This is a genomic window from Arthrobacter sp. MDT2-34-1, assembly GCF_059091365.1.
In genome coordinates this window covers 1-115,343 of the sequence record NZ_JBNHGO010000002.1, presented here as the reverse complement: position 1 = coordinate 115,343, position 115,343 = coordinate 1, and the positions used below count along the sequence as shown (strand labels likewise).

Sequence of the window (115,343 nt, the reverse complement as noted above, 5' to 3'; positions counted from 1 at the left end):
GGACCCGTCATCCACCTGGATCGACTCGACGGTGACGTTCGGCACCGACGTGACGCTGCTGCCCGGCACCCAGCTGCACGGCGCCACGCATGTCGCCTCCGATGCCGTGGTGGGGCCGGAGACGACCCTGACGAACGTGACCGTGGGCGAGGGCGCCTCGGTCATCAGGACGCACGGCACCGATTCCGAGATCGGGCCCGGCGCCACCGTCGGCCCGTTCACCTACCTTCGCCCCGGCACGGTGCTGGGCGAGAAGGGGAAAATCGGCGCGTTCTACGAAACCAAGAACGTGACCATCGGCAAGGGCGCCAAGCTGTCCCATCTGGGCTATGCCGGGGATGCGGAGATCGGTGAGTATGCCAACATTGGCTGTGGCAACATCACCGCCAATTACGACGGCGAAAAAAAGCACCGTACCGTCATCGGCTCGAATGTGCGCACCGGCTCGAACACCGTCTTTGTGGCTCCCGTGCACGTGGGCGACGGTGCCTACTCCGGCGCAGGCGCGGTGATCCGCAAGGATGTGCCGCCCGGAGCGCTCGCGGTCAGCGTCGCGCCGCAGCGGAACCTTGACGGCTGGGTGCAGAAGAACCGCCCCGGCAGCTCATCTGCAGAAGCTGCCACCCGAACTTCCTCCACGCAATCCCCAACTGCAGAAAGTGATCCTTCATGAGCGGAATCAAGGCACAGGGCGAAAAGAGGCTGGTGCTGGCCTCCGGACGCGCCCATCCGGAACTGGCGCGGGAGATCGCCAAAGAGTTGGAGATCGACCTCCTGCCGACGTCCGCCTACGACTTCGCAAACGGCGAGATCTACGTCCGGTTCGAGGAAAGCGTGCGCGGTACCGACGCCTTCGTGATCCAGGCGCACCCGGCTCCCATCAACGAATGGCTGATGGAGCACCTGATCATGGTGGACACGCTGAAGCGGGCCTCGGCCAAGCGCATCACCGTGGTCGCTCCGTTCTACCCGTATGCCCGGCAGGACAAGAAGCACCGCGGCCGGGAACCGATCTCGGCCCGCCTGGTGGCCGACATGTACAAGACGGCCGGCGCAGACCGGTTGATGTCCGTCGACCTGCACACGGCGCAGATCCAGGGTTTCTTCGACGGTCCGGTCGACCACCTCATGGCTATTCCGCTCCTGGCCGAGTACGTCCGCACACGGGTCGACCTGGACAACGTGACCGTGGTGTCCCCGGATACCGGCCGCGTCCGCGTTGCCGAACAGTGGGCCGAGCGGCTGGGCGGGGCTCCGCTGGCCTTCGTACACAAGTCCCGCGACGTGAACGCGCCGAACCAGGCCGTGTCGAAGCAGGTCGTCGGCTTGGTTGAGGGCCGCACCTGCGTGCTGATCGACGACATGATCGACACCGGCGGAACGATCTCCGGCGCCGTTCAGGTCCTGAAGAACGCCGGCGCCAAGGACGTCATCATCGCAGCAACGCACGCCGTGTTCTCGGATCCCGCCGCCCGCCGGCTTTCCGAGAGCGGTGCCCGGGAAGTGGTGGTCACCAACACGCTGCCGATCCCGCCGGAGAAAAACTTCAAGGAATTGACCGTCCTGTCGATTGCTCCGCTGGTCGCCCGCGCGGTCCGTGAAGTCTTCGAAGACGGCTCGGTCACGAGCCTCTTCGACGGCAAGGCCTGACAGCGGGGCCTGACACAGTTTCAACCAGTCTCTAGCGGTTCCTGAGCGGAGCCGGCGACGGGTGACGGCCTGACGATGTGGCCGCCCCCTCGCCGGCTCCGTTTCCGTCTCCGGAGGCTTCCCGTCTCGGACCGGGACTGTACCTTGGCCGGCGTGGATCATCTGCCGCAGCCGTTCCCGGCCCGCCCGCCTGCTACTCGTGTACAAGGCCGGACTCGCTGGCTATGGTTAATCCCACGTCCGATGGGGGTCGGGCGTTGGGGGCAGGGGAAGAAAGACGGTCTCGCCATGAAGGCTGAGAGTTTATTCAGTCATGCGCTTGTGCCCGGCCCGGACACGGTTCTGATCGGCCGGGTGGAGGTCGCAGGAGCGGTTCTTAAAGCGCTGACGGACAGGGGATCCGCGGGCGCGGTCGTCGTCGCGCCCTCTGGATACGGGAAGACGCTGCTGGCACGGCATGTGGTTAAACATCTTGGGGAACGCGTCCTGGTCGTCCAACTGCGCGGCACCGCGTACGCGCGCAGCCGCTCCTACGGGGCGCTGACATACTTGCTTGCCGAGTTGGATGACTCGCAGCTGGCGCACCCGATGCTGGTTCTGGACGGATTGTCACAACAACTGAGCCAGGCAGCCGGCGGCAGAGACATCGTCCTGCTGATCGACAACGCGGAGCATATCGACGGCGACTCCGCGACACTGCTCGGCCAACTGGTCACGAGGGGAGATGTACGAAGCATTATTCTCGCCCGGGATTTTTCGGCGGTTCCGCCGGCCTTCCTGAGCCTGGGCCACGACCCGCGAATGCGGCGGATCGACCTGCCTCCCCTGAACCAGTCGGAAGTTGGCGAGCTGGCTGCAACCGGGCTGGACGGACGGCTTTCACGCGAAGCAGCGCGGGTGCTGCAGGCACATTCCGGCGGGAATCCAAGGTTGGTTCCGTTGCTGGTCAGGGACTACGTATCCTCAGGTACTCTCCGGGAACGGAACGGCGTATGGGTCCACACCGGCAAACCGGTCCGGCTGGGGCCGCCCACGGTGAGCACTGTGTGCGCGACCCTGAGCGGTTTGGACGACGACGTTCTGGAGCTCGCCCGCCAACTCGCGGAGTCCGGCGGTCTTCCCCTGTCCGATCTGCAGGCGACCGGGCGCGGTGGTGCCTTGGACCAGCTTCAGTATCGCGGGATAGTTGGCATCGGCTACCATCCGGCCCCAGTGGTCAAAATCGCTGACCGGCTCATGGCAGAGGCCCTCCGCGCAACCTCGCCCGACGGTCTCTATCGGTCCCGGCCACCGGCCGTGCCCCGGACGACCCTCCGCAGCCACCCGGAACCGGCCCGGAACGGCTTGGTGCCGCCGCTAAACACGGCCCGGTCCATGGTCTTTCAGGGTGAGTACGCTGGCTCGCTAGACCTGCTTCGGCGCTGTGCAGAGGATTGCTTTGTCCCGACGTGGCAGAGGCTGCTCAGCCGGGCCCTGCTCTGCGAGTCCTTGGCAGTCACCGGGCGCAGTGATGATGCGCTGGCGGTTGCCGACGAGCCGTGGCCCGACCTTGCAACGGTGCCTGAAGAACGCCGCCGGGAGATCCAACAGCACCGGGCCGCAGCCTACTTGCTGTCCGGCTCCTGGTTGGACGGCGCCGGGCGTCTCCGCCAGTGCGGCCGCCGTGGTGATCCCGGCGGTACGTGGGAGGAACTCGTTGACGGCATCGTACTGGCCTCAACCGGTGATCTGCACCGTGCAGCGGGCCTGCTGCGCTCTGCCCGCGCCCAGTCGTCGGAAGCGGATCCCGACGGATTGGCACCATTGGCCGAAGCGGCCTCGGCTTACTGCCGGGCCATGCTCAATGAAGCCGGCGGAGAGGCAGGAACAGAACCCCCCCGCGGTGGGGCAAGCCCCTGGCTCATCACCCGCCTGGAACGGCACTTTCGTGCCATGGCACGGGCGGCCAGCGGCGACGTCGATGGTGCGCTGCGACTGCTGCGGCAGCAGGCGGCTGCGGACCGGTCGGCGGCGGTCGGCGCCATGGAGATGATGGCGCTGGCGGCCATGGTGCGTCTGTCCGGGGTGGACGAGGATGGCCGACTGCTGGAACTTGCCACCCGGTGCCAAGGACCTTTCGCCGATGTCTGCGAAACGTACGCGAGGGGCCTCGCTTCCGGAAACGCCAACCTGCTTCTCCAAGCGGCCGAGCAAGCGGCTAGAGCCGGTCAACTGACCTTTGCCCGCGACGTAGCCGGCCAGGCCGAGGCGGCCGCAGACAGATCGGGACGGGCCGATGTACTCCGCAGGGTCAGGCGCAAGGTTCGCACACTCCTTGAGGCCGGGACGGAATCAGGCTACGAGGCCGCCTGGCGCGGGCGCCTCACGGCGCGTGAACAGGCTGTTGCCAGGTCTGTTGCCGAGGGCCGCAGCAATCACGCTGTTGCCCGGGAACTTGGTGTCTCGACCAGAACGGTCGAAGGCCACTTGTACCAGGTGTTTTCCAAACTGCTCATTCGCAGCCGTCAAGAGTTGGCCGAGATGCTGGCTCCGGAGTCCCCTGGCCCAACCGCATGAACGTTTCCGGCTCCGGGGGCGGGCGCCGGGACCTCGTCGATGCGGTGACCGCTTGCCTCGCCGGCCAGGCAACCGGCGGAGCGGTGCTTTACGGGGACGCCGGCATAGGGAAGTCCACCGTCGCGGATGAGGTTGTCCGGAACCTTGGGGACACGGTGCGGGTGCAGCGGGTACGAGCCGAACCAACCCTGGCACACGTGCCCTACGGTGCGCTCTTTCCTTATCTGAGGGGAGTGACCCCCGCGGAGTTGGAATCTCCGCTGGCGGTCCTGCGGACGGTGCGCTCCTCCCTTGCCAAGGGCCCCGCGGGCGAGGCCCGTCCCCTGTTGCTGATCGTCGACGATGTCCATGATCTGGACGACGCGAGCAGCCATCTGCTGGCGCAACTGGTCATGGCGCGCTCGCTCAAGATCCTTGCGCTCTGTAGAAGCTGGAGCGCGCAGCCGCGGGAGCTCCTGGAATTGTGCCAGGACGGGATCCTGGAAGCCTTCGAAGTGCGGCCGCTCACGACGGCGGAAGTCCGCAACACCCTTGAACAGATGTTCGGAGGGACGGTAGCCGGCGGGACGGTGCAGATGCTGCAGCACAAGTCTTTGGGGAATCCGCACCTCCTGAAGGCCTTGGCCGCCCACGCTGCTGCAGCGGGCAATGTGGTGCAGCACCACGGAGTGTGGCGGATGATCCAGGAACCCACTGGCCTGGATCCGGGCGCACTTGATCTGTTCAAGGGACTGGTCAATGGGCTGGAGGCACCTCAGCGGCGTGTGGTGGACATCGCCGCACTGGCCGGCTCGGTGCCGGCTGCAGCGGCCGGTGCCCTCTTCGACAGTATGGCGGTCCGATCCTTGGAGGAGATGGGGCTGTTGGCGGACATGCGCACCGGAAACCTCGCCGTGCGGCTTCGGTTCCCGCCGTACGCGGACGTTATCCGATCCATGGTGCCCGCAGGACGCAGCGCGGAACTTCTCAACCAATACCTGGACGTCATGAAATGCCTGGAACCTGCACCGGAGAGAGCCAGGGTGGAACTGGTGCGCTGGCAGGTTGACGCCGGCCGGCCGCCGTCACCCGAAGAATTACTGCCTGCCGCGTGTGCCGCCAATGACGAGTGTGACCATCAGCTGGCTCTAAGGCTTGCAGATGCCGGCACAAACGGCCAGCCTGCCGCTCTGGTGGAACGAGCGCGCGCCCATTGGGGGCTGGGCGACAGCTCGGAGGCCAAAACGGCGCTGGACCTGATCCATGAGAACGTGGACCGTCGGACAATCGCGGCCGCCGCGCTGCTCCGGGCGTCCCTCGTAGAGCCGGAAGCCGGGTACCGGGTTCAGCTTGAAAAGATTTCCTCCGGTTGGATGGAAGCAGCGGCGGCGCAACCCTCGACGGCCCCGGGCGACGCTCCGGTCGCAGCGGCGTGCCTGGATGCAGCAACCGGTGCTTGGTTGCTGCAGGCTTATGCCGACATGTTGGAAGGAAACTTCGGAACGGCCCTCGACCGGCTGGAGAACGCCCCTGCCCCTGGATCTGAGGATGCTGGAGTTACCCGACTGCTTGCCGGTACCGTCAAGGCGCTTTGCCTGGCGGAAACTGGCCGTTTCAGGCAGGCGGCGGAAGCCGGGACAGAGGTCCTGAAGCTGGTCGCGGCAACTCCGTCGCTACGGTCCTTCTATCCCTTTGTCTTCTCCCGGAACGTGGAGTCCTTGTTGATCGCCGGCCGCTACCAGGAGGCAGAACGCGCCCTGGATGAATACAGCAGGACCGCGCCGTGCCGGCACCGTTGGTTTTCAGGTAACGAATCCGCTCTGCGAGGACTGCTTCTCTTTCGAAGGGGCCGGATGAAGCCCGCGGTCCAGTCGTTGGCGGAAGGTATCGGCCCGCTGCGCCACGAGGATCAAGGGATGCTGCTTCCATCCGTGCTCGGAGCCGCAGCAGCCGGAGCGGCTCTGTTGGGCAACGGCGGGCAAGCCAAAGACTTCCGGGTTGGCCTGCAGAAAGAAGCGGGCACCGGGAGCCGCCCGCGCCTGCTTGTAGCCTCTGCCTACGCTGCAGCAGCTGCATCAAGCCGCGCGGGCCCGCCGGGAACAGCACGCGCGAATCCGGTTCTTCTGCTGGACGAACTTGAAGCCTTCGCGGCAACGGCCCGTGCGGCGGGATGGGTCAGCGCAGAGAAAGAGATTCTGGAGCATCAGCTCCTGCTCGGGGACGGTAGCGGGGCGGCACGTCTCGCGGAACTGTGCGCCCCGTTGGATGGGCCCGAAACCCAGGCTTTGGCGGCTGTCGCGTCCAGCAGGGCCTCATCGGATCCGGGGGGTTTGATGGCAGCAGCCGAGATGGCAACGCGTGCGGGCAAAGATTTGCTCGCGGCCACGGCAACGTCCTGGGCATCGGACATCTACCAGCGGCAGGGGCTTCAACGCCAGCACAACGGTGCACTGCACCAATTGCGGGTAACCCTGCGCCGACTCGACGGTGTCACGACTCCTGCAACCGAACGTGCCCGGGGGAGTGCACCGGCACTGACCGCGCGGGAGCAACAAATTGTCCACTTGGTGCGCCGGGGCGCCAGCAACAAGCAGATCGCGGAGTCCTTGACGCTCTCTCCCCGGACCGCCGAGGGACACCTGTACCGGATATACCGAAAACTCGGGGTCGAGAACCGCCAGCAGCTGATCCGGTACGCCGAAGTACTGGATCAGTGAGGGCCAACAGCAAGTATCTGACGCGCAGATCCAAGTACCGCCCGCGAAGCAGCAAGTAGGCCATCGGTCATGCCGCGGCAGGAAACAGCCGAATTGTCGGTCCAAGTCGAGTGTCGGCTACTTGGGCATACATCGTAGCCGCTTCCTAGGCTGAAACTGTCGAAAGCTTCGGTAGAAACCAAGGGGGCGTGAGGCTCTCGACGACTATCGGTTCCGGGACAGTCCGCGGGCATGCGTCGGCGGGCTGTGACATCCATCCCGGCAACCGAATTTGGGGCACGGGCCTCGCCTGGGACACGGGCAGCATCGCGCATCCCCGTAGGAGCACTGCGCGCGCTGGTCGATCGCAGAATCCGTCTGGTGGAACGGATTGGGGACCCGGTTGAACAGATTGGGGAATCGTCATGATCGCAGAACTCGACAAGGTCTCGAGGGCCTGCCACACGCATGTTCACACATGCGGCGGTCCCGCACGGTCGGGCGCAGCAGAACGGGTCACCGGAGCTGTCCAGGCCTGCAGCCCGGGACTCACACGCTCCCCCCGCCCGGAGGAGACGTGCCCGGGGCGGCAGTCAGCGACAGCTAAGGCAGGTTAATGATGGATATTTTTACATCTCTGGAGTCGGAGGTCCGCAGTTACTGCCGGACCTGGGATACCGTTTTCGACTACGCCGCCGGGGACACGCTGCATAGCGAGGACGGCAGGGAGTATCTGGATTTTTTTTCGGGCGCAGGAGCACTCAATTACGGGCACAACAACCCGCTTCTGCTGGAGCCGCTGATTACTTACTTGCGCTCCGGGTCGGTCATCCATTCACTCGATATGAAGACGACGGCGAAGCGACGATTCCTGGAGACGTTCCTGGAACTAATCCTGATCCCTCGCGGTCTCGACTATAAGGTCATGTTCACCGGCCCCACCGGGACGAACAGCGTCGAAGCGGCGCTGAAGCTGGCGCGCAAGGTTACCGGCCGGCACCAAGTGCTGAGCTTCACCAATGCGTTTCACGGGATGACCCTTGGCGCACTGGCGGTAACGGGCAATTCACTAAAACGCCAAGGCGCAGGAGTTCCGCTCAATAACGCCTCTAGCTTCCCTTATGACGGCTACTTCGATCAGCCGACGGAAGATTTCCTGTGGCTGCAGCATGCGTTGGAGGACAGCGGGTCCGGACTGGACAAACCCGCCGCGGTCATAGTGGAGACGGTTCAGGGCGAGGGAGGGCTCAGAGCGGCCAGTGGAAGTTGGCTGCGGCGACTCTCCGATATCTGTCACCAGCACGGCATGCTTCTGATCGTCGATGATGTCCAGGCCGGGTGTGGACGTACGGGCACGTTCTTCAGCTTTGAGGAAGCAGGTATCCAACCCGATATTGTCTGCCTGTCGAAATCACTGTCCGGTTTCGGACTGCCGCTTGCCGTCATGTTGTTGAAACCCGAACTGGACATCTGGAAGCCGGGAGAGCACAACGGTACCTTCCGCGGCCATAACCCGGCCTTCGTAACCGGGACCGCGGCCCTGGAACACTTCTGGAACGGTCGGGGATTCGAACGAGACATCGCGGCACGGTCCGCACAGTTGCATGCAGCTCTGGCAACGATGGCGTCCGGCATTGAAGGCGCCCTTGTCCGCGGTCGAGGGCTCTTGGCAGGCGTGTATTTCCCGGACCGGACAATGGCACGAAAAGTTGCCGCCGAATCCTTCGCCCGTGGCTTGCTTGTAGAAACCTCCGGGCCGGAGGGAGAAGTGCTCAAAGCCATGCCTGCATTGACTATCAGCGCGGAAAACATGACCCGCGGGCTTGACCTGCTTGCAGAGGCTGTCCGATCGGTTGCCGGTGAATGGCTTGACGAAACGCCGGGCAGCCGCGGTGGGGACGTCCTCAGGCCGCGGGCGTCCAGTTCGGCGCTGCTGCGCGCAGTGAGCACGCCGAGCCGAGCACACATTGGCAAATAGGCGGTTAGCTCTGGACGGGCGCAGCAGGGCAATCCGGAGTGTTGGCGGGGCAGCGACCGCACCCGAGGTGCAGCGGCAGCCCAGCAAGTTTGGGGGTCAGGGTGAAAAACTTTAAGCGCATAGATGAGGCCATGGATGAGGCTGCTGTCCGCATGGCACAGGACTCATTCGAGCTGCCGCGCAGCGCCTCGAGGCTCGGCGAGCCACTGCCGTGGGGCGAACGAGCGGAGGCGGCGGGCACGGCTGGACGCTCAACCAACATCATCGTGCAGAAGTTCGGTGGCTCGTCGGTGGCGAATGCCGACGGCATTCGTCGCGCCGCTCACCGAGTGGCTGAGACACAGGCGTCTGGATATCAAGTCGTTGCGGTGGTTTCCGCCATGGGCGACACCACCGACGAGTTGTTGGATCTCGCGGCTAGTGTTTCGCCGCATCCCCCTGCCCGCGAACTCGACACCCTGCTGACGACCGGCGAACTCGTTTCGGCGGCCTTGCTGGCGATCGCCTTGGCCGATCTGGGCGTCGATGTCCGGACCTTCACAGGCAGCGAGGCGGGCCTCATCACCGACGACTGCCACGGCAAAGCTCACATTATCGATGTCGATCCGCGCCAAGTCCGTGCCTGCTTGAAGAACGGTCAGGTCGCCGTCGTGGCAGGGTTTCAGGGCAAAAGCCTTAAAGGGAAGACGGTCACCACTCTGGGGAGGGGTGGTTCGGACTTGACCGCCGTCGCACTCGCCGCAGCACTCGGCGCAGGCGTCTGCGAGATCTATACGGATGTCGACGGTATTTATACGGCAGATCCGCGGATCGTTCCCAACGCGCGCAAGATCGATGTACTCGCCAGCGAGGAAATGCTCGAGTTCGCAGCCGCGGGGGCAAAAGTTCTCCACCTCCGATGCATCGAATACGCTCGCCGCTTCGGTATTCCGATCCATGTCCGTTCTTCGTTCGTGCAAAAGCGGGGCACCATGATCCTGCCCAGTCTCGATCAACCCCGTTCGGATGCGCACGCAGGCGAAAAGACTCTGGTTTCGGGCGTGGCAAGCGTCAACTCCGCCGCACAAGTCACCATCGCCGGAATCCCGGCCTGCTCGAGGACTGCCGCGCGACTCCTTCAGGAGCTCGCCGCATCGGGGCTGAACATCGAAATGATCGCCCAGAATTCGCGGGACCCGGGGACCGGAATCGCCGACATCACCTTCACCCTCCCATCTACGGAGGCGTCGGCAGCCATAGCGGCCCTGGACGCGGCCCGGAGCCGCATCGGATTTGAAGCCCTGTATCACAAGGGAGAAGTGGGCAAGGTCTTGCTCACCGGACTGGGGATGCGCTCTTCGCCCACCACCCTCAGCACTTTCTTCAGAGCACTTTCGGACGCCGGGATCAGTCCGGAGATGATCTCGATTTCCGAGCTGTGCATTGCGGCCGTGGCACGGGCCGATGAGCTTGCCGATGCTGTCCGCGCTCTGCAGGACGCCTTTGGTCTCACGCCGCCGGACAAGGAAGCGGCGGACGACCGTACGCCGGACACGGAAGCGGCGGGCGACCAAACGCCGGACACGCTTCCGCAGTTCGAGGTTCAAGCGCTCGCCGCTAGCCGGCCGGGATCTTCCGCATGACGTCTGACTGGGGAGGAAGGAGCAGCTTAGGCAATGTGCCGAGCCGGCACAAGGACATCAGCTTTCTGCGCCACGCGAGCAGGGACTGACCCCAGTGACCCATACACCCAAATGCAGTGCAGAAACGGGAGGTACCAATGGCGCCAGCCGAGAACTCGTACCTTGGATCAGAGGACACCACCATGCTGGTCAGGCAGTCCCACGCGCGGACGCCGGCCGGCGCTCATAAAGCGGCGTCCAAAGAATTAGTCGCGCTGGCGGCGCCAACGGACCCCGCCCCGTCAGGAGCCAGCGAACGCACCGGCAGCACAATCCCTCCCGCCTCCGGCGTGTACTCAGGGGGGCCTGCACCGATTCCTCGCACGTTGCTGGACATCCTCTTTCGCTCCGTGGACGAGTACCCGGACGCGCTGGCGTTGGATGACGGCACCACCTCATTGAATTACCTGGCGCTGCTGGAGCGGATCGAGTCCCTGGCCCTGAACCTGCGCGAACGCGGGATCGGTGCCGGAGACCGGGTCGGCATCCTGATGGCCCTTGGTACGGTCGACCTCTACATCGCAGTGCTGGCCGTACTCGTTCGCGGAGCGGCATGCGTCCCTGTCGATCCTGACGAGCTCGGTGACCGAGCCGCTTTGGTATGGGAAGCGGCCGAAGTATGCGCGGTAGTCGGACCCGGGCTTCGGGTCCGTCCCGTCATCGGAGCGCCCGCCCACGGAGAGGCTCGCCCGCCCACCGCCGACGACGATGCATGGATCATCGTCAGCTCAGGCTCGACCGGCCAATACAAGTCAATCGCAGTGTCGCACCGGTCGGCGGCCGCCTTTGTGGACGCTGAAGCGTCGGTCTTCTGCGCCGAGGACCCGCTCGGGCCCCGCGATCGTGTGCTGACCGGTCTCTTCGGCAGGTCCGGCCTGTGCCACGAAATGTGGCTGGCGTGGCGGCACGGCGCCTGCTTGGTGCCGGCACCTCCCGAGGTCATCCGCTCAGGCGAAAACCTGGGCCCGTGGCTGGTGCAACGGGGTATCACCGTGGTCCCAACGGCGTCTGCCCTCGCTGCACTATGGCAGGCGGAATCGCTGCAAGACGTCCGGTTGCTGATCTTCGGCGAGGAATGCCCACCGCATCTTGCGCCGCGGCTGGCCGCCCCCGGCAGGGAAGTATGGCACACGTACCGTCCCATCGAGGCCATCGTCGCCTGTGCTCCAGCCCATGAGTCGACTCCGGCGGGCATCGGCCGGCCGCTGCCCGGCTGGCAACTGGCCGTAGTGGACAGGAACGACCAGCCTGTCGCCTGGGGCGAAGAAGGAGAACTGGTCATCGGCGGGGTTGGCTTAGGCCGCTGCCTCGATCCAGGCGAAGACGTCGAGAAATATGCTCCCCTGGGCGCCCTCGGCTGGCCCCGAGCCTACCGCACTGGGGATTTTGTTCGCGCCGATCCTGAAGGCCCGGTGTTTGTCGGTCGGGCCGGCGGGCAGGCAGAACCCGCAGGGCGAAGAGTCGAATTGAGCGAGACGGAGCTCAGCGCAGCACCGTACGAGGTGCGCTCGGGCGGTCCGGCAACCGCAACCGACGTAGTTCACGAGCCGATGACGACCGCGGTAGACCTGCTGCTGCAGTCCCCGCACCGCCAAGAGGTGCGGTGGTCTCCGGGCGAGCGCCTGGAGGAGCTCTTCGAGAGCCGATGCGACTTGTTGCGCCGCGAAGGCCGGGCAGGCCAGTTGGCGGTCGACTCCGCGGACTCGAGGTTGACCTACGATCAGCTCGACGCGCGGGCCAATCAGCTGGCCCGGCATTTGCTCGACGACGGAGCCCAGGCCGGCGATCGCATTGCGCTGTTGTTCGACCACGCCGTGTGGGCCTATGTCTCAATACTGGCGGTGCTGAAGATCCGGGCGGCGTATGTGCCGCTGGACGCGGGATTTCCGCCGGACCGGATGGGTTACATCATGGAGGACTCCGGGGCCAGCCGCGTGCTGACCTTGAGCCACCTGGCCAGTCTGTTGCCGGAGGACTGCCCGCGCGCCCTGAGTTTGGACACGGCCGCCGCGGACATTGCAGCCATGTCCGGCTCCCGGCTCGCAGACAGCGAGAAGCCCGCCCCTGTCGAGAACCTGGCCTACGTCATCTACACTTCGGGCTCCACGGGCCGTCCCAAAGGGGTGGCCATCGAACACTCCAGCATTTGCAACTTCGTCCGGGTCGCCGCCGAGGTCTACGGATATCAGGGCGACGACCGCGTCTATCAGGGACTGACGATCGCCTTCGACTTTTCTGTCGAGGAGATGTGGGTGCCGTGGATGGTCGGGGCGACGTTGGTGCCCAAGCCGAGTTCGAAGAGCCTGCTCGGGGTTGACCTGGAACGGTTTCTGCTCGACAACCGTATTACCGCGATGTGTTGTGTACCCACCCTGTTGGCCACACTGGAGCACGAACTCCCTGACCTGCGTTTTCTGCTGGTCTCGGGTGAGGCGTGCCCGCGCGATCTGGCCGAGCGTTGGTACCGGCCCGGCCGCAGATTCCTCAATGTCTACGGGCCCACCGAAGCGACCGTGACCGCCACGTGGGACGTTCTGCATCCCGACAAGCCGATCACCCTCGGCCAGCCGCTGCCGACCTACACGATCATGATCCTGGATCCCGACGAGCCGCGTGCCCTGCCACGGGGAGAGACAGGCGAGATCGGCATCGCCGGGATCGGGCTTGCGGTGGGTTATGTGAATCATCCCGAGAAGACTAATGCGGTCTTTATCCCCGACTTCATGGGCATTTCGAATAACCCATCGGGACGCATCTACCGCAGCGGCGACCTTGGGCGGATCAACGACGACGGGCTGATCGAGTACTACGGCCGAATCGATACCCAGGTCAAAATCCGCGGGTACCGGATCGAGCTGTCAGAGATTGAATCGGTGCTTCTGCAAATCCCCGGGATCGCGCAGGCAGTCGTCGAGACCCATGAGTCGGCACCGGGGATGACAGAGCTTGCCGCGTTCTATACGTTGCGCCAAGGGGTCTCCGAACTCGCGCCCGAGGAGATCAGGGAAGAGCTCCGCGACCGGCTGCCGGGCTACATGATCCCGGCCTTCTATGAGCAGCTTGAGACCATGCCGATGCTGCCCAGCGACAAGGCCGACCGGAAAAACCTGCCGACACCCAGCAACCGGGTGAGCGCTTCAGCCGAGGGCGAGTACTGCGAACCGGCGACGGACGCCGAGGCGGCTCTCGCCGAGCAGCTTGCTGCCGTGTTGGGATTGGAGCGCGTCTCCGTCGAGGCTCACATGTTCGAGAATCTCGGGGCCAACTCCCTGATAGTTGCGCGATTCTCCGCCGCGCTGCGCACGAACACCGACCTGCCGCCGGTTGATCTGCAGGTCATCTACGAGCATCCGACGATCCGAGAGCTCGCCGCTGCACTTACTTCCCCGACAGCCCCCCACGCTTGGGCAGCACAGGAACCGCACCCCAGGCCCAAACGAGGGCGGGCCGGCACTTTCGACGTCGTGCTCTGCGGTGCCCTGCAAGCCGCACTCGCCATCGGCTACTCCTACACCTTCCTCACGGCGATCACGGCCGGCTTCACCTGGGTCATTGCAGGGGAGGGCGTCCTGGAGACCTGGGGGCGATCGGTCGTCGTCGGATTCAGCTTCTTTCTGGCCCTCAGCATCGTGCCGATCCTGCTGAAATGGCTGCTCCTCGGACGATGGGAAGAGCAGAACATCCGCATCTGGTCCCTGGCCTACGTCAAGTTCTGGTTTGTCCGGGCGCTGGTCAGACTCAACCCGTTGGCCTTCTTCGTCGGGACCCCCATCCTTCCCTTCTACCTGCGGTTGCTGGGAGCCAAGATCGGATCCAACGTCACCATCCTCACCCCCATCACTCCGGTATGCACCGACCTCTTGACGATCGGCAGCGGGACGGTGATCAACAGGGATGCGTTTTACCTGTGCTACCGGGCCCACGACGGGTGGATCCAGACCGGCCGGGTCACGCTTGGCCAGGACGTCCTGGTGAGCGAGAGGTGCGTGCTGGACATCAACTCCACGATGGGCGACGGAGCTCAATTGGGTCACTCGTCGTCCTTGCAGCGGCTGCAATCCGTACCCGCCGGCGAAAGCTGGCACGGGTCCCCTGCGGTGCCGACCAACGTGAACTACCGGTTCGTCGAGCCGCTGCCGTGCAGCCGGCGGCGGCGGGTCACCTTCAGCGTGCTCCTCCTGCTCAACAACACTGTCCTGTTCGGCCCGTTGCTTCTACTGGCCATTGCGCTGCTCCTGCCGGCCTACGGGGAAACCGGCCATATGGACCACACAAACCCGGGCTTCTACGCGGATCTGGTATTCGCTTCATTCGTCGTGCTGTTTGGTGGCATGTTCCTCGGTCTGGCCGCAATGTTCACGGTTCCCCGGCTGCTCAACCTCCTCATTAAACCGGGGCAGGTTTATCCGATGTACGGGCTGCGCTACGCCGCCCACCGGCTCATCTTCCGGCTGACCAACGTCTTCCAGTTCATGCACATCACCGGGGACAGCTCCCTGGCTGTGCACTACCTTCGTCTGCTGGGTTACAAGCAGCCAAATGTTGAGCAGACAGGATCGAATTTCGGGACGGAACTCGACCATGACAACCCTTACCTGACTACCGTCGGATCCGGAACGATGATCTCCGACGGCGTGTCGATCAGTAACGCCAACTACTCAGGTACGTCCTTCAGCGTCTCCGAGGTGAAAATCGGGGCGAAGAACTTCTTCGGCAACGACATTCCGTATCCGTCCCGCGCCCGTGTCGGCGACAACGTTCTCTTCGGCAGTAAAGTCATGATTCCCATCCATGGCGAGGTTCGGGAAAACGTCGGCCTGCTCGGATCACCGGCGTTCGAGATTCCCCGGTCGGTCAATCGCGACCTCAAAACGGACCGGCGGGAAGAAATGATCCGCCGGCTGCCGGCCAAGAACCGGCACAATGCCGTCTCCCTTGGGCTGTACCTGGCGAGCCGGTGGGTCCTCATCCTCGCCGGCATGCTGGCCTTTTCACTCGCCCTCATACTCTTCCCGGGCGTTCCGGGACTCGGGCTGTACCTGGGCACCGTCAGCTTCGGCGCCTTCATGATCGCCTTCTTCATCGTGCTCGAGCGTGCCGCCCAAGGATTCAAAGCCATGGTCCCGACCGTTTGCTCCATCTACGACGTCAGATTCTGGCGGCACGAACGGTTCTGGAAGTTCATCACGTATCCGCTGTATTTCTTTGACGGCACCCCGTTCAAGCCCCTGTTCTGGCGTCTGCAGGGCGTGCGGATGGGTAAGCGTGTCTTTGACGACGGCTGCGTCATCCCGGAGAAGACGCTGGTGACCATCGGTGACGACGCGACTCTCAATAACTCCAGCGTCGTCCAGTGCCACTCCATGGAGGACGGCGTCTTCAAACTCGACGCGATCGCCCTCGGCCGGGGAGTCACCTTGGGCGTCGGGTCCTACCTGCTCTACGACGTCGTCATTGGCGACGGCTCGGTCCTGGAGGCCGATTCCCTCTTGATGAAGGGTAGCCAAGTGCCGGAGGGCGCGCGGTACGGCGGCAACCCCGCACGAGAGATCGTTTAGACAGCGAAAGAGAAGGACGAACATGAGCCGTATTCCGGACAGGCAGGGACGCGACCCCGGCCCCGCAGACGCTAAATCGATGCAGAAGCGGAGCCGATTGGTCGGCATCGACGCGGCCCGTGGCCTCGCCCTCATCGGGATGATCGCCATTCACATTTTGCCGGACGCGAACCAGGACACCGGCGAGCCCACTTTGGCGTGGATCTTGTTCGCCGGTGACTCCGCTGCGCTGTTCGCCCTCCTTGCCGGAGTGGGTTTGGCCCTGTCCTCCGGGGGGAACAGACCGCACACGGGGCCGAGGATGGCCGGGGACCGACTGGGACTGGCCGTTCGGGCCGTCCTGATCGGAGCCATAGCCCTGGCGATCGCGCCCTTCTTGCAGCAGGAGGATCCTCCTGCCAACGGCATCTTGATCTACTATTCGGTATTCTTCTTGCTCGCCATTCCTTTCTTGCATCTGCGGCCCAGAACCTTGTTCATCAGCGCGGCCGTCTTCGGCATCGTCTCGCCGATCCTCCTGCAGAAGCTGGATCCATTCCTCCCGACATCGTCGACGTTCAACCCCGCCGTCGGGCATTTCTTCTTCGAACCCGCCGGCGTGGTCTCGGATTTACTGCTGACCGGCTCATATCCGGCGCTGGCCTACATGTGTTACATCCTGACCGGCCTTGGCATCGGACGGCTGGACCTGCGAAGGCCCAGGGTGCAGGGATATATCGCCGGTATCGGTGCAGGCCTGGCGATCTTGTCCAACGCGGCCTCCGCCATCCTGCTGTACGCCATGGGAGGCTTCGAGCAATTGGTGGCCACCAGCGGGATGACGGGGGAAGAGTTGGACAACGGCCTTATCTTCGGGCCAGGGATCATTCCGGACACCTCCGCGTGGTGGCTGGCGATCGCGACGCCGCACTCGAACATGCCCCTGGCCATCGCCAGCAGTCTGGGGCTCGGTCTGTTGGCGGTCGGTGTGTTCCTCCTGATCGAAGGGGCGGCCGCACGCTTGCTGACGCCGCTTGCCGCAATGGGCTCGATGACCCTAACCCTTTACTCCGCACACCTGCTCGCGCTGAGCCCTGAGCTGCACTACGAGGCACCCTTCCTGTGGTTCATCGTGCATTTGACGGTCGCCCTCGCCTTCGCCCTGATCTGGAGACGGTGGATGGGACAAGGCCCATTGGAGAGACCGGTCGCCGCGGGCGCCAAGAACTTCCGGCAAATCGTGGACGACGGATCATCGTCCCCCACGGCTGCTTCAGGAACGGCTTCCCGCTGATTCGGGACCTCCTGGCCCCCGGGGGGAATGCTTTGGGCTGCACCGACCATTAGGTAGCCGATTGCTTTTCGGGCCCCGGTTCACTCTGGGGCCCCGTTCATCCCCGCTCATTCTGCCGACTCTAAACCTGCCGTCGGACATTGCCCGGCCCCCGGAGCCGGCAGCTAGAATGCTGTGGTGATGTTGCACTCATGAGGACGACATGAAACTCCACTGGCCCAGGCGCCGGAGATCCCTTGTCCTCGTCGCGGCGCTCGGGCTGGTTGCTCTCCTGGCCGCGCTTGTCCTGGCTTCTGTGCGGGCGGAGCGACCCGGGCCGCAGGCGCAGGCTTCCACAGCGTATGAGCACCTAAAAGAGTTTCAAGCACTCGCCGATGATCACGGCGATCGAGCTATTGGCACCGACGGATATGAGGCAGCGGCTCAGTACGTAGAACGGGAACTCGAGAGTGCGGGTTATCAAAGCACGCGCCAGTACTTTACGTTCGAAACACGTGGCGAAAGCTACGAGTCTTTCAACATCATTGCCGAGACGGCCGGCGGCAGTGACGACAACGTGATAATGCTGGGCGCCCACCTCGACGGGGTGCGGAACAGTCCGGCGATCAATGACAACGCCTCCGGTGCGGCGGCCCTGCTGGAGGCCGCGCAAGAACTCAGCCAACGGGGTGAACCAAATAATAAGGTGCGCTTCGCATGGTGGGGGGCGGAAGAGTTTCCGGAGGCGTTCGGCTCCAAGCATTATGTCGAAGATCTGGCAGAGCACGACAGCGGCGAACTTGACCACATCGCCGCCTATCTGAACATCGACATGGTAGCCTCGCCCAACTACGTCATCGCGGTCTACGACCCACAGAAATCCGACGACGACTCCGAGTGGGAGGTGCCCGACGGGTCGGAGGAGATCATGCAGTTCTTCACCGACTACTTCGACTCCCGTGCCCAGCCCTGGGTGCCAACGGAATGGAACTTCTATTCCGATCAAGTGGCGTTCATCGAGGAAAATATTGCTGTGGGCGGCCTCTTCACCGGCAGCGACGAGAGAAAAACCGCCCGGGAGAGCATCCTTTTCGGTGGCGCACCAGGGCAGCCACGAGACCCGAACTACCACAAATCGGGCGATGACATCAGCAACGTCGACTTGGAGGCGCTGGGCATTATGACCGACGCGATCACCCATGCCGCCACCAGCCTGGCTGAAGACAGCAGCGCGCTGGAGTAAGCGGGTGCAGGATTCGGGCCAGCGCCTCGACCCTGATAAACTTCTGGCATTGCCTAGGCGAGGGAGAGCCGGAACCGGTTCTCCGTTATCGACGGTGGCTAGCAGCTTCGTTCTCTGCACTGGTATCGGTGCGGCGGGTCGGTCTCTAGGCACCCGCCTCAAAACCACCCAGCACAAGGAGAACATTATGTCCGACCAGAAGCTTGCAGCTGAAGTCCGCAGCGAATTCGGCAAGGGCGCCGCGCGCCGGGCCCGCCGCAACGCCCAGATCCCCGCCGTTATTTACGGTCACGGGGCAGAGCCGCTGCACGTGCTGCTTCCGCAGAAGGCCACGACGCTGGCGCTGCGTACCTCCAACGCGCTGCTGACCCTGGACATTGACGGGGACGAGCACCTGGCCCTGGCCAAGGACATCCAGCGCGATCCGATCGCCCAGATCATAGAGCACGTTGACCTGCTCACCGTGCGCAAGGGCGAGAAGGTTCACGTCGACGTCAACATCCACGTCGAAGGCGAAGTTGCCCCGGGCGCCATCTTGGATCTGGAAGAGTTCACCGTTCTGGTCGAGGCCGATGCGACCGCTCTGCCGGAGGCGCTGACCATCAACGTTGAGGGCCGTGAGGTTGGCGAGCACGTTCACGCCACCGACATTCAGCTGCCTGCCGGCGTCAGCCTGCTGATCCCCGAGGACACCGTCATCGCCGCGGTTTCCGCTCCGACCGTGGCCGAGCCTGAAGCCGCTGAAGGCGAAGCCGCCGAGCCGGCTGCCGAGACCCCGGCCGAGTAACAACACGGCCTCAAAGCCCCCGGCGACGCGCGTGCGCATTCGCCGGGGGCTTTGGTCTATCCCTAGGATGATCTTGAATCCTTCGCATCTACCGTCCGAGGAGCACCCGTCTACGTGAGCACCGACACCTGGCTGATAATCGGTTTGGGGAACCCGGGCCCCGGCTACAGCGGCAATCGGCACAACGTCGGACAGATGGCCCTCGACGAGCTGGCCGGCAGGGTCGGCGGTTCGTTCAAGTCGCACAAGGCGCACGCACAGGTTTTGGAAGGGCGCCTGGGAATTGGCGGGCCCAGGGTTGTGCTCGCCAAGCCACTGACGTTCATGAATCTGTCCGGGGGACCGACGTCGGCGCTGTGCCGGTTTTTCTCAATCGAACCGGACCACGTGGTCGCCTTGCACGACGAGATCGACATCCCCTTCAATACGATCAAACTCAAGATCGGCGGGGGAGAGGGCGGGCACAACGGACTCCGCGACATGTCCAGGGCGCTGGCGACCAAGGATTACTACAGGATTCGCATAGGCGTTGGCCGCCCGCCGGGCCGGATGGATACGGCGGACTACGTGCTGCGCGATTTCTCGACGGCGGAAAAGAAAGACCTTCCCTTCCTTTTGGACGATGCAGCAGACGCGGTGGAACTGCTCCTGTCCGACGGGCTTCTCGCCGCGCAGCAAAAGTATCACGCCAACGCCAAGCAGGGGTGAGTGTCAGGAAGACCGCAGGGGTATCCCGCGGGTCATGGGCGCGGCGACCTAACCCAAGAACGAGTGGTGACTACTCGTGTCAGGTCGCCCTCGGCTCTTTACGCTGAGAAGGTGTTGTTGCGCCGTCAAGGCGGAGTCGCAATACCGTGCGCGTGGAGCTGAAGGGCCCGGGCGCATCCAGCCGACCGGCGGGGTTGGCGAAAGCCAGAGGAACCGCGAAGGCGGAACCTTCCCCCCAGGCCCCGTCGGTCTCTGCTGGATAACGAAGAAATTCGGGCTCGGGAACAAAGACGGTCCAATGCGGAAGCAACAGGGATCGTCGTAGCGGACGGTCAACTGAGTCGCCGCCTAACGCAGGTCCGCGATGGAGGGCTGGGCGCCGGCGCAAGGCGTCACACAACCGTGGATTGGCACGCCCGCACCAACCGTGCATAAAATCGTTTCAGCCTGAGTGGCTCCCCGAGCGGGGCCGACGATGGGCGGCCTGAAGAGACCGGGCCACCCCCATCCCATCGTCGGCCCCTTTTTCATGGCCATTCCGATGCAGGCGTGCCGCGGGCAAACCTCGGGTTGCGCTGCGTCGGGGGCATTTAACGCAGCGCAACCCTTCGGTCAGGGATTCTGCCCGCCTGCGCAGGGCGGGCTCGTCCCCGTCTAGCGGGACTACGGCGGTTCCGGCTCGATCGATCCGGACTGCCGCAGGCCTAGTTTCGAACGACGCGGGGAGCTTTTAACCCCGCGTGCGTGTGGACTTCCCTCTGCCGCAGCGCCAGAAGCTGCCGGATACGGCGAAGAGCAATAGGCCCGGTGGGTGTCTGTTCCAGTTGTTCGACTGCCGCGCCGAGCCGTTCGGCAGCCTCGGCTGCCAAAGAAACGCGCGGCGGCGTACGAACAGACGAGGGGTCGAGCAGCGCCCTCTCGAGTTCGGCGGCCAATGACTGCTGATCCTGCACGAGGATCGCGTCCCCGTGCTGCGCCATCGTCTCGGTAAACGCAATCTGGTGCCCGTCGACGACCTCCCGCAGTTCCGGCCGCCGGGGCACCGCGATCGGCAGATGGCCGGCCTCACGGGCATCGAGGATGGAGCCTGGCCCGCCCTGGACGACGACGACGGTGGCAGTTCGATACAGTGCCAGCAAGTCCTCGCGCGGCATTCTGGTGACCCCGTCTGCGTGCCGGGGCGGACGGCTGGCTCCGTGCTGCACAAGGCACGACGGTGGATCGGAAAGACCGGCCAGCCAGTCGTCGATCCAGTCGACCAAGCGGTCGAACGTGTGATGGTCGGTTCCCAACGAGACCACGACCTGCGGAGCGGGGTGCGCGCTGTTCACAGTACCGGTCCGATATTCACGGCTTCGGGGTAGAAGCGCCGCTGTTCTTCCCACTGGATGCAGAAGAGCTCGGACAAAGGGTAGCAAAGGCGGCCGCTCAGGGTCGGCATGGTAATCCGATCAAAGCACTCTATGTACACCGTGTGGATGCCGAGCAGGCGGGCGACCAGGAAGAACGGGACACTCACGCCGGCGCCAACGGAAACCACCACGTCGGGGCGCTCCCGGCGGAGCGTCGGCCAGGCCAAAAGCAGGTTTCTGATGGCATTGCGGACATTCCTGGTGGTGGGATAAAAGCACCAGGTGACGTTTTCGTTGTGCAAAGCAGCCTCGACCTCGGGCCGCTGGAACGTCACCCAACTGCGGGCGTGCTGGCTCCACCACTTATCCAACGGCAGCAGCTGGGCCAGATGCCCGCCCGCCGACGTCACGAACATGATTTTCATGCGCCGTCCTCCCCCTACCGGGATGCGCCCCAAGGCACCCCGGATCACCGACCTCTGCGGTGATAAAGCGAGCCTATTGACAGGTGGCGGCCGATACACGAGTGGTGCTTACCGGGATCCCGAAGCTGCCCCGGCCTGGGCCGTTTCCGCTACGGGCTTGCCGGAGAATGCGCGCGAGGATCCAGAATGCTTTCCCGGAGCAGAACAGGAGAACACTCGGCTTTGCGGTGATGGGTACGGGCATTACTTGGCCGGGGCGCACGATTGCTACCTGCATGTTGCGCACTTGGAGACACCCCCTCCATAGACGCGGCGCGGAATCGGCTTTAGACTGTGGACCTCACCGGTTGGGGACCGGGCCTTGCGGACCTTGGGGGAACGCAGCCCGTGGCCGGTGCGAACGCGTGGCCGATGCCAATGCACGGCCGCGTCTGAGCGACTTTGGGGGGAGACGCTGATGACTGCTGTTTTTAATGGGCCGTTTAATGGTCCGCTTGCCGACTCTATTTCACCCGGCCGCCGCCGTCTGGCAGAGGACATCTTCGCGGCACTGCAACAAGGCCAGCAGGGGGTGCTGGTGATTGGTGCCGCCGGCATGGGGAAATCCACCATCGCCCAGCAGGTGCTGAAGTGGTTCGGCCCGGAAACACACGTCGAATTTGTTCGGGGAAGCCAGGCCTCGTCCCGCACCAGCTACGCCCCGTTGGGAATCCTGCTCGGGGGAGTGGGCGACGACGGACTGGAGCACCCGGCGCTCGTTCTCGAGGGAATCGCTGCTACGCTGCTGAACCGTGCCAAGGGCAAACGGATCGTCCTGTTCGTGGACAACGCCGAGAATCTCGACGCGTTCACCTCCGCTGCCTTGGCCCAATTGGCGCGCGCCGGAGTCGTTACACTTTTTGTGGCCAGCCAGGACGTTGCGGCCGGCGACCGCGCCTTTATGCAGCTGTGGATCGAGGGAGACCTCCGCCGGTTCGACGTTGCTCCGCTGGATCCGGCAGACAGTGAGGCGCTGCTGACCGAAATTCTCGGGGGCAACATATCTTCCGTCGCTGCACGGTCGCTGTGGCTGAACACCGGTGGAAATCCGCGCTACCTGCGGGTTCTGGCCCGAGACCAGGTGGCAGCACGGACTTTGGTTGAGCAGGGCGGGACGTGGGTGTTGGCGCAGCCGCTCGTCTTCACGGGAGACATTGCAGAGGTGATGCGGCCGCGGTTGCTGCAACTGCCTCCCGGGCATCGGCGCCTCGTCGAGCAACTGGCGCTGGCGGGCGGCGTCACGCTCTCGGCTCTGCAGCGGTTGGCCGACCCGCTGACTCTGGAACACTTGGAGGCCCGCGGTACCATCACGGTCGACCTGGGCGCCGACCCGCTGGTGCGGGTGGGCGGTCACTTCCTGGGCGGAGTCGTCAAGAGCATGCTCACGCCCGGCCGGACGCGTGCACTGTGGGATGAGGTCGCGCACGTGCTGCACCCCGCGGAAGTGCCGGAGCGCTACCTGCCGGATCTCGGCATCTGGGCGTTGGAGGGGGGCGCCGCGCTGAACCCGGAAGAGACCCTGCGGGCTGCTGCTGCCGCCAACGACCAGCTGGAGCCGGGACGCGCGCTGCAGTTGGTCCGGGCGCTGGGCCGGCAACACCGCTGCGCGGCCGGCCTCCGGGAAGAAGCCCGGGCACTGCTGTTGCTGGGAAAGCCGAGCCAGGCCGCAGACCTGCTGGCGGCCCACCTCCCGGAGGACGGCAAGGACCCCATGGCTGCCCTGGTCGCGCTGGCCGGCGAGCGTCTCGCCGTTTCGCGGGCCACGGGCGGAACCATCGACCCCTGCTTGGAGGAGCTGAGAAACCTGCGCGCAAGGCTCGCCGCAGAACTGCAAGCGGTGACGGAGACCAATGAAGGGCACGTTCTCGGTGATGCAGCCCGTGCGAAGGACATACTGGAAACCACGATCGATGAAACCCTGCTGATCGAAGCAGACCAGGCCGCTTTCGACGGCCGGTACGGGCAAGTCTCCAAGCTGGTCAAGCTGCTGCGCGACGACTGGGACAAACCGCCGCAGACCAGGCTCCGCGCCGGAGCCCTTCTCTGCGAAGCATGGGCGGTCATGGGCCGGCAAACGGAAGCGCATAACCTGGGAAACATGCTGCTCGCGGAGCTGGCGGATCGGCGCCTGCCCAAGGTGTTGCGTGACTTCGTGGAAACCCGGATTTTCACGTCCCTCATCGTGGCAGGGCGGCTTGATTCATGCCTTGGCTATTGCGAAACCTTCGCGGCGCAGGCGGGGACATTCCTGTGCAGCGACGGGAGCGAGCTGGCCTTGGGACTGGTCCACGCACGCGCCGGTCGGGCGGAAAAGGCCCTTGCTGCCTTGCTACCGGCCATCAGCCAGCTGAGAGTGGCCGGCAACAGCGGCGGCGTCGGCCTTGCCAACGCGGCGGCCGCCTACTCCTACTCCCTGCTGTCGGACGAGAAGAATGCCCGCCGCCACCTGGCCGCAGCCGCTTCTTCACCGGGACGTCCCCGCCGGGTGACGGCCCGGGCCACGGAATACTTCAGCATCCTTGCGTCCCAGCGGCTGCGGCGGGATGACGACGCAGCAGCGGCGCTGGATCAGACGGGCGCCGAAGAACTGGCCGCCGGGAATTCCGGTGCGGCCATGATTTTTCATGCTGCCGCAGCGCGGGTGGGCGGCAGGTCCTATGCCCGCCAGCTGCAGGCATCGGCTGCCGCCTGCGACGGCGAAACCGCACGGCTCTGCCATGAGTACAGCCAGGGTCTGATGTCCCAAGACCCCGTGATTCTGCTTGAAGCAGCCGAAAGTGCAGCGGCGCTGGGCGACGTCCTGTTCAGCTACGACGCCGCCCGTGCCGCCCAGAGCGCTGCGGTCACAGGAGGCGACCGCGCGGCGGCCCGTAAGGCGCGCGCCTTGGAAAACGCGGGCTACCGCATGCTCCGGGACTCCAGCACCATCGTTGCCATGCTGGAGTCTCTGAGTCCCTTCGAACTGACCTTGGCGCAACTGGCCGCGCAAGGCAGCAGCAGTGCAGCGCTGGGCCGGAGGCTGCATCTGTCGCCACGGACCGTTGATTGGCACTTGGGCAAGATGTTCGCCCGGCTCCATGTCTCGGGCCGCGCCGATTTGCGCGAACTGCTGGGAGCGGCGGGGTCGGCGTCATGACTGATACAGGTCAAGGACGCAGGCTGGTGGGGCGGGACGCCGATGTCATGGCTGCCACCGAGAACATCCGCAATGGCAACGGGGCATGGATCGTCGCTGAATCCGGGCTGGGCAAAAGCGCCTTGGCGGCCGCCGTGCTGCAGGAACTGTCGGACGATGTGCGGCCGTTTCGAGTACATGCGAGCCGCACCTTCTCCTCGGTCCCGTACGGCGCCTTGGCCCCGCTACTCACGAATCTGACCGCACAGCAACTGGGCTCGCATTTTTCCACCATGCGCACGCTGACGGAGCGGCTGCAGGCAGACGCAACCGGCCTGCAGCCGGCCCTGCTGGTGGTCGACGATGCCCACGACCTGGACGCGGGAAGCGCGGAAATTCTTGGCCAACTGGTCGCCTCGATGCAGGTCAAGGCGCTGCTGCTCAGTCGACCCAGCCTGGCCGAACCGCCCACGATCCTGGGTGAGGCGGTCGAGGGGCTGCTGCACCGCCGGTCGCTGGACCCGTTGACCGACAGGCAGGTACACCAACTGTGCAACCAGGTACTCGGTGGGGAAACGGCGGCCAGTGCCAGTGCCGCGCTTGCCCGGGCAAGCGGCGGCAACCCGCTCTTCCTGCTAAGCCTGCTGGAGCAGGCCCGGCAGGCCGGGCGCTTGGTCCAGACCCGCGGCGTATGGCTCATGCGCGATGCGCTGCCGGAGGCGGACGCCCGCCTCTCCGAGCTGATCGAGCGGGAGCTCAGCGAACTAAGCGCCGACGAGCGCGAAGTATTGGATTTCGTGGCTTTGCTCGGGGCAGTCCCCCTGACGGTGATGTTCGAATGCGGGAACGTGCAGGCCATCGACCGGCTGATGGAAAACGGACTCATCGAGATTTCGCCGCCGCCCGAACCGCGTATCTGGTTGCGGAACCCGGTTCACGCACAGGCCCTGCCGACTCTGGTGCCGGTGTTCCGAAGGCTGAGGTTGTACCGGAAATTGGAGGAAGTCCTGCCGGTCAGCGGATCGGGCGAGATGCTGTTCCGGCGTGCAAAATGGGCGCTCGATAGCGGCGTGCAACTGCCGGATGATGAGCTGGTGAAGGCCGCCGCGGCGGCCAACAACGCGGGAGAAACAAGGCTCGCCGTACGGTCAGCCGGCGCCGTTACGACAGGTGGGGTCCGTTGGGCGGCACAGCTGCAGCGGGCCAGGGCAGTTTGCCCTTCCGATCCCACGTCCGGGCCCCTCTTCGAGGGGTTGGTCGCGGCGGCCGGTAATGCGGAACAGGCCCGGGACGCAGCACTGCTGGCAGTACAACGGCCGTATCCCGCCGATATTTGGACGCACCGCAGCCTGAAGGACTGGGCCGCCGAAGCAAAGGGCTTGCCGACGTATTCCGAGTCAAAGCCCGGTATGGACCAGGCTTTGGACCGGAGCCTCCGGCTGCTTGAATTGCGCCATCTTGTTGCCGACGGCGGACACGCGGCGGCGAGCGGGCCCCTGACGGTGCTCGTCGCGGAGGCATCATCTGCCCAGGACCTGGATTGCCTGGTGCTGGCGCGCGCGCTGTTGGCACAGGTCTATACGGTCACCGGGCGAGCGGATCACGCGGCAGCGGAAACGGCCAAGGCCCTGCAGGCGCTGGAAGTGCACGAGCCGCAGGTAGCAAGCCGGACGTTTGTCGTTGCCCGCCATATCGCGGCGCTGCTGACGGCGGGGCGCTGGGGCGACGCCGCGGAAGCAGTGGATGGATTCCGGGCCGCAAGGCCGAACGAGCTGGTCCATTACGGCGGAGCAGTCGATGTGGCGGCCGGGATCATCCTCGGGCGCCGGGGCGATTATGCCGAGGCTCACCGTATGCTGGCCGGAGCAGCCGGGGAACTGGAGCACCACGACCCGTTGGGCCTGCGCCCGGTGGCGCTCGCTGTCGGTGCGTATGTGGCGATGTTGAACGGGCAGGATGAGCCGGCCGGGCAGTACCTGTCCGATTACGCAATGGCCGGGACCGGAAACGCTACTCCATCCGGCCTTTTCAGCGACGGTTTGGCTGCTGCCGCCCGGCTTCTCCAGTTTCCCGGCACCAAGGCGCTGTCCGAACTGCAATCCCTGGCAGACACCGCGGGGAGTCGGGGGTGGAGCTCCCTCGAACTCGCCTTGAGGTTTCTGGCCATTCAGCTGGGGGACATGGGCAGGATCGGCCAGGTCCGTTCGTTGGCCGCGTCCATTGAGGGAAGGGAGGCCGCGTTGGCAGCCCAATACTGCGAGGCTGCCGATATAGGCGGAATCGAGCAATTAGTGCACACGGCCGAGGAAGTGCACTCATCAGGGCTGGTTTCCCTTGGGCTCCACACCTTGTTTGAGGCGCTCCGGATTGCCAAGGCGGAACGCAACAGGACTGCGCAAAGACGCATTAGCGCACTGCTCGGGCAGTGGCAGGAGGCGGCACCCGTCGCCCGGGAGATCCCGTCCTCGATGTCGCTGACACGCCGGGAACGCGACATCGCGGCGTTGGTCATCGCGGGCAAGCGCAATGCGGAGATCGCGGACGCGCTCTCGTTGTCGGTCCGGACCGTCGAAGGCCACATCTACCGCATGTTCGAGAAGCTGGGCATCAACCGCCGGGAGCAGCTGGGGCGCGAACACCTGTAGGAGCGGCCCGGGGGGACGACCACTGCCAGAGGCGAGTATGCCGCCGGTAGTGGTCGTTCCATGTCCGGGTATCAGGCGTCCCGGAACCGGCAAAGCCCTCCTCTTCGCACCCCGCTGGTGCCCCCTGCGCCGAAAAATTGGAAGCAGAAACCTGAGTAGCGCGCCGGACAGTCCAGTAGCCGGTACGCGCACGCACTCCGGCGCGCCCCCGTAGGCTTCTGAGGGTACGGAAAACACCGGTCCTGCAAGGACGCAGGGAGTCTACGGATCGCTGGGGGCAAGTAACCCGTACAGGTATAAAGGACGGCTGCGGCATCCGCTGCCGGACAATAGCGGGAAGTGCATTTCTGGGGGGAGATGTGCAATGGGGGATTCTGTAACTCGTGTGCTGCTGCTGGGGGCAGGGGGACTGGCCAGGGAAGTTTTGGCAGCGATGCGCGCTGCAGGTGGGTGGGACGTAGTCGGCGTGCTCGATGAGGACCCGGATGTCCATGGACGTTACGTAGATGGTGTGCAAGTCCTTGGGCCCGTCGAGGCGGTTTACCGGTACCCGGATTGCAGGCTCTTGGTGTGCCACGAATCCCCGGCCATCCGCCGGCAGTTGGTGGACCGCTTGGCAGAGTACGGAGCCGGGCCGGAACGCTACGCGACATTCGTCGGCCTCCGCGCACCGCTTTCGGCAAGTGTCCGGGTCGGTGCCGGCAGCCTTGTCCTGGCGGAAAGTGTCCTGGCCGCGGGAGTAACCCTGGGGGAACACGTCGTCATCATGCCGCGGGTGTCACTGTCGCACGATGTGGCAGTATCCGCATTTGCCACCGTGGGCGCAGGGGCGGCCCTTGCCGACCACGTGCAGGTGGGGCGTGGAGCTTGGCTACAGATGTGTTGCAGCGTCGCCTCCGGTGTTGGCATCGGCCGGGACGCGACGGTGGGCATGGGCTCGGCCGTCCTGGGACACGTGCCGCCGGAAGAATGCTGGGCAGGCGTGCCGGCACGGCCCGTAGCCGGCTCTGCAGACCAACAGGCACCCAATCAACTTTCTGTTGGCGGGGGATCGCAGGAGTTAACGTCCAGCCGGAGCGCGCCGGGAAGCGTCGGCCGCTCGGCTTTCGAGCGACTGGCTGCCGCGGCAGCCCTGCTTAAGACGCCATGAAGGCGGCGAAGACCTCGCATGTCTCCGAGGCCGCCGGCGCAGCGAATGCCAGCCGCCGGGTCTTTTCGCACAGGTCGACGATCACTACGCCGGACTTTCCGGTTCTTGAAGGGAAGCGCTAGCCATGCATGATGCCCAGGTGTCCACGGACAGCTACCTGCAACGCACGGTCGCCCCGCTGGTGGGTGTCGCCGCGGAAACGTTCGGGTTCGAGACGCCGGCTGCGCCGAAACTTTCCATACCGACGCTCCTGAAACCCGCTGTTCCACGTCCGGGAGCGCGCGGCCGCACGTCCAAGCCGTGGGCCCGCCGCTACCAGGCCAAATTGCTCGCTACGGACACTGCCATCCTCGTGCTCTCGGTAGCTGTGGCACTGCTGCTCGTTGGTGATCGGGTAACCGGGGCCGGTGCGGCCCTTGCGCTGGTCACCGGCGCTGTCATGGCCTGCGCCCTCGCGGTCGGGAGGACCCGGGACCTGCGGGTGATCGGTGTCGGGGCCGCCGAGTACAAGAAGGTGATCAGGGCAAGCTCCGGTGCCTACGGGATGCTCGCCGTCGTCCTCTTGGCCCTGCAGGCGGAGGAGTTGGCACCTCCATTCGTGGCGGGAGTGCCGGTCGGCATCGTCGCGCTGCTGGCGGGACGCTGGGGCTGGCGGCGGTGGCTGACGAAGCAGCGGGAGAACGGACACTACCTCTCGAAGGTCGTCGTCCTCGGTGCCTATGAAGACGTCGTTTACGTGATAGACCAGATCGCCAAGAAATCCGGCGCCGTGTACCAAGTGGTGGGGGCAGCGCTGGATGGCGTCCCGGCCGACAGCGACGCCCTCGCCGCACGGCAGGTCCCCGTGGTGGCCGGGCTGGACGACGTTGAGCGGGCCGTGGACATCCTTGGCGCAGACGCCGTCATCGTTGCGGGACAGGTGGGGCAGCGCAGCGGCTACCTCCGGGAACTCGGCTGGCGGCTGGAGGAGAGCGCCACCGAGCTGGTGGTCGCGCTATCGCTGACCAACGTTGCAGGTCCCAGGATCCAGATGCGTCCGGTGGAGGGCTTGCCGCTGATGCATGTCGAAAGGCCGCAGTTCTCCGGTTACCGGTACTTGCTCAAGCGGTTCGTCGACGTCGTCGTCTCCGCTGCCGCCCTGCTTGCCCTGCTGCCGGCCTTCGCCGTCTTCGCCGGCCTGATCCGCTGGGACTCGCCCGGCAAGGTCATTTTCAAGCAACGCCGGGTGTGCCGCAACGGACAGACGTTTGAGATGTTCAAGTTCCGGTCCATGACCGCCAACGCTGAGGCCGAACTTGAGGCCCTCAAGGCTATGAACGAAGGCAGCGGGCCGCTGTTCAAGCTGCGAGCCGACCCTCGTGTCACCAAGGTGGGCGCCTGGATGCGCAAGTACTCGCTGGACGAACTCCCGCAGTTCCTCAATGTCCTGCGGGGTGAAATGTCCCTGGTCGGGCCCCGGCCGCCGCTGCCCTCGGAAGTGGCCGGCTACGAGGGGCACGTGGGCCGCCGGTTGTACATCAAGCCGGGGCTGACCGGACTGTGGCAAATCAACGGGCGGTCCGACCTGAGTTGGGACGAAAGCGTCAGGCTCGACCTCTACTACGTGGAGAACTGGTCGCTGACCGGGGACCTCATGATCATGTGGCGCACGTTGAAGGTCATGGTGAATCCAACCGGCGCTTATTGAGGGCCCGCCGTTCACGCGACGAGCGCCCGCTACCGGCAGGAACAAGGGGATTGAGCAGGGAAAGGGGAAATTGATGGGGGCGGATATACAGGCGGTCAACCGCCTGGACTTGGGACGGCACGTCCCGGACACCGCGCTGGCGCCGGAGCTCGCCGGCAGGGCCGGGGCCATGCTGCGGCAGTTGCAGTGGGACGCCGCGGTCGGTGGATGGACAGCCGACCGGCTGAAAACAGAAGGTGATGCGCGCTCGCATGAACTGCTGGTCGCAGCGCTGCGGCGGTCTCGGCCGGAGGACCTGGTGCTATCGGAAGAGGGCGAGGATGACCCGGCGCGCCCAAGGGCCGAACGGGTCTGGATTATCGACCCGCTGGATGGCACCCGCGAATTCTCCGAAGGGCGCCGGGATTGGGCGGTCCACGTGGCGCTGTGGTGCAGGGGCAGCCTGCGGGCTGGGGCCGTCGCGCTGCCGGGACTTTCCACGACCCTGGATACATCCGACCCCGCGGTCCGGTTGCAACCGTCCCGCTTCCCGCCGGGCCGCCGGTTGCGGATCGCGGTATCGCGGACCAGGCCTCCCGCCGTCATTGGCGCGCTGGCCGAGGAAACGGGCGCGGCAGTCCTGCCGATGGGCTCTGCCGGCTACAAGATCGCCGCCGTGATCCGCGGCGAGGTAGATGCCTACCTGCACAGCGGCGGTCAGTACGAATGGGATTCAGCGGCTCCGGTCGCCGTGGCCCGCAGCCGTGGCCTGCATGCCAGCAGGCTGGACGGTTCGCCACTGGTCTACAACCAACCGAGTGCGTACTTGCCCGATTTGCTGGTCTGCCGGCAGGAACTGGCAGGCGACCTGTTGCAGCGGCTCAGCCGGTTGCCCCGGGAATAGGCCGTTACGTGCTGGCTGGCACAAACAAAGGGGGAAGAAAGAGATGAATGAAACAACCAGTGGGCCGCGCTATCACGTGAGCCACCTCAAGCTCCTTGAGTCGGAGGCGATCTACATCATCCGTGAAGTCGCCGCCGAACTGGAGAAACCGGGGCTCATGTTCTCCGGCGGCAAGGACTCGATCGTCATGCTGCATCTCGCGGCGAGGGCCTTCGCACCTGCGCCCATACCGTTTCCGGTGGTACACGTCGATACCGGCCACAATTTCGACGAGGTCTTGCAGTTCCGCGACTCCTTGGTCAAAGAACTCGGGGTGAACCTGGTGGTCGGCTCGGTGCAGGATGCCATCGACCGCGGGCTGGTGCAGGAGGAACCCAACGGGTCCCGCAACCGCATCCAGACGGCGGTGCTGCTGGAGACTGCCGAAAAATACGGCTTCAACGCCCTCATGGGCGGGGCGCGCCGCGACGAGGAAAAGGCCCGGGCCAAGGAACGGGTTTTTTCCTTCCGTGACGAGTTCGGCCAGTGGGATCCCAAGAACCAGCGTCCGGAATTGTGGGGCCTGTACAACCCCCGCATCCACCTGGGCGAGAGCATCCGCGTGTTCCCCATATCGAACTGGACCGAACTCGATATTTGGAGCTACATCGCGCACGAGCAGATCACCGTTCCGTCGATCTACTACGCCCACGAGCGGGAAGTCTTCGAACGCAACGGCATGCTCTTCGGGGTGCACCGCTTCTGTCAGCCGCGAGGCAACGAGCGCACCTTCAGGGAAACGGTGCGGTACCGCACCGTCGGCGACGCCACCCTCACCGCCGCCGTCCGTTCCACGGCGACGACGGCCGCGGACGTGATCGCCGAGGTGGCGGCGACCCGCGTCACGGAGCGCGGCGCCACCCGTGGGGACGACCAAGTAAGCGAAGCGGCCATGGAAGACCGCAAGAAAGAGGGGTATTTCTGATGGATCTGTTGCGTTTCGCCACCGCAGGTTCGGTCGACGACGGCAAGAGCACGCTGATCGGACGCCTGCTCTACGACTCAAAATCGATCTTCAGCGACCAGATGGAAGCCATCGAACGCACCAGCCGGGAACGAGGCGACGAGTACACAGACCTGGCGCTGCTGACCGATGGGCTGCGCGCCGAACGGGAACAAGGGATAACCATTGACGTCGCCTACCGGTATTTCGCGACGCCAAAGCGCAAGTTCATCATCGCCGACACCCCGGGCCATCTGCAGTACACCCGCAACATGGTTACCGGCGCCTCCACGGCGGACGTCGCGATCGTCCTCGTGGACGCCCGGAAGGGCTTGGTGGAACAAAGCCGGCGCCACGCCTTCCTCGTGTCGCTGCTGCAGGTGCCGCACCTGGTGCTGGCGGTCAACAAGATGGACCTGGTCGACTGGTCGCAGGACGTGTTTGACCAGATCCGCGAGGAGTTCAGCGGATTTGCCAGCAAACTGGAAATCACCGACCTTTCGATCATCCCGGTGTCCGCGCTGCAGGGCGACAACGTGGTCTCGCGGTCCCAGAACATGCCGTGGTACGAGGGGCCGTCGCTGCTGCACCATCTTGAGAACGTACACATTGCGAGCGACCGCAACCTCGTGGACGTGCGCTTTCCCGTGCAGTACGTGATCCGGCCGCACCAGAACCGCAACCACGACTATCGCGGCTATGCCGGCCAAGTCTCCGGGGGCGTCATGAAGGTCGGCGACGAGGTGATCGTCCTGCCCAGCGGCCTGCCTTCGCGGATCTCCGCCATCGATACCCCGGACGGACCGGTAGACGAGGCCTTCGCTCCGATGTCGGTCACCGTGCGGCTCGAAGACGACCTGGACATCTCCCGCGGTGACATGATCTGCAGGCCGAACAACAAGCCGATGGTGGCCCAGGATATCGACGCGATGGTGTGCTGGATGAGCGACAAGCCGCTGCAGCGGGGGCAGAAGCTTGCGGTCAAACACACCACGCGCAGCGCGCGGGCCTTGGTTAAGGACCTGCAGTACGGGCTGGACATCAACAGCCTGCATCGCCGGCCCGACCCGGACTCGCTCAGCCTCAACGAGATCGGCCGGATCAGGATGCGCACCACGTCGCCGTTGCTCGCCGACGAGTACAGGAGGAACAGGCAGACCGGCGGTTTCATTTTGATAGACGAGGCTACAAATGCGACGGTGGGGGCCGGAATGATCGTCGCCACGGCCTGATACTGCCTCTGCGTAACAGCCCTGCCCGTGGATCCACGCCACGGGCAGGGCTGTTATGCAGGGTGGTTGGAACGTGAGGGACAGCCGGTTCCCCTGGCTCGCCTAGCGGTTGGCCGCGGCAGTAAGCGGCTTCTGCGCCGCTCTCACCAGGCTGAGGAGCTCCGCGACAGCCTCCTCGATGTCCACCCGGGAAGTGTCGACCACGCAATCGGCGTCCTGCGGCGTTTCGTAGGGCGAACCGATGCCGGTGAAGTCTGGAATGAGGCCCGCCCTAGCCTTCGCGTACAGGCCCTTCCGATCGCGGGCCTCGCAGACCTCCAAGGGGGTCGAGACGTGCACCAGAACGTAACCGCCCGCCTCCCGGGCCATTGCCGCAACCTCCCGGCGTGTGGCTTCGAAGGGTGCAATCGGTGCGCAGACCGCTATGCCCCCGGCCCGTGAAATCTGTGCCGCCACCCAACCGATTCGACGGACGTTCAGCTCACGATCGGCCGGCGAGAAGCCCAGCCCCGCCGACAGCATGCGGCGCATTTCGTCGCCGTCCAGCAGGATGGACTCGCGGTCATCCAAACCCTGCAAGCGTTCCGTGAACCGGCGGGCCAAGGTCGACTTGCCGGAGCCGGAAAGCCCCGTAAACAGCACGACCAGGCCCTCCGGCCGCGCTCCGGCGGCGGGGGCGGCGGGTGGCGAAGGGGAGGCGCCGGACGCATCAGCCGCCGTGAAATCCAGGACAGCCGCGGCGCCAAGCCGCTCCAGCGCATGGCTTCGCAGCAGGGAATGGTCCTGGGCATCCGGTATGACCAGCAGACGCACCAAGGCGCCGGAAACCCGATGGGCGCAGCGGTCCAGGGCGTCCAGCAGCCTCCCGAGGTCCCGCGTGGCGGAGGCGGAACTGCTCACGACGGCGGTCAGCAACAGGCGGCAACCGGCTTCGGAGGCGGCGGCCACCGCCTCGGCGATCTGTGCCGGCTCCGGCGGTACGGCGAAGGCTGCGACAAGGCACGGGCCGTCCGCCTCCGACAGGGGAGCGGTCAGGCGAAGTCTCCGCGCCGGCGGGTGCTCTGCCGGTTGTAACGGCTCCAGGGTGCCGCTCACATAAACGGCACCGTTGCCGCCCGTGCCTGCCGCTGCCTCCCGGTTCTCTGGCTCTCCGTGGTCGCCGAGTTCAGCAACCGCGAGCCGGGCAAGCGGCGTGCCTTCCGGGTCAGACAGGAGGAGGGCACCTTGGGCGGCGCCTTGCCGTGCGACATCGGGCGGCACGGGCAGCGTGAACTCGTGTGGCCAGCCGTCCGGTTTATTGCCCGGCCGGCAGTAGCCGTCCGCTGGCGCGTACAGGCCGCCCGTGAGCAGCTCCAGCTCGTCAAGCCTGGCGCCGGACAGCGCGAACACCGGCTCGTGCAAGGAAGCGGACCAGTCACTCATGGCGCCACCTCCGACGCCGGTTGGCCAGCCGCTGCGCGGACCCGTTCGTGCTTCTCCGTCCAGGCCAGGGCGGGGAAGCCCCGGCGCCGGCGAATGTACATCCAGACCAGCGGTGCCACCAGCAAGACCGCGACCAGGATTATCCCCGTCGTGGTGTTGTCGACACCCAGCATTTTCAGCGAGGAGGCCAGGAGGACGAAGGCCAGTGCCCGCCTGACGAAACCACCGCTGAGCCGGGACGACATCTGGGCTCCGACCCAGACGCCCGGAATACTGCCCAGAATCAGTGGCAGGGCAATTCCCAGGTCCAGCGAACCGAACAGCATATGACCGACGGCAGCGGCCACGACAAGCGGCACGGCTTGCACCAAATCCGTGCCAACCAACTGGGAAGCCTTGAGTCCCGGATAGATCATCATGAGACCGATGATGATGATCGAACCTGACCCGACGGATGTCAGGCCGACGATCATGCCGCCGACGACGCCGAGCAGCACCGTCGGCAGGATCCGGGCGGCTACTTCCGGTCGATCCAGCAGCAGCTTCGCGCCCTGCCCGTTGCGTGACTTGGCTCGTTCGGCCAGCCGGATGTAGGCACGGACGACCAACAGCACGGCGGTGAGCATCAGGGCACAGCCCAAGGCGAATTTGATTCCGTCTTGGACCCCGGCGTCGTCGCCGAGCGCCTTGAGTACCAGGACCCCGCAAAAAGCTGATGGCACGGCCCCGATAGCCAACCACTTAACCAGTTGCAGGTTCACGGTCTTCCTCCGCAGGTGGACCGCCGATCCGACCGGTTTCATGACTGCGCTGGCCAGGAGGTCACTGGAGACGGCCGTCAGCGGCGGGACGTTGAAGAAGAGCACCAGCATCGGTGTCATCAAAGCGCCGCCGCCCATGCCGGTCAGCCCGACAACGATGCCAATGCCGAACGCGGCCAAGCCGATAGTCATGTCCATGAAACGATATTCTGGCAGCCCTGCCGCCGGGGAAATAGAGTATTTTTCCGTGCTGCTACTGGAATAAGTGACCCAGCCCCGCGCGCAGGAGAATTCTTTCTGGAATGCGGGTGCTTCCCATTGTTTTCGCCGGCGCTGCGCACCCGCTGGCTCATTGTTCGTGCGCCAGTCGGCATGCAGAAGGGGAATTCAGTGCGCCGTCTTCGATGAATTCGCGGAAAGCGGCCAGGTCCTCCGGACGCGAATCGATGGAGGTGTCACCCACCGCCAGATGGTCTTCCTGGTGAGGGCCGGAATGGTTCCAATACACCAACGCGCGCAACTGTGGCAGTGCAGCGAGGTCGTCGGCGGCGTTCCGGAAGAAGTCTGCCTTGGCGCCGGCTGGTGGAAGTTCCGCCGCAACACCCCATTCGGCGAGCATCTGGGGCTTGTCCGGGTAGTTTGCCACCGCCCAGTCATAGAAACCAGGCCAGGCCCCGCCACTCGAGCGGTTGACGAGTCCCGCCAAGTCCGTGGTGCCGGATTCGGGGTAGGCATAGGGATCCTGCGCAATCCAATCAACGACGTCGTCACCTGGGTACAGGTCGCCGAACCAGTCTTTCATGGCCCACTTTTCGGCACCGGTGTAGTTCATCACCGTCACCACGTTGTCCACACCGTTGGACCGCAGTGTCGACACGACGTGGCGAAAAAACAGGCGGAAATCATCGGCAGTCTGACCGGAATCCGGGTCCGTGTTGACCTCGTCTTCCATCTCCGCGTTCAGCGACAGGAAAAACGGCTGCTTGGCGTGCGCGGCCAGGCGGCGGGCCAACCGGTTAAGGAAATGATCCGCGTCGCCGTCGGCAACCTGACGCCAGGTCAGCCCGTCCGGTTTCCAGTTGTAAAAAAGAATCCTGTTTTGACCCGATTCGTTGCTGCGTGCGCGTTCGATCTCATCGGGGAACAACTTCTCCTGGCCTCGCTTGTAATAGCGCACCACGTCCACGTTCCGTCCGGCCGCCGCCTCAAAATCGGTCAGGGCGGCATCCCAGTCCTGGCCCGGCAGCGGGTTGGCGGCCACGCCAAGCAGGACGTTGCAGGCCGGCTGCGCCCGCCCATCGGCCTGCGGAAACGGCAGCGAGCACGAGGGGAGGGACACTGCGGCAGCAACTGATGCAACAAGCAGTACACGACGTCTCATCCGCATCCTCCTCCGGCGTGTGCCTTCACAGCCGGTGGGTGGCCGCATTAGTCGGGCTGACAGCGTGCCTCCGGCCGACCTCTCGGGTGACTGTCGGTTCGGCGGCGGCCTCCGGAGCTTCCCGCATCTGCGTCCCGCGCAGCAGCGACGCCCTGTGCCGCCACACCGCGGCGGCGTAAATTAACGCGGCTGCCGCCGGCACCGCCGCCTGGACCGCCGGCGGCCACAGCAGCACATGTGCGGCCAGCCACGGCGCCGCACCGAAGACCAGCAACAGGAAGGCGGCCATCGCCACAACCTCCCGCGAGGCCGGCACAATGTGCAGCGTCCGGTGCACCTGGATCAGGCACAAGACATTTTTGAGCACAATCGCCGAGGCCCACGCTGCCGCAGCTCCGAAGATGCCAAGCACCGGGACCAGCAACAGGCAGAGCACCACATCGGCGGCCAGCGCCAGCGCGACGTTGATCAGCGACAGGCTGCTCCGTCCGGCCATCAACAGCAACACGTCCAGCGGTCCCATGGCCGCGCCAATCAGCATGGCGCAGGCCAGCAGTTGCAGGCTTCCGGCAGCGAGGGCGAAGGAGGAACCAAACAACAGCTCCAGGAGCCATTCGGCATAGGCAGCGATCAAGAGGTACACCGGCCAGGTCAGCATGACCGCCCACAGCGTCATCTTCCGTGCCACCATCTTGGCCTGGTCGGGCCGCCCGCGCGCGAGGAGCCGCGCAAGTTGCGGTTCGCTGACCTGTTGCATCGCGCTGGTGGCCATCTGGCCCACCACCAGGAATCGCGTGACGGCGGTGTACAGCGCGGCGGCCGACGGGCCGGCGAGCACCGTGACCAGCGCGATGTCCGCCCGCTGCAGCCCGACCTGCGCCAGCCGGGCCAAGCCGCGGGGGATCGTGAACTTCCAAAATGCGGCGCGCGCAGCGTTGGCGCTGCTGGGACAGTCGATGACGGCTGCCGACGAGGTGCCGGTGAGCGAGCCCGGATTCGCCCGCAGGATCCGCAGCAGCCCCGCGGCCGAGAGAACCAGTCCCAGCAGGTAGGGCGCCGTCCAGGCCAGAGCCAGCCCTACGGCGTCGGCACCTGATAAGCCTGCCAGCAGGACGCAGGCAAGCTGCAGGCAGGGGCGCAGCAGACGCTCGACGACGATCGTCGGCCGCATGTGCGCCAGTCCCCGCGAGACGGCCAGCAGAAGCTCGTACGTTGCGCCAATGGGCAGCGCGGCGGCGAAGACCACAATCACGTCCCGTGTCGCCGGCGCCCCTCCGAGCAGCTGTCCGAGCGGCCCCGCCAGCAGCATGCCGGCGGCCATCACGACCAGGCTGGCGGCCAGGGCGGCCAGCAGCCCTTCCACGACCAACCGACGGTTGTGCCTGCTCTCGGAGCGAGCGTTGTTCCACGCGATGGAGCGGATGAGTCCTTGGTCCACGCCGAGTTGGCACAGTGCCAAGGCAATCAGGAACAGCGACGTCACGGCGAACAGGGAACCGGCGGTCTCCAAGTCCCAGAGCCGGGAGACCAGGACAATGAGCACGAAGTTTGCCCCGGCAGAGATCCCGCTGCCCAGGATGTTCACACTGCCGGAGCGTGCTATCCGGCGGACTGCGGCGTGGCCGTCGTCGTCATCCTGCCGGACGCGCCCGTTACCCTTGGCGAACACGGAAGACGCCACCGGTCAGCTGCGGGAGAGCGGCCGGGTGCGCTCGCCGACCTGCGTTGAGCCTGGCCCGTCGGCCGTGCTCCCGCCATCGACGGGTCCCCCTACCGGGACCGGTTCAAGGCTGGCCGCTTCCTGGCGTCGGGTCGCGGGCGGGGGCGGCGTGGCCCTGCGCCGCCTGGAACTCCGGCGGAGGAGCACTGATCCAAGCATGGCGGCACCACCATTGCCCAGCAGTTCGCGGGCCGCCGACGCTTCCATGGCTGTGGACCGGCCCTGTGCCGCGACCAACACCGCCTCACGGCAAGCGCGCATCAGCGAGCCACCGGTGGCCGAGTCGGCGGTAGGTCCAACAACGAGCACCAAATCCGAGGCGTTCTGCAGGGTGGCCAGCACGGTGTCCAGGCCGCGGTGCTGGACCAGCGCCGACAGGCGTTGCGGCTCCCGCCCTGTTTCCAGCACCGATACGTGCTCGGAAACCGGAACCAGGAGCGTCCGGGCTTCCGACGGTGGACATTGGCCGTTCAAAAGCTCGCTCAAGCCATCCCTGGCCGCTGCACCGTCCTGCCCGGGGGCGGACGCCTTGCGACCAAGCGGCGCCGTGCCGTCCGCCATCACCACCACGGTGCGGAGACCGGCTTCCTCGAACGCCTGCGCCAGCCCTTCGGACACCTGCCGTGCCGCCGTTCCTTCCGAGAGACCGGCAAGCAGGACGGTGTTGTTCGGCAGGAACGTCACGCGCTGCAACGCGTTGCTCAGCCGGCGATAGTCGTCCAAGGCGGCCTCCGCGTTCCCCCCTGCCGCGAGCGCTTCCACCGTGCCGAGCACCGGACCTGTTCCTGCGGCAACAAGATCCGGTCCGTCAAGAATCCGCTGATGCAGATGCTCGCGCAAGAGGGCCAGCCCGACGCCCACCGCCACGGCCAGAAGGACTATCCCTCCGGCAATCAGCAGCGGGTCCACGCCGTCAGGGACGGTGGGGAGGCTGGCCGGATCGATGATGTCTCCGGGATCCAAGGATCCTGCCTGCGCGTCCGAAGCCTCCAGCCTTATTTCCGCTAGCTGGTTGGCGTACAGGGAGACCTGCTGCTCGAGGTCCAGTACGGCCGCCTGGTCTGGTTTTTCCGCGGCCCGCGCCTCGTTTAGCGCGGCGGAGGCCTGGTCCAGCAGCTGCGTCGCGGACGCGATCTGCTCATCGTGCATCGCCGATCGGGCCTCCAGTACGTCGGCGGCCCGGTCGCTGCGGTACTGCAGGTAGGCCTCGGCCAGCGCCCCGGCCACGGACTGGGCCTGGGCCGGTGAGTCAGCGGTGTAGGTGATGTGCACCACCTGGGAGTTGGACGGCACCTCCGTGGCGATGAGTTGCCCGGCATCTTCGCCGAGCGCATCTCCGACAGATTCCCTGGCGAGTCCGATCACGGCCTGCGTGTGGACCAGCCCGGCCTCGGTGGTTAACGCGGCGAGCTGCTCGTTTCGCGTCGGCGGCGTCGCCGGCGAGAAGGGATTGCCCGACAACGGTTCCAAGAAGACAACGCTGGTCGACGAATACTTGGGCACGCTGCCCGCAACATGGGCTCCGGAGCCAAGTACCCCCAGCAGCACCACGGCCAGCAGCAACAGCCAATGCCGGCGCATGGCACGGCCAAAGAATGCTGGGCGCGCCGATGAATGGTCCATGATTAAACCCCCAACTTTTGCCGGCCGGCTTCCGCCTCCGGCGTCCCCCAAAAGTTTTCCCCAAAAACGCCCGCCTCATGCCCCAAGCGGTGCGTGGTGCCCAGTCTTGCACAGAACCACAACGTGTGGAATAGCCTGCTGGGGCAAAAATTAACGCTTTCATCAATAGCGCCAATGCTTTCCCCGAAATCCTTGACAGGAATCAACGCCGCCGTGATTATTGGCAAATCTGGGGGCGAACGGCCGGCACAATTGCCGTGCCGCGGGGAACGGCTTCCAGCCATGGGGGAGTCGTGATGGGTATCAACATGTCAAGTGCTCGGCCGGCTGTAAAGCCGCGGGTGGATGCGGCAAAGCGGGAGGACAGCGGCGTGCGCCGCATGGCGCCACTCACCGCGCCGGGGGAGCACGGCGGCGCGCTGCAAGGGCGGCAACATCCGGCGGTCCTGATGCTCGGTGGATTCGGCCGCAGCGGGTCCACCCTGTTGGAACGTTGCCTGGCAGAATGCCCCGACGCCGTCGGCGTGGGCGAAGTGCTTCATCTGTGGGAACGGGGGCTGCGCGACGACGAGCTCTGTGGTTGCGGCCTGCCGTTCAGCCAGTGCGGTTTCTGGCAGCAGGTTGGCGAGGCTGCTTACGGCGGCTGGCCGCGGGTGGATTCCGTGCAGGCGATTCAGGACCGCTTCGCGGTCGTGCGGAACCGCTTCCTGCCGGAGCTGGCGTCCGGGCTGCCGCTGCCGGGCCGCAGGAAGGCCCGGGAGCGCCTCCTGCACCGGCTTGACTCCCTGTACGGGGCGATTGCCCAGGTCAGCGGTGCCGGTCTCATCATCGACTCCAGCAAACATCCCGCGTACGCATACTTGCTTCGTGCGGCCAACGTGCGGCTTCGATGCGTGCTGGTGGTCCGGGACCCGCGCGGGGTGGCGTACTCATGGGCCAAAGTTGTGAGGCGTCCCGAGAGCACGGGCGCGGAGGCGCTGATGCCCCGGTACTCGACCGCTGCCGCGGTCACCCGCTGGACCCTGTATGGAGTCCTCTTCCACGCCCTGACCCTGCTGCGCGTACCGGTCATGACCGTGCACTATGAGGATTTCATGGCCAGGCCACGCGAAACAGTCCACGATGTCCTCCGGTTCGCCGGCGTGAACGCCGGTGCGGCGATGGAACACATCAGCCCCGCGGAAGTGCAACTCGCTGCCCATCACACCGTGGCCGGCAACCCGATGCGGTTCCGCACAGGCGCGCTGCCCATCCGTTTGGATGAGGCTTGGCGGCGGCAGATGCCGGTGCGGGACCGGCGGATCGCCGCCGTGCTCAGCGCCCCGCTGCGCGCCGCCTATGCCGCGGCGCGCAGCGGAGCGAAACTCAGATTCCGCGGCCGCGGGCGTTAAGTGCCCGGACCACGACCGGCGCCTTGACCAGCTTCAGCACCAGCGCCAGCGCAAGGTAGGCCCGCGGCTCCAGCAGGCTGCCGGCCAACGACCCGGCCGCCGTGCGCACGGCCTCCCTGCTGTTCCCCTGGGCGGCCAACGCGAACGCCCTCTGGCCCTGCATCCACGCCCGGCCGCGGCGGTCTGCCGCGATCGCCGGATGCTTGGCCATCAGATACTCCAGGCCGTCTGCCATCGCGTCCCAGCGTCGGGAAAAGTACGAACCGTCGGGGTGCCACAGCACGTCGGCCCCCACCTGCCCGAGTACTGCCACTTTCCCATGCTGGGCTGCGCGCAGCAGCAAGTCATAGTCCTCGCCGTAGCCGTACGGCAGATCCTCGTCCACCAACCCGACTCTCTCGAGCAGGTGCTCGCGCAGCAGGAGATAGGTCGACGGGTGCGCTCCGGTCAACCTGCTGCCGGTGAGCTGCCCGGCCGTGATCTCCCGGACGTTGGGGATGCGGACCAACCGCTTTTCCCCGTAGTGGACTTCGATGCCCGTGACACAGGCGGTGGCGGAGCGGTCGACCATGGTCTGCACCTGCCGCGTCAGTTTGTCCGGACGCCAGGCATCGTCGTCGTCGCAAAACGCCACCAGCGGTGCGTCGGCGGCGAGCAGGCCGGTGTTGCGCGAGCCGGCCAAGCCGGGAGTGCGCCGGTTTGACATCACCCGGACTTGGCGACGGGGTTCGGTTCTGGCCAGGGCCGGGTCCTCGGCGCACCGGTCGTGGACCACGGTCACACGGATGGCGCCGGGATAATCCTGGGCCATCACGCTGCCGATCGCCTGGCGGAGCAGTTCGGGCCGGTTGTGCGTGGCTATGACGACGTCGACGGCTGCATCGAGCTCCAGCCCGGTAGGTGTGTTCATGACGTCCTTCCCTCGTGTGGAAACCTTTGTCCGTGCCTGCGCTGGCCGCGTGCAGCCACGGCCGCGGCCAAGGCCAGCCCGGCCGCCAAGCTGGACCCGATCGTGGTGGGGAGCCCGGCGCGCTTGCTGCGGTCGGGCAGCACGGCCGGCCGGGAGATGTAGCCGGGTTCCGGGTCGTGGACGCTTAGCGCCGTCAGTTCTGCCTCAAGCTGCGCGTGTTGGCGGCTGAGCGTATTGACTCCCACGGCAATGTTCGCAGGGGCCGTGCTCGACCGGTCGTGCATGCTGCGCTCGATGACCCGTTTCTGGGCGGCGATTGTTTCCGCCCGGTCCCGGGTGGTCGCCGCGAGCGATTCGCTGCGGACCTCAAGAAAGTTTTCGGCCAGGGCGGCGACGGCCCGGTACGCCGTCCGCGCCTCGGGCGCCGAGACGTAGAGCTGCAGGATCCGCGAGTTGACCACGGGCAAAACCGTGACGTCGTCCAACAGCCCGGCAGTACCTCCCGGGTAGTCCAAGCCGCGGGCAGTCTGCCCCAAGACCCGGTCAGAGAGCAACAACTGGACGGCGGAGTCGATGGAAACATCCACGACCAGGGCGTCGCTGAGGGCCAGGTCCGAGACCGCCACGACCACCACGTCGGTGCGGGCGGTGTATTCGGGTTCCTTGGCGGCATGTAGTCCCAGTCCGGCGGCCAGCATGGCGGCAATAACGGCGCAGCCGGTCCGCCAGTTGTCGCGCATCAGGCCGCGATACCTCAGTCCATGTCCACGGTCCGGGGGCCGGAGCCGTGCCTGCCGGTGCGGGTGTCGGTCCTGAATCGTCATGTCGGCCACCGCTATCTGCGCCAGCTCGGAGTGACGCCCAGCAGCCGGGCGAGTCGTTCGTCGTCGTCAACGAAATCGTCGCGGAGCTGCCTGCGCAATCGCTCCGGCATCGGCCGGCTGGGACGGGAATTGGAATGCACGGCCGCGGGCGGGCGCCAATCCGGCAGCCCGAGGTGCTCCAGCAACCTGTCCCACTGCGGCAGCCCCGGCTGGAAAAAGTCGTCGGCGTCCAGCACCAGTACGTGCTCCCGCCCTACGGCGTCGAACATGCGCTCCAGTTGTGCCGCGTACCGGCCACGGGCACGGTAGGCGTGATGCTGGTGCGCGAACGACTGATAGCCCGGGTCGGCGACGATCCGTTCTTCTTCACCGGCCAGGCGCCCCGGTTCGGCCGCAAGCGCATCGGCGAAGCCAAGGGTCTCGAACCCCCGGCCGTACTCCTGCTTGTGAGCCGAGAACGCCCGCTCGGCCGGGTCGCGCAGCAGCACGATAATCTTGACCGGCCCCAGCACTTGTGCGATCCGTCCGGGTGCCAGCGGGTGGAAGAGGTAGTACGGGCTGGCTTCACCGGTGATCTCCTGCCCTCGCGCGCGCCGCAGGGGAAAATGTGCGGCATAGAACCGCGTCCCCCGCCGGAACCGGTCCGCGGTGTCGAAGAAGTGAATGCCCTTGTTGAGGAGCGGCGGGCGCACGCCGGGGTGCTGGACCAACATGCGGAACAGGCTGGTGGTGGCGCAGCGTTGGGCGCCGGCGATCAGGAATGACGGACGCATCCGGAATTCGGCGCTGAGCCGGCCCACCGACGTGGCCGCGGTACGTGCAGCAGCGCGGGCGGAACCGTTGAGCCGTTCGGTCAGGGTCATCGGTCTCTCATTTCTTGCCGAGGGTGGTGAGGGCGGGATGCTCCAGCCGGTCCGCCAGCACCCGCTGGTGCCAGCGTGCCAACGGGCGGACCGCAGCCCCGTCAGGGGTCAGGCTGTCGAGAGTGAACCGGGCCGTGATGGTCAGTAGGTAGCCCAGTACCAGCGCGTCCAGTACCGCGGGGTCGCGGGCGGGGTCCGGCCCGGCGCTGCGGGCGACTGCCTGTGCCAGCGCCGGACGGCAGTCGACGCCGAGAGAGCTGCGCGCGGCGGCCATCTGGTCGACCGCCCGCAACACCGGGTGGGCCAGGTAATGAACGACGTCGCTGCCCAGCGGGACGTCGTGAGCGTACCGTTCCCAGTCCCAGACCAGGGGCGCTCCGGCGGTGGCAGCCAGATTCCAGGCGCCGAAGTCGCCGTGCCACGCTCCGAGGGGCACGTCCAGGCCTGCAAAGCGCTCGCCGTAGGCATCGGCCAGCTCCGGCAGCACGCTCTCGCTCGTGCCGTGCAGCGTCGTCAGCTCCCGCCGCAGCCCGGTGAACCAAGGGCCCGACTCGGCGGGGCAGGATCCGATGGTACCGGTTGCAGCGATAGCGGCCGCCGCCGCAACCGGGACCCCGTTCTGTACCCGCCGCCTGTCGGCGCGCAGCGCGGTCATCAGCAAGACCGCGTTGCCGCGCCAGTTGCCGTGGTGAATCACCTCGGGCACTGCGAAAGAGGCCGACCGGTGACTGGCCAAGGCGCGCAGCGCGCTGTGCTCATGGTCCACGAGGGCGTTCGTCAAGCCGTTGAGTCCCACCTTGGCGAATCCAATCTCCCGCCCGTCTGCCGTGTGGACGTTCAAGACCGGTTTCCGGTTCGCCCTCGCGGAGCCTACGGAGAGGGACAGCATCACCGGGGCGCCGACGACGTCGGCCAAGTAGTCGCTGATGGATCCGGACCCGGGAGTGACGTTCAGCCCGTAGGGCATCAGTGCCCCGCCGACCGATGACGCCAGCAGCTTGGCGAGCAGCCACCGCTGCGCCGAACGGCTGAACGAGTCATTGGCGCTGGGGCGGTTTACCGCGTCTGCTGCCGCCGCCCTGGAGTGGGCCGGCACCAGCAGGCGCGGCCGTCGCGGGCCGGGCACCAGGCGAAAGGCGTGCCGTCCGGGCCCGACGGGGCCGACGCTGACGCTCGAATCCGGGAACAACTGCTCCACGGTGGACACCAGGTCCTCCAGCGCCGGGCTGTTGCGGATTGTTTTCATGAAACCGGCTCTTTCGTTGGCTGCTTCCGGCGGGTGGCCAAAGGGTGGTGGGGCGGAGGCTGCTGCTCCAGTTCCCGCCGCCACAGCAGGCCGATGCCGATCATCAGGGTCATCAGCGGGGCGGCGATGGTGTCGTAGAACGGCAGCACGCAGAGGAAAAAGAGGAAGACGTAGAGCATGGCGGCCGAGTCCCGGTCGCGTGTCCGCAGCGAGGGCAAATACCTCCGGAAGATGAACCAGAGGAACAGGAACGCACCGAGTACCCCCGTGCAGAAGATGAGGTACCAGAGCGCGCCTTGGGTGCCCAGCTGCGGCGGCGAACACTGGCTGCAATCGGCGGTTGCGCCGGCCGCGATGGAGTAGAAGTTGTTCTGTTGGGTCCGCGGGGCGCCGAAGCCGATGACGGGCGAATGTTCCAGCATGGTGGAGATGCTTCGCTTGGCCAGATTGAACCTGCCCTGGTTGCTGTGTGGATTTTCCAGGCGTGCCTGCACCAGGTAGCCCAAAGGAGTCAGCAGCACCGCCATCAAGGCGGCCACGAATGCGGCGGCCATCGCAATGAGAACCACCACTTTGCCGCGCACCGCCATCCGTATCCCGGCCGCCAGGGCCAGGACGGCGAGACCGAGCCACAGCGCGCGGTTGAGCGAAAAGACAACCGGCGGCACCGAAGCCACCAATACCGCGGCCCAGAGCGCGCGCTGCCACCAATTCCGCACGTACGCGTAGGAGAGCATAAAGAACGGCAGGAACATGCCGAAGTTTGCGCCCCAGGAATTCGCATACTCGAACGGTGCCTTCGGCCGCGGGTTGTCGAATCCCAGAATGCCCTGCACTTGGGCCAGGCCGGGGTGGATCAGGCCGTTCAGGAACGCGTTCGAGGCCAGCTGGGCCGGCAGTACCGCCTCGAGCAGTGACGGAAAGTCCAGCCGCGACAGGAACTGTCCGGCATATCCGCCGAGAACGGTGATGACGAACATCCATGCCATCAGCAGCACGATGCGCCTGCGGGGAAGTTCCCGCTCGGAGGTGTTGCCGATGTAAAGCATGACGATGGTTACCGCCACAAACCACGCCATGCGGTAGGCCCACGGCAGGAGGCGCACGGGTCCTTCTTCGGGCAGCAGCCCGGGGACGGGAATCCAGAGCACGACGACGCCGATGGCAGCCACCGCCAGGAACAACCACCAGATCCCGAAACCGTGCGGGAGCAGCACTGCGCGCCGTCGCAGCAGGTGATAGCCCAGGGGAGCCGCCATCAGCAGGAAACCCAGCACCCCGAATCCCAGGAGCCACCACACGGGAAAACCGGCAAAGAACAGCACGAAGGGCCACGCATGCAGCGCCACCCGATTTTTTGCCCCCAACATCAAGATGCCCCCTGTGCCGTTATTTACCAGGACCATTCCCAGCCGTAAGCGCCCTCGAAGCCGCCCATCCGGAACGAAGCCGAGCCGTTGCCCTCCGGGACATCGAGGATGATCAGCCCCTCGGCGTCACCGCCGGGATTCACCGGGTTGGGCAGTAGATCGGCCTCGGGCACGCAGCCCGCGCTGTTGCCGACTGGATCCACCACCTGTTCGCCGTCGCCGTCCCAGGCACGGAAGTCGTGCACCGACATGGCGAAATAGGGCCAGCCGGATTCGGGCAGCTCGGGGTGGGCCTTCACCGAGAAATGGATGGCAACGAATTGCCCGTTGATGCTCGGCAGGGCGGTGTCCGCCGTGCACGTGAAATCGGCTTGGATTTCACTGGCCTCCATCTCGGCGAACTTCTTGCCGGTTGGTTCGCCGAGCACTCCCGCCTCCCCGACTTCCGCCGGCAGGTTGCCGTGGTCGTTGAGGTCGAGTTCAGCCAGTGGATCCTTTGGGGCGGCAGCGTCAGGCTTGTCCTTCTTGGCGGCTGAGTCAGGCGTTTTTTTCTTGGCGGCATGTGCCGTGGCCGAGGGCGACGGTTTCGCCGTCGCCTCCTCCTTGTTGCCGCTGCCGGGCTGTGTTGCCTTGGCCGGAGTCCCGCTTGCCCTCCCGCCCACGGTGGGCAGGTCGGCCGCCGCTGGATCGGCACCACCGCTGCACGCGGACAAGGCCACAACCAGGCCGAGCGCGGCACAGCCACGGGCCATCGTTCGTTTCATTCTTCCCCCCAGATGAACCTCAAGAACGAGGCTGGCGTACCCCGGAGCCAACGCGCCGGGGAACGAAGCTGACCCGATCGTATGGCCTTCATGTGGGAAGAAAAAGGTTTCAAATACCCGACTCTTCCCCACACCGTTACCGGGGTGGGAAAGACCGGGTATTCGACCCGTAGCGGACAAGGGGAATTCGAGTAGTGCGGAAGAAGAACTGGTAGCCGCAGGCCCCCGCCGAGTGTTTCCCGTTTGTTTGATCCCCGGCAATATTGGTGCAGCCTAGGGTCTTTTCTTTGATCCCGATTTGCATGTCCGGGATACCGAATGAGGGGCCGCAGCTATTCCGCCGCGAAAGCGGAAACGGGGGAGAACAGGAATAAACAATGCGAAGACTCTTATCCATATTTACGGGACTACTGCTGGTCGCCGGCATGGGATTGGCAACGCCCGGGGCGGCCGTGGCCGCCGACGTTAGCCACACCCAGGTGGTGCGGGCAAACCCGGTCAACTACACGCCGCACGTGCTCGACGGCATCGTGTTCTCCATCGCGGAAGCGGGGGACATGATCATCCTTGGCGGCTCGTTCACGCGGGTGCAGGCGAGCACGGGAGGCCCGGAACTGGTCCGCAACCGCATCGTCGCGTTCAACAAGAACACCGGCGCGATCAGCAACTCGTTCGCACCGGACTTCAACAGCACGGTCCGCAGCGTGGTGGCATCCGCGGACGGGCAGTCCGTGTACGTCGGCGGGCAGTTCGGAACCTTGAACGGGGCCAGCGTGCAGAAGGTCACCAGGCTCTCGGTGAGCAACGGGGCCCGCGTCACCGGCTTCAATCCGGGGCAGATCAACTCGGTCGTGCACGACATGAAGTTGGTGGGGAACCGGCTGTTCATCGGGGGTGAGTTCGACAGCATTGGCGGGCAGCAACGCAGCAAGCTAGCCGAGCTGGATGCATCGTCCGGCGCGCTGCGTCCCACCGTGAACTTCGAATTCGTCGGCGGCGCGACAGGCACCGGCGACGCCGGGATCAACGTCTTCGTGCACAAGTTCGACACCACCCCGGACGGGAACACCATGTTCATCACCGGGCACTTCGCCACCGTCAACGGGGCGGATCGAAACCAGATCGCGAAAATCAATCTCGCCGGTGCGACTGCTACGGTGGACCAAAACTGGCACACGGACCGCTACGATGCCCGCTGCAACTTCCAGCGGGCTTACTATGTGAACGATCTGGACTTCGCCCCGGACGGGTCAAACCTGGCAGTCTCGACATTTGGCGGCTATGGCTCCGGTCCGCCCAGCCTCTGCGACAGCATCGCGCGCTGGGACACCGCCGCCTCCGGCCAGCAGCTCGACCCGACCTGGATCAACTGGGTCGGCGGCGACAGCATCTATGCCCTGGAGCATGTCGGCGCGCACATCTACTTCGGCGGGCACAACCGCTGGACGAACAATCCGTTCGTGGGTGACGCGGCGGGACCCGGTGCGGAAGTCCGCGAAGGCATTGGCGTCATCAGTTCCGCCAACGGCATGGCCTTGGCGTGGAATCCCGGACGTGACCGCGGTCGTGGAGTCTTCGACCTGCTGGCCACGGCCACCGGCCTGTGGGTCGGGTCCGACACCGATCGCATCGCCAACTCCCAGTACCGGGCCAGAATCGCGCATTTCCCGCTGGCAGGCGGCTATGCGGCGGCTACGGCAAGCGCACCGCGGCTTCCCGTGGATGTCCTGAAGTCGGGATCCGGCGCTGTCCAGCAGGTCTACTTCGACGGCCGCAGGGCCACTCCGGTCACCGGGGTGCCCTCCGGCAACGTGGACTGGGCCAATGTCCGCGGCGGCTTCGTGGCCGGCGGTTCGCTCTACCTGGCCATGGCCAACGGGACCATGGAAAAGCGGTCCTTCAACGGAACGCAGATCGGCGCGGCCGAGCAGGTCAACCTGCGGAACCTGGACAGGACCGACCTGGCCACGTTCGGCCGGCAGACCTCCAGCTACAAACTGGCCAACCTGGGCCAGGAGCTGCAGGGCATGACCGGCCTGTTCTACTCCAACGGACGGATGTACTACACCGTCCAGGGCCAGCCCAACCTGTACATGCGGTATTTCGAACTGGACACCGGCACCATCGGCGCCCAGCAGCACGTCATCACCGGCGCAGCCGCCGGCGTGGACTGGCGCAACGTGAGCGGCATGTTCCTGGCCGGAAACACCCTGTACTGGGCCTCCGCCAACGGCAACCTCAATGCGGTGAACTGGACCGAACCCGTCGGCCGCGATGGCCGGGTGTCCGGCACCACCGCGGCGGTCAGCGGCCCGGGCCTGGACGGCGCCAACTGGGCCGCCCGGTCGCTGATCGCACGAACCAGCACGTCCGCTCCGCCGCAGAACCAGGCGCCGGTCGCGTCGTTCACGGCGGAGTGCAACGGGTTGAGTTGCGTCTTCGACGGCTCGGGGTCATCCGATCCTGACGGTACGATCGCATCTCATGCCTGGCGGGTCGCGGGCGGACCTTCGGCCACGGGCGAGGTGTTCTCGCACACCTTCACCGCGGCTGGCAGTTACGGGGTGACCCTGACGGTGACGGATGCCGCCGGTGCAACCGCGTCGGTGACCCGGACGGTGACCGTATCGGGTTCCTCGCAGCCGCCTCCCTCTGCCAGGGTTGCGTTCGTGGGTTCGGTGGCAAGCTCCAATACCGGCTCGGCCATGAACCACAGCGTCCAGTTGCCGGCGCAGGTAGCGGCCGGCGACGTGCTGGTCGCGGCGTTCTCGGCGAACTCGGCCACGGTCGGCCTGACGCCGCCGGCGGGGTGGACCCTGGCTGCGGAGGTAGGGACGACGTCCATGCGCTCGGTGCTGTACTCGAAGGTTGCCACGGCGCAGGATGCCGGGGCGACGGTGACGGTACGCACGGCCGACTGGGCGCGTGGTTCGCTGGTGGTCTCGGCCTACCGCGGGGCACAGGTCAGTGCCGCGTCCTTCGGGTTCGAGCGGGAAACCGTGAGCCGGGCAACCCACACCACTCCGGTGATGACTGCCGCGGCCGGTGACTGGGTGCTCTCGTACTGGGCGGATAAGACCGCTTCGACGACGTCCTGGACGGCACCTGCGGGCGTGACGGTCCGCCAGACCGGCGCCGGGACGGGCACCGGACACCTGAGTTGGCTGGTCGCCGACAGCAACGGCCCGATTTCCGGTACCAGGGCCGGTGGCCTGACCGCTACCGCTGACAGCGCCACCGCCAACGCCGTGATGGGCACCATTGTGATACGCCCGGCGACGCCATAGAGGCAGCAACTGGCAGCAAACAGACCCCGCCGGCTCACCAGCCGGCGGGGTCTGCCTATGTCAACAGGCCGTCGTCCGCTTCGATGGCCGAAAGGGCGATGTCCTTGTAACCGACCGATTCGAACAGGATCGTGATGCGGTCCGGCTGGGTGCCCATGACGATGCCGGGCCCCCACTCGCGGTGCTTCACCGGACGCTGGATCTCGTAGCCCTCCGGCATCTCCGCTTCCCGCGCTTCAACCTCCGTTTCGGACGTGGCCTCGCAGTTGTCGCAATTGCCGCAGTAGCCGTCCGTCTCCTCGCCGAAGTAGTTCAGCAACCAGTCGCGGCGGCAGTGATCCGTCTCGGCGTAGCCGCGGGCCATTTCAATCCGCGACTCGTCGATCCGGTGCCGCGCGTCGGCTTCTGCCAGTGCCTTTTCCGCGGCGGAAGCGGGGTCCGCGCCGCCGACCGCCCGATAGCCCTTGCGGTTCACGGTGATGCTGCCGCTGTGCTCCAGGAAGTTGAGCAGGCGGGATTGTTTCCGCTGCGACAGGCCGGTGTGTTCGCGCAGCGCCGCGGGCCGGAGGGGGCCGTGGTCCCGGACGGCGCTGAAGACACCCGCGAGCTCATCGGGGTCGGGGGCGCCGCCGGCGAAGAACCGCTGCAGGCCCAAATCCTCGGACCGATAGTGCAAGATGGTCCGCGCCGGTTCCCCGTCCCGGCCTGCGCGGCCGATCTCCTGGTAGTAACTGTCCAGCGAATCCGGGATGTCGGCGTGCACCACGAACCGCACATCCGGCTTGTCGATCCCCATGCCGAAGGCGGAGGTAGCCACGACCACGTCCACCCCGTTCGCTTGGAAACGCTCATGGATCGCCTCCCGGTCCGCGGCCGTCCGGCCTGCGTGGTAGGCGTCGGTCCGCAGGCCGCGCTCGGCCAGCTCGGCGGCGTATCTCTCGGTGTCCCTGCGGGTGGCCGTGTACAGCAGGCCGGGCCCGCCGAGTTCTGCCACCTGGTCCACCACGGCCCGCCGCTTGCCGCCGTCCTCGTGATGCCGCAGGACCTGAAGGTGCAGGTTCGGCCGGTCGAAACTCTGCACGTTGATGAACGGGTCGCGCATGCCCAGCCGGTCGACGATCTCCGTCCGCGTGTGCGGTGATGCGGTGGCGGTCAGCGCGACGACCGGCGGGTGCCCCAGCCGCTTCACCACCGAGGTCAGCATCAGGTAGTCGGGCCGGAAATCGTGTCCCCAGGACGAGATGCAGTGTGCCTCGTCCACCACCAACAGCGAGATGTCCTGTTCGGCCAACCGCCGCAGGGTTTCTTCACGGGCCAGTTGTTCGGGCGCCAGGAACAGGAACTTCGCCTCCCCGCCGGCCACCGCGTCCCACGCCGCCCGTTCCGCGGAGGACCTCACGTGCGAATTCACCGCGAAGGCCCGCTGCGCGCCCAGATCGCCGTTGATGGCATCCACCTGGTCGTGCTGCAGCGCAATCAGCGGAGAAATCACGACGGCGGTGCCCGGCAACGCCACGGCAGGAACCTGATAGATGGCGGACTTTCCGTGCCCGGAGGGCATCACGGCCAGGACGTCCTCACCGCGGGCGGCCGCCGCCATGGCGTCCAACTGCCCCTCGCGGAGCACGTCCCAGCCGAAGGATTCTTCGGCCACCCTGCGCAATTCGTCGTGGTCGGGCGTCCGGGAATGTTCTGGCATCAGGCTCCTTTGGGACTCGGGCCGGCTGGCGGCCTGGCGTCTTTCCTTTGTACAGAGAGAGGGACCGGCTGCCAAGAGGGCAATCGGAGCAGGCGAGGGGACGCCCGGTGCCGTGACCCGTTGCTACAACGAAAGGTTTTCATCAAATGTGACGCAGGAACGGCTTAAGATTCACCAAAAAAACCTCGTCGCCGCCCAAGGGAGCGTTGCGTGGGCTTTGGCTCAGCCGTACCGGGTTAGAGTTCAAATATGATCCGGATCCTGACTGTCTGCACCGGCAACGTCTGCCGGTCGCCTCTGGCGGAGCGCCTGCTCCAAACTCGTCTCGACGCCGTCCGGCCCGGGATGTTTGAGGTCAGCAGTGCCGGCATCCAGGCGCTGGCGGGGGCTCCGATGGACGCCCGCGCCGCCGGGCTGCTGCACGTTTTCGGCGGCACCTCCCACGGCTTTGTTGCGCGACACCTGACGGAGCGTCATCTGGCCGATCCGGCGCTGGTACTCGCCATGTCCACGGAACATCGTGACCGCGTGCTCAAACTGGCTCCCCGCCTCCTGAAGCGCACCTTCACTCTGCGGGAATTGGCACGTATGCTCGATGCCGTCGATGCGGATCCCGACCTGGAGATACCGGGCGGCAGCAGCGCCGAGGACGTACAGGCGCGCTGGAAACGGCTGCCGCACCTGGCGGCGCTGAAGCGTTTTGAGACCCGACCCGAGGACCCCAGCGACGACGATATTGTGGATCCCTACCGCCGCGAAGACAGTGTCTACCAGCAGATGGGCCGCGAACTCGTTCCGGCCGTCGACCGGCTGGTCGCGGTGGAGCAGTCGGTACTTTCCTAGGCGGCGATACGGAACTGGATCAGTCCGAGTAATACGAATTTTGCACAACAGTTTACTGAACATGAAAGGCAATGGGGGTATGGCGATAAGCTCGCGCGAGGAGTTAATCGATCCACCAGACGCGCACCCCGAGGACCAGGGCGAGCCTGCCGGAGACTCGCCTCGCTTGCGGTCGTGGGGGCGGATAGTTCAGCGCCGCCTCGTCGTGACCGACCTTTTGGTGGTGGCCGGAGCCCTGCTTGCCGCCCAGATCATCCGCTTCGGTGTCAGCGACGCCGACCTGAATTTCAGCGGTGTGGCCGGCGCTTACTGGGGTGTTTCGTGTGTACTGGGAGCGTTGTGGGTTTCCGCGCTGGCCATGACGCGCAGCCGGGCGCTTCCCGCTCTGGGAATCGGCAATGACGAGTATCGCCGCGTCATCAGCGCCACCATCGGAACCTTCGGGGTGTTTGCCATCGGCACCATGTTGGTCGATTTCCCCATCGCTCGAGGATATCTGGCCATCGCCCTGCCCTTGGGCCTGGTCCTGCTGTTGCTGACCCGTCGCGTGTGGCGGCAGGAATTGCTCCGGCAGCGCGGACGCGGCGAATACATGGAGCGGACCCTCATCGTGGGCGAGATGGCGGACGTCCGCTATGTGGCGCGGAAAGTTCTGAAGACCCCGGAGTCCGGCTACCTCCTGGCCGGCGCTGCGGTGAGGTCTGCTGTGGAGCGGGCAGTCGATCTGCCGGAGGGCATGGCCGTTCCCATCGTCGGCAGACCGGAGGACGTGGTTGCGCTCGTCAAGGAGCAGGGTTTTGACACGGTGATCGTGGCCGGCGCCCCGGTCGAAAGCCAACGGTACGTTAAGGAGCTCAGTTGGCAGCTCGAGGGCACGCAAGCCTCGCTGGTAGTGGCCAGCAAGCTGGTGGACGTGGCTGGTCCCCGGATTCACTGGCGGCCGGTGGAAGGCCTGCCGCTGATGAGCGTCGAGCTGCCCCACTATGAAGGGTCGAAGTTTGCCTGGAAGCGCCTGTTGGACGTGGTGGCCAGCGCACTCGCTCTGGTGTTCCTGTCGCCGCTGATGCTGCTCATTGCGCTGGCCGTCCGGATGGACAGCAGCGGCCCGGTATTTTTCCACCAGGAGCGCGTCGGCGTCAGGGGCAGCCGGTTCCTGATGCATAAGTTCCGCTCCATGGTTCCCAACGCCGAAGAATGCCTGCACGAGCTCTCGGCCCGGAACGAGCACGACGGCGTGCTGTTCAAAATGAAGAGCGACCCCCGCATCACCAGGGTCGGGGCCTTTATCCGCCGCTATTCACTCGATGAGCTGCCCCAGCTGTGGAACGTGCTCGTCGGCGACATGTCCTTGGTAGGCCCCCGCCCGCCCCTCCCCAGCGAGGTGGAAGGCTACGAGCAGTACACGCACCGCAGGCTCCTCGTGCGGCCGGGCCTTACCGGTCTCTGGCAGGTCAGCGGCAGGTCCGACCTCTCGTGGGAAGACAGCGTCAGGCTGGACCTCTACTACGTGGAAAACTGGTCCTTTGCAGGGGACCTGACCATCATGATGAAGACAGTCAAGGCCGTCATCGGCAAGGATGGCGCCTACTAGCCGAAATGAGAGAAGCCCCTCGTACCGATTGGGTGCGGGGGGCTTCCTATGCAATCAGCGCAGTCGAGAGGGCGACCGCTCGTCGCCGCTGAGCACGGCTTGGAAATCATCCGTCGCGCGGGCGTGCCGGACCGGACCGGCCTTTGCCCTGGAGCCGCGGCGTTTTTTGGCGGGCCGGCGTCCCGGAGCCGCCTCTTCCTGCTGGTAGTACTGGCCGTAGTAGCCGTACTGGGCGGCATCCGCGCCCTGCGTGGGGACACGGTTCAGAATGACGCCGAGAACGTGGGCCTCCACGCGGCGCAGGTTGCCCAGGGCCTTTCCTACTTCGTCCTCGGTGGTCTTGCCGGCGCTGATGACCACCAGCGAGCCATCGGCAATCTTGGACAGCACGGCAGCATCCGTGACCGGCAGCAGCGGCGGCGCGTCGATGAGCACAATGGCATGTTCGGCAAGGCGCTGGAGCAGCTCATTCATGGCCTGGGACCCCAGCAGCTCGCTGGGATTGGGCGGCACGCGTCCCGAACCGAGGACGGCGAGGTTCGGTGCCGGGCCCCACAGCTGGAGCACGTCTTCGAGCTCCGCGCTGCCGGTGAGCACATCGGTGACACCGGCTCCCGGTACCAGGCCGAAAATGTCCACGACCACCGGCCGGCGGAGGTCACCGTCCACCACCACCACACGGTGGCCCGAGGCGGCGATGGTGACCGCCAGGTTGGCGGTGACGCTGGACTTGCCTTCCGCCGGCACCGAGCTCGTGACCACGATGATCCGCGGCGGATTGTCCACATCCACGAAGGTGAGATTGGTGCGCAGTTCGCGCAGTGCCTCGGACATGGCGTGTGCTGCCCTGTCCCCGTTGGATTCCAGCGAGCCGGTTTCCACCACCTTTCGGGAAGCTGCCAGCCGCTTGTCCTCGGGAAGCGTGCCGATCACGGAGACGCCGAACACGCGCTCCAATCGTTCCGCCGAGCGGATGCGCCGGTCCAGATGGTTGCGGATCAACGCGTACGCCAAACCGAGCATTAGTCCCAGGACTGCTCCGATTGCCAGCGTAAGGGGAACGTTCGGGGAAGCGGGGGAGGAAGGCAGACCGGCTTCGGCCAGAGGCGTGACCCGGACTCCGGCCTCGACACCGGCATCTCCGCCCGTCTCGATGTCCTCCACCTGCTCCGCCAACGCGGCGACCCAAGCATCGGCCAGTTCCCGGGCTTCGACGGCGCTCGGCGCGGCCGCCGTGATCCGCAGCTCTGCGGTATCAAGCGGGGTCTCCACGGTGATTTCCGCGATCAGATCCTCCGCGCTGACACTCAGTCCAAGTCCGTCGATGACGTTTTCTGCGACCGGCCGGGATTCGGCCACGCTGGCATAGCTCTTGGCCTTGGACTTGGCCAAATTGTCCGCGGCCAGTGCATCAATGTCGGCATCCGCGGCAACAATGACCATGCCGGTGGACTGCGCCTCGTAGACGGGCTTTTGAAGCAGGGTCCAGCCAAACGCCATCAGCGTGACCAGCATGGTGATGACGGCTATTCCGCGCCAGTGTGTATGGAGGACGTGCAAGTAATCCCGGAGTTCCAGGCCTTGAGGCTGTTCCTCGGTGTAGTTGTTTTCCACGAGCCTCGTGCGGTCCTTCCCCTAGCCAACAAGCCTCAAACCCTGCAAGTCTAGCCGAGGACATGGTGGTTTCTGTCCGTTAGAAGGGCAACTGGTGAATCGTTTTCTCCCAGTGGGTCTCCTGTGCCGAAAATGAGCCGGGGAGCCAGGGAACGGAGCTCTGACCGCCGTTTCAGGATTCAGCGGTAAGGCATGGCTCAGGTGACCGCCGACCGGTGAAGTGGGATGATTAGCGCAGACTTGTCTTGCGTATTGCCGGTCCGGCAGATGCACCGCCGGGACAAGCAGGTACCAACCATCGATCCAAGGAGCACCCCCAGGTGTCTGTGGTATCCACTCCCGCAACCCTCAAGCATGCCGCCGGCATGATCGACAACGCCGAAGCGCGGCGCATCCGCAACGACTTCCCCATCCTCGACCAGCAGGTGAACGGCTCGCCGCTGGTCTACCTGGATTCGGGCGCCACCTCGCAGAATCCGCTCTCCGTGCTGGAGGCCGAGCAGGAGTACTACGAACAGCGCAACGCCGCCGTCCACCGCGGCGCGCACATGTTGGCGGTCTCCGCCACCGATGCCTTCGAGAACGCGCGGGAAACCGTCGCCGGCTTCATCAATGCCCGCATCGACGAAGTGGTCTGGACCTCCAACGCCACCGAAGCCATCAACCTGGTCGCCTATGCCTTTTCCAACGCCAGCGCCGGCCGCGGCGGGGAGGCCGCGTCGCGTTTTGCCCTGGGGCCCGGCGACGAGCTGGTGGTTACCGAGATGGAGCACCACGCCAACCTGATCCCCTGGCAGGAGCTCGCCTTCCGCACGGGCGCCACGTTGCGCTTCATCCCCGTGGACGACGGCGGTGCGCTGCGCCTCGACGAGGCGGCGCAGGTCATCGGTCCGCGCACCAAGGTAGTTGCGTTCACCCATGCCTCCAATGTGCTGGGAACCATCAACCCGGTGGAGGCCCTGGTGCGGCTCGCCCGGGAGGCGGGCGCCGTCGTCGTGCTCGACGCCTGCCAGTCGGTGCCGCACATGGCCGTGGACGTGAAGTCGCTGGACGTGGACTTCGCCGCCTTCTCCGGGCACAAGATGCTGGGCCCCACCGGCATCGGCGTGCTGTACGGGAGGGCGGAGCTGCTCAATGCCATGCCGCCGTTCCTGACCGGTGGGTCCATGATCACCACCGTGACCATGGAGCAGGCTGAGTATCTGCCGTCCCCGCAACGATTCGAAGCCGGCACCCAACGCATCTCGCAGGCGGTGGCGCTGGCCGCGGCGGTCGACTACCTCCAGGAGACCGGGATGGACCGTATCCATGCCTGGGAGGCGGAACTGGGGCAGCGGCTGGTGGAAGGGCTCGCCGCGATCGACGGTGTCCGGGTGCTCGGCCCCGCCGCTGGTGCCGAACGGATCGGGCTGGCCGCCTTTGATGTCGAGGGCGTCCATGCCCACGATGTCGGCCAGTTCTTGGACGACAAGGGCATCGCCGTGCGTGTCGGCCACCACTGCGCGCAGCCGCTGCACCGGCGCCTTGGCCTGGTGGCGACCACCCGCGTCAGCACCTATCTGTACAACACCACCGACGACGTCGACGCCTTCCTGGACGCCGTCGCCGGGGTCCGCCCGTTCTTTGGAGTTAACTGACGTGAGTGCTGAACTGCAGCAGCTGTACCAGCAGATCATCCTGGAGCACGCGAAGAAACGGCAGGGGGCGCCCCTGGCGGATCCGCCGCCGGGAGACAAGTCCGGCGAGTCGCACATGCTCAATCCGACCTGCGGCGACGAAATCACGCTCCGCGCCGCCGTGCACGAGGACGGCGCCGCGACCATGCTCTCCGGCGTCAGCTGGGACGGCCAGGGCTGCTCCATCTCGATGGCCTCCGCGTCGGTGCTGAGCGACTTGGCGCAGGGCATGGAGCGGGAGGAGTTGCTGAAGGTGGTGGACAACTTCCGCGAGCTGATGCGCTCACGGGGGAGTGTGGAGGCCGACGAAGAAATCCTCGGCGACGCCGCCGCGTTCTCCGGCGTCTCCAAGTATCCGGCACGGGTGAAGTGCGCGATGCTCGCCTGGGTAGCGCTGGAAGAAGCCTTGCTGGCGGCGAACTGAGCGAATCGTAAAGGGGTGACGGGCAGGCGCGAAGCGCGGACTCCTTGCGAGAGAATTAGTTCCGCACAGTTATGGCCGCGGAGGTTGAGGACTTAGCCTGGTAGTTCTTCCTGGTCCCGGTAACTTTCACCGCGATCTTGCGGCCCTTGTCGGCTACGGTGACGTTGTAGGTGGCTTTGGTGGCACCCTTGATCGCCTTTCCGTTCCGGTACCACTGGTAGGAGTATTTGCTGGGCGATCCGCCCCACTTGGCAAATTTCGCGGTCAACGTTCTCCCGGACGCGGCGGTGCCGGAAATCTGGGTCTTGTGCGCCTTGAACCCGTATTGCGCCTTAGCGGTGGCCGTGAGCGTGACCGAGTATGGCGCGATTGTGATCCAAGGGTGGCTGGCTCGATCCGTGCGGTCAGTGGCCTTGACCGTAATTTTCTTGCCCAGGTCTGCCGTGGTTAACTTGTAGGTTTTCTTGCTCGCACCCTTGATGGCGACGCCGTTGCAGTACCACTGGTAGGCGTCAATATAGGACTTGGACTTGTCGTTGAGACGTGCGGTGACCGTGTTGCCGATGAATGGGGCACCGGTGAGCTGTAATTTTGCCTTCTTGTCCCTGGCCCATTCGGAAAGACCTGAAACAATCAGATTGCGGTCGAACTCGATGCGGACTTCTTTGAGCTTTGGCTGAGCCGCGGTTGGTTTTGTGGAATGCAGATAGGAATTGAAGTCCCGCTCTTGGCCCATGTTGAAACGTATTCGAGACGTCTTGGCATCATAGTCGAATTCACGCTTTTGGAGATATTTACCCAGCTTGTCATGTGCGCGGCCGTTGGGAGGCAAAATGGTCTGGCCGTTTAAACCTTTGGGGAAGGTGATCGAAGTCCACACCGATTCGGTAGCCCGGACATCGGGAAACGTGCCGGTGAGCATCAATAGTTCCAGGTGTTTTAGCTTTTCCAGCGGGGACGCATCAACGGCGGTTTTGTAGGGGGAGATGAGTAATGTCTTCAGCTTGGGGTTGCCGGCGGCGATGTTCGCGAACTTCAGCCCCTTCGTGGGGGACATGACGCTGAGCCAATCCAAGTTCTTGGCGCTGGCCAAGGCCGAGTAATCGGTCATCTTGGGTGCGTTGAGCATGAGTGTTTTGAGTGATGCCGGGAGCATCGGCAGTTTGGTCATCGCACCGTTCGGCGGCCTGTCAGGCTCGACGCTGCCAATGTCGAGCCTTTCCAGGTTAATGAACTGCGTGAAGTTCGCACCATTGGCCGTCGTCCTGCATTCGAGGTGAGAGACTTCCTCTAGGGACGCTGAGGACAAAGCTGGCCCTCCTGCATACTCCACGGAAATGCAGCCTGCTGGAAGTGAGACGGCAGCGTGCGCCGGCGTCGCTGTGATAGCACCTGCCGCCAAAGTAAAAGCGGCAGCAACCGGCATCATTGCTCTTGCTAATTTCAAAAATCCCCCCGGCCGAAGCGTGTTCAAGACATACGCTTGAGCACGGTGATGTGCGGCATATCAGCCGCCGAGAATCAACCTAGCAGATTAGTAAGCCGTTCTTCAGACTTTTCCCACATAAAGCAGGATTGTCACGTGCCAAGCGCTTTGTTTGGTCCAATGCCGGCGTTGCCTGCTGCAGTTAAGTGTTCGTGCTGCCGGCTTGGCTGCCTTGGCCAGTACCGATATCGATCGGTAGTTCTTGGCGTTGCAGTTCCCGGTCGACTCGTTTTCTGGCCTCAATACTGACGATGACTGATTCGGCCGTGACCGCCGTTGTTCCCGTGACAATGGGAACCTCGATCGATTGACTGGGCGCAGCACAAGGGGGCCGGGCGGCGCACTCGCGCGGCCCGGCCCCTCCTGTGGCTTGCTGGCGTGCGGCCTAGCCCGCCAGTCCGCGGGCGCCGATCACCAGCGTGGCGATGCCCAGGATCATGGAGGTGGTCGCCTTCATGAACTCCATGGTGAAGTAGCGGGTCATGGCGCCCTTCTCGTCTTTGGAGCGGGGGTCCTTTGACACGCGGACGAGATGCGGGGCCCAGACAAGCAAAGCCCAGACGCCGGCAAGGATCAGCACCCAGGCCAGGGCAGCCGGAATATTCACTGCAGCGGCTCCCGGGTCAGGCGCGGCCGGACAGCCAGGCCTCGGCCTGCTGCGCCTGGATGTTCAGGGCCTTGCCGAGCATCGGCTCGGCGGCGGCGGCGATCTTGCCGCCCAGGAACGGAATGGAAGACTTCACGTCTCCGCTGAGGTCCACCCGGGTGGAGTCTCCGTCGGCAACGAGCTGCTGTACGGCGTTGACGTCCACCGGCGCGCCCGCCACCTTCATGCTGACGTCCGCCGTGCGCGAGCCATCGGCCGCCGGCGCCTGCCACCGTTCCGTCTGGGTGACGGTGAGCGAGTCGCCCAGCATTTTCTTCGCAATCTCCGGCAGCCGCGCGCTGGGAACCTTGCGGACCACGGTGATCGTAAAGGCGCCCGATACATCGCCGTCGCGCTGCACGGACTCCAAGGTGCCGCCGACCAACTCGCTGATGTGGCGCAGGAACGCCTCGTCGGTAAAGGCTTCGGTGACCTTGGCTGCTGGGTAGGGAAGGGTGGTGGAAGCGCTGAGCGCCATGAAGACTCCAGACAGTGGTTGGGAACAGAGAACCAGCACTCATCTTACGCGGCTGCCACGCACAACGGCTGTATAACTTTTCACCAAATCATGGTCGCTTCGACGAGCGGCCTTGTAGGTTCTTCACATTGGGTTAAGCTCGCCGCCTCGGGAAAGGCGGCGGCCGAACAGTGGGGGCTGTATGACTTTGAATCGACTCACCCGCAGCTGGCGCCGGATGCCGGCCGAGAGGCAGCACCGGGTCGGCAACACGGTTGTTGCCATACTCGCCATTTGCGTAGTTGCGGTGCTCGTCTACGCTCTGGTCCGGTAGGAGGGCTGCATCCTTCCGGCGAAGGAACAGAGAGAGCTTTCGCGGTAAAGTTGAACGGTCGCCCCGGGGTTCTGAAGAACTTCGGGTGTTTGTGTTGCACGTCGACCGGGAGAATTTACCACCATGAGCCTGAACGGACTGCTGGCTGCCCTTGCCGAGGACCAATCGTTCGCGCGGGTACGGGTGCAAGCCGCCCGGCCGGTGAGCGAGCGCAGCGAGGACCTGCAGATCGGCGCACCGCCCGGGCTGCGGGCAGCGTTGCTGGCCGAAATGGTGCAGGGGCTCGAATCGGGCGCCAGGGAGGGAACCTCGGGCGGCGACGATTTCGGCGTCGGCGTGGTGCTGGCGGTGACGGCGACCGGGCGGGAGACCGAAGACTTGGCGGCGGCGCTGCGCAGCTATCTGCCGGATGAGTCGATCGAGGAGTTCCCCAGCTGGGAGACCTTGCCGCACGAGCGGCTCTCGCCGCGCTCGGACACGGTGGGGCGCAGGCTATCGGTGCTGCGCCGGCTGAAGCACGACGACGGGGCTGCGCCGCTGCGGGTGGTGGTGGCGCCGGTGCGCGCGGTGCTCCAGCCGTTGGTGCAGGGGTTGGGGGAGCTGCAACCGGTGTCGCTGACCGTGGGCGACGAGGTCGCTTTCACAGACGTGGTCCGGCGGCTGTCCGAAGCCGCCTATGCCCGCGTGGACATGGTGAGCCGACGCGGCGAGTTCGCCGTGCGCGGCGGAATCCTGGACGTCTTTTCGCCCACCGACGACCACCCCGTCCGGATCGAGTTCTTCGGTGACGAGGTTGAATCGATGCGCTGGTTTGCCGTCGCCGACCAGCGGTCCCTTGCCGGCGAGAACGTCAAGCACCCGTCCCGGCTGTTCGCTCCGCCGTGCCGGGAGCTGCTGATCACCCCCTCGGTCATGAGCCGCGCCGCAAAGCTGAAGGACCAGATGCCGGCGGCGGCCGACATGCTGGAGAAGATCGCCGGGGGCGTCGCCGTCGAAGGCATGGAATCGCTGTCGCCGGTGCTGGTGGACGCCATGGTGCCGTTCATCGGGGAGCTTCCGCCCGGTTCCATCGCCGTCGTCATTGAACCGGAGAAAGTGCGCGGCCGCGCCCATGACCTCGAGACGACGAACGACGAGTTCCTGGCCGCCGCGTGGGCGACGGCCTCCGAGGGCGGGGACGCGCCGCTGGACCTGGCGCTGCAGGGGGATCTGGAGCAGGCCGGCTTCCGGTCGCTGGGGGACACCCGAGCCAAGGCCGCGGAACAGCAGGTGTCGTGGTGGTCCATCACCTCGTTCAATCCGGACGACGAAACCGTGCTGGACATCGACACGTTGACCATCGCGGCCAGGGAACCCAGGGGCTACCAGGGCGATGTGGCCGAAATGATGGAGTTCATCGGTTCCCGCGTGCGCGACCAATGGCGCGTAGTGGTGGCCACCGAAGGTCCCGGCCCCGCCGCCCGCATGGCCGAACTCTTCCACGATGCCCAAATCCCCGCCTCCCGCGTCGAATCGCTGGAGAACGAGCCGCAGCCCGGGATCATCGAAATCACCACGGCCAGCACGGGCAAGGGATTCGTCTTCGACGGGCTGAAGCTCGGCCTGTTGACCGAAGCCGACCTGCTGGGCCGGGCCACCGCACGCTCTACCAAGGACATGCGGAAGATGCCGTCGCGGCGGCGCAACGCCGTGGATCCGCTGCAGCTGACCGAGGGCGACTACGTGGTGCACGAGCAGCACGGCGTGGGCAAGTTCATTGAACTGGTGCAGCGCTCCACCGGCGCCGGACCCGCCAAGGCCATGCGCGAATACCTAGTGCTGGAATACGCCTCGTCCAAGCGCGGCGCCCCCGGGGACCGGCTGTTCGTGCCGACGGACCAGTTGGACCAGGTCACCCGGTACGTGGGTGGCGAGACCCCCGTCCTGTCCAAGATGGGCGGATCCGACTGGGCAAAGACCAAGAGCCAGGCCCGCAAGGCCGTCAAGGAGATCGCCGGGGAGCTGATCCGGCTGTACTCGGCCCGGATGGCCTCCCGGGGGCACGCCTTCGGACCGGACACCCCGTGGCAGCGCGAGTTGGAAGAAGCCTTCCCCTACATCGAAACGCCGGACCAGCTGACCACCATCAACGAGGTCAAGGCAGACATGGAGCGGGAAGTCCCGATGGACCGGCTGATCTCGGGCGACGTGGGCTACGGCAAGACCGAGATCGCGGTGCGGGCCGCGTTCAAGGCAGTCCAGGACGGCAAACAGGCCGCGGTGTTGGTCCCAACCACGCTGCTGTCCCAGCAGCACTTCGAAACGTTCAGCGAACGGTTCTCCGGGTTCCCCGTCAGGGTCAAGGCCTTGTCCCGCTTCCAAACGGCCAAGGAAGCCAAAGACACGTTGGAGGGCATCAAGAACGGCAGCATCGACGTGGTCATCGGCACGCACCGGCTGCTGTCCAAGGAGGTCCAGTTCAAGGATTTGGGCCTGGTCATCGTGGACGAGGAACAGCGGTTTGGCGTGGAGCACAAGGAGGCGCTGAAGAAGATGCGCACCAACGTGGACGTCCTGGCCATGTCCGCAACGCCGATTCCGCGAACGCTCGAAATGTCGCTGACCGGGATCCGCGAGACGTCCACCCTGGCCACGCCCCCGGAGGAACGCCACCCGGTGTTGACCTACGTCGGTCCCTATACAGACAAGCAGACGAGTGCGGCCATCCGGCGGGAGCTGATGCGCGAGGGGCAGGTCTTCTTCGTGCACAACCGCGTCTCGTCGATCGAGCGGCAGGCGGCCCGCATCCGGGAACTGGTCCCCGAGGCACGGGTGGAGGTGGCGCACGGGCAGATGAGCGAGTCTCGGCTGGAACAGATCATCGTTGACTTCTGGGAGAAGCGCTTCGACGTGCTGGTCTGCACCACCATCATCGAGACCGGCCTGGATATCTCCAACGCGAATACCCTGATCGTTGACCGGGCGGACCGGTACGGGCTGTCCCAGCTGCATCAGCTGCGCGGGCGGGTGGGCCGCGGCCGGGAGAGGGCCTACGCCTACTTCCTGTTCGACGCAGAGAAACCGCTGGGCGAAGTGGCGCTCGAGCGGCTGAAAGCCGTGGCGGCGCACAATGAACTGGGCGCCGGCATGCAACTGGCGCTGAAGGACCTGGAGATCCGCGGCGCGGGCAACCTACTGGGCGGGGAACAGTCCGGGCACATTGCCGGCGTCGGCTTTGACCTGTACATCCGGCTGGTCGGCGAGGCGGTGGCCGACTTCCGCGGCGACGCCGAGCAAAAGGTCGCCGAGATGAAGATTGAGCTCCCGGTGAACGCGCACCTGCCGCACGATTACGTGCCGGGGGAGCGGCTGCGGCTGGAGGCGTACCGGAAGCTGGCGCAGGCGACCACCGGCGAAGCTATCGACGAAGTGGTGGCCGAGCTCACCGACCGCTACGGCGAGCTGCCGGAGCCCGTCCAGAATCTGGTAGCGGTGGCACGCTTCCGGGTACAGGCCCGTGCCGCCGGACTGACCGACGTGGCCGTGCAGGGCAACTTCATCAAGTTCGCGCCGGCGTCGCTGCCGGAGTCCAAGGTGATGCGGCTGAACCGGATGTACCCCGGCTCGCAGGTGAAGCCGGCGCTGGACTTTATCCTCGTCCCCAAGCCCAAAACCGCCCGCATCGGTGGAAGGGACCTGGCCGACCGGCAGATTTTGGAGTGGGCCCAGGGGGTCATCGACGCGGTGTTTAAATCCGAGTAAAGCTGTCGGGCGCGGACAGTAGCCGCCGCCCAACAGCTTGCATCACTTACATCCCGAGGTGCTACCCGCGGATGGTGTCGATGTTGTCCCGGTACCAGGCAACAGTGTTCCTAATGCCCTCTTCAAGACTGACTTGTGCGGTCCAGCCGGCGTCGGCGAGCTTTGACACGTCGAGCAGCTTCTGCGGCGTGCCGTCCGGCTTGCTGGTGTCCCACTCCATGGTCCCGGTGAAGCCGACCGTGTCGGCGACAAGCTGCGCGAGTTCCTTGATCGTCACGTCGGTGCCGGTGCCGACGTTGACTTGGTCGGGACCGTCGTAGTGCTCGAGCAGGTGCAGGCAGGCGGCGGCCATGTCGTCCACATGCAGGAACTCACGCCGCGGCGCGCCCGTGCCCCAGTTCGTCACAGTCTTCGCGCCGGTCTTAACGGCTTCGTCATAGCGGCGGATCAGGGCTGGCAGCACGTGCGAACCCGTCGGGGAGAAATTGTCCCCCGGACCGTATAGGTTGGTCGGCATCGCCGAGATCCACGGCAGGCCGTACTGGCGGCGAACCGCCTGGATCTGCATGATCCCGGCGATTTTCGCGATCGCGTAGGCATCGTTGGTGGGCTCCAAATGCCCCGTCAACAGCGAGTCTTCCCGAATGGGCTGATCGGCGAACTTAGGGTAGATGCACGACGATCCCAGGAACAGCACACGCTCGGCCCCGTATTCCCGGGCCGCATCCAAGACGTTGACCTGGATGCGGAGGTTGTCGCTGAGGAAATCGACCGGGTAGGTGTTGTTAGCCATGATTCCGCCGACCTTCGCCGCGGCCAGCACCACGTACTTGGGCCGGGTGTCAGCGAAGAACGCGAAGACAGCGTCCCGGTCCTTCAAGTCCAGTTCTGTCGAGGTTTGGCCAACCAGGTTTGTGAAGCCGTTTTTTTCCAGGTTCCGCCAGATCGCGGAACCAACCAGCCCGCGGTGTCCGGCCACGTAGAACGGCGCCTCCCGGTCCAGCTGTTCAGGCGTGTAAGCGACGTTGTCGCCGACGCTGACCGCACTGGTGTTGATAACGGACACGGCTACTTGCCCCAACTGTCGAGGGCTACCGTGTCGATCCAAGGGCTGCCGGCACACCTAAGTGCCTCGATATCGGCATCCACCATGATCCGGGCCAGCTCCGGTGTTTCAACCGTGGCTTTCCAGCCCAGCTTCGCGTGGGCCTTCGATGCGTCGCCAATTAAGGCGTCAACCTCGGTGGGCCGCAAGTACCGCTCATCGAACTTCACATGGTCCTCCCAGCTCAGGCCGGCATGCTCAAACGCCACCTCCAGGAAGTCCCTAACCGTGTAGCCAACGCCGGTGGCCAAGACAAAGTCGTCCGGCTCGTCAACCTGCAGCATCCGCCACATGCCCTCCACATATTCGGCCGCGTAACCCCAGTCCCGCACCGCGTCCAGATTGCCCATGTAGAGGTGTTCCTGCTGCCCGGCCTTGATGGCGGCTACGGCACGGGTGATCTTGCGCGTCACGAACGTCTCACCTCGCCGCGGGCTTTCGTGGTTAAACAGGATGCCATTGACGGCGAACATGCCGTAGGCCTCGCGGTAGTTCTTTGTCACCCAGTAGCTGTAGACCTTCGCGGCACCGTACGGGGAGCGAGGGTAGAACTGGGTGTCTTCACCCTGTGGCGGAGGAGTAGCGCCGAACATCTCCGAAGACGACGCCTGGTAAAAGCGCGTTTCGATGCCGGCCTGGCGGACGGCTTCAAGCAGCCGAATGGAACCCATTCCGGTTGTGTTGCCGGTGTGCTCCGGCTCGTCGAAGGAGACGCGAACATGGGACTGTGCCGCGAGATTGTAGACCTCATCAGGACGGATGCCCGCGAGCAAGGTCACCAGCCGCGCGCCGTCCGATAGGTCGCCATAGTGCAGGAACAGCTTGGCCTTCGGGTCATGGGGATCCACGTACAAGTGGTCGATCCGCGCCGTGTTAAAAGTCGAAGCACGGCGGATCAGCCCATGCACCTCGTAGCCTTTGGAGAGCAGCAGCTCGGCTAGATAGGAGCCGTCCTGGCCCGTGATGCCCGTTATGAATGCGCGCTTGGTCAACGCAGTTCCCCCTGCCGGTGAGTGACGAATTAGCGGTTCGCGGTCGCCCTGATATCAGAGCCGCTTCGGGTCGCGGCTAGTTCCCGCAACCACTCCTCGTATTGAACTATAGCGGCGTCTTGGGAAAGCATATTCTCGGCATAGTGAACGCCGGCTTGCCCTAGCTGCGCTGACAGTTCCTTATCCAAGCCCAATTTTTCAGCAGCTTCGAGCAGTTCTGCGGGGGAATCAGGATTGACCCGAACGCCACCACCCGAGTACTCGATCTCGCCGGCGGTAGTGCTGTCCGCCTCGGTCACCGCAATCACTGGTTTTCCGGATGAGAAATAAGATGTCAGTTTGCTTGGAACAGCCATTTCACGAAGACCGGCCATTTCATTAACGAGGAGGATGTCAGCGGTCCTGAGCGCAGCGTCAAACTCACCGTCAGGCAGCGGAGCGACGAACTGGATGCGTTCAACGTCATGCGCAAGATCCCGAAGCCGACGCCGCTGATTTCCGTCACCTAGTAGCACGAAACGCACCTTTGACTTCCTCATGTCCGCAAGCTTGGCGGCTTCGACGACGTTGTCGAGTGCCTGTTTGACGCCTAAGTTTCCCGCGTGAAGGACCACGATATCTTCGGGCGCCCAGCCAAACCGGGCCCGCACCTCGTCCGCAGCGACTGGGCCACCCTGCACGACGTGCGTCCAGTTCCGTATGACGCTGACGTTGTCTTCCGGGACAGCTAGCGAATTAACTAGATAGTCCTTGAATCGGTCATGGATAACAGTCACTTTGGTTGCCGACCTCAGGACGGCGCCTTCGACCTGCTTCATGATCTTCGCGGCTCTTGCACTCCCAACCTGCGTCTCCTCAAGACCACGACTGTAGATATCTTGCACCCAGACTCCTGTAACGGGACGCCGAAGGCCGAACCGTGATCGCATCAGTGCGAATGCACTTGAAAAGAGTGACGGACTAACCACCAGCACCACGTCTGGATTGCGCCATCGCGTTAGCAACAGCCTGACCCCAAAGCTCAACTCCAAGTGCATTCGATGGAGACTGTTCACCTTGGCAGGAATGAAGTGTCGTAGGCGCTTGACCCTGACGCCGTTGATAGTCTCATGACTGCGCCAACCTCTGTACCCATCTCTAAGCTTCCATTCCGGGTAGTGGGGAAACCCTGTTATAACGTCCACGTCATGTCCCACAGCGAGCAATTGCTCGGCGAGTCGTGTGGTGTAAGGGGCAATGCCAGTAGGTTCTGGAGCGTAGTTGAGGCCGATGATGGTGACGCGGAGTCTTGGGTGATTCACACATGTAAGAATAGACGCGAGGACCAGGCACGTTGTATCAGGGGGTGGGGGCAATGAACGAGAACAACGGAAGGTCACCTACGGTGGAGTGCGACGTGCCAGTAATAGACCTGTCAAAAGCGCCAGGCGAACGCCAAGCGTGGGATCGACCGCGGCTGCAGGTTTATCTGTGGGCGATCGTGGAGCTCCTATTGGTCACCAATCCCTGGCAGATCAGTTCAAAGTTGAGGGTTTGGATCTTGCGGATCTTCGGAGCACAGATAGGTGAAAACGTTGTGTTCCGTCCACGGACCCGAGTCAAGTTTCCTTGGAAACTGCGAATTGATGACCGGGCATGGATTGGCGAGGGTGTTTGGATCCATAATCAGGATTTCGTACACGTTGGCCATGATGCCGTTATTTCACAAGAGACCCTCATAACTACCGGGAGTCATGCATACAGACGCGACATGGCCTTGATTACTCGGCCTATCTTGATTGAGCCAGGGGCTTGGATCACGTCTCGATGTGTTGTCTTGGGGGGCGCGCGTATAGGACGTTCGGCTCTAATCACACCTATGAGCGTGATCAATGGGCAAGTCTCCCCTAATGCGATTGTCCGCGACGGGATGGAAATCGGAGAGCGTTTTCCTGTATGACCGCATAGGCATGAGACCCTAACGTCCTTGAGCGTCGACAAGCACAACGTCATGCCAGAATACGCGAAGCCATACCAGCACCGAACTGTTGCGGGGGCAGGTCAAAACACAAGATGGAGCAAAACGTGAGGATAGGCCATGTCGTTACCTACGTCTCGGAAGACGGCGCATTCGGTGGCCCAGTAGCAGTCGCTATGGGCCAAGCGGAACAATTGGCGCGAAATGGAAACTCAGTGAGTGTTATTGCCGGCTGGGACAGCAGGTTTCGCCCCTCCTCAAATAGATTTGACCTGAAGCTTTTTCCTGTGAAAAACTTCCTGCAGAAGCGGTTGACGACGCTTTTCAGTCTTGATCTATCCCGACACATTTGGCGTTCGTCGAAGACGTACGACGTGCTTCATATACACCTCGGCCGAGATTTCATTACAGTTCTTGCCGCGGTCGCGGCGCTGGCTCGTCGAGTTCCGGTCGTGGTTCAGACTCACGGAATGGTTATGCCCGACGACCGGCTGATCGTCAAACTTTTTGACCTGCTCTTGATACGAATCATACTACGACGCAGCTGCCGCGTTTTGGTTTTATCCCCCGCAGAAGCTGAAGCCATTAAACTCATTTCGAGGGGGCAGGCCAAGATTCATTTGGTGACAAATGGTGTGCGACGGGTGGTCGCGGAATCTGCGCCAGAGAGGAACAGACCTAAAGTCGTATTTCTTGCGCGATTGCATCCAAGGAAGCGAGTTATGACGTTCGCATACGCCGCTGCATCGCTGATAAAGTCCGGGCTCAAGGCAGATTTTGATATCTATGGTCCTGATGAAGGTGACCTTGAGGCTCTCTCGCAGTTCCTCGAAAAAGAAAACCTCCCTTCTCTGAGATATCGAGGCGTAGTGACCCCTGGTTCAGCAGCTATGACTCTTTCCCGGGCTTCTGTATATGTTTTGCCTAGCTTTGGAGAAGTCGTCCCTATGACCGTTCTGGAGGCTATGTCAGTTGAGACTCCGGTCATTATCACAAAGGATTGTGCGATGGCGCCCAAACTTGCAGAGATGGACGCCGCCGTCGTTACAGACGGTTCGATTGCTGAAGTGGCGAGAGCGATCGACAAGGTTCTGAGTGATCGAACGTATTCATCCGCTCTTGCTGCTAATGCGCGTCAGCTAGTTCAGGAGGTCTACAGCATCGAAGCGCTCGGCCGGCAGCTTCAACAGCTCTATATTGAGGAATTGGATTAGACCGATGCAGCTCGAAAACGGCGTGGTTCTGGCATTTAATGTCAAGAGCGGAGCGCATATAGCAAAGATCCTCTCAAACGAGGGATGGCTTCGCAGATATTTTTCGCTACCGCTAATCCGCAGGCCTGTCAGCGGCTGGGGCAACCTCATGCCTGCGTCACTCCGTGAGCAGTTGAATAGTAAGCGTCTCGTAGCTGATCTTCCCAACAAAGAGCACCGGAACCTCTACCTTCCAGAGCTGATTCTGCAGGGACTGGCACATCCCAATTTGAAATTATCGTTGGGCAAACGTTTGTTGGCTTCCCAGACGTCGTTTGACCTGTCAGTTGCTGCACGGTTAGGCCGACCCTCGGTGTACCATTATGCAAGCGGAGTTGGTGCTACTTCTGCCGGCACAGCCCAACGAAGAGGTGCCCTAACAATATGTCACCGTCGCGCATTGCATCATACCGTTGAGGCGAAAGTTTCATCTTCTTCCGGAGCCTACCGACATCCCGAGATAGAGATGGGACGGAGACTTGACCGCGAGTATGAGCGGTCGGATATAATTCTCTGCAACAGCCATCTGACAAAGTCATCCTTCGCAAGCATGGGATTCGACGAGTCCAAATTGCGGGTGATACATAATGGAGTCAATCTTTCTTTTTATGTACCCAATTCGGGTTCGCCCTTAAGTTCTCGACGGTCTGACAAGCTCCGTTTGCTGTATGTCGGGACGCTCGACTCCAGGAAGGGTTTCGACCTTCTAATTGGGGCTGTGGAAGCACTGAGAGATCAGGTAGAGCTCGTAGTCTGCGGCGGAAAGCCTGAAGGGTCGGCGCGCTCGGACTTGCCGGTCACTTACCTGGGCAAGATTGACCCATATGCATTACGTACTCAATACCAAAATGCCGACGTTACTATCCTCCCTTCACGTGCTGACGCTTTTGGGTATGTCGTTTCTGAATCCCTCGCATGCGGGACTCCCGTAATCGTCTCCGACATGGTTGGAGCCGCTGAAGTTGCACTGCAATTGCAGGCGGGCCTGGTATTTCAGTCTAATAACGAAGACGCTCTGATCGAGGAAATCAGGGGACTTATTGCTTCTCCCTTCAAGCTTCAGCTCTTAGCAGGTGCCGCGCTTCGAAACCGCGACGAGCTGGGTTGGGAACGTTACGGGAAGCAACTAACCGCGCTTTATGGTGAGCTGTGACGGCCAGTAAGGGGCAAAATGCGTCTGCGATGAAGTCTTACTTCTCCCTCCTGGCCGGAAACATTGCGGTTCCCCTAGCTTCGTTCCTGAGCGGCCCCCTTTTGGCTCGCGGACTAGGAGTCGAGGATCGTGGCGTCGTAGCTGGCGTTCTTGCTGTGGTGATCGTGGCTCCGACCCTGGTGTCCTTCGGGCTTCAGGACGCGACAATTGTCTTGGCACACAAGATAGGCAGAGGCGGGCTACTGCTCAAGAGTAGCGTTTTGTTGGCCTTATCCTTCGGTTGTATCGGATGCGGTCTAGTTTCTCTTTGGGCTGTAATGGCGAACCTCGAGATATCCCTGCTGGTGGGCATATCGATCGCGATGTACGTATTCCTCTGGATCGTCTCAATTCCATTCCGCTCGATCTTAATATCGGGATCGCGATTAACTTGGATAGTAGTTGAAAAATGGTTGCAAGCCACGTCCAGACTGCTCGCAATAGCGTTGCTTTTCTTCACCAACAATCTCACGGTTGACACTGCTATCCTCAGCCATGTGATTTGCAGCCTAGCTGGTGCTTCGATGGTTATCGTTCCCGCGCTAAGATACGCAAAAACCTCTCCACGCCACCCGGGCAGCCTGTATCGAGACGGAGTGTTTCCCCTTCTGGCCACGGGGAAAGGGGTTTGGGCCGGGGCAGTCGCCGGTGTGTTGCTTTTACGCCTAGACCAAGTTGTGATGCCCGCCTTGACCAGCGCTCATCAGTTGGGGATCTACAGTGTGGCGGTATCGATAGCGGAGATAGGCCTAATACTATCTGCAGCCGCCCGGCTCATCCTTCTGCCGAAGTTTCTCGACTCCAAAAGCTCGTCGAAGCTACTGAACTATGGGTGGCAGTTCTTGTTCGGTGCATGCATCTTGACACTGATCGGATACTGGACTCTACCGGCTACCATCTCGTGGCTTTTCGGCGAGGATTTCCAAGAAGCGGGACTAATCGCAACAGTCCTTGTCCCTGCAATTTTGTCAGCTATGTGGCTTGACGTGGTTGCATCAGCTGCGACCGCACTGGGGCTGCAAAGCAAATACGCTCGAGTGCTGTGGATTGGGGTCGTCGTTGCTGGGGCTTTAATGTTATGGACCATTCCCACCTGGGGAGCGATCGGCGCGGCAATGACCACCTTGCTAAGCTATTTCGTGGCAGCGACGCTTGCGACATTGACCTTGGCACGCCACGTCGCTCTCGAAAAGTCTCCTGATCTCGGACATCTCTCTGCAAAGGCGGAAAGCGCTTATGAACCCTAACTATCTTCTTCGCCCATTAGTTGTTCTGGACAGGTTCAGTCAGAAGAAATACATGAGACTCGCGTCAAAAGCCTTGCGATTATGTGGTGTATCGGTGAACGGCACGCCGCTTTGGGTCAGTTCTCGTATCTTTTGGGACATAGGGAATGCTGGCGACATTGAGTTAAACGATCGGTGTGTCATCAGCCATTATGTCAAATTGCTGACCCATGACTACAGCTTAGACCGCGTAGTGGAGGGTTTGGGGGGTGTTTCTGAATACGAGATTAAGCATTCTGGAAAAATACGGATCGGAAAGCGGGCATTTATTGGGATGGGCGTCATCATTATGCCTGGTGTGAGTATCGGTGATGGCGCGATCGTAGGCGCAGGAGCTGTTGTGACGAAAGACGTCGATGCTGAGTCGGTTTGGGCAGGAAACCCAGCTAGAAGATTGTGTTCTGCTGAGGAATATTTGAACAAGCGGATCGGCTCGGGTGAAAAGATTAGACGTCGAAGTTGATTACGGCGCAACATGTGCAGGGAAATGATGTCCAGTAAGCTGCGGTCTGAACCGAAAAACTCCTTCGAATCCGGCAAGGCGGTGTATATAGCATGCTGGATATTGCTGACCCTGTTTGCATTTCCTGCCGATCTCGATAGTGTTCCAGTCACATTGACCTTCGCGTCAAGCTTGTGTCTTGTGTGGTTGGTTCGAAGTCGTCTGCCGAAGCCTTGGTTCTTGTCACCGGCCCTCGGTGTGGCGCTCGTATTTTGGATGCTTGGGCTGTTTGGTCGGTTGTTAAGCGACGAGATTAGTAACGCCGGCGGTGGAGGCGTCCGCCTTGCAATACCTCCGTCCCAAGTGGATGCCACCGCAATGATTTTTGGTGGAAGCGCAGCATTTATCATGTGTGGATACACGTTAACAAGGGTGATTGGTCGGCGACTATACTGGCCACTAGCTCAAGGTGCCACACCCAAACAGTTAAGAGCATCATCCGGCGCTACATTGTCGCTGCTAGCAGCCTCGTTCATGCCCTTGCTAATGGTGATTCTGTCAGTCAATTCGTTCTTGCTTGTGAGAGCTGAGTACCTAGCCGGTCGTGTGGCTCACCCTGCGCAGCTCTACGGTCTAGGCATTGAGCTAGGCGTGGTGGCCGTAGCCGGGCTGGCTTACGTCCAAGGGCGCAGTAGGGCGCGTTCAATAAAGATCCTCGCCGTCATTGGCGTCGCGGCCTACTTCCTACTTTATTTCGCTTTAGGTTCCAGACGCCTTGCCCTGCTACCGGCCGTCGTTCTGGTCGGCTGCTATGCCGGAAATCGCGCGATGCGAGTGCGGCGAAGCGTACTGGCATGTATTTTGGCGACGCTGGCACTTTTCCCTCTGCCACTCTACTTGCGATCACTGGATGACCATGGTTTAATCGCATATTTCTATGCCCTAGGGGAGTATGCTCCCTCATCGCTCAATCCGATCAGCTTGGTCAATAACATTCTCATCGCCTTTCCAATTGCTGGATACGGGGCTTTTTCCGCGGGTAGTATACCGATGTCTTATATGTGGACGGTAGTGAACCCTCTTCCCGGGTTCCTGACCGACTGGGCTGACTATGCCGCCGTTCATCGTATTAATTCTTGGACCCCCTTCTCTATGGTAGGAGAAATCCGCAATGTAGGTTTAGGTCCGTGGATAGTTTTCTGGACGGCGACAGGTAGCTTGCTTGGCTTCATTGAGTCTCACATACATCGACTGTGGACACGCAATGCCAAAGTGGTTGCAATTTGTATTGTCGGACTTACGTTTCTTTTTGCCGTTCTCGCTTTGCAATACAACGCGAGAAACTCCTTCCGGCTCCTAATCTACGCCCTTGTTATCTGCCTGGTTGTCCGCACTTGGATTTCCATTCGTCCGCGCAAGTCCGTCCGAAGCTCCAAGCTGTGAGATCTACCTTGATGTTGGCCTACAATGGAAGGGTGTTGGCGTTTGATGTAGAAGTAGAGGCGTGAGATGAGATTGATTACTCTAGGTGCGAGAGACGCCGCTTTTTACTGCCTGCCGCTTCGGGTCAAGAGACACTTGCAGTTCCTCAAACATCACAAGCGAATGTTACCTGCTAGTCCACGTACCTTCTCCGAAAAAATTCAATGGCGGATCATAAACGACCGGCGAAACTTGATCGCTCGTGGTGGTGACAAGGTTTCAATGAAGATCCATGCCTCCCACGCCGCGAGTGACGTCCTTATTCCAGAGACTCTCTGGCATGGGAATCAGCTGCAGGAGATTTATGGTCACGATTGGGAGTGCGATTGGGTGCTGAAGCCTATCGCGGGGTCAGGGCACGCTTTTTTTGGCACCGGATCCTTAGCTGATGCTGATTTAGACATTCAGGACGCCATGACCTGGACGCCGCATTGGGCGCACCGGATCCATGGACAATGGGCATATGGGAAAGCCAGAAATGGTTTCCTGATTGAACGAAGGATCCCAACAGCCAACGGGCGGTCTCCTGATGACTACCGTTTTTTTGTCTTTGACGGTGCTGTGCGGATGGTGCAGGTTGATACCCCACGTGGTGATGGTGTACGCCGGCGTTTTTACACCCCGACCTGGGAACCACTAAACGTGCTTCAGGGCGGAAAGCCACTGGCTGAGGTGGTGCCCGCGCCGAAGGAGTTGGCCTCAATGATCGATATCGCCTCTAGAATCGGCAAAGGCTTTGACTTCATTCGGGTGGACTTATACGTGGCTCTAGGAGATATATACTTCGGCGAGATCACGCCCTACCCTACAGGAGGGTTGGTTCCTTATAGCGACGAAAGCTTCGATATCATGCTCGGTAGTTACTGGCAACTGCCTTCGGTTTATGTCGACTAGGCCTCTTTGATGCAGGTCTTCACAAGTCTCGGACGTCGTGAATCGCTTACTTCGTGCGTTTGGCGACTGGAAAACTCCAGCCACCAGTTGCAATCCTTTTTGCCTAAGTTCTCCCCTCGTACTCTACAACGATGAGTTCCGGAGGCGCTAGTTCTTTTGCCGTCCTCGCCGAGGTGGGGTTTTCTCAGCCACAGATGCGCATTTTCCCGTATTTCGATGCTGGGTAGGGTGCGGCGCACTCGCGATGGTGCCAGCGGTAATAACACACGTTCGGACGTGGGAAACTCGGAAGGACCACCCCTTCAGCAGGATGACCATACGTCGTCCTGCTTGAGGAAGGTCAGTATCAAGCGGTGTTCGCCGACTCATAAGTAGACACAACATACGTCGCTCTACGTTGCCTTATTCCCGCGGCCAAGAGAAACATGACGCGACGGACCTTCACGGAAAATATCGGACGATGACTACTGGAAGCACAGATCAACCGGAGCCAAGAGGTCCTTAAAGCGGTTGAGCCAGCAATATTGGTCGAAGGTCCACGTGCCGGCTCCGCAAGCTGCAGTGCGCCAGTCGCTCAACGGGGCTGCTTGGCGCGAAGGTTTGCTGATCGGACGGATGTGACGGCCGATCCTAAAATCGCTCCCCGCATTAGCGAAACCCATAGAGGATGAACCCTTTGGACGGAGTGGGCTGAAGCGGGCTTCAGCAGGTCTAGTAAACGGTCGCCTACCTAAGGGGTTGCAGGCAGCGTCCTCAGTGGTCCGCAGGAAAATTCTGCCAGTATTCCCCGAGTGCACCGTTGCCCAGAGCCGCTCCGATCTCCTCGACGGCTTGCTCGTCCTTGAGCACGATCGCCTGACCGTCGGCGGAGGATCCGGTGCCCTTGGTGGGCAGCGTGAACATGTGGATGTCCTCCTTCCGCACGCTATTGAGGCTTAGGCCCAGAGATCCTATGGTTCCAGCATTCAGGCCCTCATCCACCGTGACGTACGGGGTGAATTCATCGATCGTGGAGCTGATGCGTGCCGGGTTAGCCAGGGTGTCAGCGGAGAGGAATTTGGAGATGACGGCACCGATGAAGGCACGCTGGTTGCGCACGCGCTGGTAGTCGCCGTCGGAATAGGCGTAGCGTTCACGGACGAAGGCAAGGGCTTCCTCGCCGTTCATGAGAGTGGGGCCGGCGGCGAAATGCCGTCCGCCCAAATGCGAAGAGATGAAGGCGGGATTGACGTTGATTTCTACACCGCCCAGAGCGTCCGTGAGGCCCCGGAAGCCTTCGAAGTCGATGATGGCAACGTGGTCGATCCTGGTGTCGAAGAGTCCCTCTACTGTTTGGACGGTCAAAGGAACCCCGCCCAGCGCGTAGGCGGCATTGATCTTGTGCTCGCCATGACCGGGGATCTCCGTCCAGACGTCGCGCATGATGGACATGACGTAGACCCCGGAACGGTTCGGGGGAACATGCAGCAGCATCAGCGTGTCAGTGCGGGCGTCTGTCGGGGAGCCTGCCAAGGCGTCCGCGCCGACGTCGGCGGCGCGGGTGTCCGAACCCATGAGCAAGATGTTGATCGCGTCCTCAGCCGCCGGCTTCTTGGTGGGTCGAGTTGCCTCCTCGGGAAAGGCCTCGGCGATCTTCTCGCTCTTGGTATCAAACGAGTTCGCCAGGCTCCAGAGGTACCCCCCGGCCGTCAGGCCGGCCACGATGAGCAGGCCGACTAGGACGCAAACGGTGATTAGGACGGGACGTTTCTTCAGGCCGGACACCGAAACAGTCTATGGGCGCGCGAGCCCTAAGCTTGCCAGCCTCACTCGGCTGTCCTCAGGCGGCCAGCGCCGCATAGCGGCCGGCGGCGTCGAGCAGGGACTCGTGCGTTCCTTGTTCGACGATCCGCCCGCCTTCGAGGACAGCGATCTGGTCGGCATTTCGGACAGTCGAGAGCCGGTGGGCGATGGTGATGGTGGTGCGGCCCGCGGCCAACCGGTCGAAGGCCTGCTGGACCGCGTGTTCGGTCTGTGTATCCAGCGCACTGGTTGCCTCGTCCAGCACCAGCACCGGGGGATTGCGCAGCAGTGTCCGGGCAATGGCAATGCGTTGCTTCTCGCCGCCCGAGAACCGGTGCCCACGAGACCCGACGACGGTGTCGTAACCATCCGGCAGTGCCGCAATGTGGTCGTGAATTTGGGCGTCCCGTGCGGCCTGTTCGATTTCGGCATCGCTGGCATCCGGCTTCGCATAGCGCAGGTTCTCGCGCACCGTAGTGTGCAGCAGATAGGTGTCCTGGCTGACTACCCCCACGATGGACGCCAGGTCGGACAGGCGCAGGGAGCGGAGGTCTACGCCGTCGATGGTGACGCGTCCCTCCGTGGGGTCCTGCAGGCGGGCCACCAGGGCGGCCAGGCTGCTCTTCCCCGATCCGGTCGGGCCCACCAGGGCCAGACTGGAACCGGCAGGGACGGCCAGGTCCACATGCTCGACGGCCGGTGTCCCGCTGTCGGGATAGCTGAAGGTGACGTTCTCGAAGCGCACATGTCCGGCTACCTTCGACGGATCCACCGGGGCGGGGGAGGCCGGCTCCGCGATTTCCACCGGCAGGTCCAGATACTCGAAGATCCGCGCGAAGAGCGCCAGCGAGCTGGTGACGGTGATCGTCACGTTCAACAGCCCGAGCAACGGCCGGAAGAGGCCGCCCTGCAGCGCCGTGAAGGCCACCACCGTGCCGATGCTGATGTTACCTGCGGCCCCCGGCAGGCCGGCGGCGAAGTAGATGACGGCGGGCACGGCGGCAAAGATGATGCTCATGGTGGCCATCCGCCAGCGCCCGGCCAATTCGGACCGAAGTTCCAGGTCGGTCAGCCGCTCCGACGAGGCGGAAAACCGGGCGGCCAGGTCGTCTGCGGTGCCCAGCGTCTTACTCAGCTGGATTCCGCTGACCGAGAGCGATTCTTCAATGGTCACATTCATGTCGGCCAGTTCCCGCTGGCGGCGGGCGGTCAGCTCCCGCCGCACTTTCGCAACCTTGCGGGTCAGCACGACGGCCGGCGGCATGACCAGCAGCGAGATCAGCGACAGCTGCCAGGACAGCGCGGCCATGGCCACCGCCGTGGCGACGACGGTGGTGAGGTTGGTGGCGATGCCTGTTGCGGTCGAGGTGACAACCGACTGCATGCCGCCGATGTCGTGTGTGATGCGCGACTGGATTTCCCCGCTGCGTGTCCGCGTGAAGAAGCCGACGGACTGGCGCTGCAAATGCGCGAAGACCTCGGTCCGCAGGCTGTGCATTACCCGTTGGCCCACCTTGGTGGCGATCCAGGTCTGCAAGACCCCGAACAGGGCGGTGACGGCAGCGACGGCCAGCATTCCTGCGGTCAGCCAGGCCAGCAGCGGGAGTTGCTGGCGTGGCAGGGCCGTGTCGATCACCGCCCGCAGGAGGAACGGCGAGGCCATCGCGACGGCCGAAGACGCGACGATGATGCCGGTAACGAGGGCCAGTTGTCCCCGGTACGGGCGGAAGAGGGCGGCGATCCGCTTCAGCGGTACATGCCGGGCTTGTTCTTTTTCTGTGGCCGTCGGTTCCCTTACGGGACCGCGGCCGGGGGTTATTCCGAAGGTTTCCGTCGGAACCACCTCGATCCGTGATGAAGGGGACAACGTGCGCCGCCGCATTGCTGAGGTTACCTCAATATGAGGCTACAACAGGATTACTTGATAGCTTATTCCCGTGGCAGATGAAAGTTTACTGGACGCGTTCTGGGCCGTCTCGCGTCAACTCAGGAGGGGGGCCCGGGAGGGAATGGCCCCGCTCGGCGTTGCCCCGTCACAGGCGAGGGCGCTGCGCATGCTCCGCCAGCACGGCCCGCTGCGGTTGGGTGAACTCTCCGAGCGGCTTCGGATAGCGCCGCGATCCGCGACCGACATCGTCGACGGCCTGCAGGAGAGGGGCTGGTGCTTGCGCGAGCCTGACCCGGCGGACCGCAGGGCCACGGTGGTGGTCCTGACCGAGTCCGGTCGGGAGACCGGGCAAACCATCCGGGAGATCCAAGTGAGGCATGCGGAAAAGTACTTCGGCGTCCTGTCTGAAGTGGAACGCTCCCAGCTTTCTTCCCTCCTGGCCAAGCTCACATCGGCGCAGGGCTGAGGCGGTTTACCGCAAGAATGCGAACCACAGGGCGGCGGCTGCAGCAAGCACGACGACGGTGCCCACCACCCAGGCGGTCTTGACCGTCTTTCGGGGCGCTTTGGCGCGCCGCGCGGACCGGGAGGAGCCCGCTGGCTGCGGCGTCTCCATGCGAATGTACTTGGCGGGGCCGGACGCTTGACCGCCCGCAGGTGCCACTACTTGAATGAGGCCCGTGCGCAACTCCCGCCGGGCCGGGTACGGATCGCCTGACGGCTTGGCCACGAGAGGGGTCACCGGAATCATGCCCGTTGGCGGCGCGGGGTCGGCTGCCCCCGTGCGAACGTCGCGCCGGCTCGGCAGTGTGTTGTCTTGGGCAGGATGGGGCATTAACTGGCCTTTCAGCCAACAGGAACGGGTGTCGCACGCACAGACGTGGCATAGCCATCTTAGGTAGACGGCGCGGAAATCCAGTGATCTTCCCTTGTCGTGTCGCGAAGTCCAGCGGCTGGCAGCGCATCAACGGTCTTCCGCCGCGTTCAGCTTTCCTTTGGCCGATCTTCGGGCTGCGCAGCCAGGCTTCCTGAGCCGCCGGGGCCAAACTGGCACCTATGAGTTTCCCTGACCAGCCCTGCCTGCGGGAGACGGACCCGGGCAGTCGCGCAGTGTCCCTCGTCCTGGCCGCCTGCGACCTGCCTGTGGTCTCGCTGTCTGTGCTGCATGCCCTGGCGATGGACCTGAGGGATGACCTTGCCTGCCGAAGGTTCGTGGCCGACTACATCGACATGTGGGATGTTCGAAGGACGCGGCTGGTCCAGGCGGTTCAGGAGCAGGATGTGGACAAGGTCATGGATGTTTCCCTGAGCCTTAAGACCGCCAGCAGCGTGGCCGGGGCACTGCGGCTGTCGTTTTATGGGCGGCAGGTTCAAAGCCTGACCACCGAAGTTGCGGAGGGGCACCCGCATGCCATGGCGACCGTCCGGGATCTGCTTATCCCAATCGGAAGCTGCGGCGACGAGACCATGCGGCGCCTTGCCACCGATTACCTGGCGGCGGTCGATGGAGCCATCCGATAACCGAAACCACGAACGGTCTCCAACCACCGGGGCGCACGCGGATTGTCTCCGAGCTTGCGGCGCAGGTTGGCCATGTGGACCTCGACGGCGCGTTCGTCCGCCTCCGAAACAAATGAGCCGGTATCAAATTCCTCAAACCGCAGGCGCCGCACCAGGTCCTGCTTGCTGCGCACGGTCCGGCCGCCGTCCAAAAGGGTCAGCAGCAATTCGAATTCCGTCCGGGTCAACTGCTTTTGGGCACCGTCTGCCGTCACAGTCCTGGTGGGGTAGTCCAGGCACAGCCCGTTGTGGATATAGGTGGCCTCTGGTTCCTTTGGTGCAAGGGTAGAAAGCGGGCCATTTTCGGGGGCCTCGCTTACGACCGCTACCGGGAAGGTTGTGGTGGGAGAACCGGAGAAGTTATCGGACCCCGCTGTCGACCCCGGAGAGGTGCGTTGCCCCACCTCGAGCGGCGCCCCGCCGTCGTGGCTCGATTCACTAATTCGGGAACGACGCAGCATTGCCGCCACCCGCGCCCGCAGTTCGAAGGAACGGAACGGCTTGATGATGTAGTCGTCGGCGCCGGACTTGAAGCCCAGCACGGCGTCGATCTCCTCGGCTCGAGCGGTCAGCATAAGGATGTAGGCGTCGCTGAAGAGCCGGATCTGGCGGGCGGTCTCAAACCCGTCGATGTCCGGGAGACCCACGTCCAGGGTGACGATCGAGGGACGGTGCTCTCTAACGGCGGCCACTCCGGTTTTTCCATTCCGGGCTGTATAAACCTCAAATCCAGACTGTCCCAAGACGTTTCCGACCAGCGCGCAGATGTCTTCGTCATCTTCAATGACCACCGCTACCCGCGAAGGATCCACAAATGCCTCACCTTTCTGCCGGCCGCTCCAAAGAACGGTCACGTCCGAACCCAAATTATAGTGCGATTGCTTCACATTTGACCGAACTTGAGCTTGGCGATCGGCGGAGGAGTCGTGGGAAGGCAATCAGGAGAGAACATTTTCCCGTGATCTTGGTAACCGCTGGGTGTAATGGGCGTGTTGAAGGTTGTCTACGCAGATCTGTTTCGGCCGGTCTTTGGTTTGTCTTGAGGTTGAAGTCTGGCGCAGTGCCACACTGGCGATTTCTTCCGGAACGTTTGGGAAATAGAACCGTTCATCTTCAGGTGGGTTGGCGAGATTGAATATATCGGCGAGAACGAGGTGCCGAGTCAGCCAAAAACAAGGGGTCAAAGATGAACAAGATGCTCAAGGGAACTCTGGCAATCGGTGTCGGCGCGGCGCTGCTGCTCGGCGGCGGCGGATCGCTGGCCGTCTGGAATGCCGAGAAGAACGCCAGTATGGGCACCGTGGCCGCCGGAAACCTGGACCTGAAGGTCAAGCCTGGCGACTGGTCCAGCAACCTCACCCAGGGCACCATCAATATCAAAAGCCACAAGATTGTCCCTGGCGAGTCCCTGACCTACACACAGAAAGTGGATGTCATCCTCGATGGTGCCAACATCAAGGCCGTCCTGAAGGCCACCGACGCCACGGATCCCAACAGCTCGTTCAATCCTGCCAACATCACTGTGTCCCCCGTGGAGTTGAGGAGCGACGGCAAGGTTCTGGCTGAACCGCTCACCACGACGGTCAAGGACATCACGGCCACGGTGACCTTCGAGTTCAGAGCCGATACCGCAGGCCGTGACAGCGCCAGCGCCAAGTACGACTTCAGCAATGTAGCATTCAAGCTTGAGCAGCAGACTCCGGAGCCCGTCAACGCTGCATCGGGCAGCTGACAGCTGTCCACATTCTCAAGACCAGTGGTGCGCGCCTGACCCCGACGCGCACCACTGCAGCCAGGCGGAGGCCCACGATGCGAACCCGGCAAGCGCTCAAAGCCGCTGCTTTGCTGGCTGCTGCCGTGGTGCTGGGGATGCTGACCGTCCAGGGGTCGTATGCCCTGTGGAAGGCGACTGCCCCGCTGGGCGTGGGCACTGTCCAAGCCGCGGACTTCAGGGTGAGCCTCGGTTCTGGCGACAATAGCGTGGACATGACGATGGAAGACGGCACGCCGGCAACCCTGGCCCTCGAAACGGCGCCGGCCGGAAAGCTCCTGCCGGGCAGCGCGGTGCGGGCCGGAGTCAAGCTCACCAACCTGACCGACGCCGGTGGGGAGTTCACCATCAGGGCGCACATAACGTCGGCGCCCACCATCGCGTCCGCGTCTCTCGCCGAGTACCTGAACATCGCGGCAACCGGAGCCGGAAGCCTTGAGGAGTGCGAGAATCCCGCCCTCTTCACCTCGGCCGCAACAGGCACCCTGCCTTCAATTGATCTGGCCAAGGGTGAATCGGGCGTTATCTGCCTCCAGGCGACCCTCTCCCAGCGCGCGCCCCCCTCTCTGCACGAGACCACGACGACCATTTCCATTCCGCTCGCCGCTGAGCAGATCTGAGAGGAATGTTGGTGAACGTTTTGCGCCTTGTCGGCCGCGGGATCGCCTACCTGGCCTTTCTCACTGTCACGCTGGCGGCCTTGGTCTTGGTGGTTGTGCCCCTCGTCACCGGTTCGCAGACGTACACCGTGCTGACTAGTTCAATGGCACCAAAATACGCGCCAGGCACCTTCCTGGTGGTCAAACCGACCCCCTTCGAGGAACTGCGTACCGGGGACATCATCACTTACCAAGCCGCGTCCAACAGCCCGGTGGTGATTACTCACCGGATCACCTCGATCATTGCTTCGCAACAGGGGGAGCGGCTGCTGGTGACCCAAGGGGATAACAACAGCGTGGCAGACGAGCTTCCTGTCCGGGAGCTGCAGGTCCGCGGGAAGCTTTTCTACGCGGTCCCGAGCGTGGGATTCCTGGCTAATGCGCTGGGGCAGGGGGACCGCGGTTTGGTCCTCAAGCTCGCGGCTATTGCGCTCATCGGATACGGCGCTTACTCCCTCGTCAAGGAGGGACGCCAGCGGAAGGCGAAGAAGGAAGCAGCGGACCGTCAGGCAGCGGGTTCAAGGTTTGTGACCGGTGGCGCCGAATCGCCTCCTAACGCGCCGGAACCGTACCCGTCCAAGGACTCCCTGGCCGAAGACCCAACAGCAGAAGCGCAAGTGGTGCCGGCGGAGTTTCCGACCCGGCGGTCGCTCCGGCAGCGGTCGACGTGATCCTGCCATGACGAGTCATCATCAACGGTTGTTCGGGGCGATGATCAGCCGCGCAGGAACGGTGTTGTTGTTACTGCTGGTTTTGTGGGTTCCTGCCCAGCCGGCACAGGCGGCCGACGAGCGATTGCAGTTGAGCCTGAACGGACACGACTACGCTGCCGAGCTTGCAACTCCCTTATTTGACCGGACCGGCCCCTTGGTCCCCGGCGGATCCATCGCAACCGAGTTGTGGGTGCGCAACAACAGCAGCGACAGGGCTGCACTTTCGGTGGCCGGGGTGGTGGGAGAAGCCGACGTCGAAATTTCGGGGAACCTCGTACTGAGCGTTGCGCAAGCCGGTGGTGTCAGCGAAACCGTGCCGTTAAGCGGTCCCTGGTCCTGCTCAGCTCTAGCGCAAACGTGGACGTTGTCACCCGGGGAAGCAATTCCTCTCAGCCTCAAGCTGCGGTTGGCGCCCGGCGCGGCAAACGAGACCAGGCGTCAACGGGCCGAGGTTGATGTCGCGTTCATGCTGCAGGCTGCAGCCGAGGGACTCGCCGTCGCCGGCGCTTGTCCAAAGGACAGCGAGGGCAGCATGCCTGCGGGGACGGACAGCCCGCCCGCTGACGGTGAAGCCCTGAACCCGGTTTTCCTGCCGGAGCAGCCCGCGCCGGGTGGCGTCACCGCGACTGAGGGCAGCGGAGTAACACCGAAGCAGGCAGGCTGGATCGAGGGCAACGTCTTCGCGGACAACCGTACGTGGCTGGCCGTTCCCTTGTCGGTCCTTGGCATTATCTTCCTGGCTCTGACCAAACGACGAAAGAAAAACCAGTGATGAACGACGTTGGGAGGACGGCGCGACCCGGGATGTGGAGGCGCTTCCGGTCCCTGCCGGGGTTTATGGGGGCCGCCATTGCCTTTTTCCTGGTGGTGTTGATGGGAGTGGGCACGCCTGTTGCTGTGGCGAAGTGGCGCCAAAGTGCTACAGCAACCATGAGCGTCACGGTCGGGGCTCCGGTGACACCGCCCTCCGGCTCCGCCGATGCACGGCTTATCGCCGGTGCCCAGCTGAAGACGCGTCCGGAAGGACCAAGAAAGGATTCCGCCCAGTGCAGGGTGGCCAAGTCAACCGCCCAGCTGGAGAATCTGGACAAGCTGGACGTCAGCTTTACGTGGGCCCCCGCACAAAATGTCACGCATTACGCTGTGACACTTTCCTCCGGCGACCCGCGGTACGCCCACGCGGCCGACGTGAAGGGCGAACAAGTTACCTTCACCATGCCCCGGACTCCTTCGGACCGCCTGGGCAATCCGCTCAAAGGCGCCGGCACCGACGCGGCGTACTACGCGAAATACAGCCTGAGGGTTCAGCCGATGAACGGTGCCACCGCCGGCGACGCCATCTACCTGGTGTACAAATACGAGCACTATTCGGTGGCCAACTGCTTCCGCGACGCGAAGGCCTACCCGCCGCTGGGGCTGGTGACGACGGTCAATTACAACGTCAGCACACCGGTCGACGACAAAAAGCACGTGGCGTTCTCCTGGAAGGCGTCCTCCGGAGCTACTTCCTACGAAGTGTCTTTGGCCAGTTCCGCCGGTTGGGGCGCCGAGGCGACAGTCAAGCAGCCTTCCGCCGTATTCGAATTGCCGTTCTCCACGTCAGGCGGCGCGTTCTTCACCGATTACCGCCTCCGAATCCAACCCATGAACGGAACCGTTGCCGGCGACCCCGTCTACAAGACTTTCCAGTACGGCCGCTGGAACACCGACCTCTACTACGCGGCACCCCCGCCGTAGCACACTCCGCGGAGGCGGCTGCTTCCACGCCGAGCATCCATGCCGCGGCTGCCCGAATGACGGAATGCAACTGTCCAGCTTCAGCTCCACGTCAAGGTGCAGAGGGAACTGTCCTGATACCCAGGGACGTCAGTTCACCGCGCGCCACCAGGGCCAGGCTTTCCGCGAAGGCATTGGTGAGGTGTCCGGTGTCTGTACGCACGATGTACTCGCCGATGATCGGCGGGCATACGCCGCCGGGCGTGCAAAACCAGTCGTGGACCGCAATATAGTCAACTCCGTCCACGCCCGCGGTGGCTCCGCGTTCAGCCTCGGTGCGCCGCTCCCAGTTCTTGCTTGTCTTTGCATGGCAATCGTCCAGGCCATGTAGCCGAGAGGGGCACACCCTCATGTCCGCGCCGCTGGGCGGCTTACCGATGACGACGACTCGCGCCCCTGTCGAGGCGAAGCGCTCCACTGCTTGACGGACGCCCTCCTGCCATTCCCGTGCCGCCTTCTGACCGGTGGCCCGGCTGGCCAGAGCCTCGTGGTTGGCGCTGAGCACTATCAGATCAGGGCGTAATTCTTCGACCGCACGGAACATCCGCTTCCTGCTTTCCGCGCAGTCAGCGGCGAACGCCGAGTCGGCCAGCCGGGGACGCGTTTCCACCAGGTAGGCGGGGCAGTTGGCGAATCCCAGGCCGGTTACCTTCCAGCCGCCGTCGGACAACGCTCCGGTGATGGTTGGCATCCAGCTCATGGCGATCGAGTCGCCCAGCACGAGCGCCGAAAGCTTGCCCTCTTCCGGTCCAAACGTGCACAAGTTGGGCCGGTCCGCTCCGGCTTCATTGCGGCATCCCGACTCCGGGTTCATCGCTGGGGGCTGCTGTGAAGGGCCAAGGACGTCCAGTGAGGGAGTCAGTCTGGCCGGATACGGCTGCCGTGCCGCGGCCGATTGCACAGCGGCAGCCAGCTCGCCCGCGTCGGCAAACGGTCGGGCGGCCCCGGCCGGCGGCCTGCCGTCGATGAGCGCGGCCGCTTCGGTGGAATCGCGGACGAATGACGGACCTGCCAGCTGCACGGCGCTGAGGCTGAGGACGACTATGGCGACGGCCCCCGCCCCCAACAGTTGCCTGCTTCGCCGGCCGGGACGGTCATGCGTGGGCGCGGATTCCCAGGACCGGAGCCACGACGAGCGACGCACGGGCTCTTCGATAAACCTGTGCGAGAGCGCTGCACAAAGCACCATGGCCGCCCCAGCCAAGGCCGCCGTGACGGGCGAGCCGGAAGGATCCAACGCGGCGGCGAAGACAATCAGCGGGAAGTGCCAGAGGTAGAGCGAATAGGAGATCCGCCCTAGATAGCGCATGGCAGGATTGGTCAGCAGTACCGTGCCAAAACCTGGCCGTGCTTCGTTGCCGGTAATGACCAACAGGGCACCGGCGACCGGGACGACTGCCCACGGGCCCGGGAAAGCCGAGTTTTCGGTGAGCAAGAGGGAGCCGCCCACAATAACCAGGAGACCGGCCGGCGCCAGCAGCCCGCGCCACATGACGGGACGGACGGACTCCCTGCGCGGGACGAGCGCAGCCAAGGCGCCGAGGCCGAATTCCCAAGCCCGGCTGACCGTATCGAAGTAGGCCAGCGAGGGCCGCCAGCCGGTCATGAACAGCGACCATGCGAACGAAGCGGCGACGGCGGCGACAATGCCGACCGCCATGGCGCGGCGGACGGTCAGGCCCGTGAACCTGGGCAGCACATAGGCCAGCCCCAGCAGCAGCCACGGCCAGAACACGTAGAACTGTTCTTCAACCGACAGGGACCAATAATGCTGGAAGGCAGATACTGGACCGGAGGCCTGCAGATAGTCCGTTCCGATGGCGGCAAAGTGCCAGTTGGAGACCCACAACATGGCACTGAGACCGTCCAGGGCGGTTTGGCTGGCCCGGGGCACATACCAGAGGCAAAAGCCGGCGGCGGTGGTGACGGCCGCTACCACCCCGGCAGCCGGCAGGATCCTGCGAAGCCTGCGGGCGTAGAACGCGGACAACGAGATCCAGCCGGTCTTGGCCTGCTCGCGGACCAGCTGGCCGGTGATGAGATAACCGGAAATCACGAAAAAGATGTCGACTCCGATGTAACCGCCGGCAGGCCTGCCCGTCAGATGGTTCAGAACCACCAAGCCGACGGCCACGGCGCGCAGGCCCTCGATATCGGCACGGAAATGCTGCCTGGTGGTTTGTCGCTGCCGCAGGGCAGGGCGCAGTGATGCCTCAAGCATGGAAGGGTCCCCCGGGTATAGTCGCTCGGTCCAGTTCAGGCGCGCACGCTGCGATCCCGCATGAAGACCGGGAACATCCTAGTCCACCGGGTGGCACTCAGGGTCGAAGGAGCCCTCTTGTGTTGGCTTGCCCTGTATGTTCCCGGAGCCGACGCGTATTCTGGCCCTAGGGAACGGAGTAGAAAAGCCATCGTTCCGTCGTGATCGAAGGGGTGCTTTCATCATGGTAGATATGGGCTTGGCATGGCTGTTTGGGCTGCTGTTGTTGGCGATTGTGGCGTTGCTGGCGGTCCTGGTGATACGTGCGTTCATGGGGCTGAGACCGCGCGACGTGGAAGATGCGCTGGCGGCGGCAGGCGGCCAAATACAGCAGTCGCACCGGCGGAGCACGGCCAGACAGATCCTTGACCAGAGGTTCGCGCGCGGCGAGCTGACGGCAGACGCCTACCGCGAGGGCCTGCGGGTACTAGGCGAAGACCGCTAGCCGGGGGCTGCTAGCCGGTGGAGTCGCTGCCGGGCAAATCCCGGCCGCCTGCGCGGCGCCTTGCCGCTACAGGGCCCCCGGTTTCCCACCCGTGGACACATAGGCCTTGAAGAGTGCACTCAGGTCTTCGCCCGTCACGTCCTCGGCCAGCTCTTGGAAATCGCTGGGCTTGCCTGATCCGTCCCGGACCCAGGTCTTCAGGATGCTGAAAAAGTCCTCGTCGCCCACTTTGTCGCGCAGGGCGTGCAGCGCCATGGCTGCCCGGGTCTGGACATTGCCGGCGAACAGTTGATCGGCCCCCGGATCCGACACCCGCACCTGCCAGAAGTCGTCGTCGGCCGGGATGCCGGCGTAAAAATCGAAGGTGTCATCGGCGCTGCCCAGGTCTTGCTGTTCGTTCCAGAGCCACTCGGCATAGGTAGCAAGGGCTTGGTTGAGCCAGCTATCCTGCCACCGCGGTGGAGGCAATTGCGAGTCGGTCCACTGGTGCGCCAACTCCCGGGCGATCATGGCATTTCCGCTGGCCTCGCTGTAGAAGCCGTCCACGGGGTAGACCGGCCGACCCTGCATTTGAACGGCGAAGCCAAGGTCCTCGGCACGGTCAATGATGCCGCCGGCGCTCTTGAGCGGATACTTGCCGAACACGGTGGACAGGAACTGCATGATCTGCGGCTGCCTGTCCAGCGACTGCTGGATCCTGTACGCCGGCGACGGAGGAGCAGCGGACCCGGCCGTCCAACCGTTCGCGTTCTCCGGGCTGCCGTCCGGTGCAGGCTGCGCTTTCCAGCCGTCCCAGCGGTCGCCGTCGCTGTCGAAGGACGTGGACCCTCCGCCGCCCGGCACCTTGATGTCTTCGACGAAGACCCCGTCGTTCTGACCCGTGATGTCGCTGGCGTAGGTGATGGACAGCTCCACATCCTGGCCGGCGTAATCTGCCAGGTCGAACTCCCAGTGCTCCCAGCCGTCGCTGGCGCCGGTGGCCGCCCACCAGTTGCCGGTGGTGCCTTCTGCGGTGCAGGAACCGCCGCCGCCGTCCGTCTGGTAGTGCTTCAGGAAGGGGTGCACGTGATGCCACGCGGGGCAGGAATTGCCGGTGGACTCCCGCGCGTGTCCGGTGGTGTCCTTGAGCGTGGTCCAATCGTCCTTGCCGGGTGTCCTGGCCTCCACGAAGGCATAGTCCCAGCCGGGTTCGGTGTCGCGCAGCATCCAGAAAGAAAGGTCACCGCCGGCATCCGGCACCCTGACGGTGCGGGCGAGCCGCTTGTAACTGGCGTTGTCGCTCTGCGACCAGGCAAGCCCGTCGCCGTTGCGCGGGACCACCGCCCTCTTTAGCGCCGGATCCATCGCGTCCACGTAGCTGATGCCGCCCTTGGTGCGCTCCGCCACGTCAAAGTGCCCGACGGCGATGGTCGCCAAATGCGGCGACAGCGGCTCGTCGGCCTTCCAGGTGAAGACGGTGCGGCCGGACTCGGCTTCCGTGCCGTCCGGCAAGCCGTTGGCCACCGCCTGCCAGCCATCGGGCACCGAGATGTTGAAGGTATAGCCGGCACGGTCGCTGGGATGGTTGTTCACCGGAAACCAGGTTGGCGCACTCTCCGGATGGCCGGTGACGAGGGCGCCGTCGTCGGTATGGATGAACCCGGCGGGACCGGGGAGGGCGAGGGTTCGGGGGATGCCCGAGTACGCCACGACCACGGTGAAGCGGTCGCCGTCCGGTACACCCCGGGTGGGGGTGACGGTGAGCTTGGTGCCGGTCAGGGCAAAACGTGCTTCCCGCCCGTCGACGCTGACGGAATCGACGTCCAGGCCATCCAGGTCCAAACTGAACGCGGAAAGGTTTTGCGTGGCCTGTGCCGTGATTGTGGCGGTGCCGTCCAGCCGGTCCGTGGGCGGGTCGTACAGCAGATCCAGTCCATAGTGGGACACCTGGTAGCCGCCGTTCCCGGCGTCAGGGAAATACGGATCATGCAGGGTGGCGGAGCCGGGTTCGAAGATGTGCCGGCCCGGATCGGGTGCTGCGGCGGCCGGGGCGACAGGCAACCCCAGTCCGGACACACCAACGAGCGCGGCCGCAGCCAGGGCAAGACCCCTCCAAGGCATCATGCAACGTTCCCCCCATCGGCCAAGGCTGCCCGGACCCGTGGATGTGCGGGGCGGCGGCTCACGCGCTGGCCATCTACATAAGATGCTCCTGTTCGGGGCCACTGTCAACGGATACGACTATGGGCCCGCACAACCTGGCTGTACGGGCCCATTCTGGAAAGCCGAACTTGGGAAAACGCTAGGGGCGGCCGATGCCCTTGAAGGTCCAGCCCGCCTGGCGCCACGCTGCCGGGTCCAGCACGTTGCGTCCGTCCAGGATGTTCTTTTCGTCCACCAGGTTTCCGACGGCGACCGGATCCAACTCTCGGTATTCATTCCACTCGGTCACCAGCACCAGCGCGTGGGCGCGGGCGATAGCCGTTTTGGCATCCGGTTCATAGCTGAGTTCCGGGAATCGCTGCTTGGCGTTGGCGAGGGCCTCCGGATCGGTGACGGTGACCGTGGCTCCCTGCAGTTGAAGTTGGGCGGCAACGGACAGCGCGGGAGAATCACGGACGTCGTCGGACTGCGGTTTGAACGCGGCTCCGAGCACGGTAATGCGCTTGCCGATCAGTGACCCGCCGCAGAGCTCTCGGGTCAGTTCCACCACCCGGGTGCGGCGGCGCATGTTGATGGCGTCCACCTCACGCAGGAAGGTCAGGGCCTGGTCCGCCCCGAGTTCGCCCGCCCGGGCCATGAAGGCGCGGATATCCTTGGGCAGGCAGCCGCCGCCGAAGCCCACTCCGGCGTTGAGGAACTTGCGCCCGATCCGTTCGTCCATGCCGATGGCGTCGGCCAGGGCGGTGACGTCGGCCCCGGCGGCTTCGCAAACTTCCGCCATGGCGTTGATGAAGGAGATCTTCGTGGCCAGGAACGAGTTCGCCGCGGCCTTGACCAGTTCCGCGGTGGCATAGTCGACCACCAGCCGCGGCGTCCCGTCGGCCAGCGGCGTCGCATAGACCTCGTCCATGGCCGCGGTGGCCGCTTCACCGGGTGCACCCGCAGGCACGCCGTAGACAAACCTGTCCGGGGTCAACGTGTCTTTGACGGCGTGGCCTTCGCGCAGGAACTCGGGGTTCCACGCCAGAATGGCTGCCGGGGCGATTTCCCGAATCTCCTCTGCCAGCCGTGACGCCGTTCCCACCGGCACGGTGGACTTGCCGACCACCACGTCGCCCGGGCGAAGGTGCATGGCGAGAGACGTGAAGGCGGCATCGACATAGCGCAGGTCGGCGGCGTTCTCGCCCTTGCGCTGCGGGGTGCCCACGCACACGAAGTGCACGGCGGCCCCGGCGGCCTCGGCCATCTCGGTGCTGAACGTCAGCCGGCCGGTCTGCTGGACCTCGGCGAGCAGGTCGGGAAGGCCGGGCTCGAAGAACGGGGCGCGGCCGGCCTGCAGTTCGGCGACCTTGCGTTCGTCCACGTCGATACCGACCACGTCATGCCCAAGCTTGGCCATGGCCGCGGCATGCACGGCCCCCAAGTAGCCGCAGCCGATGACGGAAATTCGCATAGTGGTCCTTTGCACGTGCCTTGAGTAGCGATTACTTCTGACTTTAGCGCGTTACCGGTGCCGCTTTTGTCGGCTGTCGCGCGTTACCGATGCCGGTTTTGCCGGTATTCCAGCCACGCGTAGGCCAGGACGGTGCCGAGGGCCGCGCCCAGGGTGTTTGTCCAAACATCCTGCAGCGAGGCGTAACGGCCCGGAAGGAATGTCTGTTGCGCCCACTCCACGGCTCCGGCGAGCAGGAAGGCTCCGGCCGGTGTCAACCAGCGCCACCCGGTCGGCAGCAGAAGAGCGGCCAGCAGGCCCAACGGCACGAACATCAACACGTTGGCCCCGGATTCGACCAGGTTGTAGTCAATCCAGTGCGGCGCGCCTGCTTCATGCAGAGCCGCGAGAACTGCCTGGATGGTGCTGTTGGCGCCGGCATCCACCGGGGTAGGCCACAACACGGCAACGGCGACCAGGAGGGCGTAGCCGGCCAACAGCCAAAAATGCAGCAGGCGGGCCCGCTCCCGGGACGTGCGAAGCCGCATTGATCTTCCTCTCCGGTGTGGGCGGCCGCGCGCCGATGCGCAGGCGGCCGAAGGCCCATGGTACCGGTGCGCCACCAAGCTCGGGCGCGTAGCGGCTCCGGCACGGGCGTTGCGGGCCGGTCCCCGGGTCCCTCAGCGACCCGGAGACCGGCAATTGCAAGGTTGAAATGGTTCTTTCAGGTGTTTGTGAGAGATATCACGAGCTGGCTCTGTCGCTTTCCGGTGCCATGGGGTAGCTTCCGGGCAGGATCCTGCTGCGGGGACAGCGGGATTCTTTCATCCACACCTCATGGAGGAACCAGCATGCAGACCCACAGTTTCAGGCGGGGTGCGGCCATCGCTGCCGCCACCGCATTGGCGTTCGGAACCGGGTTGCCCGCCCAAGCCGCTATCGGGACAGACACCAGCACCCTGCGGGACGCGGTCACCGTCGAGAACATCGTCAGCCACTTGCAGGCCCTGCAGGACGCGGCCAATGCCAACGGCGGCAACCGCGCTGCGGGCACGGCGGGCTACGAGGCATCGGCCCAATACATCGAGGCCCAATTGTCGGCCGCCGGCTATACGCCCATTCGGCAGGCGTTCTCCTACGAACGGTTCGTGCTCCACGGCGCAGAGTTCGAGCAGGTCGCCCCGACGCCGACGGCGTACGCGGCAGGGGAGGAGTTCCTGGCCATGGACTACTCTGCCTCCGGCGACGTCACGGCACCCGTGACCGCGGTGGATATCAACCTCGCCGGCGACAGGGCATCCACCAGCGGCTGCGAGGCGACCGACTTCGCAAGCTTCCCCGCCGGCAACATCGCCCTGATCCAGCGCGGTACGTGCGATTTCGCCACGAAGGTCTCGAATGCCGCGGCAGCAGGCGCCGCCGGCGTGGTCATCTTCAACCAGGGCAACGGAGGAACACCGGACCGGACGGACCTGTTCGGCGGCACGTTGGGGACGCCGCAAGCCATCCCGGCCGTCAGCACCAGCTTCGACCTGGGGGCCGAGCTCGCCGGGACCGCCGGCCTGGAACTGCGGATCGCGGTGGACGCCGAGATCGTCGTAACGGAGACGTTTAACATCCTCGCCGACACGGCCGGGCGCGAGGACCGCACCGTCGTCGTCGGTGCGCACCTGGATTCGGTATCGGAGGGTCCGGGCATCAACGACAACGGTTCCGGCAGCGCGGCGATCCTGGAAACGGCGCTTCAGATTGCGGCATCGGGTGACGCCCCGGAAAACCGGGTGCGGTTCGCATTCTGGGGCGGTGAAGAGGATGGGCTGCTCGGCTCCGACTACTACGTGTCCCAGTTGAGCAAGCGCGAGATCAAGCAGCATGCGCTCAACCTGAATTTCGACATGGTCGGTTCGCCCAATGCCGTTCGCTTTGTTTACGACGGCAACGGCGACGCGTTTGGGCTGACCGGGCCGAAGGGTTCGGATACCATCGAGCGCGTCTTCGAGGACTACTTCGCTTCGCAGGGACTCGCCACGGAACCGACGGCGTTCGACGGGCGCTCGGACTACTTCGGCTTCATCAACAACGGCATTCCCGCCGGCGGCCTGTTCACCGGTGCCGAGGAAATCAAGACCGAAGAGCAGGCGGCAATCTACGGCGGCACCGCGGGCGTGGCCTACGATCCCTGCTACCACGAGGCCTGCGACACGCTTGCCAATGTGGACCTTGTGGTACTCGACCAGATGGCTGATGCGATTGCGCATGCCACGCTGACCTTCGCCGAAACGACCTCAGCGGTCAACGGCACGGCCAAGGGCAAGGGAACGGGCAGCACCAAGATGCCGTTCAAGGGGCCGCACGCCATTCGCTAACCCACCGGACCGGCGCTGACTCCTAAGGCAGCAGCTGGCCCAGGGAGGCCGTCTCCGGACGGCCTCCCTCTTCGCTGCGCTGCGGGATTGACACGCTGAAGGTCGTGCCCGCTCCCAGGACGCTCGTGAAGGTCAGCGTGCCGCCGTGTGCTTCCACGATCGACTTGCTGATGGCCAGCCCCAACCCCAGCCCGGGAATGGCCGCCTGACGGACGGAACTGGTGCGGAAGAACTTGGTGAAGATGTCCGCCTGATCCGCTTCCGACATACCCATCCCGGTGTCGCTGACCTCCAGGAGGACGGCGCCGTCGGCGGCCAGCGTCCGTACCGTGACCCGGCCGCCGTCGGGCGAATACTTGATGGCATTGGACAGCAAGTTGTCCAGTACCTGACACATCCGGTTGGGATCGATCTCTGCCTCCAGCCCGTCGGCGGCGTCGACGGCCAACTCCACGCCCGCATGTTCTGCCCGCGGCATGGCCGACGCAACGCTGGTGGCGACGAGGTCGGCCAGCGCCGTGCGGCGGGGCTCGATGCTCAGCGTGCCGGAGGCGGTGACGAGCAGGTCTTCCACCAGTTGCAGGAGGCGTTCGGAATTGCGCATGGCGATGCCGAGGGAAGCGGCTACGTGTTGCGGCAGTTGGTCGGCGTCCTCGAGCGCGAGGTCCAGGTAGCCCATGATGGACGTCAGGGGAGTGCGGAGCTCGTGGGAGACGCCGGCGACGAACTCTTCCTTCACCGTCAATGCATTGACCAGGTCGGTGACGTCGCTGAAGGCCATCACGGTGCCGTCGAACTGGCCGAGGTCATTCTGCATCGGGCGTGCCGTGCACAACATGGCGCGTTGCCTGTCTCCGTCGCCGATCCACACCAGCCGGTCGGAAAAAGACTCTCCCTGAATGGCACGGCGAATGGGGCGGTCTTCGGGGACCACCGGGGTCACCCGGTCCGGTTCGAAGACCAGCAAATCGGCCTCGTCCGGATTGTCGATGCCTTGGGGCATGGCCAGCAAACGGTCCCGATCCTGTTGCACGTTGCTCAGGATGTCACGGCCGTCTGCATCGGTGACGAGCACCCCCACCGCGACGGCGTTCAGGACGGTGTCCAGCCGCCGCACATGGACCTTGCTTTCGTCCAGCAAGGCCCGCAGTTCGCGGTCTTTGCCGGCCAGGGCTTGCTGCTGCGCCGTCATGCTCAAGGAGAAAACGGACGCGGTGATGGAGACCCCCAGGGTCACGATGGGGATCAGGATCGGGCCAAACAGGGTTTCCGGAGTTACCGGCTCCGGGCCGGTGAACACCGGAATCCAGACGATAAGCAGCGGCGCGGCGAAGCTGACGATGCGCGCGGCGGCGGGGGCGATCTCCGACCAGGCCATCCAGAACACCGGGAAAACCGCCAACAGGGCCACGCCGGCCAGTTCTGTCCCGGCGCCCTGGTGAAGGGCCCCGATGGCGACGAAATCCAGCAGCGGGATCACCCAGTACGACGGATAGGGCAGCCGGTCCCACGGGATGGCGGCGCCGAGGATCCACAACACGGCAATGCCGATGAGTCCGCCGGTGAATTGCGCGTTGCCCAGCAGTTGGGGGAAGAATGCGGCGGCGATCACCGCCGTCAGCGTCACCGAAATGCAGAGCGGCAGGTGGCTGAGGAAAACGCGTGCGCGCAGGGGCAGCTCATGGAACTGACGGCGTCCGGTCAGCCAGGACGACAACGGGCTTGGTGCGGCAGACATGATCGAAGGTCCCCTTACTCCGGGCAGCCCTCGTTGTCGGTTGCGTTGCGGAGCCGGGCTGGCCATGACTGGTTCAGTATGGCACGCGTGTTGGCCCGCGCCGTGGAACTATGCGGTCTGTGACGCAAGTCGCAGCGGTGCGGGTTGGGTGTGGCGCAGACGGGTTGGCGGATTAGTCCGCTGCGCGCCGGTTCCGTTCGGGCCCGGGGCGGGTTTGCCCTTAACTGCGCAGGGCGCCCCGCCATGGGAAACAGGACCTGCCTGCCTCCTGGCTGAGCGCCCGCGATAGCCCGCGAAAAACGTCAGGCGTTGTGGTGCGTGTCGGAACGGCCCAGGAACTGCTTGGGAATGAAGAACGCCAGCGTGAACAGGCCGAGCCCGATGGCGAAGGCCGGGATGGGGCCGATGACCGGCTCCAGGCTGAAGGCGTACAGGGAACCGAAGAACATCAGCATGATGACCGCGAAGGTGACCAGATTGCCGACCAGGTGTCCCTCGCCCGAATGGGTGCGCTGCTTGGGGTGGGCCATGGGGTGTTTCTCCTCAATAGTGCGATGCGGCGTCAGTAGCCGCCGGCGGCTTGCTCGCCTTTAACAATAGCCACTGATGAGCTGGCGCCAATTCGTGTTGCGCCGGCGCGGAGCATGGCGCGCGCGTCGTCGAGGGATCGCACGCCGCCCGAGGCCTTCACGCCCAGGCGCGCCCCGACGGCGTCCCGCATCAGGGCGATGTCCTCGACGGTGGCGCCGCCACCGCTGAAGCCGGTGGAAGTCTTGACGAAGTCCGCCCCGGCCTCGGCGGCGGCTTCGCAGACCATCCGCTTTTGCTCGTCGGTCAGGAAATGGGTTTCCAGGATGACTTTGAGGATGGCTCCGCCGGCGTGGACGGCTTCGGCCACCGCCGCGATGTCATCGATGATCGCGGCGCGGTCCTTGGCCCGGGCCGCGGCGATATTGATCACCATGTCGATTTCGTCGGCGCCGTCCAGGGTGGCGCCGCGGGCCTCGTGTACCTTCACATCGGTGGGAGTGGCGCCGAACGGGAAACCGACGACCGCGCAGGTCTTGACCCCGGAGCCCTTTAGCGTGCTGTGGACCAACGCCGTCCAGACAGGATTCGCACACACGGCGGCAAAGCGGTACTCGACCGCCTCCCGGCAGACCTTGAGGATGTCTTCGCGGGAAGCTTCCGGCTTCAGCAGCGTGTGGTCGATGACCGAAGCGATCGACGTCGGATCGTGATAGGTCGCGCTCGGAGCGGATCCGGATGTGATGTCTTCAGACATGGCCATCCCTTTCATCTGCTGGGGTTCGAAGGAACTTCTATCCTTGCATACCGGTCAGGCGGCCACAGGACCGGCGCACCGGCCAGCACGGCCGCCGGGAGCGTTGCCGGACCGGGCAGGAGTCAGTGCGGGCCGCCAGTGGAGTGGCCCTCTTCCTCGGCCGCACGGCGGTGCTCCTCAAGCTTCTCCTCGGCCTCCTGCCGGCGGCGCGCGATGGCCCGGGGGTCGTCGGCCGGAATGTGCTCCTCCGAGGCCTTGTGCGCCGGCTCTTCGTCAGGGCTTTGATGCCTCGCCCCTGCGGAACGGGGCAGCTGTTCTTCGATGCCCATGGCTGCATCGTCCCACATGGCTCCGGCGTCGAAAAGGTGCGGAAGGTGATCAATCAGCGGAGGTTGTGCCCCCTCCGGCCCGGCCCTTCCCGCGGAGGGCGCCCGGGCCGGCCGGCGCCTCGGCCAGCGGGTTTGTTCGGCCCGCGCCCGCCGGGTTTAAGCTCCGCTCTGCTGTGCCTCGCCCGCCGAACAATTCCGGGCGGCGGTGGGGAGCGTGTCCCGCCAGGCGGCCGTGGGGCGATGTTTCAGGGCGGAGGTTCTGCTGGCGGCGCGTGCCATGGCCTCGACGATCCTGCCCCGGAATTCGTGAGGCCGGCTGAGCTGCGCCCAGTCCACACGGATGAAGTTCCAGTGGTTTTCGGGCGGCGGTGATCTGCTCCGGTTATCCGGGAATCCCGAGGCTGGTGCGGAGGTCGGTTTTGATGGCCTCCAGCAGCCGGGCCGCTTCCGCGCGTTCCTCCGCCAGCCGGTCCACGCCGGCAACCGGCCGGATGACCTCCAGGTAGCACTTGAGCTTGGGCTCCGTGCCGCTCGGCCGCACGATGACGCGGGTATCGTCCTGGCCCAGAAACAGCAGCCCGTCGGTCGGCGGCAACGCTTCGCTGCCGAGGGACAAGTCCGTGCTCGTCACCACCGGGGATCCGGCCAGCGACGACGGCGGCCGCTCCCGGAGCCGGTACATCATCGTTCCCATCAGGGCGAGGTTGTCCACCCTGATGCTCAGCTGGTCCGTAGCGTGGAGCCCGTACTTCAGCGCGAGGTCATCGAGGACGTCGAAGATTGTCCGGCCGGCGGCTTTGACGTCGGCGGCGAGCTCGGCGAGCAGCAGGGCGGCGGACATCCCGTCCTTGTCTCGGACCAGGTGCGGTGCCACGCAATACCCCAAGGCCTCCTCATACCCGTAGGCCAGGCCGGAGACGCGGGAAATCCACTTGAAGCCGGTCAGTGTCTCCACGTGGGCTACCCCTGCGTCGGCCGCGATCTTGCCCAGCAGCCGGGAAGAGACGATCGAGTTGGCGAAGACCCGGGACGCAGCCGGGCTCTCGCCCGCACCTGCATCGATCGGATCGGGTGAGGCGTCCTGGTCCGCGCGCAGCCGGTCCTGGCCTTCGAAACGAGCCGCCATGTGCGCGCCGAGCAGCGCACCGGCCTCGTCGCCGCGGAGCATCCTCCACACGCCGGTCAACGGGTCCTTGGCAGCCAGCGCCGCGCGGTCGGCGTCGGGATCATTGGCAATGACCAGGTCCGCGTCGATTTCCGCTGCCGTCTCCAGGGCCAGGTCGATCGCTCCGGCTTCCTCCGGGTTGGGGAAGGCCACGGTCGGGAAGTCGGGATCCGGCTCCGCCTGGACGGCCACCAGCGTCACGTCGGTGAACCCGGCCTGCTCAAAGACCGCCCGCATGGTCGCTCCGCCGACGCCGTGCATCGGCGTGAGCACGATCCTCAGGTCCCGCTGCGGGAACAGCCGCGGGTCGGTCAGCGCGGTGACCGCAGCGACGTAGTCTTTGGCGATGCCCTCCGGGAGGACGTTCCAGCCTTCCTCGGCCAGCGGGATGGAGTCCAGCGGCGGGGCGTAGTCAATGCGGGCGGCGATATCGGCGTCGTAGGGTGCCACAATCTGCGCTCCGCGGCCGCCTTCGTCCACGGCACGTCCGCCCAGGTAGACCTTGTACCCGTTGTCTTGCGCGGGATTGTGGCTGGCGGTGACCATCACGCCCGCTTCGCATCCCAGCGCCCGAACGGCGTACGCCAGCACCGGCGTTGGCAGGGCGGAAGGCATCAGGAACGTCTCGATGCCGGCGGCAGTGAAGACGGCCGCGGACTCGGCGGCGAAGACATCCGAGTTCCGGCGTGCGTCGTAGCCGATCACCGCGCGCGGCGCATAGGCGCCGGCGGCGGTGTCCAGCAGGAAGCGGGCCAGGCCGGCGGCCGTCCGGCGCACCACGACGCGGTTCATCCGGAAGGGCCCGGCGCCGAGCGAGGCCCGCAACCCGGCGGTACCGAAGGCCAAGGTTTCGGAAAACCTGTCCGCAAGTTCGGCCCGTGCCGCGGCGGCTTCCGGCGCGCCGCCCTCGGCCGCTGCCAGCAGGTCTTGCAATTCCCGGCGCGTCTGCTCGTCCGGATCGGCCTCCAGCCAGGCCTCGGCCGCGGCCTTCAGCTCCTCGGGCGTTGCGGCCATGTCGCTCCCGTTCACAGCTTGGCGACAATTCCGGCCAGCAGCCGCGAGATCCGCGGCCCCGCGGCCCGCCCCGCCTCGATGACCTCGGCGTGGCTGAGCGGAACGTTGCTGATGCCGGCCGCAAGGTTGGTCACCAGCGAGATTCCGAAAACCTCCATGCCGGCGTGGCGCGCGGCGATGGCCTCCAACGCCGTGGACATGCCGACCAGGTCGGCGCCGATCCGCTTGGCGTACTGCACCTCGGCCGGAGTCTCGTAGTGGGGGCCGGGGAATTGTGCGTATACGCCTTCGTCCAGGCTGGGATCCACCTCCCGGGCCAGGGTGCGCAGTCGTCCCGAATAGAGGTCGGTCAGGTCAACGAAGGTTGCGCCTTCCAGCGGGGAGGCGGCGGTGAGGTTGATGTGGTCGCTGATCAGCACCGGCGTGCCCGGCGCCCAGGCCGGGTTCAGTCCGCCGCAGCCGTTGGTCAGCACCAGCGTCCTGCACCCGGCCGCCGCCGCAGTCCGGACGCCGTGGACGACCGAGCGTACGCCCTTGCCCTCGTAGTAGTGGGTGCGGGCGCCCAGCACCAGCACGCGCTTGCCGTCGGGCGTCCGGACGGAGCGGATGGTGCCGACGTGGCCTTCGACTGCCGGGGCGGAGAACCCGGGAATGTCCGTGGCCGGGATCGAGTGGGTCGTCTCTCCGATGAGGTCGGCGGCCTCGCCCCAGCCGGAGCCGAGTACCAGCGCGACGTCATGGTTGGGGACACCGGTCTGGCGGGCGAGGGAAGCGGCTGCCTCGGCGGCCAGTTCAAAGGGGTCTGTAGTCACAGCACCTAACCTACCCGCTGCCGAACTGCTGCTGAAAGCGTCGGGCGGGCTGCGTCGTCGTCGTTCCTGGCATTGGGGATCTCCGCGCGGGTACCGGCGGCAGCCGGTGCGCGGGCAGCGGGCGCCTGCTCCACGCCTGCCGGCAGGTTGAGGCGTTGCGGGGCATGCGACAGAATGAAGTCCGTGACTAGCCAAATAGATTTCAGTGCCCCGCGTCTGGCGATCCTGGGCGGGGGCCCCGGCGGGTATGAGGCGGCCATGGTGGCCAACTCGCTCGGCGCCAAGGTGACCATCATCGAACGCAAGGGCCTCGGCGGTTCCGCCGTGCTGACCGATGTGGTGCCGTCCAAGACCCTGATTGCGACCGCCGATGCCATGCGGCGGGTCGCGAGTGCCCACGACCTCGGGGTCCGCTTCGATGAGGACTCCAACGCCGCCTACGCCGATCTGCGCACGGTCAACGACCGCCTGCTGAAGCTGGCCGAGAGCCAGTCGGCGGACATCCACCGCGGGTTGGAGCGTGCCGGAGTGCGCGTCATCCTGGGCGAAGGCAAGCTCTCCGGCCCGAACACCATCTCGGTGTCGACGGAGACGGGGACCGAGACGATTGCAGCGGATGCCATCCTGGTGGCCACCGGCGCCACGCCCCGCGAACTGTCCACGGCCAAGCCGGACGGTGAACGCATCTTCAACTGGACGCAGGTTTACAACCTCACCGAGATCCCGGAGCACCTGATCGTGGTCGGTTCGGGCGTGACGGGAGCCGAGTTCGCCTCTGCCTACCGCATGCTTGGCACCAAGGTCACCCTGGTCTCCTCGCGGGACCGCGTGCTGCCGGGCGAAGACGCCGACGCCGCCGAGGTGCTCGAAGACGTTTTCGCCCGCAGCGGCATGACCGTGCTGTCCAAGTCCCGCGCCGCCAGCGTGGAACGAACGGACGACGGCGTGCTGGTCACCTTGGCCGACGGCCGGGTGGTCGAGGGCTCGCACTGCCTGCTGGCCGTGGGCGGCGTTCCCAACACCGCCGGCATCGGGCTCGAAGAGGCCGGGGTGGCCCTGACCGAGGGCGGGCACATCAAGGTGGACGGCGTCTCGCGCACCACCGCGTCGAACATCTATGCTGCCGGCGACTGCACCGGCGTGCTGGCTTTGGCCTCGGTGGCCGCGATGCAAGGCCGCATCGCCGTGGCCCACCTGCTGGGCGATTACGTCAAGCCGCTGAAGCTCAAGCAGGTGGCGTCCAATATCTTCACCAGCCCGGAGATCGCCACCGTGGGGGTGACCGAGGAGGAAGTCGCCGCCGGAAAGTACCAGGGCGACATCATCAAACTCTCGCTCAATACCAACGCGCGGGCCAAGATGATGAACGTCTCCGACGGCTTCGTGAAAATCATTGCCCGGCGCGGTTCCGGCACGGTCATCGGGGGAGTGGTGGTGGCCCCGCGGGCTTCCGAACTGATCTTCCCCATCGCGCTGGCGGTGAGCCAGAAACTCCACGTGGACGATCTCGCCAACACGTTCACGGTGTACCCGTCGCTGACCGGTTCCATTTCCGAGGCGGCGAGGCGGCTGCACGTGCATCTCTAGGGCGGCACGTTCTGCCGTCATTTCCCCGCTGATTATTTCGCCACATTGTCAGTTTCTGGGACTATGATCATCGAATAGCCATGTAATGAAACGATGAACCGAAGTTAGTCAGTTGGGGGAATAAGGATGAGCGAGCAGCGCACTGCCGTCATTGTGGAGGATGACCTGGACATCCGGGAGTTGATCTCGACGGTCCTGTCCAGTTCCGGGTTTACGGTGCACACCGCCTCCTCCGGGATGGAAGGCGTTGCCGCCATCAAGCGCCACAACCCCGATGTCGTCACCCTCGACCTTGGCCTGCCGGACATCGATGGCTTCGAGGTCGCGCGCCAGGTGCGCCGCTTCAGCGACACGTACATCATCATGCTCACCGCGCGCGCCGAAGAACTGGACACGCTGCTGGGCTTGGAGACCGGCGCGGATGACTACCTCACCAAGCCGTTCCGCCCCCGGGAACTGCGCGCCAGGATCACCGCGATGCTGCGTCGCCCGCGTACTACAAAGGGCAACGACGGCGGTCTGCCGGAGGACGTCGGGGCCCGCGGGGGTGCCCCGACGGGGCCGGCCCTGGCCGGCGCAGCTGCGGCAACTCAGGTGCCCGAACCCGTCCTGCAGGGAGCGGGGGTGGGTGCCGGAGGGCATCCCGGCCTGTCGCTGTCGACGTCCGGTGCCGTTTCGGCAGCGGCGCTCGCAGGAGGCGGCGGGGCACCGGCCTTCGCAGCCGAGACCGGCGCCGGGGCAGCGGCTGCCGCGGCCGGGGCGGCGAGCCCGGCCGGCGACGGCGTGCTGGAGCACAACGGCATCGTGGTGGACCACCGTGCCCGCACGGTGATCCGGTCCGGGCGCGAGCTGGAACTGACCCGCAGCGAATTCGACCTGCTGTACGCCCTGATGGAAAGCGGCCGGGTGGTGCGGACCAAGGCGGATCTGGTCCGCCGGCTTCGCAACGAGCCCTACAACACCGGCGGCTACATTTCGGACTCCGACGAACGCACGATCGAAGTGCACATGGCCAACCTTCGCCGCAAGCTCGGGGATGACACCAAGTCCCCGCGCTGGATCAAGACAGTGCGCGGGGTTGGCTACAGCCTGGCACCGAAGCGGTGACGCCGCGCGGGCCCGCATTTCCCGCCTGACGGGCGGGCTACTGCAGATGCAGGCTGCGCAGCTGTGACGTCGTCGTCATCCCGCAGGTGCGCAGCTCGTCCAAGAGAGCCGTCGCGGCGTCAAAGAGCCGCCCGTTGACCAGGTCTTCGAGATGTTCCGCCATCTGGCCAAGGCGTCCGGCCCCCACCATGCTGCTGGAGATCTTCAAACTGAGGATCGCGTCCATGGCGTCTTCGGCGTCCCGGGCGAGAATGGCGCTCGAGACCCTTCCAAAGCGGTGTTCCCACAGCCCCACGTAATTGCCGATGAAGCGGCGGCGCATGCTGCCGTCGTGGTCGTCGAGGTCGGTTGCCAGTTTTTCCAGTACTGCCGTTAAGACCAGAGGAATTTCCGGCGAAATGGCCGTCACGAGAACGCCTGGGGACCGGATGCGGAGGACTGCCCGGAAAGTAGCATCGGGCGGCGCCCCTTTCAAACTTGTTGCGACTTCGAACTACTTACATCGTAAGCGACTGCTGGGGCCCGCCGAGGCGTGCAGGCGCAACCTTGGGTAACTCTTGAGCACCAATCTCGATTGAGGGGCGCACCGGGCGGTCCGAACAGGTGACGTGCACGGCGCCGCCGGTATCGGGCAGAGCCTCCGCGCGGACTTGGCGGTCCCCTTAGGCCAAAGCTGAGCAAATCTTCAGCGAAAGCCTCCGCGCCCTTAAGCGGCATCGGTCACAGTGTTGTCTGTGGTTTCAAGCCCCGTGCCCGGGGCCGGAGGCACAGGCTCCATTAGTCCACCATCCGGTGGGAACAGCCCCAGTACCCTGCCCTTGTCCGTCCGGAGGGAGTGCTCCGGACCCGAGGGAGGTGCTGGGGCTGTTTCTGTGCTGTGCTAGCTGCCCAGGCCCGCCCGCCGAAGCGCCTCGGCCATCGCCGTGTCGGCGGAGCCGCCCGGGCCCGGAGTGCGGCCGTCACTGCGTGCGGGCTTGCCGCCGTCGCCGCGCCCCGGCCTCCGGCCGGCGCCCCGCCCGGGCTTCCCTCCGTCGCCGCGCCCCGTTGTGCCACCGCGGGCATCGGGACGAGACCCGCCCTTTCCGCTGCGGGTTTCGCTCGCGGGGCCCTGGTGGCCGGACCCGGGCTGGCGCCGCTCGCCGACGGGAGCCTCGTCGTCGAGCCGCAGCGTCAGGGAGATGCGCTTGCGCTCGGGATCGGCTTCGAGCACCTTGACCTTCACGACCTGGCCGGACTTGACCACGTCATGGGGATCGGAGACGTACTTGTTCGACATGGCGGAGATGTGGACCAGCCCGTCCTGATGGACGCCGACGTCGACGAAGGCTCCGAACGCGGCGACGTTGGTTACGGTGCCTTCCAGCACCATGCCCGGCATCAGGTCGGAAATTTTTTCCACGCCCTCGGTGAAGGAGGCGGTGGTGAAGCTCGGGCGCGGGTCGCGCCCCGGTTTCTCCAGTTCAGTGATGATGTCCACTACCGTCGGAAGGCCAAAGTGCTCGTCGACGAACTGCTGCGGGTCCAGCACCGCCAGGGATTGGGCGCCCCGCCCCGCCGCCGTGGCGGTTGTGCCGGCGGCGGCAAGGATTTTCCGGGCCACGCCGTACGCCTCCGGGTGCACGCTGGAGGCATCGAGCGGCTCGGCACCACCGGTAATGCGAAGGAATCCGGCGCACTGTTCGAATGCCTTCCCGCCCAGCCTCGGGACCTTCTTCAGCTCGGAGCGCTTGGCGAAGGGGCCGTTGGCATTGCGGTAGGCCACGATATTCTCGCTCAGCTGCGTACCGAGGCCGGCCACGCGGGAGAGGAGCGACGGGGAGGCGGTGTTCAGGTCCACCCCGACCGCGTTGACACAGTCTTCGACCACCGCGTCCAGGGACCGCTCCAGCTTGCTGGCCGTGACGTCGTGTTGGTATTGCCCCACCCCGATGGACTTCGGGTCGATCTTGACCAGCTCGGCCAGCGGGTCCTGCAGCCGGCGGGCGATCGAGAGCGCGCCGCGCAGCGAGACATCCAGTTCGGGCAGCTCCGCCGAGGCCAACGCCGAGGCCGAGTAGACCGACGCCCCTGCCTCCGAAACCACCAGCTTCTGCAGTTTGCGGGCGGGCTCCATCAGTTTGATCAGCTCGGTGGCCAGCTTGTCGGTTTCCCGCGAAGCGGTCCCGTTGCCGATGGCTACGAGTTCGACGGCGTGCTGATCCGAGAGCCTGGCCAAGGCTGCGAGCGAGTCGTCCCACTTCCTGGCCGGAGCATGCGGATAGATGGTATCGGTGGCCACCACCTTGCCGGTTCCGTCGACGACCGCGACCTTCACTCCCGTGCGCAGCCCAGGGTCCAGCCCCAACGTGGCCCGGTTGCCGGCCGGTGCGGCCAGCAGCACGTCCCGCAGATTGGCGGCGAAGACCCGTACTGCTTCGTCTTCGGCTGCCGTGAACAGGCGGACGCGGAGGTCGATGGCCAGCTTGACCAGGATCCGCCGCCAGCCCAGCTGCGCCGTTTGCAAGAGCCAGCGGTCGGCCGGCCGCCCGCGGTCGGCCACGCCCATCCGTGATGCCACGGCGTTCTCAAACCGGCCGCGCGCCTCGGCGAAGTCCTCCGGATCAGCCGGATTGCCTTCGCTGATATCAAGGTTCAGCACGCCTTCCTTCTCGCCCCGCAGCAGTGCCAGCACCCGGTGCGAGGGCAGGCCGGCAGGGTCCTGGGCGAAGTCGAAGTAGTCGGCGAACTTCTGGCCGGCTTCCGACTGGCCCTCGCGGACCTCGGCCCGCACCAGGCCCTGCTGCCACAGCCGTTCGCGCAGCTCGGAGACCAGGTCGGCGTCCTGGCTGACCCGCTCCACCAGAATCGCCCGGGCGCCGGCCAGGGCGTCGGATGGCTCGTTGATGGCGTGCCCGGCATTGAGGAACCCTCGCGCCGCTGCCAGCGGATCCTGGGACGGGTCGGCCAGGAGGCCATCGGCGAGCGGCTCCAGGCCTGCTTCCCGGGCGATCTGCGCCTTCCGCCGCTTGGACTTGTACGGAAGGTAGATGTCCTCCAGCCGCGCCTTCGTCTCGGCTCCGTTGACTGCCGCTTCCAGCTCGACGGTCAGTTTGCCCTGCGCGGCGATGGCCTCCAGCACGGCACGACGGCGGTCTTCCAGTTCCCGCAGGTAGCGCAGCCGCTCCTCGAGATCACGCAGCTGCGCGTCATCAAGCGTGCCGGTGGCCTCTTTACGGTACCGGGCGATGAACGGGACGGTGGCACCGCCGTCGAGCATTTCCACCGCGGCCTTGACCTGCCAGGCTTGGACGCCGAGCTCCCGGGCGAGCTGGGCATGGATCCGGGCACTGAGCGCGGCCGGGTCGAGAGGCGGCAGGTTTGCAACGGAGGCGGGCGGGGCAGGCGCGGATGATTCGGTCACCGATCCATTGTGCCGTATTCGAGGCTTGGCCTAGGCGCCGGGATAGTAAAAGGCGTAGTCATCATAGGGGTCGCGCCAGCTGGACTCGTCACGGTGAATGCGCCGGACCTCGCTGCCGGGAACCCAGGCGGTACGGGCGGATCCGTGCGCATCCATCCACTTCACCTGCACGCTGGTCCGGTCCCAGGAGATGGCCTTGGCGTCGAACGTCTTCCCCTCATGGCGCACGCGGACATACGGTTCGCGGCCGTAGGGCTCACGAGTGGCCCCGGGCGGGCGGCCTTCGGCGCGGGGGCCGGGTTCGCCGCGATCCCGGGCGTACCTGCGGGCGGTCAAGACGTCTACTTTGTTCATGCGGAAAGCCTGCCATCCGGCCCGGACGGTACGGGCGGCAACTGTCTCGATCCGGGGTCGCCGGCGGCTTCAGTAGCCGTAGCCGCCCGATTCCTTGGCATTTTCGGCTGCGGCTTCCCCCTGCACATCCTTGGAATCGGGGCCGGACGTTTCCATCGGCTTCTCGGATTCCGTGCTGTTTTCGTTGCCCGCCCCGGGATCTGCGGGAGCTGTTGCTTCCTCTTCCCCGGAATCGGAATATTCGTTGCCGCTGCTCATCATAAATTCCTCCCGCTAGGGGCGGCGGACCCGGTTTGGCGCAGTCCGCACTGTGCCCGATGCCAATCAGAGTAGGCTGATGCTCAGTATGCTGTCTATGGCGGGGTCGAAGCTCGGATGGCTTGCCGGCTGACTGACAGAGATGCCGGAAGCGGTGCGCAGCGGGGCGGCCTCACGGGGGAGGAGTCGGCGGGCATGCGGGATGTTGGCACGGCGGCCGGTCGTGGTCTGGCCTTTGTTTTCTCGGCGCTCAAGAGGCTGCGGCCGGCCCGGCCCATCCATCCGATCGGGCTCCATCTGGAAGGGCGGCTGGAGAGATCGGGGAACTCCCTCGCCAGTGGCATTTCCTGGCTGGACGAAGCGGGGAACAACGACGTCGAGGCCCGGCTGTCGAGGTCAGCGGGCCTGCCGTCGCGGCTCCCCGACATTATCGGGCTCGCGCTGCGGGTCACCGCGGAGGACGGACAGGCCGACATCCTGCTGGCTTCCAGCGGTACCTCCCGGGCCGGCAGGTACCTGCTCCAGCCTCGACGGGACGTTCGTGCTGCGGCGCTGACCACGGTGATGCCCTACCGAGGGGCACACGGCCCGGTCCAGCTCGCAGCCCGCACAATCCGGCCGAACGTGCCGCTTCCGGCTGATCCGGCGGGATTCCGACGGGCGCTGGGCAGCGAGGACTGGGTGCTCTCGCTGTCCCACGCGCAGCCGTGGGGCCCGTGGCGCCGGTTTGGTACCCTCACGCTGCGGCTTGCGCAGGGCGGGGGAGACACAGGCCTGCGTTTCGATCCGATCGTGCACCGGCTTCCAAACGCGGATACCTACCGTTGGATCGAGAAGCTGCGCGCGCCGTCCTACGCGGTGTCGCGCCGGTCGCGCCCCCGGGGATAGGGGATAGGCGGACCGGCTTCGGGCGGAACCTCAAACCCCCGGCAGGTCCGCAATCCAGTTCCTCACCATCCGTGCGGCTGTTTCTCCGGCCTCCGCGGGCCACCAATGGCCTGCATCCACTTCAACAATTCTCAGCCGCGGCACCCAGTCCTCCAGCCCCTCCACCAGATGGGGCGAGAGGAACGGGTCCCGCCGCGGGACTATCACCTGCACGGGAACCCGGCAGCGGGCCGACAGGGTTTGGGGCCGGAACCAGTTTGCCCGGTACAGGGCGAGGCCGCGAACACCGTTGTCGCCGATCCTGCGGCCGGAGAAGCGCTCGTACGGACGGGTCAGGAGCGTCCGCCACGCAAGTTCCGGCAGTACCGGCAACTGGAACCCGGCGACGTACAGGCTGCGCACGGCCTGTCCTGCCGCCTGCGGCCAGAGCGCGGGCCTGCGCAGCCTGCGCCCGAACCAGCGGTGAAGATGGCCCAGGTCCGGTCCCGAAATGCTGGTGAAGCTGAGAATCCGGCCCTCGGCACGAGCATCCTGGGCCGCCGCCCAGCCTTGGATCGATCCCCAGTCGTGTCCCACGAGGTGCACGCCCTCTGCCCCGGAGGCATCGATCACCGCAAAAAGATCGTCCACCAGGACGGGCAGGCGGTAGGCGCCGGGACGGGCGATGGGGGTTCGGGACGCCCCGGCATTGCGGGTGTCATAGGAGATGACGTGGCTGTCGGCGCTCAGGTGGGCGGCGACGGAGTCGAAGACCGAGTGGTCATCCGGGTAGCCGTGGATCAGCAGGACGGCCGGCCTCCCGGGCCCGTGCGGCGGGCCGTAGGTATAGACGGCGAGTGTCGCATCGGGGCGCGCCAGCATCCCGTGCCGTTCATCGGCCTCCATCGGGGCCCTCCCTCGCAGCGCCGCGTGTTTCCGTCCGCCCAGCCTACGGCGGCATGGCGACCGCGGCGAGCACGGTGGTCCGCACCGGGAAACAGCAAGAGCAGGGCGGTGCGCATAACACAGCTGTCCACATGTTGAAACAATTGTCCGGATCGCGGACACATCTGACTAGAATTCATAAGTTATTCATTCGAGCGAAAGCCAACACTTCAATGTCCAAACCAGCATCAGTTACCGCGGGGGCGCCTGCCGCGCCGGTGAACTCCCGCGGCCGCGTCATCGTTGCCAGCCTTGTTGGCACGTCCATCGAGTTTTATGACTTCTACGTCTACGCCACGGCCGCCGTGCTTGTCTTTCCGGCGCTGTTCTTCCCGAATGCCAGCGGAGCCGTCGCTCTGCTGAGTTCGTTCGCGGTGTTCGGCGTGGCCTTCATCGCCCGCCCGTTGGGGTCCATTATTTTCGGACACTTCGGCGACAAGTTCGGCCGCAAGGGAACGCTGGTGGCCTCCTTGCTCACCATGGGCATCGCCACCTTCCTGATCGGCTGCCTGCCCACCGCCCAGGTTGACGGCTGGTCCTTCTGGGCACCCGCCCTGCTGGTGGTCATGCGCTTCGCCCAGGGCTTGGCCCTCGGCGGCGAATGGAGCGGCGCCGCCCTCCTGGCCACCGAGAATGCGCCGGCGAATAAGCGGGCCATCTACGGCACCTTCCCGCAGTTGGGCGCCCCGATCGGCTTCATCATCGCCAATTCGCTGTTCCTGGTGCTGAGCATCAACCTCGCCAACGAAGAGTTCATGGCCTGGGGCTGGCGCATTCCGTTCCTGGCCAGCGCCGTGATGGTGATCATCGGCCTGTGGGTGCGCCTGAAGCTGGTGGAAACCCCCGCCTTCCAGAAGGTCGTGGACAAGGGCGAGGTCACCAAGCTGCCGCTGGGCCGGGTCTTCAAGACCAGCTGGCGCCAGCTGATCCTGGGTACGTTCATCATGCTGGCCACCTACGTGCTGTTCTACCTGATGACCACCTTCACGCTGTCCTACGGCACGGCGGCAACGAACGCCGAGGACGCCGCCGCCGCGGCCGAGGCCGCCGGAAAGCCGTTCGATCCGGACACCTTTGCCGCCGGGCTGGGCTATGCCCGCAACGACTTCCTGCTGATGCTGATCATCGGCGTGGTGTTCTTCGGCATCTTCACCCTGGTGTCCGGCCCCCTGGCAGAAAAGTACGGCCGCAAGAAGACGCTGATTGCGGTATCCCTGGGCATCATGGCATTCGGCTTCCTCTGGGTGCCGCTCTTCGCCGGCGGCTTCGCCGGCACCATGGCGCACCTGATCATCGGCTTCACGCTGATGGGCCTGACCTTCGGGCCGATGGGTGCAATCCTGCCCGAGCTGTTCCCGACGAACGTGCGCTACACCGGCTCGGCCGTGGCCTACAACTTCTCCTCGATCCTGGGTGCTTCGGTGGCTCCGTTCATCGCCGTCGCGCTGTGGCAGGCCGCCGGGGGCAGCACGGTCCTGGTGGGCCTCTACCTCAGTGGCGCCGCCGTCCTGACGCTGGTCGCCCTGCTGCTGACCAAGGAAACCAAGGACATGGACTACGAGAACCAGTCGAGCTGACCTTCCAGCCGGACGATCAGAAAGACCCGCGGCAGTGGCCGCGGGTCTTTTTGATGGCTTGGCTTGGCGTGCCGCCGCGTTGCAGGGCAAGCAAAAGGTTGCAGGGCAAGCAAAAGGCCCGCCCTCCCCGGAGGGGCGGCGGGCCAGATGCCACTAAAAGGAGCAGTTTAATCGGCCAAGATTAAGCGGTTGTGCTCCTCCTCTTCGTGATGAAGCCCCAGATCACCAGCACGATCAGGGCGCCAATAATGGCCCAGATCCACGATTCGAGGCTAAAGAATTCGTTCATATCGGCGCCCATCACAGCACCGCCGATCCATCCGCCCAGGAGGGCACCGATGACACCGAGGACGAGCGTCGCAATCCAGCCACCGCCCTGCCGTCCGGGAAGGATCAGCTTGGCAATGGCGCCTGCAATAAGTCCAAGTAAGAGGAATGCTAGGAAGTTCATGAGGTGCATCTCCTTTGTTAGGTGCTACGTCAATTCTCCCGGTCAGGCCGGGTTCTGCTCCTTGGTAGGCATCACGCTACCGCATGGACAGCGTGCTTAGTAAGTTCCCGCGCCCACTTGGTACCTAAAACGTGACATGACTACAACCAGTGATACAGTCCGGCCTTAAAAGTGTGCGCCTTAATCCGCAATGGTAGCCAGCACGGCGCCGGCTGAAACGGTGTCCCCGGGCTTGGCGGCCAGCCCCAGGATGGTCCCGGACTTGTGCGCGGTGAGCGGCTGCTCCATCTTCATCGCCTCCAGTACGACGACGAGATCGCCTTCCGCAACCGTGTCGCCTTCGGCGACGGCGACCTTCACGATGGTCCCCTGCATCGGGGAGGCCAGCCCGTCGCCGCCGGTCGCGGCGCCGGCTGCGGAACCGGAACGGCCCCGTCCGGCGCGCTTGGGCTTGCCGTTGGACTTGGCGGGCGTGCCGGTACCGCCGCCCAGGCCGGCCGGGAGCACGACCTCCAGCCGCTTGCCCCCGACCTCGACGGTCACCCGCTGGCGTTCGCCGTCGTCGTCGGATCCCGCGGCCGGGACGGACTGGAACGCCGGGATATCGTTGACGAACTCGGTTTCGATCCAGCGGGTATGGATGCTGAACGGCCCTTCCACGGGGGCGAAGGCCGGGTCGGCCACCACGGCGCGGTGGAACGGCAGCACGGTGGGCATGCCGCCGATTTCCATCTCGTCCAACGCGCGGCGGGCGCGCTCCAATGCCTGGGTGCGCGTGCTGCCGGTGACAATCAGCTTGGCCAACATGGAGTCGAAGTTGCCGCCGATGACTTCGCCGGCTTCGATGCCCGAATCCACGCGGACACCCGGACCGGTGGGCAGGCGCAGGCTCTCCACGGTCCCGGGCGCCGGCATGAAGTTGCGGCCGGCATCCTCGCCGTTGATGCGGAACTCGAACGAGTGCCCGCGCACGTCGGGGTCGTCATAACCGAGCTCTTCGCCGCGGGCGAGGCGGAACTGTTCGCGGACCAGGTCAATGCCGGTGACTTCCTCGGACACGGGATGCTCCACCTGCAGGCGGGTGTTGACCTCGAGGAAGGAAATGGTGCCGTCCTGGCCGACGAGGAACTCGCAGGTTCCGGCGCCCTGGTACCTGGCTTCGCGCATGATCGCCTTGGAAGCCGTGTACAGGCGCTCGTTCTGCTCGGGGGACAGGAACGGGGCCGGGGCCTCCTCCACGAGTTTCTGGTTGCGGCGCTGCAGCGAACAATCGCGGGTCGAAATGACCACCACGTTGCCGTGCGCGTCGGCCAGGCACTGGGTTTCCACGTGCCGCGGCGAGTCCAGGAAACGCTCCACGAAGCATTCGCCCCGCCCGAACGCCGCCGTGGCCTCGCGCACCGCCGACTCGTAGGACTCGGCGATGGCCTCGCGGTCACGGACCACCTTGATGCCGCGGCCGCCGCCGCCGTAGGCCGCCTTGATGGCCAGCGGCAGGCCGTGCGCGTCGGCGAAGTCCAGGACTTCCTGCACGCTGCCCACCGGATCGGGCGTGCCGGGCACCAAGGGGGCGCCGACCCGTTCGGCGATGTGCCGGGCCTGGACCTTGTCGCCCAGTTGGGAGATGGCGTCGGGGGAGGGGCCGATCCAGGTCAGCCCGGCGTCGACGACCCGTTGCGCGAACTCTGCGTTCTCGGACAGGAAACCGTAGCCGGGGTGGACGGCGTCGGCACCGGCGGCCTCGGCCACCTGCAGGAGCTTGTCCATCATCAGGTACGACTCGGCGGCGGTGCTCCCGCCGAGTGCGTAGGCTTCGTCCGCCAGACGGACGTGCAGGGCATCCCGGTCCGGGTCGGCGTAGACGGCGACCGAGGCAATGCCTTCGTCCCGTGCGGCGCGGACTATGCGAACGGCAATTTCACCACGGTTGGCGATCAGTACCTTGGTGATGCGCTGGGTCATTCAAAGCTCCTTCTATCCTTGAGGAGCCTAGCCTGCTTTTGCGGGATTCGCTCATGAACCATGCCGTTTCTGCGTGTGAGAGGGCGGTTCTTTGTAGGGGTCCTACAAAGGGAGCAGCGGGCGCCCGATCTCCACCTGGCCGGTGGAGATCGGAACGCCCGCTGCCTTTTCGGTGTACGGGGACCGCAGGGCTACTTCACGGTGACCGTCCTGGTGGTTGTGCTTCCGGCGACCTGGGATGTTCCGCCGTAGGTAACCGTGTACTTGTGCTTGCCCTTCTTCTGGTTCTTCAGCGTGAGGCTGACCTGGCCGTTCGTGACCTTGGCATTCTTTGCCACGGTCTTGCTGCCGTCCTTGACGCTTACGGTGCCAGTCAGGTTCTTGAAGCCACTGGCCGTGACCTTGATGGTCAAAACGGCGGTCTTCGCCTTCGTCGACGACGCCGCAACGCTCGCCTTGGAAGCCACCTTGGCCACAGTCGCCGTCGAAGAGGTAGACGCCTGGTTTACGTAGCCCGTTGCGGAACGGGTCACCTTGACGCTGATCTTCTTGCCGGCATCAGCTGCGGTCAGCTTGTACTTTGACGATGTTGCCTTGCTGATTGCTTTCCCGTCGCGCAGCCACTGGTACGCCACCTTCGTCGCCACCGGCTTGCTGGCCGAGGCATTCGCCGTCAACGTAGAGCCGACCTTCTTGGTTCCAGAAATGGTGGGCTCCGGGGCGGAAGTAAACGCGAAGGCGGTGGTAACGGAAGACGAGGTCTTCGCCGTAGTTGCGTAGCCGCTGGCAGCCCTTGTCACCGTGACGCTGATCTTCCCAGCCGCGTCTGCCGTCGTCAGCTTGTACGTCGACGATGTTGCCTTGTCGATGGCCTTCCCATCACGCAGCCACTGGTAGGTGGTAGATGACGCGGCGGGCTTGCTGGCACCGACCGTGGCGGTCAACACGGCCCCAAGAGACTTGGATCCGCTGATCGTCGGTGTCGGTGCAGTCTCGAAGGCGAAGGCAGTTGCGACGGCGACCGAGGTTTTCGACGTCGTCGTATAGCCGGTCAAGGCATGGGTTGCCGTGACACTGATCTTCGTGCCGGCGTCAGCTTGGACCAGCTGGTAGGTAGTGCCCGTCGCACCGGTAATCACCTTGCCGGCTCGGAGCCACTGGTAGGTGACCTTCGACGCCTGCGGTGACGCACTTCCAGCGTTGACCGTCAGTGTGGCACCCAGAGTCTTGGAGCCGCTGATCGTCGGGGTAGCCACATCGGCGAACGGTTTGTTGATGGTCCGTTCGGCCGAGGTCTTGGCGATGGCGGTGTAACCGGTGGCCTGGTAGGTGGCGGTGACGGTGATGTTCTTTCCGGCGTCGTCGCCGACCAGGGTGTAGGTCGCCTTGGTCGCCCCGTCGATGGCCTTGCCGTCGCGCAGCCACTGCCAGGTGACGGTGGCTG

Annotated in this window: 86 protein-coding genes and 1 pseudogene (1 of these 87 running past the window's edge); 44 read left to right on the top strand and 43 right to left on the bottom strand. The window is 64.7% G+C overall.

Annotated features, from left to right (window positions below):
- From glmU to pth, 11 genes are all read left to right on the top strand, one after another.
- Positions 1-673, top strand: the final stretch of a protein-coding gene (gene glmU / locus AC5RVV_RS10895) for a bifunctional UDP-N-acetylglucosamine diphosphorylase/glucosamine-1-phosphate N-acetyltransferase GlmU (RefSeq protein WP_494001413.1). 866 nt of this gene lie to the left of the window's left edge; 673 of the gene's 1,539 nt are visible here — the last part of the coding sequence; its start codon lies beyond the left edge, outside the window; the stop codon is at positions 671-673.
- Complete coding sequence (locus tag AC5RVV_RS10890) at positions 670-1,650, top strand: ribose-phosphate diphosphokinase (protein ID WP_494001412.1); 981 nt, start codon at positions 670-672, stop codon at positions 1,648-1,650. The genes glmU and AC5RVV_RS10890 overlap by 4 nt, the downstream gene beginning before the upstream one ends.
- A 153-nt stretch (positions 1,651-1,803) precedes the next feature.
- Positions 1,804-4,206: a helix-turn-helix transcriptional regulator gene (locus AC5RVV_RS10885; RefSeq protein WP_494001411.1), complete on the top strand. Its 2,403-nt coding sequence runs from the start codon at positions 1,804-1,806 to the stop codon at positions 4,204-4,206.
- Positions 4,203-6,902, top strand: a complete 2,700-nt coding sequence (locus tag AC5RVV_RS10880) for a helix-turn-helix transcriptional regulator (protein WP_494001410.1) — start codon at positions 4,203-4,205, stop codon at positions 6,900-6,902. The genes AC5RVV_RS10885 and AC5RVV_RS10880 overlap by 4 nt, the downstream gene beginning before the upstream one ends.
- A 598-nt stretch (positions 6,903-7,500) precedes the next feature.
- On the top strand, positions 7,501-8,859 hold the full coding sequence (gene ectB, locus AC5RVV_RS10875; protein ID WP_494001866.1) for a diaminobutyrate--2-oxoglutarate transaminase: 1,359 nt from the start codon (positions 7,501-7,503) through the stop codon (positions 8,857-8,859).
- A gap of 152 nt (positions 8,860-9,011) precedes the next feature.
- Complete coding sequence (locus AC5RVV_RS10870; protein ID WP_494001865.1) at positions 9,012-10,481, top strand: aspartate kinase; 1,470 nt, start codon at positions 9,012-9,014, stop codon at positions 10,479-10,481.
- A 389-nt stretch (positions 10,482-10,870) separates the two neighbouring features.
- Positions 10,871-16,078 (top strand): Pls/PosA family non-ribosomal peptide synthetase, encoded by a 5,208-nt coding sequence (locus AC5RVV_RS10865; RefSeq protein WP_494001409.1) that lies wholly within the window; start codon positions 10,871-10,873, stop codon positions 16,076-16,078.
- A 22-nt stretch (positions 16,079-16,100) separates the two neighbouring features.
- Entirely contained in the window at positions 16,101-17,351 is a 1,251-nt protein-coding gene (locus AC5RVV_RS10860) for a heparan-alpha-glucosaminide N-acetyltransferase domain-containing protein (RefSeq protein WP_494001408.1), read from the top strand.
- Between the two features lie 202 nt (positions 17,352-17,553).
- A complete protein-coding gene (locus AC5RVV_RS10855) occupies positions 17,554-18,573 on the top strand; it encodes a M28 family peptidase (protein ID WP_494001407.1) in 1,020 nt (339 codons plus the stop codon).
- 187 nt (positions 18,574-18,760) lie between these two features.
- A complete protein-coding gene (locus tag AC5RVV_RS10850; RefSeq protein WP_494001406.1) occupies positions 18,761-19,360 on the top strand; it encodes a 50S ribosomal protein L25/general stress protein Ctc in 600 nt (199 codons plus the stop codon).
- A gap of 114 nt (positions 19,361-19,474) precedes the next feature.
- On the top strand, positions 19,475-20,068 hold the full coding sequence (pth, locus tag AC5RVV_RS10845) for an aminoacyl-tRNA hydrolase (protein ID WP_494001405.1): 594 nt from the start codon (positions 19,475-19,477) through the stop codon (positions 20,066-20,068).
- 704 nt (positions 20,069-20,772) lie between these two features.
- On the opposite strand, the gene AC5RVV_RS10840 is transcribed toward pth, so the two are convergent.
- Complete coding sequence (locus AC5RVV_RS10840) at positions 20,773-21,399, bottom strand: glycosyltransferase (RefSeq protein ID WP_494001404.1); 627 nt, start codon at positions 21,397-21,399, stop codon at positions 20,773-20,775.
- The gene (pssD, locus tag AC5RVV_RS10835; protein ID WP_494001403.1) at positions 21,396-21,845 is read right to left on the bottom strand and encodes a PssD/Cps14F family polysaccharide biosynthesis glycosyltransferase; all 450 of its coding nucleotides are present in this window, start codon (positions 21,843-21,845) and stop codon (positions 21,396-21,398) included. Before pssD ends, AC5RVV_RS10840 begins: the two co-directional genes overlap by 4 nt.
- Positions 21,846-22,302: 457 nt before the next feature.
- Between pssD and AC5RVV_RS10830 the strand changes: the two genes are divergently transcribed.
- The 7 genes from AC5RVV_RS10830 (at position 22,303) to cysN (ending at position 33,578) form a co-directional block, all read left to right on the top strand.
- A complete protein-coding gene (locus AC5RVV_RS10830) occupies positions 22,303-25,020 on the top strand; it encodes an AAA family ATPase (protein WP_494001402.1) in 2,718 nt (905 codons plus the stop codon).
- A complete protein-coding gene (locus AC5RVV_RS10825; RefSeq protein ID WP_494001401.1) occupies positions 25,017-27,644 on the top strand; it encodes a LuxR C-terminal-related transcriptional regulator in 2,628 nt (875 codons plus the stop codon). The genes AC5RVV_RS10830 and AC5RVV_RS10825 overlap by 4 nt, the downstream gene beginning before the upstream one ends.
- 364 nt (positions 27,645-28,008) lie before the next feature.
- Positions 28,009-28,794, top strand: coding sequence for a PglD-related sugar-binding protein (locus AC5RVV_RS10820; RefSeq protein ID WP_494001400.1), 786 nt, complete (start codon positions 28,009-28,011; stop codon positions 28,792-28,794).
- A 124-nt stretch (positions 28,795-28,918) separates the two neighbouring features.
- Positions 28,919-30,481, top strand: a complete 1,563-nt coding sequence (locus AC5RVV_RS10815) for a sugar transferase (protein WP_494001399.1) — start codon at positions 28,919-28,921, stop codon at positions 30,479-30,481.
- A gap of 73 nt (positions 30,482-30,554) precedes the next feature.
- Positions 30,555-31,364, top strand: coding sequence for a 3'(2'),5'-bisphosphate nucleotidase CysQ (locus AC5RVV_RS10810; protein WP_494001398.1), 810 nt, complete (start codon positions 30,555-30,557; stop codon positions 31,362-31,364).
- A gap of 43 nt (positions 31,365-31,407) precedes the next feature.
- On the top strand, positions 31,408-32,328 hold the full coding sequence (gene cysD / locus AC5RVV_RS10805) for a sulfate adenylyltransferase subunit CysD (protein ID WP_494001397.1): 921 nt from the start codon (positions 31,408-31,410) through the stop codon (positions 32,326-32,328).
- Entirely contained in the window at positions 32,328-33,578 is a 1,251-nt protein-coding gene (cysN, locus tag AC5RVV_RS10800) for a sulfate adenylyltransferase subunit CysN (protein WP_494001396.1), read from the top strand. Before cysD ends, cysN begins: the two co-directional genes overlap by 1 nt.
- 102 nt (positions 33,579-33,680) lie before the next feature.
- Here the strand turns inward: cysN and cysC are convergent, their stop codons facing one another.
- From cysC to AC5RVV_RS10775, 5 genes are all read right to left on the bottom strand, one after another.
- Positions 33,681-35,000, bottom strand: a complete 1,320-nt coding sequence (gene cysC, locus AC5RVV_RS10795; protein WP_494001395.1) for an adenylyl-sulfate kinase — start codon at positions 34,998-35,000, stop codon at positions 33,681-33,683.
- The gene (locus tag AC5RVV_RS10790) at positions 34,997-35,959 is read right to left on the bottom strand and encodes a sulfite exporter TauE/SafE family protein (protein ID WP_494001394.1); all 963 of its coding nucleotides are present in this window, start codon (positions 35,957-35,959) and stop codon (positions 34,997-34,999) included. The genes cysC and AC5RVV_RS10790 overlap by 4 nt, the downstream gene beginning before the upstream one ends.
- Before the next feature lie 151 nt (positions 35,960-36,110).
- On the bottom strand, positions 36,111-37,022 hold the full coding sequence (locus tag AC5RVV_RS10785; protein WP_494001393.1) for a glycoside hydrolase family 26 protein: 912 nt from the start codon (positions 37,020-37,022) through the stop codon (positions 36,111-36,113).
- Positions 37,023-37,167: 145 nt separating this feature from the next.
- A complete protein-coding gene (locus AC5RVV_RS10780; protein ID WP_494001392.1) occupies positions 37,168-38,811 on the bottom strand; it encodes a lipopolysaccharide biosynthesis protein in 1,644 nt (547 codons plus the stop codon).
- Between the two features lie 15 nt (positions 38,812-38,826).
- Positions 38,827-40,485, bottom strand: a complete 1,659-nt coding sequence (locus AC5RVV_RS10775) for a P-loop NTPase family protein (protein WP_494001391.1) — start codon at positions 40,483-40,485, stop codon at positions 38,827-38,829.
- A 380-nt stretch (positions 40,486-40,865) separates the two neighbouring features.
- Here AC5RVV_RS10775 and AC5RVV_RS10770 point away from each other — a divergent pair, with 380 nt between their 5' ends.
- Positions 40,866-41,876: a sulfotransferase domain-containing protein gene (locus tag AC5RVV_RS10770; protein ID WP_494001390.1), complete on the top strand. Its 1,011-nt coding sequence runs from the start codon at positions 40,866-40,868 to the stop codon at positions 41,874-41,876.
- Here the strand turns inward: AC5RVV_RS10770 and AC5RVV_RS10765 are convergent.
- The 6 genes from AC5RVV_RS10765 to AC5RVV_RS10740 form a co-directional block, all read right to left on the bottom strand.
- On the bottom strand, positions 41,851-42,786 hold the full coding sequence (locus tag AC5RVV_RS10765) for a glycosyltransferase family 2 protein (RefSeq protein ID WP_494001389.1): 936 nt from the start codon (positions 42,784-42,786) through the stop codon (positions 41,851-41,853). The genes AC5RVV_RS10770 and AC5RVV_RS10765 overlap by 26 nt on opposite strands.
- Positions 42,783-43,526 carry a hypothetical protein gene (locus tag AC5RVV_RS10760; protein WP_494001388.1) on the bottom strand — a complete coding sequence of 248 codons (744 nt, stop codon included), beginning with the start codon at positions 43,524-43,526 and terminating at the stop codon, positions 42,783-42,785. The genes AC5RVV_RS10765 and AC5RVV_RS10760 overlap by 4 nt, the downstream gene beginning before the upstream one ends.
- Before the next feature lie 95 nt (positions 43,527-43,621).
- Entirely contained in the window at positions 43,622-44,473 is an 852-nt protein-coding gene (locus AC5RVV_RS10755) for a sulfotransferase (RefSeq protein WP_494001387.1), read from the bottom strand.
- 7 nt (positions 44,474-44,480) lie between these two features.
- On the bottom strand, positions 44,481-45,719 hold the full coding sequence (locus AC5RVV_RS10750; RefSeq protein WP_494001386.1) for a hypothetical protein: 1,239 nt from the start codon (positions 45,717-45,719) through the stop codon (positions 44,481-44,483).
- Positions 45,716-47,068: an O-antigen ligase family protein gene (locus AC5RVV_RS10745; RefSeq protein ID WP_494001385.1), complete on the bottom strand. Its 1,353-nt coding sequence runs from the start codon at positions 47,066-47,068 to the stop codon at positions 45,716-45,718. Before AC5RVV_RS10745 ends, AC5RVV_RS10750 begins: the two co-directional genes overlap by 4 nt.
- A gap of 44 nt (positions 47,069-47,112) precedes the next feature.
- Entirely contained in the window at positions 47,113-47,985 is an 873-nt protein-coding gene (locus AC5RVV_RS10740; RefSeq protein ID WP_494001384.1) for a hypothetical protein, read from the bottom strand.
- Between the two features lie 293 nt (positions 47,986-48,278).
- On the opposite strand from AC5RVV_RS10740, the gene AC5RVV_RS10735 reads away from it, so the two are divergent.
- Positions 48,279-51,140, top strand: coding sequence for a PKD domain-containing protein (locus AC5RVV_RS10735; protein ID WP_494001383.1), 2,862 nt, complete (start codon positions 48,279-48,281; stop codon positions 51,138-51,140).
- 55 nt (positions 51,141-51,195) lie between these two features.
- On the opposite strand, the gene AC5RVV_RS10730 is transcribed toward AC5RVV_RS10735, so the two are convergent.
- On the bottom strand, positions 51,196-52,839 hold the full coding sequence (locus AC5RVV_RS10730) for a RecQ family ATP-dependent DNA helicase (RefSeq protein WP_494001382.1): 1,644 nt from the start codon (positions 52,837-52,839) through the stop codon (positions 51,196-51,198).
- A 249-nt stretch (positions 52,840-53,088) separates the two neighbouring features.
- Between AC5RVV_RS10730 and AC5RVV_RS10725 the strand changes: the two genes are divergently transcribed.
- Both AC5RVV_RS10725 and AC5RVV_RS10720 read left to right on the top strand, forming a co-directional pair.
- Positions 53,089-53,682, top strand: a complete 594-nt coding sequence (locus tag AC5RVV_RS10725; protein WP_494001381.1) for an arsenate reductase/protein-tyrosine-phosphatase family protein — start codon at positions 53,089-53,091, stop codon at positions 53,680-53,682.
- A gap of 79 nt (positions 53,683-53,761) precedes the next feature.
- Positions 53,762-55,273 (top strand): sugar transferase, encoded by a 1,512-nt coding sequence (locus AC5RVV_RS10720; RefSeq protein ID WP_494001380.1) that lies wholly within the window; start codon positions 53,762-53,764, stop codon positions 55,271-55,273.
- Positions 55,274-55,327: 54 nt separating this feature from the next.
- On the opposite strand, the gene AC5RVV_RS10715 is transcribed toward AC5RVV_RS10720, so the two are convergent.
- The gene (locus tag AC5RVV_RS10715; protein WP_494001379.1) at positions 55,328-56,887 is read right to left on the bottom strand and encodes a tyrosine-protein kinase domain-containing protein; all 1,560 of its coding nucleotides are present in this window, start codon (positions 56,885-56,887) and stop codon (positions 55,328-55,330) included.
- A 320-nt stretch (positions 56,888-57,207) separates the two neighbouring features.
- On the opposite strand from AC5RVV_RS10715, the gene AC5RVV_RS10710 reads away from it, so the two are divergent.
- Both AC5RVV_RS10710 and sufU read left to right on the top strand, forming a co-directional pair.
- Positions 57,208-58,524 (top strand): cysteine desulfurase, encoded by a 1,317-nt coding sequence (locus AC5RVV_RS10710; RefSeq protein WP_494001378.1) that lies wholly within the window; start codon positions 57,208-57,210, stop codon positions 58,522-58,524.
- Position 58,525: 1 nt separating this feature from the next.
- Positions 58,526-58,987 (top strand): Fe-S cluster assembly sulfur transfer protein SufU, encoded by a 462-nt coding sequence (gene sufU / locus AC5RVV_RS10705; protein ID WP_494001377.1) that lies wholly within the window; start codon positions 58,526-58,528, stop codon positions 58,985-58,987.
- Positions 58,988-59,042: 55 nt separating this feature from the next.
- Here sufU and AC5RVV_RS10700 read toward each other — a convergent pair whose 3' ends face one another.
- The 3 genes from AC5RVV_RS10700 to AC5RVV_RS10690 form a co-directional block, all read right to left on the bottom strand.
- Positions 59,043-60,416 carry a hypothetical protein gene (locus AC5RVV_RS10700; protein WP_494001376.1) on the bottom strand — a complete coding sequence of 458 codons (1,374 nt, stop codon included), beginning with the start codon at positions 60,414-60,416 and terminating at the stop codon, positions 59,043-59,045.
- A 442-nt stretch (positions 60,417-60,858) separates the two neighbouring features.
- Positions 60,859-61,080, bottom strand: coding sequence for an SCO4848 family membrane protein (locus tag AC5RVV_RS10695; protein ID WP_494001375.1), 222 nt, complete (start codon positions 61,078-61,080; stop codon positions 60,859-60,861).
- A gap of 16 nt (positions 61,081-61,096) precedes the next feature.
- A complete protein-coding gene (locus AC5RVV_RS10690; RefSeq protein ID WP_494001374.1) occupies positions 61,097-61,597 on the bottom strand; it encodes a DUF2505 domain-containing protein in 501 nt (166 codons plus the stop codon).
- 436 nt (positions 61,598-62,033) lie between these two features.
- Here AC5RVV_RS10690 and mfd point away from each other — a divergent pair, with 436 nt between their 5' ends.
- Positions 62,034-65,651: a transcription-repair coupling factor gene (gene mfd, locus AC5RVV_RS10685; protein WP_494001373.1), complete on the top strand. Its 3,618-nt coding sequence runs from the start codon at positions 62,034-62,036 to the stop codon at positions 65,649-65,651.
- A gap of 61 nt (positions 65,652-65,712) precedes the next feature.
- On the opposite strand, the gene AC5RVV_RS10680 is transcribed toward mfd, so the two are convergent.
- The 3 genes from AC5RVV_RS10680 to AC5RVV_RS10670 are packed head-to-tail and all read right to left on the bottom strand — an operon-like array spanning position 65,713 to position 69,049.
- Positions 65,713-66,717, bottom strand: coding sequence for a GDP-L-fucose synthase family protein (locus AC5RVV_RS10680; protein ID WP_494001372.1), 1,005 nt, complete (start codon positions 66,715-66,717; stop codon positions 65,713-65,715).
- A 2-nt stretch (positions 66,718-66,719) separates the two neighbouring features.
- Entirely contained in the window at positions 66,720-67,748 is a 1,029-nt protein-coding gene (gene gmd / locus AC5RVV_RS10675) for a GDP-mannose 4,6-dehydratase (RefSeq protein WP_494001371.1), read from the bottom strand.
- Between the two features lie 29 nt (positions 67,749-67,777).
- Entirely contained in the window at positions 67,778-69,049 is a 1,272-nt protein-coding gene (locus tag AC5RVV_RS10670) for a glycosyltransferase (RefSeq protein ID WP_494001370.1), read from the bottom strand.
- A 751-nt stretch (positions 69,050-69,800) separates the two neighbouring features.
- Between AC5RVV_RS10670 and AC5RVV_RS10665 the strand changes: the two genes are divergently transcribed.
- The 6 genes and pseudogenes from AC5RVV_RS10665 to AC5RVV_RS10640 all read left to right on the top strand — a co-directional run bounded on the left by AC5RVV_RS10665 (position 69,801) and on the right by AC5RVV_RS10640 (position 76,254).
- Complete coding sequence (locus AC5RVV_RS10665) at positions 69,801-70,919, top strand: glycosyltransferase (protein ID WP_494001369.1); 1,119 nt, start codon at positions 69,801-69,803, stop codon at positions 70,917-70,919.
- Between the two features lie 4 nt (positions 70,920-70,923).
- Complete coding sequence (locus tag AC5RVV_RS10660) at positions 70,924-72,111, top strand: glycosyltransferase (protein WP_494001368.1); 1,188 nt, start codon at positions 70,924-70,926, stop codon at positions 72,109-72,111.
- A 29-nt stretch (positions 72,112-72,140) separates the two neighbouring features.
- Positions 72,141-73,397: an oligosaccharide flippase family protein gene (locus AC5RVV_RS10655; RefSeq protein ID WP_494001367.1), complete on the top strand. Its 1,257-nt coding sequence runs from the start codon at positions 72,141-72,143 to the stop codon at positions 73,395-73,397.
- Positions 73,398-73,686: 289 nt separating this feature from the next.
- Positions 73,687-73,899, top strand: a pseudogene (locus AC5RVV_RS10650) (DapH/DapD/GlmU-related protein); the annotation flags it as partial.
- A gap of 27 nt (positions 73,900-73,926) precedes the next feature.
- On the top strand, positions 73,927-75,321 hold the full coding sequence (locus AC5RVV_RS10645) for a hypothetical protein (protein WP_494001366.1): 1,395 nt from the start codon (positions 73,927-73,929) through the stop codon (positions 75,319-75,321).
- Positions 75,322-75,387: 66 nt separating this feature from the next.
- Entirely contained in the window at positions 75,388-76,254 is an 867-nt protein-coding gene (locus AC5RVV_RS10640; RefSeq protein WP_494001365.1) for an ATP-grasp fold amidoligase family protein, read from the top strand.
- Positions 76,255-77,007: 753 nt separating this feature from the next.
- Here the strand turns inward: AC5RVV_RS10640 and AC5RVV_RS10635 are convergent.
- Positions 77,008-78,018, bottom strand: coding sequence for an LCP family protein (locus AC5RVV_RS10635; RefSeq protein ID WP_494001364.1), 1,011 nt, complete (start codon positions 78,016-78,018; stop codon positions 77,008-77,010).
- A 55-nt stretch (positions 78,019-78,073) separates the two neighbouring features.
- Positions 78,074-79,918, bottom strand: a complete 1,845-nt coding sequence (locus AC5RVV_RS10630) for an ABC transporter ATP-binding protein (RefSeq protein WP_494001363.1) — start codon at positions 79,916-79,918, stop codon at positions 78,074-78,076.
- Between the two features lie 127 nt (positions 79,919-80,045).
- Between AC5RVV_RS10630 and AC5RVV_RS10625 the strand changes: the two genes are divergently transcribed.
- Positions 80,046-80,390, top strand: coding sequence for a MarR family winged helix-turn-helix transcriptional regulator (locus AC5RVV_RS10625; protein ID WP_494001362.1), 345 nt, complete (start codon positions 80,046-80,048; stop codon positions 80,388-80,390).
- A gap of 6 nt (positions 80,391-80,396) precedes the next feature.
- Here AC5RVV_RS10625 and AC5RVV_RS10620 read toward each other — a convergent pair whose 3' ends face one another.
- On the bottom strand, positions 80,397-80,666 hold the full coding sequence (locus AC5RVV_RS10620; RefSeq protein ID WP_494001361.1) for a hypothetical protein: 270 nt from the start codon (positions 80,664-80,666) through the stop codon (positions 80,397-80,399).
- A 314-nt stretch (positions 80,667-80,980) separates the two neighbouring features.
- Between AC5RVV_RS10620 and AC5RVV_RS10615 the strand changes: the two genes are divergently transcribed.
- Positions 80,981-81,445 carry a hypothetical protein gene (locus tag AC5RVV_RS10615; RefSeq protein ID WP_494001360.1) on the top strand — a complete coding sequence of 155 codons (465 nt, stop codon included), beginning with the start codon at positions 80,981-80,983 and terminating at the stop codon, positions 81,443-81,445.
- Here the strand turns inward: AC5RVV_RS10615 and AC5RVV_RS10610 are convergent.
- Positions 81,412-82,296, bottom strand: a complete 885-nt coding sequence (locus AC5RVV_RS10610; protein ID WP_494001864.1) for a response regulator transcription factor — start codon at positions 82,294-82,296, stop codon at positions 81,412-81,414. The two genes, AC5RVV_RS10615 and AC5RVV_RS10610, sit on opposite strands and share 34 nt — an antisense overlap.
- 374 nt (positions 82,297-82,670) lie before the next feature.
- Between AC5RVV_RS10610 and AC5RVV_RS10605 the strand changes: the two genes are divergently transcribed.
- From AC5RVV_RS10605 to AC5RVV_RS10585, 5 genes are all read left to right on the top strand, one after another.
- Positions 82,671-83,216, top strand: a complete 546-nt coding sequence (locus tag AC5RVV_RS10605; protein WP_494001359.1) for an alternate-type signal peptide domain-containing protein — start codon at positions 82,671-82,673, stop codon at positions 83,214-83,216.
- Positions 83,217-83,293: 77 nt separating this feature from the next.
- On the top strand, positions 83,294-83,875 hold the full coding sequence (locus AC5RVV_RS10600) for a hypothetical protein (RefSeq protein WP_494001358.1): 582 nt from the start codon (positions 83,294-83,296) through the stop codon (positions 83,873-83,875).
- Positions 83,876-83,886: 11 nt separating this feature from the next.
- Positions 83,887-84,585, top strand: a complete 699-nt coding sequence (locus AC5RVV_RS10595; protein ID WP_494001357.1) for a signal peptidase I — start codon at positions 83,887-83,889, stop codon at positions 84,583-84,585.
- Between the two features lie 7 nt (positions 84,586-84,592).
- Positions 84,593-85,399, top strand: a complete 807-nt coding sequence (locus AC5RVV_RS10590; protein ID WP_494001356.1) for a hypothetical protein — start codon at positions 84,593-84,595, stop codon at positions 85,397-85,399.
- Positions 85,400-85,557: 158 nt separating this feature from the next.
- Positions 85,558-86,364: a hypothetical protein gene (locus AC5RVV_RS10585; protein WP_494001355.1), complete on the top strand. Its 807-nt coding sequence runs from the start codon at positions 85,558-85,560 to the stop codon at positions 86,362-86,364.
- Positions 86,365-86,455: 91 nt separating this feature from the next.
- On the opposite strand, the gene AC5RVV_RS10580 is transcribed toward AC5RVV_RS10585, so the two are convergent.
- Positions 86,456-88,624 carry an acyltransferase family protein gene (locus AC5RVV_RS10580; protein ID WP_494001354.1) on the bottom strand — a complete coding sequence of 723 codons (2,169 nt, stop codon included), beginning with the start codon at positions 88,622-88,624 and terminating at the stop codon, positions 86,456-86,458.
- A 232-nt stretch (positions 88,625-88,856) separates the two neighbouring features.
- On the opposite strand from AC5RVV_RS10580, the gene AC5RVV_RS10575 reads away from it, so the two are divergent.
- Positions 88,857-89,108 carry an SHOCT domain-containing protein gene (locus AC5RVV_RS10575; protein ID WP_494001353.1) on the top strand — a complete coding sequence of 84 codons (252 nt, stop codon included), beginning with the start codon at positions 88,857-88,859 and terminating at the stop codon, positions 89,106-89,108.
- A 66-nt stretch (positions 89,109-89,174) separates the two neighbouring features.
- Here the strand turns inward: AC5RVV_RS10575 and AC5RVV_RS10570 are convergent, their stop codons facing one another.
- The 3 genes from AC5RVV_RS10570 to AC5RVV_RS10560 all read right to left on the bottom strand — a co-directional run bounded on the left by AC5RVV_RS10570 (position 89,175) and on the right by AC5RVV_RS10560 (position 93,230).
- Complete coding sequence (locus tag AC5RVV_RS10570) at positions 89,175-91,211, bottom strand: M1 family aminopeptidase (protein ID WP_494001352.1); 2,037 nt, start codon at positions 91,209-91,211, stop codon at positions 89,175-89,177.
- A gap of 178 nt (positions 91,212-91,389) precedes the next feature.
- Positions 91,390-92,703, bottom strand: a complete 1,314-nt coding sequence (locus AC5RVV_RS10565; RefSeq protein WP_494001351.1) for a UDP-glucose dehydrogenase family protein — start codon at positions 92,701-92,703, stop codon at positions 91,390-91,392.
- Between the two features lie 83 nt (positions 92,704-92,786).
- Complete coding sequence (locus tag AC5RVV_RS10560) at positions 92,787-93,230, bottom strand: VanZ family protein (protein WP_494001350.1); 444 nt, start codon at positions 93,228-93,230, stop codon at positions 92,787-92,789.
- A 303-nt stretch (positions 93,231-93,533) separates the two neighbouring features.
- Between AC5RVV_RS10560 and AC5RVV_RS10555 the strand changes: the two genes are divergently transcribed.
- Positions 93,534-95,048, top strand: coding sequence for a M20/M25/M40 family metallo-hydrolase (locus tag AC5RVV_RS10555; RefSeq protein WP_494001349.1), 1,515 nt, complete (start codon positions 93,534-93,536; stop codon positions 95,046-95,048).
- Positions 95,049-95,070: 22 nt separating this feature from the next.
- Here AC5RVV_RS10555 and AC5RVV_RS10550 read toward each other — a convergent pair whose 3' ends face one another.
- The 6 genes from AC5RVV_RS10550 to AC5RVV_RS10525 all read right to left on the bottom strand — a co-directional run bounded on the left by AC5RVV_RS10550 (position 95,071) and on the right by AC5RVV_RS10525 (position 101,391).
- Entirely contained in the window at positions 95,071-96,786 is a 1,716-nt protein-coding gene (locus AC5RVV_RS10550; RefSeq protein WP_494001348.1) for a sensor histidine kinase, read from the bottom strand.
- A 302-nt stretch (positions 96,787-97,088) separates the two neighbouring features.
- Complete coding sequence (locus AC5RVV_RS10545) at positions 97,089-97,316, bottom strand: hypothetical protein (protein WP_494001347.1); 228 nt, start codon at positions 97,314-97,316, stop codon at positions 97,089-97,091.
- A 32-nt stretch (positions 97,317-97,348) separates the two neighbouring features.
- A complete protein-coding gene (gene deoC, locus AC5RVV_RS10540) occupies positions 97,349-98,071 on the bottom strand; it encodes a deoxyribose-phosphate aldolase (protein WP_494001346.1) in 723 nt (240 codons plus the stop codon).
- A 122-nt stretch (positions 98,072-98,193) separates the two neighbouring features.
- Positions 98,194-98,400: a hypothetical protein gene (locus AC5RVV_RS10535; protein ID WP_494001345.1), complete on the bottom strand. Its 207-nt coding sequence runs from the start codon at positions 98,398-98,400 to the stop codon at positions 98,194-98,196.
- Positions 98,401-98,782: 382 nt separating this feature from the next.
- Positions 98,783-100,579, bottom strand: a complete 1,797-nt coding sequence (locus AC5RVV_RS10530) for a phospho-sugar mutase (protein WP_494001344.1) — start codon at positions 100,577-100,579, stop codon at positions 98,783-98,785.
- A gap of 11 nt (positions 100,580-100,590) precedes the next feature.
- Positions 100,591-101,391, bottom strand: a complete 801-nt coding sequence (locus AC5RVV_RS10525; protein ID WP_494001343.1) for a purine-nucleoside phosphorylase — start codon at positions 101,389-101,391, stop codon at positions 100,591-100,593.
- Between the two features lie 183 nt (positions 101,392-101,574).
- Between AC5RVV_RS10525 and AC5RVV_RS10520 the strand changes: the two genes are divergently transcribed.
- Complete coding sequence (locus tag AC5RVV_RS10520; protein WP_494001342.1) at positions 101,575-102,978, top strand: NAD(P)H-quinone dehydrogenase; 1,404 nt, start codon at positions 101,575-101,577, stop codon at positions 102,976-102,978.
- Positions 102,979-103,104: 126 nt separating this feature from the next.
- A complete protein-coding gene (locus AC5RVV_RS10515) occupies positions 103,105-104,085 on the top strand; it encodes a response regulator transcription factor (protein ID WP_494001341.1) in 981 nt (326 codons plus the stop codon).
- Between the two features lie 37 nt (positions 104,086-104,122).
- Here the strand turns inward: AC5RVV_RS10515 and AC5RVV_RS10510 are convergent, their stop codons facing one another.
- The 4 genes from AC5RVV_RS10510 to AC5RVV_RS10495 all read right to left on the bottom strand — a co-directional run bounded on the left by AC5RVV_RS10510 (position 104,123) and on the right by AC5RVV_RS10495 (position 108,097).
- Entirely contained in the window at positions 104,123-104,494 is a 372-nt protein-coding gene (locus AC5RVV_RS10510; protein ID WP_494001340.1) for an Hpt domain-containing protein, read from the bottom strand.
- A 471-nt stretch (positions 104,495-104,965) separates the two neighbouring features.
- The gene (locus AC5RVV_RS10505; RefSeq protein ID WP_494001339.1) at positions 104,966-107,485 is read right to left on the bottom strand and encodes a Tex family protein; all 2,520 of its coding nucleotides are present in this window, start codon (positions 107,483-107,485) and stop codon (positions 104,966-104,968) included.
- Positions 107,486-107,515: 30 nt separating this feature from the next.
- Positions 107,516-107,839: a hypothetical protein gene (locus AC5RVV_RS10500; RefSeq protein WP_494001338.1), complete on the bottom strand. Its 324-nt coding sequence runs from the start codon at positions 107,837-107,839 to the stop codon at positions 107,516-107,518.
- Between the two features lie 69 nt (positions 107,840-107,908).
- On the bottom strand, positions 107,909-108,097 hold the full coding sequence (locus AC5RVV_RS10495; protein WP_494001337.1) for a hypothetical protein: 189 nt from the start codon (positions 108,095-108,097) through the stop codon (positions 107,909-107,911).
- Positions 108,098-108,292: 195 nt separating this feature from the next.
- On the opposite strand from AC5RVV_RS10495, the gene AC5RVV_RS10490 reads away from it, so the two are divergent.
- A complete protein-coding gene (locus AC5RVV_RS10490) occupies positions 108,293-108,985 on the top strand; it encodes a hypothetical protein (protein ID WP_494001336.1) in 693 nt (230 codons plus the stop codon).
- Between the two features lie 30 nt (positions 108,986-109,015).
- On the opposite strand, the gene AC5RVV_RS10485 is transcribed toward AC5RVV_RS10490, so the two are convergent.
- Entirely contained in the window at positions 109,016-109,870 is an 855-nt protein-coding gene (locus AC5RVV_RS10485) for an alpha/beta fold hydrolase (RefSeq protein WP_494001335.1), read from the bottom strand.
- 212 nt (positions 109,871-110,082) lie between these two features.
- Between AC5RVV_RS10485 and AC5RVV_RS10480 the strand changes: the two genes are divergently transcribed.
- Entirely contained in the window at positions 110,083-111,486 is a 1,404-nt protein-coding gene (locus AC5RVV_RS10480) for an MFS transporter (protein ID WP_494001334.1), read from the top strand.
- Positions 111,487-111,667: 181 nt separating this feature from the next.
- Here AC5RVV_RS10480 and AC5RVV_RS10475 read toward each other — a convergent pair whose 3' ends face one another.
- The 3 genes from AC5RVV_RS10475 to AC5RVV_RS10465 form a co-directional block, all read right to left on the bottom strand.
- Complete coding sequence (locus AC5RVV_RS10475; protein WP_493977616.1) at positions 111,668-111,937, bottom strand: GlsB/YeaQ/YmgE family stress response membrane protein; 270 nt, start codon at positions 111,935-111,937, stop codon at positions 111,668-111,670.
- A 180-nt stretch (positions 111,938-112,117) separates the two neighbouring features.
- Positions 112,118-113,899: an acetyl/propionyl/methylcrotonyl-CoA carboxylase subunit alpha gene (locus AC5RVV_RS10470; protein WP_494001333.1), complete on the bottom strand. Its 1,782-nt coding sequence runs from the start codon at positions 113,897-113,899 to the stop codon at positions 112,118-112,120.
- Between the two features lie 191 nt (positions 113,900-114,090).
- Positions 114,091-115,343, bottom strand: a 1,253-nt coding sequence (locus tag AC5RVV_RS10465) for an Ig-like domain repeat protein (protein ID WP_494001332.1), incomplete at its 5' end; no start/stop codon positions are given.

What these genes read in the sequence shown, in the direction of transcription:
- AC5RVV_RS10890 (WP_494001412.1), top strand. Translation starts at nt 670, where the DNA reads ATGAGCGGAATCAAGGCACAGGGCGAAAAGAGGCTGGTGCTGGCCTCC.
- AC5RVV_RS10880 (WP_494001410.1), top strand. Translation starts at nt 4,203, where the DNA reads ATGAACGTTTCCGGCTCCGGGGGCGGGCGCCGGGACCTCGTCGATGCG.
- ectB (WP_494001866.1), top strand. Translation starts at nt 7,501, where the DNA reads ATGGATATTTTTACATCTCTGGAGTCGGAGGTCCGCAGTTACTGCCGG.
- AC5RVV_RS10870 (WP_494001865.1), top strand. Translation starts at nt 9,012, where the DNA reads ATGGCACAGGACTCATTCGAGCTGCCGCGCAGCGCCTCGAGGCTCGGC.
- AC5RVV_RS10860 (WP_494001408.1), top strand. Translation starts at nt 16,101, where the DNA reads ATGAGCCGTATTCCGGACAGGCAGGGACGCGACCCCGGCCCCGCAGAC.
- AC5RVV_RS10855 (WP_494001407.1), top strand. Translation starts at nt 17,554, where the DNA reads ATGAAACTCCACTGGCCCAGGCGCCGGAGATCCCTTGTCCTCGTCGCG.
- AC5RVV_RS10850 (WP_494001406.1), top strand. Translation starts at nt 18,761, where the DNA reads ATGTCCGACCAGAAGCTTGCAGCTGAAGTCCGCAGCGAATTCGGCAAG.
- pssD (WP_494001403.1), bottom strand. Translation starts at nt 21,845, where the DNA reads ATGAAAATCATGTTCGTGACGTCGGCGGGCGGGCATCTGGCCCAGCTG.
- AC5RVV_RS10830 (WP_494001402.1), top strand. Translation starts at nt 22,303, where the DNA reads ATGACTGCTGTTTTTAATGGGCCGTTTAATGGTCCGCTTGCCGACTCT.
- AC5RVV_RS10825 (WP_494001401.1), top strand. Translation starts at nt 25,017, where the DNA reads ATGACTGATACAGGTCAAGGACGCAGGCTGGTGGGGCGGGACGCCGAT.
- AC5RVV_RS10820 (WP_494001400.1), top strand. Translation starts at nt 28,009, where the DNA reads ATGGGGGATTCTGTAACTCGTGTGCTGCTGCTGGGGGCAGGGGGACTG.
- AC5RVV_RS10815 (WP_494001399.1), top strand. Translation starts at nt 28,919, where the DNA reads ATGCATGATGCCCAGGTGTCCACGGACAGCTACCTGCAACGCACGGTC.
- AC5RVV_RS10810 (WP_494001398.1), top strand. Translation starts at nt 30,555, where the DNA reads ATGGGGGCGGATATACAGGCGGTCAACCGCCTGGACTTGGGACGGCAC.
- cysD (WP_494001397.1), top strand. Translation starts at nt 31,408, where the DNA reads ATGAATGAAACAACCAGTGGGCCGCGCTATCACGTGAGCCACCTCAAG.
- cysN (WP_494001396.1), top strand. Translation starts at nt 32,328, where the DNA reads ATGGATCTGTTGCGTTTCGCCACCGCAGGTTCGGTCGACGACGGCAAG.
- cysC (WP_494001395.1), bottom strand. Translation starts at nt 35,000, where the DNA reads ATGAGTGACTGGTCCGCTTCCTTGCACGAGCCGGTGTTCGCGCTGTCC.
- AC5RVV_RS10790 (WP_494001394.1), bottom strand. Translation starts at nt 35,959, where the DNA reads ATGGACATGACTATCGGCTTGGCCGCGTTCGGCATTGGCATCGTTGTC.
- AC5RVV_RS10775 (WP_494001391.1), bottom strand. Translation starts at nt 40,485, where the DNA reads ATGGACCATTCATCGGCGCGCCCAGCATTCTTTGGCCGTGCCATGCGC.
- AC5RVV_RS10770 (WP_494001390.1), top strand. Translation starts at nt 40,866, where the DNA reads ATGGCGCCACTCACCGCGCCGGGGGAGCACGGCGGCGCGCTGCAAGGG.
- AC5RVV_RS10765 (WP_494001389.1), bottom strand. Translation starts at nt 42,786, where the DNA reads ATGAACACACCTACCGGGCTGGAGCTCGATGCAGCCGTCGACGTCGTC.
- AC5RVV_RS10760 (WP_494001388.1), bottom strand. Translation starts at nt 43,526, where the DNA reads ATGCGCGACAACTGGCGGACCGGCTGCGCCGTTATTGCCGCCATGCTG.
- AC5RVV_RS10755 (WP_494001387.1), bottom strand. Translation starts at nt 44,473, where the DNA reads ATGACCCTGACCGAACGGCTCAACGGTTCCGCCCGCGCTGCTGCACGT.
- AC5RVV_RS10750 (WP_494001386.1), bottom strand. Translation starts at nt 45,719, where the DNA reads ATGAAAACAATCCGCAACAGCCCGGCGCTGGAGGACCTGGTGTCCACC.
- AC5RVV_RS10735 (WP_494001383.1), top strand. Translation starts at nt 48,279, where the DNA reads ATGGGATTGGCAACGCCCGGGGCGGCCGTGGCCGCCGACGTTAGCCAC.
- AC5RVV_RS10730 (WP_494001382.1), bottom strand. Translation starts at nt 52,839, where the DNA reads ATGCCAGAACATTCCCGGACGCCCGACCACGACGAATTGCGCAGGGTG.
- AC5RVV_RS10725 (WP_494001381.1), top strand. Translation starts at nt 53,089, where the DNA reads ATGATCCGGATCCTGACTGTCTGCACCGGCAACGTCTGCCGGTCGCCT.
- AC5RVV_RS10720 (WP_494001380.1), top strand. Translation starts at nt 53,762, where the DNA reads ATGGCGATAAGCTCGCGCGAGGAGTTAATCGATCCACCAGACGCGCAC.
- AC5RVV_RS10700 (WP_494001376.1), bottom strand. Translation starts at nt 60,416, where the DNA reads ATGATGCCGGTTGCTGCCGCTTTTACTTTGGCGGCAGGTGCTATCACA.
- AC5RVV_RS10690 (WP_494001374.1), bottom strand. Translation starts at nt 61,597, where the DNA reads ATGGCGCTCAGCGCTTCCACCACCCTTCCCTACCCAGCAGCCAAGGTC.
- mfd (WP_494001373.1), top strand. Translation starts at nt 62,034, where the DNA reads ATGAGCCTGAACGGACTGCTGGCTGCCCTTGCCGAGGACCAATCGTTC.
- AC5RVV_RS10665 (WP_494001369.1), top strand. Translation starts at nt 69,801, where the DNA reads ATGGAGCAAAACGTGAGGATAGGCCATGTCGTTACCTACGTCTCGGAA.
- AC5RVV_RS10660 (WP_494001368.1), top strand. Translation starts at nt 70,924, where the DNA reads ATGCAGCTCGAAAACGGCGTGGTTCTGGCATTTAATGTCAAGAGCGGA.
- AC5RVV_RS10655 (WP_494001367.1), top strand. Translation starts at nt 72,141, where the DNA reads ATGAAGTCTTACTTCTCCCTCCTGGCCGGAAACATTGCGGTTCCCCTA.
- AC5RVV_RS10645 (WP_494001366.1), top strand. Translation starts at nt 73,927, where the DNA reads ATGTCCAGTAAGCTGCGGTCTGAACCGAAAAACTCCTTCGAATCCGGC.
- AC5RVV_RS10640 (WP_494001365.1), top strand. Translation starts at nt 75,388, where the DNA reads ATGAGATTGATTACTCTAGGTGCGAGAGACGCCGCTTTTTACTGCCTG.
- AC5RVV_RS10630 (WP_494001363.1), bottom strand. Translation starts at nt 79,918, where the DNA reads ATGCGGCGGCGCACGTTGTCCCCTTCATCACGGATCGAGGTGGTTCCG.
- AC5RVV_RS10625 (WP_494001362.1), top strand. Translation starts at nt 80,046, where the DNA reads ATGGCCCCGCTCGGCGTTGCCCCGTCACAGGCGAGGGCGCTGCGCATG.
- AC5RVV_RS10615 (WP_494001360.1), top strand. Translation starts at nt 80,981, where the DNA reads ATGAGTTTCCCTGACCAGCCCTGCCTGCGGGAGACGGACCCGGGCAGT.
- AC5RVV_RS10605 (WP_494001359.1), top strand. Translation starts at nt 82,671, where the DNA reads ATGAACAAGATGCTCAAGGGAACTCTGGCAATCGGTGTCGGCGCGGCG.
- AC5RVV_RS10600 (WP_494001358.1), top strand. Translation starts at nt 83,294, where the DNA reads ATGCGAACCCGGCAAGCGCTCAAAGCCGCTGCTTTGCTGGCTGCTGCC.
- AC5RVV_RS10590 (WP_494001356.1), top strand. Translation starts at nt 84,593, where the DNA reads ATGACGAGTCATCATCAACGGTTGTTCGGGGCGATGATCAGCCGCGCA.
- AC5RVV_RS10585 (WP_494001355.1), top strand. Translation starts at nt 85,558, where the DNA reads ATGAGCGTCACGGTCGGGGCTCCGGTGACACCGCCCTCCGGCTCCGCC.
- AC5RVV_RS10580 (WP_494001354.1), bottom strand. Translation starts at nt 88,624, where the DNA reads ATGCTTGAGGCATCACTGCGCCCTGCCCTGCGGCAGCGACAAACCACC.
- AC5RVV_RS10575 (WP_494001353.1), top strand. Translation starts at nt 88,857, where the DNA reads ATGGGCTTGGCATGGCTGTTTGGGCTGCTGTTGTTGGCGATTGTGGCG.
- AC5RVV_RS10570 (WP_494001352.1), bottom strand. Translation starts at nt 91,211, where the DNA reads ATGATGCCTTGGAGGGGTCTTGCCCTGGCTGCGGCCGCGCTCGTTGGT.
- AC5RVV_RS10565 (WP_494001351.1), bottom strand. Translation starts at nt 92,703, where the DNA reads ATGCGAATTTCCGTCATCGGCTGCGGCTACTTGGGGGCCGTGCATGCC.
- AC5RVV_RS10560 (WP_494001350.1), bottom strand. Translation starts at nt 93,230, where the DNA reads ATGCGGCTTCGCACGTCCCGGGAGCGGGCCCGCCTGCTGCATTTTTGG.
- AC5RVV_RS10555 (WP_494001349.1), top strand. Translation starts at nt 93,534, where the DNA reads ATGCAGACCCACAGTTTCAGGCGGGGTGCGGCCATCGCTGCCGCCACC.
- AC5RVV_RS10550 (WP_494001348.1), bottom strand. Translation starts at nt 96,786, where the DNA reads ATGTCTGCCGCACCAAGCCCGTTGTCGTCCTGGCTGACCGGACGCCGT.
- AC5RVV_RS10545 (WP_494001347.1), bottom strand. Translation starts at nt 97,316, where the DNA reads ATGGCCCACCCCAAGCAGCGCACCCATTCGGGCGAGGGACACCTGGTC.
- deoC (WP_494001346.1), bottom strand. Translation starts at nt 98,071, where the DNA reads ATGTCTGAAGACATCACATCCGGATCCGCTCCGAGCGCGACCTATCAC.
- AC5RVV_RS10535 (WP_494001345.1), bottom strand. Translation starts at nt 98,400, where the DNA reads ATGGGCATCGAAGAACAGCTGCCCCGTTCCGCAGGGGCGAGGCATCAA.
- AC5RVV_RS10530 (WP_494001344.1), bottom strand. Translation starts at nt 100,579, where the DNA reads ATGGCCGCAACGCCCGAGGAGCTGAAGGCCGCGGCCGAGGCCTGGCTG.
- AC5RVV_RS10515 (WP_494001341.1), top strand. Translation starts at nt 103,105, where the DNA reads ATGAGCGAGCAGCGCACTGCCGTCATTGTGGAGGATGACCTGGACATC.
- AC5RVV_RS10500 (WP_494001338.1), bottom strand. Translation starts at nt 107,839, where the DNA reads ATGAACAAAGTAGACGTCTTGACCGCCCGCAGGTACGCCCGGGATCGC.
- AC5RVV_RS10495 (WP_494001337.1), bottom strand. Translation starts at nt 108,097, where the DNA reads ATGAGCAGCGGCAACGAATATTCCGATTCCGGGGAAGAGGAAGCAACA.
- AC5RVV_RS10490 (WP_494001336.1), top strand. Translation starts at nt 108,293, where the DNA reads ATGCGGGATGTTGGCACGGCGGCCGGTCGTGGTCTGGCCTTTGTTTTC.
- AC5RVV_RS10485 (WP_494001335.1), bottom strand. Translation starts at nt 109,870, where the DNA reads ATGGAGGCCGATGAACGGCACGGGATGCTGGCGCGCCCCGATGCGACA.
- AC5RVV_RS10480 (WP_494001334.1), top strand. Translation starts at nt 110,083, where the DNA reads ATGTCCAAACCAGCATCAGTTACCGCGGGGGCGCCTGCCGCGCCGGTG.
- AC5RVV_RS10475 (WP_493977616.1), bottom strand. Translation starts at nt 111,937, where the DNA reads ATGAACTTCCTAGCATTCCTCTTACTTGGACTTATTGCAGGCGCCATT.
- AC5RVV_RS10470 (WP_494001333.1), bottom strand. Translation starts at nt 113,899, where the DNA reads ATGACCCAGCGCATCACCAAGGTACTGATCGCCAACCGTGGTGAAATT.